Genomic DNA, 112,744 nt, shown 5'->3' with positions numbered 1-112,744 from the left:
GTCCAACCGGGGCCATCGTGCCGTATCCAACGGTCGAGATCGTCTGGACACTGAAGAACACGTCATCAAGAAAATCCCCGTGCGGGACGCCGCTGACGCTGCCGGGGATCATGTAGTAAAGGCAGGCAAAGCCGATATTGATGCCCAGATACAGAGCGAGGGACGCCCAGAAGAACGCCCCCCATGTCATGGTCATCAGATGGTGATAGAGGTCCCCCAGAGAACCGTCTTTCAGACCGGTACGGATAATGTCGCCCCGGCCATTTTCTTCCAGAACATGGGCCCGGATGCGGTTGGCCGTTTCGACCACCAGCGCCTCAGGCCGTGGATGCATCCGGTGCCTGTGTCGCCAGTGGATCATGGTCTTACCGTCTTGCCTTTCTGGCGCTGACCAGTTCGCTGACCACGCCATGGAGCGTGCGAAGTTCCTGTTCGGTGACTTCGCCTCGTGTGAAGAAATGCCGCAGATTGCGGATCATGCCCGGTTTCTTCTGCTCGTTCCGCAGGAAACCACAGTCATCAAGTTCCCGCAGCAGATGGGACATGAAGTTTTCCAGCTCGCCCTTGGTAGCCACATGCGTCTCATTGGTCATGAGCTCGCGCGGGGGCGTCATGTCTTCGGTCAGATACCACTCATAGGCCATGACGAGCACGGCCTGCGCGAGGTTGAGAGACATGAACTTCGGATTGAGCGGGTAACGCACCAGCGTATCGGCGCGGGCCATGTCTTCGACGTCGAGGCCCGCCCGTTCTGGCCCGAACAGGATGCCGGTACGCAGACCGCGCGTAGAAGCGACCCGGAGTTCCGCCGCTGCCCCACGAGCCGTCATGACAGGCTTCACGACATGGCGGGGGCGGGGGCAGGTGGCGAAAACGCGGTGCAGGTCAGCCACGGCCTCATCGACCGTTTCGAAAACCTGTGCGTTGTCGAGGATACGATGGGCGCCGGAAGACGCAGGCCAGGCGCGTTCCTGCGGCCAGCCATCCCGTGGGGCGACGAGGCGCAGGTGAAACAGGCCGCCATTCGCCATGGCGCGCGCAGTCGTACCGACGTTTTCGGCTAACTGCGGGCGCACGAGAATAACAACGGGGTCAAATTCGCCGATCGGTTCCAGATCGGCACCACCATCACGTCCGGTCATGAGATTATGCCTTCCGCCATGTTGTGCCGCCGGGGCCGTCTTCCAGCGTGATGCCGTCTGCAGCAAGCTGGTTCCGAATTTCATCCGCGCGGGCGAAGTTGCGGGCTTTGCGGGCTGCCAGACGTTCCTCGATCAGCGCTTCGATGGCGGACGCATCAACGCCTGAGCGGAACCATTCAGCCGGGGAAACCTGAAACAGACCAAGCTGTTTGCCAGCGGCCAGAAGACCGGATGCGGCTTCCTGATCGCCCTGCATGGCAGCGTCTGCCAGTGGGTGCAGGGCAGCGATGGCGAGGGGCGTGTTCAGATCATCACACAGGGCATCCAGCACGCTGGCCGGAACGTTTGCACCTTGCTGCGCGTCACCACGCTCAAGGGCGCGGTAGAGGCGATCCAGAATACGGCGGGCTTCTTCCAGCTTGTCCCACGTGAAATCCAGCGTCGACCGGTAATGCGCGCCCAGATACAGGAGGCGCAGCGGTTCCGCCGGAGACTTCTCCAGGACTTCCCGGATGGTGAAGAAATTGCCCAGAGACTTGGACATTTTCTCCCCGTTGGAGAGCAGCATACCGTTATGGAGCCAGTGCGTGGCGAACTTGCTGCCCGGATAGCAGCACAGAGACTGTGCACGCTCGTTTTCATGATGCGGGAAGAGCAGGTCGTCGCCACCCCCATGAATATCGAAGCTCTCGCCCAGATACCGGTGTGACATGGCCGAGCATTCGATATGCCAGCCGGGGCGACCACGACCATAAGGGCTGTCCCAACCGGGCTGATCTGGTGTGGAGGGCTTCCAGAGCACGAAATCGCCGGGGTCACGTTTATAAGGAGCCACTTCGACGCGGGCGCCCGCGATCATGTCATCCAGCGAGCGGCCGGAGAGTTCGCCATAAGAGGAAAAGTTCCGGACCGCGAACAGGACGTGCCCTTCGGCTTCATACGCATGCCCGTTTTCGATCAGGCGGCCGATCATGTCCAGCATCTCACCAATGTGGTGTGTTGCGCGGGGCTCGATATCCGGTGGCAGAATCCCGAGTGACGCCAAATCTTCATGAAAGGCTTCAGTCGTACGGGCGGTGAGGGCGGAGATGTCCTCACCGTTTTCTTTCGCTCGGGCTGTGATCTTGTCGTCCACGTCTGTGACGTTGCGGACATAGGTGACACGTGGATACAGCACGCGGAGCAGTCGAATCAGGATATCCGCGCCCATCATGGCGCGCAGATTGCCCAGGTGCGCACGGTCATAGACTGTGGGTCCACAGAAATAGACCCGCACATTCTGCGGATCGAGTGGTGTGAACAGTCGCTTTTCGCGCGCGTGGGTGTCGTGCAGACGGAGCACGTGAGGAACGGGATCGGCCATAGATGGGATCAATGCGCCAGCCACCGTTTTGGTGCAACAGGCTTTGTTACTCTTGTCTGTATGATCTGCACTGCGATAGTGAGGCTTATGTGTAGAACCTTCAAAGATCCGACCTCTTCACGCGGGCATGCTCTTGCCCTGCTCCGCGTGGCTCTTCCGCTTGCACTTTCCCAGCTTTCCGAAATGTCGATGGGCGTTACGGACACCATCCTTCTGGGCGGTCTGGGGGTAGCTGAAGTGGCGGTCGGCGGTCTGGCCAATACTTTTTTCTTTACCACCATGGTGACCTGCCAGACCATTCTGGGTGGAGCTGGCGTTCTTCTGTCTCATAGTCGTGGGGCGGAAGATCACGGACGGGATTCTCATGACGGTCGCAGTGTCATGAGCGCTGCGTTCGTTCTGGCACTGCTGATCTTTATTCCCTGTGCGTTGCTCTTATGGTTCGTGCAGCCGTTGTTTGCGTGGTTGGCGGAGCCCGGGGACGTGGTGACCCAGGGCAGCCACTTCATTCATATCCTTCTGTTGTCCCTGCTGCCGGATCTGGCCGTGATTGGTGTGCTGCGTGTGGCGCTCCCATCGCTTGGGGCGGAAACGCTTCTGCTGTGGATCATGCCTGCCATGGCGCTCTGCAATGGCATCACCAATGCAGCGCTCATTCATGGATGGTTCGGGCTGCCTGCGATGGGGATGTATGGCTCCGCCACAGCCACAACTCTGACAGGCTGGGCGATCAGTTTTGCGCTGACCGGATTGTGTCTGATGCATCCGCGAGTGCGGGCCGTTATGAAGCCAGCCCCTGTGCGCTGGCCTATCATGAAGGAACTATTGAAGCTCGGTTTGCCCATGATGATGGGAGCTGCTGCTGAAATTCTCATGTTTCAGATCACGAGCCTGCGGGCCGGGCAGCTTGGAACACAAAGCCTGGCAGCCCATCAGGTTGCAGTCAACGTGAGCGCACTGCTGTTCATGGTGTGTCTGGCTATTGGTCAGGCCACCAATGTTCGGGTGGCATACTGGCGGGGTTCAGGGCGAATGGATCAAAGCCGCCGGGCCGCCTGGACCGGTATCTGGGTGGTGCTCATCTGGTCTGTTCTGTCTTCAGCCTTGTTGCTGATCTGGCCAGAAAAAATCGTCAGCCTGTACTTCACGGGGCATGCTCCTGATCCGTCTACGGCTGCATTGGTGATCACGCTTATGAAGATTGCCGGGATCTACCAGATTGTGGACGGACTTCAGGTTGTGTTCAGCGGCGCCCTGCGTGGGTGCGGTGATGCGGTCTGGCCAATGGTGATTGCTGTCACGAATTATGGCCTGATTGGTCTTGTCTTTGGGGGATGGTTGGCCTTCCAGCAGCACTGGGGTGCGGAAGGCCTTTGGATCGGCATGGCGGCAGCGCTCACGGTGAGCTCTGTCGCCTTGGGAGTTCGACTGTTCAGCGTGATGCGGAAAGCCGAGCCTGCGCCATCGTAATCAGATAAGCCACAAACCCACCGGCGGAGAGCAGCGCGGCACCCCACCCGATCGATCCCAAACCATGCCCTGAACTCACCAGATAGGCTCCGAGCCATGTGCCCGCAGCATTGGCAATGTTGAAAGCCGAATTGTTCAGGGATGCGGCAAGGGTTTGGGCATCTCCTGCAACTTCCATCAGATGCGTTTGAATGGCTGGGGAAATGCCGATCAGCGTTGCCGGGATCAGGAACGTGATCAGCAGCATGGCGACAGGGGATGGCAGGAGTAGCCAGAACCCGATCATGAACACGCAACTGGCAGCCAGAGAGAAAAGGATCGTCCGGTTGATATTCCGGTCCGCCATGGCACCGCCAAACGAATTGCCAGCAACCATGCCGAGCCCCCAGACGATCTGATAAAGCGCAACGGCCCAGTCCGGGAGATGCGTTACGTCTGACAGGGCAGTAGTAAGGAACGTGTACACTGCAAAGAGGCCACCAAAGCCAATGGCGCTTGTCAGAAGCGTCAGGAGCACCTGAGGCCGTTTGAAAGCTCCAAGTTCAGCGAGTGCATTTGCGTCTGGATGGGGCTTGTCGCGTGGCGCGAAGTACCAGAGCGCCAGGAAGCAGAGCAGTCCAAGCGCAGAGATTGCACCATAAGCGACGCGCCAGCCCAGATGATTGGCGGCGTAGGTGGACAGGGGCGACCCCACGACCGTGGAGATCATGATGCCCGACAGAACGCGTCCGACTGCGCGGCCACGTCTTGCGCGCTCAACCATGGAGGCGCCAACGAGCGCGGAAACACCGAAAAAGGCGCCGTGAGGGAGCCCGGTGATGAAGCGCATGACTTCAATGTCGAGCAGGTTCGGCATCAGGATTGTACCGATATTCCCCACAAGGAACAGCACAAGCATAGCCAGCAGTAGTGTGCGACGGGGGAGTTTTGCACCAGCAACCGCAATGAGGGGTGCTCCGACCACGACACCCAGCGCATAAGCTGAAATGACGGAACTGGCGCGGGAAATGGAAATACCAAGGGAATGGGAGAATTCGGGCAGAAGGCCCATCATGGCGAATTCGCCAGTCCCAATCGTAAATGTCGCCAGCATGAGAGCAAACATGGCTGGCTCGACACCGTGGGGTGGACGCACCCGCTCGACATCGACTGGTTCGATTAATTCCATATGGAAAAGGTCCGGAATAAGGGGAAAACCCGCCTACCATCCGGACCCTGAAAAGCTACCCGAACACACTCACGTGGAAGTGTCCGGGCAGGTCAGTTCAATTCTCCGTTGGCAGGCGAATTGTCTGACCCGGATAAATGTCATCCTTGCTTGTGACAAGCGGTTGATTTGCATCAAGAAGCTCATCGCCAGAAATATCTTCCGGCAGCTTCTCGGCGACCTCATCAAGGTTATGGCTTGTCTTGATTTCAAGGAACTTCGGATCAGGTGTGCCGGGGGGAACCTGGATTTCCGCTTCCACAGCAGCCACGCCAGCGACGTTACCCGCCGTGAGGATCATCTGGTCACGCGCTTTGGCGGAATCGGCCTTGCCGCGCAGATAGATCGTGCGGTCATCAATCACGAGATGCGACATATGCATCTGCGCGAGACCGAATCTCTTGAAGGCGCGCTTGATGGCGCTCTCGCCTGGCTTGGGCGGGGGCGGTGAATCCAGAGACTGGATCAGCCCTTCGAGGGAACCCTCAGCGATGCGGCCAGCCTTGGGATTGAAGCGATAGATTTTCATGGGCAAACTCAAAAAGACATGGCTCCCGGATTCATGGGGAGTACCAGACCGTTAGCGCAAATCCCCAGGGAAGGGTTGCGCGCTTTATAGGCCTCCGATGTGAGAAAATAACAAGGGTCAGACTCGTCCTTTCATTGACATGACAGAGCGAGACCTGTTAGGCGCGGGTCCACTGCCGGAAACGTGGACGTACCGGCCGGACCAATAAAGCGGGTTTCTGTACCCCGCAGGCTCCGGTTTTTGGGTGCGCGCCCGTCTTTCCCAATTCGGGGAGAGGCCTACCGGTGCAACAAAACGGCTCGCCATGCAGCATGGGGCGGGCCTGATGTATGAACAGGGGTTAACCCATGTCAAAGCGTCTTGAGAGCAAGTACAAGATCAATCGCCGTCTCGGCGTAAACCTTTGGGGCCGTGCAAAGTCCCCTGTGAACCGTCGTGAATACGGTCCGGGTCAGCATGGTCAGCGTCGTAAGCAGAAGCCTTCTGACTTCTCCATCCAGCTGATGGCCAAGCAGAAGCTCAAGGGCTACTACGGCAACATCAGCGAGAAGCAGTTCCGCAAGTACTACGACGAAGCCGTCCGTCGTAAGGGTGATACCTCCGAGAACCTGATCGGTCTGCTGGAGCGTCGTCTGGACGCCGTTGTGTACCGTCTGAAGTTCGCGATCACGCCGTTCGCAGCACGTCAGTTCATCAGCCATGGCCACGTTACGGTCAACGGCAAGAAGGTGAACATTCCGTCCTACCTCGTGAAGGAAGGCGACGTCATCGAAGTGCGCGAGAAGTCCAAGCACCTCGCCATCGTTCTTGACTCCGTGCAGACGGGCGAGCGCGACACGCCGGAATACGTTGAAGTCGATCATCGCCAGATGAAGGGTACGTTCCTGCGTACGCCGGTTCTCTCTGACGTGCCGTATCCGGTGCAGATGGAACCGAACCTGGTCGTCGAGTTCTACTCCCGCTAATTCCGATCCCGGGTCTTCGGACCTGGATCAGCAAGCGACCGGAAAACGCCGGGCGGGTCATCCCGTCCGGCGTTTCTCATTTTAAAGCCCCCGGCTTCCAGTCTCTCCCGGAGTCTCCATGTCCGAAGCTCTCAGCGCCGAAATCAACCGCGAGATCGCCCGTCGGCGGACTTTCGCCATCATCTCCCATCCGGATGCCGGTAAGACGACCCTGACCGAGCGTATTCTTCGGGCTGGTGGTGCCATTCAGCTTGCCGGAAACGTGCGTGCCAAAGGTGAGCGCCGCCGTACCAAGTCTGACTGGATGGGTATTGAGCGCGATCGTGGCATTTCGGTTGTGACGTCCGTCATGACGTTTGAATACGGTGGATGTGTTTTCAACCTGCTTGATACACCGGGCCATGAAGACTTCTCCGAAGACACCTATCGTACCCTGACGGCTGTGGACTGTGCGGTCATGGTGATCGACGCAGCGAAGGGTATCGAAGACCGGACGCGCAAGCTCTTCGAAATCTGCCGCTTACGCGACATTCCGATCATCACGTTCATCAACAAGATGGATCGTGAAGCACAGGATTGCTTTGCGCTGCTGGACGAAATTTCCAACTCTCTTGCTTTGGACGTCTCGCCTGCTACGTGGCCGATCGGCCGCGCCGCGACGTTTATCGGCACGTTTGATATCCGCACGCGTGAAGTTCACACCAAGGATGCGGTTGATGAGACTGATCCGCGGATGGTGCAGCTCCGGGAAGATCTGGAACTGGTAGAAGCCGCTCTACCTGAATTCGACCGTGAGTCCTTTGATGCCGGGCATTTGTCTCCGGTGTTCTTTGGTTCGGCCATGAAAGAAATCGGTGTGACCGATCTTCTGGATGCCCTTGTCGCTTACGGCCCGGCTCCGCGTGCCCAACCGACGGAAACCCGTGAAGTTCAGGCCAGCGAACAACAGGTAACGGCGCTGATTTTCAAAATTCAGGCCAACATGGACCCGAACCACCGTGACCGCATGGCTTTTGCCCGTGTGTGTTCGGGGCGTTTGACGCGCGGTATGCGCCTGAAGCATGTGCGGACTGGCAAGCAGTTTGCCCTTCATACGCCGCAGTTCTTCTTCGCGCGTGATCGTCAGTTGGCTGAGGAAGCTTTTGGTGGGGACGTGGTTGGCATTCCCAATCACGGGACGCTCCGTATTGGCGATACACTGAGTGAAAGTGAAGAACTTCGTTTCACAGGTGTGCCACACTTCGCGCCTGAAATTCTGCGTCGTGTTCGTCTCGATGATGCCATGAAAGCCAAGAAGCTGCGTCAGGCTCTGGTAGAGTTGGCCGAGGAGGGCGTTGTGCAGCTTTTCCGTCCGCAGGATGGCTTGCCGCCGATTGTTGGCGTGGTGGGAACGCTCCAGTTGGACGTGCTTCAGTCTCGCCTGAAAGGTGAATACAGCGTGTCTATCGGGTTCGAAAACACACCCTTCACGTTGGCACGCTGGATTACGGGAAGTCGCGAGAAGATCGAGGCGTTCATGATGGTGAACCGCTCATCTATGGCCGATGATCTGGATGGAGATCCGGTTTTCCTTGCCAGTTCGTCCTTCATGATGCGCCGGACTATCGAAATGAACCCTGACCTGGCGTTCCACGATATCAAGCAGATCGGTCTGGCTTCGGTCTGATTTTTAAACCTCGCTCACTATCTCAGTGAGCGAGGTTTTTAATTTTCAGAATGGATTCCAGAAATAAAAAAATCATCTTTGAGTAAATTAGATATAAGTAGAGTATGATTTCGTGGAATATAATAAATATTCTCAATATCACGAAATATTGTATTAATTTATTAAAGTGGAGGCAGTGATAGACATGAAAATTTCAGAGTGGATGGTAAATTCCGGTGTTGAATTCGGAACCAGCGGGGCCCGTGGTCTCGTTTCCGCTATGACGGATGCTGTGTGTTTCGCGTATACTGTCGGGTATCTAAAGCACTTGGAAGCGTTGGGTGAATTCTCCCCTAAGGCATCTGTTGCTATTGCGGGAGATCTTCGTCCCAGCACGCCACGTATTCTGCGTGCTTGTGCTGCGGCCATTACATGGATGAAGGGGCAGCCAGTATTTTGTGGTTTCGTACCAACACCTGCTCTGAGTTTTTATGCATTTTCCCGCGGTATTCCCTCGCTTATGGTCACTGGAAGTCACATTCCTGATAATCGTAATGGGATCAAATTCAATCGTATTTCTGGCGAGTTTTTGAAGAGCGACGAAGCTATCATGCGGGCGCAGGATGTTGTCCTGCCAGAGGGATGGTTTGATGCTCAAGGTGCGCTTAAAATAGATGTTGCATTGCCTGCCGTCACAGACGTTGTAACGGACTACATAGAGCGATATCGCCACTTTTTTGGTGCTGACTCGCTGAATGGCTTAACATTGGGAATTTACCAACATTCCGCTGTAGGTCGCGACGTTCTTGTAAGTGTTGTTGAAGCTTTGGGCGGAAAAGCGGTGCCTTTGGCACGTTCTGATGTCTTCGTGTCGGTGGATACGGAGGCCGTGCGGCCAGAAGACGTCAATCTGGCACGTGGTTGGGGTCAAGAAGGCCTATACGATGCCATCCTTACCACAGATGGCGACTCTGATCGCCCTCTTCTGGCCGATCAGAGGGGGCGCTGGATCCGTGGCGACGTCTTGGGCATCTTGGCCGCACAGAAGTTAGGAGCTGCTGCAGTCTCGACACCAGTTAGTAGCAATACGGCGCTTGAAGCGTCAGGATTTGTACCCTCTGTTCGAAGGACGCGTATTGGTTCGCCATTTGTTGTCTCAGCTATGATGGATGCTGTGGCAGAAGGCGTTATTCCGTCCATGGGGTATGAGGCTAATGGTGGTTTCCTGTTAGTCAGCGATATTATGCGAGATGGGAAAATACTTCGGTCACTTCCAACGCGGGATGCTGTTCTTCCGATGATTTGTGCGTTGATTATGGCGCAGAAATATCGGGGAGGGCTTGAAGAACTTCTCCTTATTCTTCCGTCTCGCTTTACTGTCAGTGACCGTTTGAAAGAGATATCTACGGAACGCAGTAAAGCACAGCTTCAGATACTTCGTGACGATGTTCCCGGTGTAGCCGAAGCGCTGGGGTTTGTAGCTGCCTGCGGTCCTGTAGCACATGTAAATGAAACGGATGGCATACGTATGATCTTCAAGCATGGTGACATCATCCACCTACGTCCGTCGGGCAATGCCCCGGAGTTGCGCATGTATGTGGAGGCAGATACTCAGGAGCGAGCCGAAAAGCTGCTGACTCAAGGCTTGGATAGTGTCGCCAAGTGGCTAGCTTGAAATCGGTGGTAATAGTAGGTGCAGCAGCGATTTTGACGGGTGTTTCCTGAAAAATTGTATGAACGGTTTTGTCCTCAGGCTGTTGCGTTGATTTCGTTTGATAAATAGCAATCGCTACGAGTTTTATGTGGATGATATAACCAGTTCAGTTGTCATCTTTGACCTATGATAGGCAAAGAAACGCTACGCGTCCCAAGGTAATAGACTTTTTTGTATTGAAAATCTGGATATTTTTGGCTGCTAGTAAGAGGTGATTTGTCTGAATTCTTAGATTCTACAATTCTGTACTTGGATGTATTTAGTCTGATCATCTTTAATTTTCCACGGTCAATATTTCTTCTGCTTGGAGGCAGCCTGAGTAAAATCCCATATTCTGGCCTGCCATCTTAAGTAAGGCTGCATTTCTTAAAGTTCATCAAAGCAATTTGAAAAGACCTTGAGTACGGGCGCCTCTGGTGGGAGTTTGCGAAACAGATAGATCGGCTTGGCATCGGTTCTTTCACTCTGTCCCGTAATTTAAGCATCAGAAATGGATGCGAACAGACTCCGAGGCAGAGACAAAAAAATCGGACTATCTAGATCGACTGTTAGTCATGATCTCAAACGAGTGGCAGTAAGGCGAGAACGTCGCTCAGGTTCTGGACGGTGGACGCGTCAAGGATGAGATGCTGGCCTGTCTGGAGAGCTTTGCGGCGTGCCTGCGTGCGATTTTCTGGGGTTGGGCAGAGTGTATAATCTGCAACCTGGGCAAAACCGATAGTTCGACGGATCATTTCAAGACCACAGAAACCTGCCGTGTCCTGAAGGATGCTCGTCAAGAAATTTTCGAGCAGTTCTTCGCGCTGCGTTTCGTCTGATAGCGCCCACACGTCTCCTCCGTCCGTTTTCAGCAGGGCGCGGAGTTCGTTTGTAAAGCTGCTCCAGAAGGCAATGATCTCGGTTCTAATGAAATCCTGCTTGTGGGGCGCTGCGCAGGCGTGAAGGGCCAGATTGCCCAAATAAAGTCCACAGTCGAAGCCGATTGGCCCCATTGTGGCAAACTCGCCGTCAATTACACGAACATCATTGCGATGCAGCATGATGGAGCCTGTGTGAAGGTCTCCATGTAGAAGGGCCTGTCGTGCCGTCAGGAAACGATCCTGAAGCACCCCGACTGCGCGGTGAAGAGGCTTATTTCCTTGCAGGGCTGTCACATCCGGCAGAAGAGCCGCCTCCGGTTCCGGGTTGCGGGAGCAGGGACGAAACGGATCGGTGAGTATCAGGTCGACGGTAATACGGGTGAGTGCCGTGTTGCCCGAGAACTCCTCAAGAAGTTTCGAGCCGACTTCAAAGGGGCGGCTGATCCAGCTCGTCGCGTGTACGCTACGAGCGACATACTGGCCGATACTGGTCGAAAAGCCCGGCTGTGCATCATCGTGGATCAGTGCAGAGCGCAGGACCTCATGTGGCGTCAGGCACTCCATGACGAGCAGGAACATCTCATCATCATAGAAATACAGCTCTGGCGCGGCTGGGCGAACAGCGTCTGCCGTTGCGCGCATATAACGGGCTTCATACAGCGCACGTTGCAGAGGCATGGGCCATTCTGGTGCCACGCGAACATGAGGCAGAGCCTGCTTGCAGCAAAGCTGCCCATCCGGACCGGCCACAATAAAAACCGTGTTCAGATTACCGTCGCTGACCTCGCGGATCGTCCAGTCTGCCGGGTTTCCACCAAGGCGGGATGCAAGATCGGCATGCTCTGTCAGCCAGTGTCGAAGGCTGGAAGTATCGAGAGTGAAATACGGCATCAGGACAGTTCCAGCAGAGCGGCCAGGGTCGGGACCATTGGGCCTTCAGGTGTGTGATCTGGGCGGATCAGGTGCAGTGCGCCATATTCGGCGTTGCCCTGCTCGCGGCATCGCGTCTGAAGGTCCTCAAAAGTCAGGGAGACGTCAATGCGCATCCCGATATCCACGATATGGGATGAGGGATGCTCGCAGGCCAAAAGGGACGGTCCAACCCTGCATTCCGCTGTGACGAGTCCAAGTTCTTCTTCACATTCCGCCAGAAGCTGCGCGGCGAGATCTATGGTGCTTTCCTGTGCGCGGCTTTCAACATTTCCTGCTGGAGCGCCCTGCCAATATCCAGGAAGATAGATCGAAGTCTCTGCGCGTCTGCCAATGACAATGCCGTCTTGCGTAAACATCAACCCCACAACGGCCAGTGGGCGCAGGATGTGCGCTCCATAAACGTCTGGTTCTTTCATCTGTGCAAGAACGCGACGGTATTCGGACCAGTGGCCGTGAATGCGGGCTGGAGTGATTTCATCGGCACAGAAGACGCGGCCATTGTAGAGGTTGGGATAAGTCGAAAGTGCCTTGGCCCAGACGCGCGAGACAGCCTCTTCCTGCTCAGTCGTCAGGGGAGGGAGAGGGCGGTCAGCCGACACCTGAACATCTGGCTGAAGTGGCGTGATGGGCCAGGATAGAGACTGCGACATGTTGGAACCTTGAACCAGAAGCGGGAAGCACATGCCTTCATGAGGCATAATTCCGTTCTGGAAAACACTTTCCCCGATGCTGCTTCGGTCAAGGTAGGTGCAGGCGCACCGAAACGGGGCAGTGGTCAGACAATCCTTCCGGCGCACTATCGTTTTGATAGGTCATAACCCGCAGACTCTCTGGGACGAGCCAACTGCGGGCTTCGTTACCAAGGAGGATGTGGTCGATGAAGTATTCTCCATTCCAGCAGGGGCTGGCTTTGCCTGCTGTGGTGAGAAGAACGGGCGCATCATGCTCAATCTGCTGCATGAGCGGGTCATGCATGGTCAGGCGGCGGTTGAAGTCACCGAGAACCGCATAGGACTCTCCTTCGTCCTGACGCTCTGCAATCCAGTCTTCCAGGATCTGGAACTGTTGATACAGGGTCGGGCAGGAATGTTTGCGTTGAGTGAGAGGCTGATCCCAGCAGCCGGTTTTCAGATGCACAACTAGAATACGGAGATGGCTTTTTCCGTCTGACACCGTGACATCAAGGCCGGTTCTCAGGTGATGGGGCGCATCGGGAGCGGTAACATCCAAGGCTGAGAGTTCTTCATTCACCGTTACGCTCAGCGGGCGTCTGACAGCTAGGCCGACACGCTGGATAACGGGCGCGTTGGACAGAATGATCTTGTAGGTTTGGGGATCGAAGACCTGCGCTGCAGGTTCGGGGCCATCCACTTCCTGAAAGGCAATGAGATCTGCGTTCAGGTGGGTCGCGTATTGATGCAGCCGAATGAAGTCTCGGGGTTTACGACCATGAACATCGTCGGGGAGTGCTGGCTCTCCCGTCTGGCGAAGGGAGAGCCAGTCCAGATTCCAGGTTGAGAGCTTGATGTCTCTGGCTTGGGCTGGAAAAGCCTCGCCGCATAGAAAACATGCGGCGAGGGTTAGTGTGGCAAGAAACCTCAGACGGCTTCTTTCTGTGTTGCGCCCATTTCCGAAAGAACGCTTTCGATGGAGCGGGTCGTGCGGGTTTTTTCATCCAGAATGAGAATTTCACCCTTCGGAATGTCGTAGAACCAGCCCTGCAGGGTCAGTGTGCCCTGAGAGAGGGCGCGAACGACCGCGGGATGGGTTCTCAGGTGAGCAAGCTGAAGCAGGACGTTGTATTCTGCCAGCTGGCGGATGTCTGCCGGGCCGGCATCGTCTGCCTTCAGATCACCCATAGCTGCACGTGCTGCTTCTGCGTTGCGCAGCCAGCTGCGAACAGTCGGAAGAGCGTCCAGCTTCGGTGCGTTCAGGTCCAGCAGGGCGTTCATGGCGCCACAGTTGGAATGGCCGCAGATGACGACATTCTTTACCTTGAGTGCCGCAACGGCGTACTCGATGGCAGAAGAAACGCCACCCAGCATCTCACCGTAAGCCGGCACGATGTTGCCAACATTCCGGACAATGAACAGCTCACCCGGTTCAGTCTGGGTGATGAGGCTCGGGCTGATCCGACTGTCGGCGCAGGTGATGAACAGCGTGGAAGGAGACTGGCTGGACGCCAGGCTCTCAAAAAGCTCCGCACTGTCAGGATAGACGTCCGTCTCGAATGTACGGACACCGCTCAGCAGTTTTGCCAGAGTATCACGACCACAGGCCATGGTGTTCTCCTTTTTATAAACTAGTGAGCAGTTAGGAGGCTTTGTCAGGGCAGGTAAAGCAGTAAAACGGTAGTCTCATGATTTGTTACTGCCCTGACATCTGTTGTCGTTACGGTTTATGACGCAGCAAGGTGCTCGCGCAGCTTTGCAAAGACTTCATCTGCATTTGCATTGGGGCCACCGGCCTGCGCCATATCTGGCCGTCCGCCGCCACCTTTTCCTCCCATGACTTCAGATGCTGCACGGACAAGCGTGACAGCATTCAGTCGGTCTTTGAGATCTGGTGTGACGGAAATCACGATGCTGCCCCGGCCATCGGCTTCTGAAATAAGAGCAACAACGCCAGATTCGATCTGCTTGGAGATGCTGTCCGCCAGGCTTTTGAGTTCCTTGGGGCTGACGTCTCCCAGATTGCGGGCTGAAAGTGTGATGCCGTTGATGGTTTCGGTTGCAGCCGTACCTTCGCCTGTGGCCAGTTTCCGCTGCAATTCTGAAATCTGGCTGTTGAGCGATTTACGCTCTTCCAGCAGAGCCGAGACCCGCGTGACGGCATCAGAAACCGGAACCTTCAGAAGATCGGCGATCTGTTTCAGGCGGCTTTCAGTTTCAAGTGCCAGATTTTCTGCGGCAATTCCGCAGACAGCTTCAATGCGCCGAACGCCCGCAGACACACCGCTTTCTGACACGATCCGGAACGGGCCGATTTCTCCCACGCGACCAACATGCGTGCCACCACAAAGTTCGATGGAGTAGGCGGGACGGCCTTCCTCTCCGACGCCCATGGAAACAACGCGGACTTCGTCGCCGTATTTTTCACCGAAGAGCGCCATTGCACCCTCGGCAACAGCCTGCTCCTGCGTCATGAGGCGCGTTTCGACAGGCGCATTTTCACGGATACGGGCGTTGACTTCGGCTTCAACAGCCTGAAGTTCTGCGTCCGTCAGTGGGCGAGGCTGGCTGATGTCGAAGCGTAGGCGTTCAGGGGCGTTCAGGCTGCCCTTTTGAGTAACGTGCGTGCCGATCTGGCGACGCAGAGCCTCATGCAGAAGATGCGTTGCTGAGTGATGGCCACGGACGGCTGTACGGCGACCATGGTCGATCTCTGCATGAACGGCCATGCCAGGCTTCAGTGTGCCTTCGACAACCTTGCCGTAGTGGACGATCAGATCGCCGTTGCGCTTCTGGGTGTCTGTGATTTGCACCCGCAGACCGTTGGCCGTGAGTGTGCCGTGATCACCAACCTGACCGCCGCTTTCGCCATAGAACGGTGTCTGGTTCAGCAGGATGGCAATAATGTCATCGCCAGCCGGGGCTTCGGCCAGTTCGTCGTTTCCACGGAAAATGCCCTGCACTTCAGCATCGGCTTTTTCTGACACATAGCCCAGGAATTCGCTGGGACCATGCTTGTCACGTGCGTCGAACCAGACGGTCTCGGCTGCCGTATCGCCAGAACCGACCCACGCAGCGCGAGCACGCTTGCGCTGTTCAGCCATGGCTGTTTCGAAGCCGGATTCATCGACAGTGCGGCCCTGCTCGCGAAGGGCGTCCTGCGTCAGATCGAGCGGGAAGCCAAAAGTGTCATACAGCTTGAAGGCAACATCGCCCGGAAGGGCCTGCTTGTCTCCAAGGTTGCTGACTTCGTCGGACAGAAGGGTCAGGCCGCGTTCCAGAAGGGCTGTGAAGCGCTCTTCTTCACCCTTCATCGTTTCAGTGATGAGAGCTTGGTGTTGCACGAGTTCCGGATAGGCCGCGCCCATTTGCTGGATCAGGGCCGGGAGCAGGCGATAGAAAACTGGTTCCTTGGCGCCCATGATGTGCAGATGGCGCATGGCACGACGCATGATGCGACGCAGCACATAGCCTCGGCCTTCCTTGGATGGAAGAACGCCGTCCGCGATCAAGAAAGCCGTAGAGCGGAGATGATCCGCCACCACACGATGGCTGGACTTGAACTGTCCGTCTGCATCCTGATGCATGACGTCAGCAGAAGACTCAATCAGCGCGCGCATCGTGTCTGTGTCGTAGTTGTCGCGCTTGCCTTGCATGATTGCAGCGAAACGCTCCAGGCCCATCCCGGTATCAATCGAAGGACGCGGCAGATTGTCGCGGGAACCATCGGCCTGATCCAGGAACTGCATGAACACGAGGTTCCAGATCTCGACGAAACGGTCACCGTCTTCATCCGGGCTGCCCGGTGGGCCACCAAAGACGCTGTCGCCGTGATCGTAGAAGATTTCGGAGCAGGGACCGCACGGGCCGGTGTCGCCCATTCGCCAGAAGTTGTCGGACGTACCAATCCGGATGATGCGATCATCACTCAGGCCAGCGACTTTTTTCCAGAGATCTGCTGCTTCTTCATCTTCAGCGTAAACCGTGGCGAGAAGCTTTTCCTTGGGAAGGCCAAAGTCTCTCGTGAGCAGGTTCCAGGCGAACTCGATGGCTTCGGCCTTGAAATAGTCACCGAAGCTGAAGTTGCCCATCATCTCGAAGAATGTGTGATGGCGCGCGGTATAACCGACGTTGTCGAGATCGTTATGCTTGCCGCCTGCGCGGACAACCTTCTGAGCGGTTGTGGCGCGGGAGTAAGGGCGCGTTTCCTGGCCGGTAAAAACGTTCTTGAAGGGAACCATGCCAGCGTTCGTAAACAGCAGGGTAGGGTCGTTCTGCGGTACGAGGGGCGCTGAAGGAACAATGCGATGGCCGTTCGACCCGAAATATTCGAGGAAGGCTGAGCGGATGTCGTTTGTGCTGGTCATGGGATGAAGCGTCAGATTCCGGAGAAAACGGGAAAAACCAGCGTTACTCCTAGACCATTGTGAGCAGCTTGGAAATGTGCGCCTCAGGGGGCCTTGTGCTCAAAGGGTTCCATGGTTGGTTGTGGAATAGGCATTTGAGGTTCCGGGTCAGGAGAGGTCAGGCCTGCTGCCGGGATCTCCACAGCCATCTGCATAAGTTCCATTGGAGTTTCGGGAATTTTGGCTCTGAAAACCAGGCGCCTGGACAGGTTGAAATTGGCCATCATCCCGCAACCCGCACCAATCGCGAGTGCCGTAACAGGGTGGTGCACTGTGAAGGGCACGAAGGCGTAGAGCAGGAAGACTGCTCCGCGGTTCAGAAGGAACCCGAAGGAATTTGCGATCAGGAACCGGAGCCACTGAAGGATCAGATGCTGGTTATCGGCCGCCGAGGTTCGAAACGTCCAGGCGCGGTTCAGAATCCAGTTGACGGTGGCGGCAACAAAATAGGCTGCAATGGTTGCAGCGATCAGGCCAATTTCTGGCCGCAAAGCCTCTACGCTTCCCCAGTCTACGAAGAAGCCGAATGCCCCAACGACGCCAAATCGAAGGAACTGATCAATCACCTGCGGGCGTGAACGTGGATAGAAAATTCGGGTGCGTCGCAAGTGGACATCTCCGGAGGGGCTGTGGGTATTGCTCTAGCGTGTGCAGATTGAGGCTGCAAAGGCTCTGAAACAGAAAAAGGCGCCCCGAAGGACGCCTTTTCCAGAAACCCGGAGCCCGAGGGCTCCGACGTCTTTTCAAACTGAATTACTTCAGGATGATTTCGACGCGACGGTTCTGCGGCTCGCGGGTGTTCGGGCCGGTCGGAACCAGTGGCTTCTGCTCACCGTAACCATGGATGTCCACAGCAGCTGCTGGAACGCCATCACGGATCAGCTCAGCCTTAACGCTCTGTGCGCGGCGGAGGGACAGACCCATGTTGTACTTCTCACCGCGCGGGCCCGGGTGGGCTGCGGAGTTATCGGTGTAGCCGTTAACTTCGATGCGCGTTGTCTGGACGTGCGTGGAAGCCTGAGCTGCCTGAGCAACGATCTCACGAGCGCGGCCCGTCAGGTCAGACTTGTCCCAGTCGAAGAACACGAGGTACGTACGAGCTGGCGTCGGAGCCGGCGGAACGATGACCGGAGCCGGCGGCGGCGGCGGCGGAGCCGTGTCGAACGCATAACGCAGACCCAGAATGAACTGGTGCGAGAAGCGTGGGTCGAAGTTCACGTTGCCCTTGTGAACGCCAGAGCCGTTGTAGGCCGTGGAGCGGTACGGGCCGTCAGCAAACTGCTGACCGATGAAGCGGTATTCGGTCGTGACAGCAAGACCCGGAACGCCCGGAATGTCGTAAGCTGCACCGACGATACCCTGGTACGCGAAGCTGCCCTGCGTGCCACCGATACGGTTGACGGAACCATTGGCATAGTTCGTCGTGATCGGGTTGTAGTGCTGCCACAGGTAGCCAGCGCCAACACCAACGAACGGCGTGACAGGAACGTTCAGGCCGAAGTGGGCCAGATCGATGTCATACAGGACGTTGACGAAACCGCCATAAGCCTGGTCAGAACCGTTCGTGGAGCCACGAACTGCCGTCGGCGTGCGGTGGTTGATCTGGGAGTAGTTGTACACACCCTCCACTTCAACGCGCAGACCGTTGCCGAAGCCCCAGCCGAACGAACCGAAGCCCGTGAAGCCGTCCTTGTGGCGGAGGCGTGAGCTGCTAGCGTTGTTGCTAGACGTGCCGTCAGCCTGTGTGGTTGGTGAGAAGCGGCCGTGCTGCTGCTGAACCAGGTTGTAACCACCGCCGATGTTGACGTACGGGCCGGTGATCGTGCTGGCCATGGCGAGCGACGGTGCGGCGACCATCGACGTCATGGCAAGGAGTGCCGTGCGGAGACGCATGTTTTCGTCCTCTTAGTGACTAACGTTTCGAGCCGTTGGAAAAACTGCTTCAACCAACGGACCCAGCGCGATGCATAAGCGCATATAGATCGGGGAGTTCCCTCGGACAAAGCCAGACAGAGCCTTCCAGACCTACTCGGGTGGAAGGAGTGACAAAAAAGTCACATTTCATTCCGCCCGCTTCACGATCTACGCCTCGCGTCCCTGCTGCCATAGCTGAACACTTGCAGGGACGCCAGACTCTTCCGGGAATTTCTGCTGCTCAAATGCAGTTAAAAAACAAAAAGTTAGGCCGAACCATAAAGGACTGTAACGGTCCTTATGGTTTGCAGCCTTCATTTATCAGCAAGTTACGGACCGTATCCATGGGAACGTCACGACTTGTGAATGCTTTGCCAATACCGTGCAGGAGGACAAAGGAAATTTTCCCGTCTTGCATTTTCTTGTCCCGAGTCATGTGATCGAGAAGTATCTGCGCTGAGAAGGGAATATCGAACCAGTCAAAGCTGACCGGCATCCCGAGGCTGCGTAGATGGGCGTCCAGACGGGAAAGGTCTTCAGCGGGCGCATATCCGAGCTGAACAGACAGTGCCATCGCGAGATGCAACCCTATGGAAACGCCTTCGCCATGCAGGAGACGTCCATCATAGCCAAGCTCTGCCTCAAGGGCGTGACCAAAGGTATGACCGAGGTTTAGCAAGGCGCGACCATTCAGCTTTGCCTGTTCGCGCTCATCTGCTGCGACGACTGCAGCCTTGAAAGTACAGGCACGTCGAACGGCTTCTGCGAGAGCCGCCGGATCCCCATCAAGAACGGATCGCCCGTTGGTTTCGCACCATGCAAACAGGTCAGGATCTGCGATCAGGCCTGACTTCACAATTTCGGCATAACCCGCAATCCGCTGCCTGCGCGGTAGAGTCGCGAGTGCGGAGTTGTCTGCGAGAACGATGATGGGCTGATGGAATGCGCCAATCAGATTCTTGCCGGACGGGGAATTGATGCCGGTTTTTCCACCGACGGAACTATCCACCTGTGCGAGCAGAGTCGTGGGAATCTGGATGAACGGGATTCCGCGCAAGGCTGTTGCGGCTACGAAACCGGCCAGATCGCCAACAACACCACCACCCAGAGCGACAATTGTCGTGCCACGCTCGATTCCCAGTGACAGGAGACGCGTCATTACGTCGCTATAGCAGTGAAGGGATTTGCTCTCTTCGCCACCAGCTACAGAGATGACGTCTGCCTGAATGCCTGTTTCTTGGAAGGAAAGAAGCAGACGGGGCAGGTGGAGGGCTGCCACGGTGTCATCCGTGATCACCACGACTCTCTTCTGGCGCAGATATGGAGCAACCCACGCCCCCGCACGAGAGATCAGATCCGGCCCGACCAGAACATCGTAGCTGTGCTGTGTCAGAGCGACAGGAACTTTCTGTGGATGTTGATATTCTGCGAGGGTTTCACGGACGCGCTGCACGCCTTGCTCCACGGTTTCGTCTCCGCAATCAATAATGATGTCTGCTTCCGCATAGACAGGGTAACGAACGCCCACCAGCCGGGTCATGACTTCTTCCGGGCTACCTTGAGCAAGCAGAGGCCTGCCGCCGCGGCCCTGAACGCGTCTAAGCAGAACGTGCACAGGCGCGCGAAGCCAGATCGAGACGGCATGTTTGCGAACAAGGCGGCGTGTCTGGGCGTCCATCCATGCTCCGCCACCCGTGGCGAGAATGCAGGGAGGGCCTTTGATCAGGCGCTCGATGACCCGGCGTTCGCCCGCACGGAAATAGGCTTCTCCGTGACGGGAAAAGATTTCCGGAATCGTGCAGCCTGCGGCGCGTTCGATTTCTGCATCCGCATCCACGAAGGGCAGGCGGCAGACCTGCGCCAGACGGCGGCCTACGGTGGTTTTTCCAGCTCCCATCATGCCAACCAGAACAACAGTGCAGGTCGGGACGGGAAGAGATACCGCCGGATCGGCGGAAAGTGAGGGTGGCAGAGGTGACATGCTCTGCTACCTATCATAGGAGAGGGCATCACGTCCTGCCCGCACTTTGAGACCTGAACATAATGGCACAATCTGATCGTTCCTCTTCCCGTTTGCCCATGATTGCTGGAGCTGGTGCTCTGGTTCTGGTGGTGGTGCTGGGAGGGCTTTTCCTGCGTCTGGGGATGGGGGTTGTCCCGCCTGAGCAGACACAGGTTCACAAAGAGCTGCCAGCGGCGATGTTCGCTACATCCGGTTCTGCTGCTGCGGCTCTTCCGGCGATGCCGCCGGTTCCGACTGCTCCGGCCGCAGGATCTGCTCAGCCTGCGCCTGTCTCGGCTCCGGTTGCTGTGGCACCCGTGGCTCCAGCCGTTCCCGCTCTGACGCCCTCCACGCCGCTGCCCACAATGCCTGCACCCAAGCCTGCTCCTCTGCAGGGAGCTGCTGTTCCGGCGCCTGCTGGCGTTCCCGCGCACTGATCAGGCAGGCCTGACGAATGTCAGAGGTGGTTGATCGGCATGTCGAGGCATTTCTTGAAATGCTTGCGGCAGAGCGGGGCGCAGCTCTGAAAACGCGTCAGGCCTATGCCTCTGACCTCGCGGATTTTTCCCGTCATTGTGCTCCAACGTCTTTGGCGCAGGCGACGGGAGAGCAGGTCAGGAGTTACCTGACATCACTGTCACAGGCTGGGATGGCTGCCCGTACGGCAGCGCGTAGACTGTCCTGTCTCAAGCAATTCTATCGATTCCTGATGTTGGAATCGATTCGGTCCGATGATCCGACGGATCGCCAGCAGGCTCCGAAAGTCAGTTCCTCGCTTCCTCGTCCTCTGGATGAGAAAGAAATTCGACTGCTTCTGGAAGAAGGCACCAGAAGGCACGACAGTGAACGGCGTGATCTGCTGTCCCGTGCGGCTCTGGAACTTCTTTACACAACAGGCCTTCGAATTTCAGAACTCCTGTCTTTGCCCGCGACATGTGTGAAGGTGAAGGGGGCGATGCTTCTCGTGAGAGGTAAAGGCGGCCGTGAGCGGTTGGTTCCTCTGTCTCGAAGTGCGCGGGAGGCTGCTGAAGTTCTGGTTCACTATGACCGGGATTTGGGAAGCCCGTATCTTTTCCCAGGCAGAAATCCTGACAAGCCATTGACTCGGCAGGGGTTCGACAAAATTCTGCTGGCCTGCGCACTAAAGGCGGGAATTGACCCTGAACGTGTGAGCCCTCATGTGCTCAGACATTCTTTTGCCAGCCACCTTCTGGCCCATGGCGCGGATCTGAGGGCGCTTCAGATGCTGCTGGGGCATGCGGATATCGCGACGACCCAGATTTACACACAGGTCATGGCGGAACGTCTGAGGCAACTCGTGACGGCGCATCACCCGCTGGCGAAAATCCAGTCTGGGGACTGATCTGCCCCGTAAAAAACCGGGGGGCTGTTTCCGGATGCGTTGCCGTGCTATCCGGCAGCCATGCGCCAATTCCTAGATTTCGAGAAGTCGGTCGCCGAACTCGAGACCAAAATCGACGAACTCCGCCAGATGGGCAGCCAGGAGAAGGACTCCGGCACCAGCGGCATCAACATCGATGACGAGGTTGCCCGTCTTTCTGACAAGGCGGACAAACAGCTTCGTGCAACCTATGCAAAGCTTACGCCGCTGCAGAAGGTGCAGGTTGCCCGTCACGCCCAGCGCCCCAAGGCTCTGGACTATGTTCGTCTTCTGACAACAGATTTTACGCCGCTGGCCGGAGATCGTGCTTTCGGAGACGACAAGGCCATGATTGGTGGTCTTGCCCGATTCCGTGGTGAGCCGGTTGTCGTGGTTGGGACGGAGCGTGGTCACGACACGGAAACGCGTCTGCTTCATAATTTTGGCATGGCCCGCCCGGAAGGTTACCGGAAGGCACAGCGCCTTGTGGAAATGGCCGGCCGTTTCGGGCTGCCGATTCTGAGCTTCATCGATACGGCTGGAGCATGGCCGGGTATCGATGCCGAAGCACGCGGCCAGGCCGAGGCCATCGCGCGCTCAATCGATATTTGCCTCAAGGCTCCTGTCCCCCTGATCGCAACCGTGATTGGTGAGGGTGGTTCCGGTGGTGCGATTGCTATCGGCGCGGGCGATCGTGTTCTAATGCTTGAGAACTCGATCTACTCCGTTATTTCCCCTGAGGCCGCAGCATCCATTCTCTGGCGTGATCCGAAGCTGGCTCCGGCCGCTGCTGAAGCTCTGAAGCTGACAGCTCAGGATCTGCTGGGGCTTGGTCTGATCGACCGTATCATTCCTGAGCCCGTCGGTGGGGCGCAGCGTCTTCCGGACGATGCCGTGCACGCGGTAGGCAATGTCATTGCTGAAGAACTTCTGGAACTCCAGAAGCTGACAGGCCCGGCTCTCGTTCAGAAACGCAGAGAAAAGTTCCTGGCCATGACCCGTGGTCCTCTGAACTAGTCTGAAAAAACCGCTGCCCTCCGGAGCAGCGGTTTTTTTTGTTTTTACGCTTTGTGCGGCGGGTCACCGCTGATTGGATCGCGTCCATGCGCCATGATCAGATCATGCAGGAGAGAGCCTGCACTCTTAACTGCTGACGCATCGTATCCTTTGGCGACCAGAGCTGTCCCCGTCGTGCCATTCGTCAGGCCGTATGGATAGGATCCCAGATCAATTCCCGGGAACTGTTCTTGCAAACGGCGCAGATCATCCGCGAAGTCACCTTCTTTCAGCCCTGCGGCATGCCAGCTGACGGACGTCAGGGGCGGTCCTTTCTCCATCTGGGGCACCAGCGAGTCCACCATAGCTGCGAAAATGGACGGGACCCCTGCCATGACGTGCACATTCCCGATGCTGAAGCCGGGAGCCGCCGAAATGGCGTTTTCGATGGGGGTCGCGCCTTCCGGGAGCATGGCCATGCGCTGACGGGCAGCGTTGAACTTTTCTTTTCCCATGATGGCTTCAAGCTTCTGGAATGTCGGCTCGTGACGTAGCAGCGGAACGCCCATGGCTTTGGCGATACATTCAGCCGTGATGTCGTCATGGGTAGGGCCAATGCCGCCGCATGTGAAAATTACATCGAATCGCTCCCGACATTCTGTGACGGTTCGAATGATGTGGTCTTCGATGTCCGGAATGACACGGACTTCGAGAAGCCGGATACCCTGGGCATTCAGCGCACGCGCCAGAACCTGTGTGTTGGCGTCCTGAGTGCGACCGGAAAGAATTTCGTTGCCTATGACGAGCAGGCAGGCGTTTTTTTGAAGCATGAGTCTCGTCCTGATAGTCTGTGGACCAAACGTAGCGCGTTGTGCCGCGTTGTCGAGCAGGGTCGGACGTCTGGCCATGCCCATTTCAAACAGGACACTCATGAGCACTCTGAAGCACCATCTCCCTGAATGTATTCTCGATCTGCGTGCAACGCTGGGTGAGGGACCCGTCTGGAGTGAGGCTGAAAAGTCGCTTTATTTCGTCGATATCATTGCCGCCAAAGTTCATCGCTTTACGCCGGAAACAGGCGATCACAAGACATGGGATGCTCCGGACCGTCTGGGTTTCCTGCTTCCTGTTGCCAACGGCACTTTTCTTGCAGGCCTTCGCGATGGCCTGCATGGTTTTGATCCAGAAAGCGGTGACTTTGAAGCAGGTCCGGAAATTGAGCCCGAGCGCCCGGACAATCGTCTGAATGACGGTTGTGTGGATCCGTTAGGCCGTGTGTGGTTTGGCACGATGGATGATGGGGAAGAGGAACCGACTGGTTCCATCTATCGTGTGGTTCATACGGAAGACGGTCTTGAAATCACGCACCATAACGAGGGGTATATTGTCTCGAATGGTCCGGCTGTCTCGCCATGTGGGCGTGTCCTGTATGTTTGCCATAGCCCGAAACAGACGATCTATGCCTTCGATGTTGATGAAAACGGAGATCTCTCGAACGAGCGCGTTTTTGCCGCGCTGACGAAGGGCTATCCGGATGGAATTGTCACGGATAGCGAAGGCAATCTGTGGTGTGGGACCTGGGGAGGCGGCCGCGTCGCGCGCTTCCGTCCCGACGGCACAGAACTCCCGTCCATTGATATGCCCGTGACGAACGTGACGAAGGTTGCGTTTGGCGGGGATGATCTCAAGACGGTCTTTGTGACAACGGCGCGCAAAGGTCTGGATGACGATGTTCTTGCCAAGGAGCCTCAGGCCGGATCGCTGTTTGCGTTTCGTACCGATATTGCCGGTGTGCCGCAGAATCAGTTCCAGCTGAACGATTGATCACCAACGGGCAGCCGGAATGATTAAAGCGGTTCCGGCTGTTTATCCCAGAAGCTCCTGAAGGAGTGGGATGAGTGGTAGATCCGGATCTGGCATTGGATATTTTGCCAGATCGGCTGCCTCCACCCACGCCAGCGCCTGCCCTTCCCGTGGGGCAGGAACGCCGCGCCACCGCCGCACAACATACAGTGGCATCAGAAGATGAAACGGGCCTGCATTTTCACTGACGAAGGTGAAAGGGGCGAGGCAGGCTCCTGTCAGATCGACATCCAGCTCCTCTTTCATTTCCCGGATGAGGGCCTGTTCCGGTGTTTCGTCCCGTTCGACCTTTCCGCCTGGAAACTCCCAAAGCCCAGCCAGACGTTTTCCTTCAGGGCGGCGTGCGAGAAGAATACGTCCCTGCGCATCCAGCAGAGCTGCTGCGACGACCAGAAGAGTCCGTGGTTTGCGTATCGGTGCGGGAGCGGACGGTTGATCTTCCAGTGCAGCCGGAGAAGCCGTTTCAACGGGGGTCGGTATGTCGAGTTGAAGGAAGGTCGACCGCGCCAATTCGTGCACAATGATGGGACACTCGGTCCCACGTGAGACAAAGCGACGGCTTGAACGGCCAGTTTCCCGAAAGCCAAGTTTGCGGAGGACGGCGGAAGACGCGGGGTTATCAACCGCGACATCTGCCGTGAGCTTCTCAAGCTTAAGCACCTGAATGGCCCATTCTGTGACGCGTCGGGCCGCAGATGTTGTCATGCCCTGTCCCCATGTTGCGGGCGACGCCCAGTAACCTAGAGAAGCAGAACGCTTGTCGTCCGACAGGACCAGCCCGACAGCTCCCAGAAGAACGCCGTCGCGCGTGATAGCAAAGTGGTGAGCGCTTCCCCGGGAACTGTCCTCCAGCGTGGAGGAAATCCATTTTTCAGCAAGGTCACGCGGGTAAGGGAAGGGAAGACGACTGAGCATGCGGACCACGCTCCAGTCGTTCACGAGGCGATGGACGGCTGGCGCGTCTTCCGGGCGAAGGGGACGTAAAAGAAAATCCCCCGCTTTCAGTTCAGGTGTCATGTCGGCCTTGTTGTATCCTGCTCCTCAGGAACACCGCAACGTGCCAACAGTCGGCGCAGCGTATTGATGACAGGGAAAACTTCCTGATTGTGGTCTCCGCCCAGTTCGTTCCAGGCAGCCTGTTCGAGTTCAACGATATCACGGTCTTCCTTAAAGATCCGTTCCGTGAAGGCGACAAGGAAAGGCCATGCCATATCCAGCACAACGCCGACTTTCGGCTTGCGCACCGAGAGGAGGCCGAAAACGCGACAGGTTTTCTCTTCTGCATCCTGCGGCACATAGACGATCCACAGATCCATGACGGGCGGTTCGTCACCCGTAGCGATCCTCAGGGTCTGATAAGGATACTCTGTTCGGATCGTCATGACGTCGCGGTGAGCGTAGCGCTCGCTGGCGTCCCGACGTTCACCGAAGATCAGCGCCTCACCCCAGGGTTGCTTGCCGCTTGTCCGTGCGAAGCTGTAGCGGGCCTCTACGAGGGTGGGCTCATCCTTGCCACCAAGGAAGCGGGGCTTCATCTGGCCCATCTGCTTCATGTGCATGAACTGATGGTTCATATCCATCAGGTTCTCATGCATGAAACTGTAATGGCAGGCGACTTTTTTGCCGAAACGGCGCGTCTTGTAGGCCGGATCACGAACTGAGCCGAGCGCGGGGAAGGGTGTAGTTTCTGCTTTTGCCGGATCGCCCGGGAAAATGAAGATCAGGCCGCCTTCTTCCCGACAGGGATAGGTTCGCACACCGTTTGGAAGCTTGTTCTTGCCCAGATACGGGACATCGATGCACCGACCTGAGCGCCCGTAGGCCCAGCCATGATAGCAGCACTGTACCGCTTCACCACTGACACGGCCGAGGCTGAGCGGGACCTGCCGGTGGGCGCAGCGATCTTCCAGAGCGAATACACTGCCATCCAGAGGGCGAACAAGCGCAATGGGCTGCCCGGCGTAACGTGTGCCTATGGTTTTTCCGCTTTTGAGCTCGTGAGACCACGCGACAGGGTACCAGTAGTCCGGGTTGGAACGGATACGCCGTAGGTCCGCATTGTGTCCTTGGGGCTCTGGAGAGACGCTGCTGACAATATCAGCTTCTTCTAAGGTACTCTGCGACATGGATATCCCGATCCTGAGTAAAGACGGGCCTTCAAAAGGCATGTTTTCTAAACGAGCCTAACAGGCAAAGGGTTCTCGCAGGAAGAGGGCAGGATGTATCAAGGCAAGTCGCGTCATTTGCGCAACATGAGGCAGGAAAAGCACAGGCTAGATGTCATGGAAACATCATCCTGAGCCTCAGAGGCTTTGCCTATGAGTATTGCTTGGCTAGGACACCGCTTCCTTTCTTCTTGCCCTTATGTTCCCGGAGTATTGGCCTCAGTGCGCACGAAACCCCTGCTTCTGTCTTCCATTGCACTGTTGGCTATTCAATCGCAGGCACACGCTGCTGAGACGACAAAACAGGTCGCTCCAGGGCATCGGCATGCGCCATCGCGGCATGGCGTGGCATCACCGGCAGTAAGCTCGACGGTGCCTGCCCAGAAAACAGCTGTTCCAGCGAAGCATTCACAGCGGACGAATCTGGAATCCCGTTCGACAGAAAGCGTTTCGGTCACGGCGCGCCAGTTGACGGGTCGAGATGCGGAGCAGGCTGTTTCAAAAGCCGTCATGCGGCAGTTTGTGCCGGGAACCAGCCCTTACCGCATGCTGGACCGGATGCCGGGGGTCAGCTTCCCATCCACGGATCCATTCGGAATCGACAGCTTTGGCGCCAATCTTTACGTCCGCGGGTTCTTCATGAACCAGATGGGTGTGACGGTTGATGGCGTGCCCCTGAATGATCAGACCTATCAGTCTGTGAGTGGTATGAGCCTCGCCTCCGCGATCATTCCAGACGACATTCAGTCCATGCGGATGTCTCAGGGGGCTGGGTCCGTCGAGCTACCATCCACAAACACGCTAGGTGGAACAATCCAGATTGGCTCGTCTGATCCGAACGACAAGCGTGGCGGCAAGATCAGCCAGTCTTTTGGCAGCTATAATTCTTATCGCACCTATGTTCGGCTGGATTCCGGCAAGCTGAACAGCTCTGGCACGAAGTTCTACACATCTTATGCCCGTACCGACGAGGGCATGTGGATGGGCAGTGGCGACCAGTTCATGCAGCAGGTTGATGCCAAGCTCGTGCAGCCCATCGGGCAGCGCAGCCGCATGTCTGCCTTCTTTAATTGGTCCAGCCTTGCTCAGTGGAACTACCCGGATACGTCCGTCGGAATTTTGAAGAATCTTGGGTGGCGGACGCCGCATCTCTATCCGAATTATGGTCTGGCCTACGGCATTGCAAAGGGTACGGCAGCGCTTCCGGCTGGGTATGGTGGCGTGCCGGGTATCGATGGCTCCGAAATCGCGATGTACGATGGCGGTCAGGCTGAAACCAACTACATGGGTGGCCTGCACTTCGATCTGGCTCTCACGGATAACCTGACCTGGAATACAACGGTCTACGGTCACAGCCAGACCGGCTATTACAGCTACACGGACTCTGAAGACCCATCCCCGAACGGGGCGCCATTCTCAGAAGAAGTCTGGCAGAACCGTCAGGAGCGCTACGGTCTTGATACGAGCCTTCGCTACAAGTGGGGACGCCACACGATCGAGGGCGGTGTCTGGTATGAAAACAACAACCAGCAGGCTGGCCTGTTCAATTACCAGCAGCCGGTGCTAGGCGAGGGCGCTCCGCTCAAGGCCGTCGGGCCTTATGACGTTTATGGAAAGGCTTTTCTGGAAGGGTACAACTTCCAGTGGACGACCAACGTCATGCAGTTTCACCTTCAGGACAGCATCCGCCTGACGGAAGGTCTGACGCTGCATGCCGGGTTCAAGTCCATGGTTGCGACGACCTCAGGCGGTGCGAACTACAATAACGCGGATTGGACCGGCTCTGACGAACTGCCGAATGGCTCGCTAACGGCGTCTCAGGCCTTCCTGCCGCATCTTAATCTGGACTGGCACATCAACAACCACCATGAGCTGTATGTGGATGTGGCCGAGAATATGCGTGCCTACGAAGTCTCGGCCTATGGCGTGGCGAACTCGGTTTATTCGGTTGAAGATCAGGCGACCTTTCAGGCGCAAAAGAAGTCTCTCGAGCCGTCCAAGGCCTGGGTCTATCTGGGTGGATACCGCTACACGTCCAAGTATCTTCAGGCGAATGCGACCGTCTATCACGCTAGTCTGATCCATCCGATCCTGGCGGCGGCTGTTGGCTCTCTGACCAATCCGGTGTCTCAGGTGATCGACTTCGGTCATATCTCCATGACGGGCGCCAATGGCGACATTACTCTGACGCCGATCGAAGGTCTGAGCATCAGCAATAACCTGAGCTACAACAAGGGGACCTACGACCGGGACGTCGATACGGCGGGTGGTTTCTACGCGCTGGCGGGCAAGAATATCGTCAATTACCCGGCGTGGATGTACAAAACGTCCGTGTCTTACACTTGGAAGGGTGCGACGGCGCACTTCGATGCCAACTACTATAGCCGTCGCTACTACAGCTTCATGAATGATACGTCCGTTGGTGGATACTGGCTGGCGAATGCCGGGATGCAGTACCGCTTCGGCAAGCTGAGTGTGCTGAAAGACGTCACGGCGAGCTTCAACGTCTATAATCTGTTCAACACGAAATACATCGCCATGATGGGCCAGAACGACAATCCTGCGACGGGCGATTATCAGTCCATGGAACGCGGAGCCGTTCGTGAGTTCTTTGGAACGGTCAGCGCATCGTTCTAAGTACGTTCAGAGGCTGGGAGACACAGGTCTCCCAGCTTTTTTAATGCCGCTGTAGCCAGTTGGGGTCTGTTGCACGATGAGCGATATCGGCAAACCAGCCTTCTTTCTCTGATTGAGGAATGGAATATCCTGCTGCATAGGCGGCTACGAGAACGGGCTTGCCCGTAGGGGGAAGCAGGATCGCCACATCGCCGGACGCGGCCCGTTCCACGGCTGGATTGTAGCCGGGCTTAACCGTCCAGGTTCCGGTCTTGTGACCGATGCGCCATCCTTCTCTCAATCCGGCAGGCATACGTTTTGGACCGGTTGTGGTGTCCAGGAGCCATTTGAGAAGCTGGGCCTGGGAAGCCGAACTCAGATTGTTGCCATAGAGCGTGTTCTGAAGGTTCGAGACCATGGCGCGTGGCGTGGTGGTGTCTCGCAGATCCCCCATTGGAACGCGGTTCAGCGCCGTCTCGTAACGATCCACTCTTGTCACTGGGTCATGATGATCGCGCAGCCAGTGAGTGAGGGCCGCCGGGCCGCCAAGCCTCTTGAGAAGGAGGTTTGCGGCGGTGCTGTCGCTTAGTGAAACTGTTGCAGCGCAAAGTTCGCCAACAGACAGACTGGCGTGCGCTGTTTTTGAAGCCGCGAGAGCGTTTTTGACTGCCGGGGACGCGGAAATGAGATCCTTGCGGCTGAAGGCGATCTCTCGACCCAGGTGTTCACGCCCATAGTCAGTCCGTGACAATGTAGCGGCAGCCAGCAGCCATTTGAATGTCGAGCACATGGGCAGGTGCGTGTCCGGGTTTTCACCGAGTGTCCGGTTCGTTTCCAGATCCAGTGCCCACCATCCGGATTGCTCCTGCTCGCGGGGTTCTGCTGACGCAATGTGTGAGAGCGTAGTCAAGGCGCAGGTGGCCCCTGCGAAAAAAGAACGGCGTTTCATGAGTTTGGAATACCGAGGTCTGCGCTCAGGTCATCAATGAACTGCGCCGCGACACGTCCAGAACGACTGCCACGCGTGAGAGACCACTGAAGCGCTTTGCGGCGAAGATCTTCTGGCGAAACAGGAAGCTTGCGGGCTGCGGCATAAGTCTGGACGATATCCAGATATTCGTCCTGGCTGGCGCCATAGAGGCCGATCCAGAGGCCAAAACGGTCTGATAGGGAGACTTTCTCCTCAATGGCTTCAGACGGATTAATGGCACTTCCGGTTTCGTTCTCGATCATGTCACGCGGCATGAGATGGCGGCGGTTTGAGGTTGCATAGACCAGAACATTGTCCGGACGTCCGCCGATACCACCATCCAGAACGGATTTGAGGGATTTGTAATCAGCATCCTGGCTTTCGAACGACAGATCATCGCAGAACAGGATGCATCGGCGATCGGTTGTGCGCAGAACGGCCAGAAGTTTCGGCAGGGTGGAAAGCTCGTCACGTTGGATTTCGATGAGCGCGAGCGTCGGCTGTCCCTTGGCGCGCTGCTCGGCGTTCACTGTGGCAATCGAAGCCTTCACCAGCGAGGATTTGCCCATGCCGCGAGCGCCCCAAAGCATCACGTTGTTGGCCGTGAAGCCTTCTGCGAAATGACGTGTATTCGTCATGACCTGCGAAATCTGCCGCTCAATCCCCCGAAGCATTGAAAGGGTAACGCCGGAAACCTTCTCAACTGGAGCAAGCGTTCCCATCGCAGCCTGCCAGATAAAGGCATCATGGTGCTTCAAAATATCAGCACTTGGCGGTTTGGGGCTCATGCGTTCGAGGCTGTCTGCAATACGTTCAAGGACGTTGAGCAGGGCGTGATCGGTCATGGAATTCGCTTTGTGCCAGTGATGAAGGAAGCGCCCGTCCTTGACGGGGAAACTCCGGACGATATGGTCCCCGCACGTTTCACTCAAGACTGGACCAATATTCCATGAGCAGTCTGTTCATTTCTTCCGCACAGGCCGCCGATGGCGGCGGGCTCCTCGCGAACCCGACGGTGCTTCAGTTCGCCCCGATGATTTTCATCTTCGTGGTTTTCTACTTCCTGTTGATCCGTCCGCAGCAGCAGCGTCAGCGCAAGCTCCGTGAAGAGCAGGGCGGTCTGCGTCGTGGTGACAAGGTTGTGACGGCCGGCGGTATCGTTGGCATCGTGCAGGCAACCCGTGACGGCAGCGACGAAGTTGATGTCGAAATCGCTCAGGGTGTCCGTGTGAAGATCGTTCGCACCACGATTACGAACATCGTGTCTCGCGACAAGGCTGCAAACGACTCCTGACCGGGTCGTAGCGCGCCAAGAAAAACGCCCCGCCGGGAGACCGGTCGGGGCGTTTTCCGTTTTCAGGCTGCTGAAAAACTCAGGCAGACTTCAGTTCGGCTTCCGCGAACTCATAGTTCGCCAGCTTGTCCAGATAGTTCGTGATGTAATCCGGACGGCGGTTGCGGAAGTCGAGGTAGTAGGCGTGCTCCCAGACGTCGAGGCCGAGAAGAGCCTTGCCCTGACCTTCGGCGAGCGGGTTGGAGCCGTTGGCCGTCTTCGTCACGGCAAGCTTGCCGGACTTGTCGAGAACGAGCCAGGCCCAGCCAGAACCGAACTGCGTCGTGGCAGCCTGCTTGAATGCGGTCTTGAAAGCATCCACGGAGCCAAAGTCTTCCGTGATTTTCTTTTCAAGCGATGTCGGCAGCTTGCCACCCGTCGGGGACAGGTTCTTCCAGAACAGGATATGGTTCCAGTGCTGGCCGGCATTGTTGAAAACCGGGGCAATGTCAGACTTGCCATGAGAGAATGCGATGATCTCTTCAAGGGACTTGCCAGCCAGTTCCGGCTTGCTTTCGACGAAGCCGTTCAGCGCCGTGACATAGGCCTGATGATGCTTGCCGTGGTGAAGTTCCAGGGTCTCCTGGCACATTCCAGCGCCTGCGAGCGCGTTGGCGGCGTAGGGCAGTGAGGGCAGTTCGAAGGCCATGATGTTACTCCTTGGCAAAATGAAGAAGTCACTCCCTCAGGGATGAGGGGTGACCACTGTCATAATCGATCTCATTTATGAGGCGTGTTGGCAACGCTGTGTTCCATCGCGCCGATGAGAGCTGAGTAGTCCTCGTCAGCATGCTGGCGGTTGGAAAGGCCCAGAGCCTGATCGGCTATGGCCATGGCAGGCATGAAGGCACCCACTTTACGTCCCGCATCAATCAGAAGGCCCATGTCCTTGGACATCAGACGCGTCGGGAACTGGGATGGGAAGGACTTGTCCTGACCCATTTTCAGTTTGCGCTTGTGATGGGGGCTGACAACAGCGACCTGCTGGAGTGTATCGAACAGGACATCGCGATCGATACCCGCTTTCAGGCCGTAGCTCACACCTTCGGCAATGACATTGAGCGTGGCACCCATGACGCCATTCACGACGAGTTTAAGCCGAGCGGCAGAGCCGGCAGGCCCGGCGTGGATTGTCAGCTTGCCAACGACATCCAGAATCGGCTTGGCGCGTTCGACAGTCTCGGCATCTCCACCAACCAGCATGACCAGGTCGCCGGTTTCGGCTTCTGGTGTACTGCCGGACATCGGGGCGTCCAGAACGACAAATCCGTTTTCTGCGGCGATCTTGGCAAGAGCCAGTGCTTGCTCCGGAGACACTGTTGACGTGTCGAGCACCAGCTTCCCTGCTGAAATGCCCGCAAGCATTCCATTTTCCCCCTGAAGGGACTGATTTTCAGCCGCATCGTTGGGAACGCAAAGGATGATCACGTCGGCAGCCTCTGCAATGGCGCGCGGGGAGGGGAGCATCTCCGTTTCGTCTTTGCCACCGGAGGGCGCAAAGGCCACGACGGAATATCCGGCACGGCGGAGATTGGCGCCCATCCGCTGGGCCATGGCGCCGTAGCCGATAAAACCGATTTTCATATCGGGCATGCAAACAGGCTCCTTACGATGCGTTGCTTCAGTTCACGCACTATGGCTGCCAGAGTTTCATTCAGATCGGAAATTGATCATGGCGATTTTTCGCTATCCACGTCCTGCACCATCGGAGATCACCCCAAAAGAGGTCTATCTTTCTCGTCGGGGAATGCTGGGAGGGAGTGCCATGAGTCTCATGGCTGCTCTTGCCGGGACGGCTGAAGCGGACGCTCTAAAAGCACATCCTGGCCCTTATTCGGGAGGGCTAACGCCCACACCGGAAGAATTCGTAACCGGATACAATAATTTTTACGAATTCGGGATGGAGAAGGATGATCCTGTTTCTCATGCAGGTGATTTCCACCCATTGCCATGGACACTCGAAATCTCAGGGATGGTGAAAAAGCCTCAACACATTGATGTTGGAGCACTGTTGAAATCCTCCGACATTGAAGAGCGTATTTACCGCATGCGCTGTGTCGAAGCGTGGTCCATGGTTATCCCGTGGGATGGCATTCCGCTGGCGAAGCTTCTGGCATTGGCCGAGCCTGACAGCAATGCTCGCTATGTTGCTTTTGAAAGTGTTGTCAGGCCCTCCGAAATGCCGGGGCAGAGCAGTGCATTTTCAGGAATTTCGTGGCCCTATGTTGAGGGTTTGAGGCTGGATGAGGCCATGAACCCGCTCACATTGCTCGCTGTCGGTATTTATGGCGAAAGCCTGCCCAACCAGAATGGTGCTCCCATCCGGCTTGTTGTGCCGTGGAAATATGGTTTCAAGGGAATTAAATCCATCCAGCGTATCCGTCTGCTGGATCGGCAGCCCCCGACGACATGGAACCGATTGGCGCCAGACGAATATGGATTTTACGCCAACGTCAATCCGCAGGTTGACCATCCGCGATGGAGCCAGGCGAGTGAACGTGTCATTGGCTCCAAGACTCTCTTTGGCACGAAACGTCAGCCAACACTGATGTTCAACGGTTATGCCGAGCAGGTCGCCAGTCTCTATAAAGGCATGAACCTGCATGAAAGCTTCTAGAGTATCAGGGAAAAGCACTGCTTTTCTGCGGAGATACTGGCACGTCGTGCTTTATCCCCTTGGCTTTATTCCAGCTGCCTGGCTGGTCTGGCAGGGACAAAGCGGAGAGCTTGGTGCTGATCCAGTCAATGTCTTTGAGCGCAGCTTAGGTCTTTGGGCTTTCCGGTTCCTGCTGATCTGCCTTGCGCTTGCTCCGATGCAAAAAATTATCGGCATCAATCTGCTAAGGTTCAGGCGGTTGACCGGATTGCTAGCGTTTTTCTACGCTGTAATGCATCTGGCCTCTTATCTCGCGCTGGATCTCCAGTTTGATATTTCAATTTTCTGGCGAGATGTAACGCGGCGCCCATTCATCATTTTGGGAATGGTATCGCTGGTGTTGCTGTTTCCACTCGCCGTGACATCAAACCGCATCTCAATGCGAGGGCTCAAGCGAAACTGGAAGCGGTTGCATCGACTGGTCTATGTCGCTGCCGTTCTGGCAGGCATACATTTCTTTCTCTCGTTCAAAACGCTGAACAGTACGACTGCCTTTTATCTGACGGTAATGGGGCTAGTGCTGCTGACAAGAGTGCCAGCGCTTGTGAGCGCTGGCAGGCGCATGTTTATGCACTCGGGCGCAAGGCGCTCCTGATCTGCGGAATAAGCTTTATCAAAGCATTTTTGCGCTGAGTCAGCAGATCGGGGTCGGCCTCGTCAGAGAGGGGGTGACATGCATCGGCAAGCAGGAGCCCGTCTGGCAGACGTGTAATTTCGCCGGGCCGGAAATCGAGCCGTGTCAGGGGAATACCGCACGCACCAAGAACAGCGATGTGAGCGCTTATGCCCAGAACCAGGACAAGGCGCAGTCGCCCCATGTCCTGTAATTCGTCGCAGAGCGCGGCACTACAGGATTCCATATCGGTCGGAAGAGATACCTGCTCCGGAGGCAGGTGTCGGGTGACAGACGTGATACGCGCCTGAATGAGAAGCGGATCACGTCTGTCTTCAGCAAAACAAATTCCCTGTGCTTCAAGAAATGGCACAAGGGTCTTGGTGGCTTTTTCCGGATCAAGGCAGACAACCAGCAACTCAGCGGACAGGGACCCAAGGCCGTCCTTTAAAGACAAGGATGGCTGGACGTCTGAACAAACAGGTGAGTGACCGTCTGATGGTGTTGAACCGGAAGAAGCCTGGGGCGTCATGTATCGCTGCTCTCGTCACTGTTGATGTCTGCTGGATGACGAACCGGCGGAGCCTGACGCGGCCTCGTTTCTGACTGGCGCCGTGTGAAGGACGGAGCAATGTCAGCCAACTCCACGAAGCGGTCAGCCTGTCTGCGCAGGTCATCGCCGATCATGGGCGGGGTCGAGCGCATAGAAGAAATGACAGTCACGCGCACGCCACGGCTTTGTGCGGCCTCAACAGCACGACGCAGATCCGAGTCGCCGCTGATGATGACGGCGTGATCCAGTCTGGAGGACTGCTCAAGCAGATCTACGGTGAGTTCGACATCCATATTTCCCTTGATACGGCGTCTTCCTGAATGATCCGTAAACTCGCGAGCATTTTTCAGCACAAGGTGGTAGCCGTTGTAGGCCAGCCAGTCTGTCAGGGGACGAAGTGGAGAATAGTCGTCCGTCTCAGGCATGGCGGCGTAGTAGAAGGCGCGCTGGAATTGGCTCTGGCTTTCAAACAGACTGCGAAGGCTACGAAAATCTACTTCAAATCCAAGGTTACGTGCGGCGTGATGAAGGCTCGCGCCATCGATGAAGAGAGCGGTGCGTTCGTTTTGACGCAAAATCATATGATATTCCTGGTTGTAAAATGTGTTGTCTCGCCTGACAGAGACAGGCCCCAACGATAGAACATGAAACGATTCAGCCAGCGATTAAGTTTGGTCAGGATTATGGCAGAAAAGCGGGGCTGCGTTGCATTGGCATGAACAGCATGCTAATGCCAGCCTCTTCTGTATTCATTTTCTATAGTTTTACCCGAAGGGGGCCAGTCGCATGGCGCGTGTAACCGTCGAAGATTGCATCGAGAAGGTTCCAAACCGTTTCGAGCTGGTTCTGCTGGCTGCCCAGCGTGCCCGCGCACTCTCCCGTGGCGAAGAGATGCTGCTCGATCGTGATAACGACAAGAACCCGGTCGTTGCACTTCGTGAGATCGCTGAAGACAAGCTGAACCTTGGTGGCCTGCGTGACGGCATCATCCGCTCGCTCGCCCGCGCTCCCGAGCCGGAGCCTGTGGATGAAGAAGTCATGGACATCATCCCGACGGACCAGAACATTTTTGGTCTGCAGGATGTTTCGGCTGAAGAAGAGCATGCTCACATGGCAGACAACATGTCTGCCGATGAAGCTGCTGCCATTGAGGCAGAGCTGGGTGGCCGGGGCCGCCGCTGATTTTCTCTGCTTTATCCTGACTGAGGGGGGTATGCTTCATGCCTGACGCATCTCCTCCTGTTGAGCGCACCGCTGTCGCGACGGGAGACTTCAAACCTTCCATCAGCGGGCTGCTCCGTCGGATCGAGAGTTACGATCCGACTGCTGATCTATCCCGCGTCGAGGCTGCCTATGATCTGGCAGCCGATGCTCATAACGAGCAGCGGCGGGATAACGGCGACGCTTACATCACTCACCCGATTGCTGTTGCCAACATTCTGGCAGGTTTCAGGATGGACACGACGTCCATCATCGTGGGGCTACTGCATGATACGGTTGAGGATACGGGTGTCTCCTGTGCATCTCTGAAAAACCGATTTGGCGAAGACGTTGCATCCCTCGTCGATGGTGTGACGAAGCTGACGCGGCTTGAGTTGCAATCTGACCGAACGAAGCAGGCGGAAAACTTCCGTAAGCTTGTGCTGGCCATGTCGCGGGATATCCGCGTCCTGATCGTCAAGCTCGCCGATCGTCTGCACAACATGCGGACGCTGCATTATGTGCAGCGCCTAGACCGGCGGCAGCGTATTGCCCGTGAGACCATGGATATCTACGCGCCGCTTGCCGAGCGCATTGGTATGGACCGGGTCAAAACGGAGCTTCAAAATCTTTCCTTTGCCCAGCTTGAGCCGGAAGCAGACGCCACGATCCGTGCCCGTCTGAACTTCCTGCGTGGGCAGGGCGCAGACATTATTGAACACATTCGCAAGGAGCTGATTGCTCTTTGTGCGGAAGCGGGTCTCGACAAGGTCGAAGTGACCGGGCGCGAAAAATCTCCCTTTTCAATCTGGGAGAAGATGCAGCGACGGAATGTAGCGTTCGAACAGCTTTCAGACATCATGGCGTTCCGTCTGCTCGTTCCAACTCGAGATGCCTGTTACATGGCTTTGGGCGCCATTCATGGCGCTTATCCGATGATTGCGGGGCGGTTCAAAGATTATATTTCCACCCCAAAGGCCAACGGCTACCAGAGCCTGCATACGGGGGTGACACTCCGTCACCCGCGTAATCAGAAGATTGAAGTGCAGATCCGTACGGCGGAAATGCACGATCTCGCTGAAAACGGCGTGGCCTCGCATTGGGCCTATAAAGAAGATGCGACGCCAAGCGAGCGGGAAGCCGCAGCGCTATCTTCGGCTTTTGGCGCCGGTAGCCGGAAGCTGCGTTGGGTGCAGGATCTTCTGGATATTCTGGAAGACAGTCAGGCCCCGGATGAGTTCCTGGAAAATACCAAGCTTGAACTCTATCAGGACCAGGTTTTCTGCTTTACGCCCAAAGGGCAGCTGATCTCGCTTCCCCGGGGTGCAACACCTGTCGACTTTGCCTATGCCGTGCATAGTCAGGTGGGCGATACCTGCGTCGGAGCCAAGGTAAACGGGCGCCTTCTGCCGTTGCGTCATGAGCTCCAGAACGGTGATCAGGTCGAGATCATGACGGCTCGTGGCGGTACACCGTCGCCGTCATGGGAGCGGTTTGTTGTTACGGGTAAAGCTCGTGCGCGCGTGCGCCGGTTTGTGGCCGCACAGCAGCGTCAGGTGCATCTGGACAATGGGCGTGCAGCCATTGCCAAGGCCTTCCGTCAGGAAGGTGTCGATGGCTCCGAAAAGGTTCTTGACGGAATCCTCAAGGAGCTTCGGCAGAGTTCCATCGAAGATCTCTATGTGGCTGTCGGGAACGGACAGTTGGGTCCGAAGGATGTGGTCAATACCGCATATCCGGATCTGCGCCAGAATGGTCGGGCGCCTCGGATGGTGCCGGGTCTGTCACCGCGCTTTGGTCAGTCGCTTCTTTTGGGGGCGGGAAGTGGACCGGCACGTCAGTCGCCTGTTGTTCAGTCTACGAATATTCTCAAGGGTATCGGCACAGGGATTGCGACGAGTTTTGCCGGATGCTGCCGCCCGCTGCCGGGCGACCCGATTGTCGGCATCATAGCGCAAAGTAAGGGCGTGACGATCCATCGACGTGGGTGCCAGAACCTGTCGAGTTTTGCAGATACGCCAGAGCGCTTCATTGAGGTGGACTGGGACTATGAGGCGCTCGGAAGACGTAAGGATGCGGTTCCTTACACGGCGCGCCTGTCGGTTATTGCGGCAAATGAGCCCGAAGTTCTGGCGACCCTGACCAATACCGCAGCCAAATATAATGGCAGCGTCATCAACCTCAAGATTGTGAACCGTCAGCTCGATTTCATGGAGATCTTGGTTGATCTTGAAGTTCGCGACCTAAGGCATCTCTCGTCACTTATTGCCGCGTTCCGGACTGCCGTGGGTGTGATGCAGGTGGAGCGCGCGAAGGGATGACGGCGTGATTCTAGGCATGGGAACAGACCTGTGCATGATTTCCCGCATCGAACGCAGCATTGAACGGTTTGGAGATCGCTTTCTTGACCGGGTATTCACCGAAGCCGAGCGTAGTCATGCCGAGCGTCTGTCCGGTCAGGCGCGGACGGGAAGTTATGCCAAGCGTTGGGCAGCCAAAGAAGCGTGCGTCAAAGCTTTGGGGACAGGGGTTGCTGATGGTGTGCAACTTCAGGACATTGGGGTTCTGAACGATAAAAAGGGTGCTCCAAGGCTCGTTCTATCCGGCGGAGCTCAGCTTGCTCTGGAGCGTCTGACGCCATCAGGATGTCGGGCAGACGTTCTTGTGAGCCTGACGGATGACCCTCCCTTTGCATTGGCGCAGGTCATCATTCAGTCTGTTAGGGTTTGAAGCGCTCGCCATTGCGGGCAAGCTGCGTTAAGAGCGTCCCATGACTCAGGAGAAAAGCCCCGTGAAGGGTTCAGAGAAGGCTGGTGCAAAGCCGGCGGCCCGTGAAGAATCTCTGGGAGAGAGCGTGCGCTGGCTTGCCCTTATGGTGCTGGCTGTCGTCGCCGTGCGTTCTCTGGTGTTTGAGCCGTTCAATATCCCCTCAGGCTCGATGATCCCGACCTTGCAGATCGGTGATTTCGTTCTGGTATCGAAATCCAGCTACGGCTATTCACGGTTTTCGTTCCCGTTTTCGCCCAATCTCTTTAATGGACGGATCATGGGCTCTGAGCCGCATCGTGGCGATGTGGCTGTTTTCCGGTTCACCCAGAACACTTCCGTTGATTACATCAAGCGGATTGTCGGACTGCCAGGTGACCACATCCAGATGACGGGCGGAAAGCTCTTCCTTAACGGAATTGAGGTGCCGCGGACGTCCCTTGGGCATTACGAAGTTGTCGACGAAAATAACCGTCTGCTGAGCGGTGACCGATATCGGGAAGCGCTGCCTGGGAGTGCCGGGCGCCCACCTGTCGAGCATGATATTCTCAAGCTGACGGACGAAGGCTTTGCCAACGACACGCCAGAATATGTCGTGCCGCAGGGTTATTTCTTCGCGATGGGTGACGACCGGGACGATAGCGCTGACAGTCGTTTTCAGGGTGATGGCCCGGATGATCTCGGCTACGTCCCGATGCAGAACCTTGTAGGGCGTGCGCCGCTTGTTCTGTTCTCCATGGATTTGCGGCATCCGGCATGGCAGTTCTGGTACTGGCCGGTCGAAATTCGCTGGAACCGTTTTCTGCATCCTGTCACATGAAACTTTCACAGGAAGAGGCCATGGAGGCCATGGAGCAGGCGCTCGGTCATCGCTTTGCGAACCGGGATCTGCTCGTGGAAGCTCTGACGCATCGTTCTGCGGTCAGTGGGCGTGATCCTCGTCGTGGCAAACGTACGCAGGGCCCTAAGGGAACCGGTTCGAATGAGCGACTGGAATTCATTGGAGACCGGGTGCTGGGCCTTCTGATGGCAGAGTGGCTGTTCGAACACTATCCGCTGGAGCAGGAAGGCGCGCTGGGTCCGAGGCATGCCCATCTTGTTTCCCGACCGGTTCTCGCTGAAATCGCGGATAACATCCACTTGTCCTCGGCTCTGACGATTTCACCGCATGAAGAGGCCGCCGGTATTCGGCGCCTGTCCAGCATCCGGGCAGATGCCATGGAAGCTCTGTTAGGTGCTCTTTATCTGGATGCCGGGCTGGAGCCTGCGCGGCGTGTTGTCCGTCAACAGTGGGAAGGGCGGATCGACAGTCATGCCCGGCCTCACAAGGAGCCCAAGACCCTTTTGCAGGAATATCTCCTGTCCAAAGGGCTCCCGCTCCCGAAATATGAACTCCTCGCCGCAGAGGGGCCGTCTCATGCGCCCGTGTTTCGTGTCGCCGTTCAGGCATTTGGCCTGACGGGACATGGAGAAGCAGGCAGTAAGAGAGTGGCCGAGAGTGCGGCGGCAATAGATCTTCTGAAACGTCTTGGTCAGAACGTAGCGTCGTGAGGCGCATGTGGAAAAGGATTGGTACATGACCACACGCTGCGGTTTCGTGGCCCTTGTCGGGTCCCCGAATGCTGGAAAATCAACCCTTCTGAACCGGATTGCCGGTGCTAAACTGTCGATTGTGAGCCCCAAAGCTCAGACGACACGCTTTCGCACGCTGGGAATTGTGGTTCGCAACAATGCCCAGATCATCCTTGTGGATCTGCCTGGTATTTTCAAGCCGCGCCGTCGGCTTGACCGGGCCATGGTCAACGCGGCTTGGACGGGATCTCAGGATGCCGATCTGACGCTTCTGCTGATCGACGCCAAGGCTGGTTTGAGGGATGATGTCCGTGAGATCATTGGCAAGCTTGCGGGAAGCGGCAAGAGAGTCTGGCTTGTTCTGAACAAGACGGATCTTGTTGGTGCTGAAGAATTGCTGCCGCTGACAAAGGATGTCAGCAGCCTGATCAGCGTTGAATATGTGTTCATGCTGAGCGCCCGTTCCGGAGACGGCGTTGATGACCTGATGGATCATCTGGCACGTGAACTGCCGGAAGGCCCGTATCTCTACCCTGAAGACGATCTGACGGATCTTCCGGATCGTCTTCTTGCGGCTGAGCTGGTGCGCGAACAGATCTTCATGCAGACGCATGAAGAGATCCCATATCAGGCGACAGTCGAGACCGAGAGCTTCAAGGAGCGTCCGGATGGATCAGTGCGCGTGGAAGTCACAATCTACGTGTCACGCCCTGGTCATAAGGCGATCCTGATTGGCGAAGGCGGCCATAAAATCAAATCCATTGGTGCACGAGCACGATTGGAGCTTCAGGGCCTACTTGAGCGAACCTGCCATCTTTTCCTGAACGTCAAGGAGCGGGCAGGCTGGGATGAAGAGAAGGCACGCCTGAGGGCGATTGGCCTCGAAGAGTAACAGGGTGGAAACGCTGTCAACGGGGCTTTTCATAAGAAGCCTCGTGTCTGACATCGCTTGTTCCAAGCCCTCTGCGTCTGTATGACAGGCGCAAAGTCACCACAAATCCAGCAAGAGACGGGCACGATGACCGAACAACGAGACAAAAGCCCCTCCTACAAACGTGTTCTGCTCAAGGTGTCAGGTGAAGCCCTGATGGGTAAGGGCTCGGGTGGAGTGGACCCGGAAATGGTGGACATGGTCGCCGCCGATATCGCCGCAGTTGTGGCGTCTGGTGTGCAGGTCTGCCTCGTTGTCGGTGGTGGCAACATTTTCCGTGGCCTGTCCGCGGCGGCACGTGGCATGGATCGTGCGCAGGGTGACTATGCCGGTATGCTGGCAACGGTCATCAACGCACTGATGCTCCAGAACGGCCTTGAACGTCAGGGGCTTGAAACGCGCGTCATGACGGCCATTCAGATGGCCGCGATTGCTGAGCCCTACATCCGTCGTCGGGCAGTCCGTCATATGGAGAAGGGACGCGTTGTTATCTTCGCTGCCGGAACGGGCAACCCGTACTTCACAACGGATACAGCTGCCGCCCTGCGTGCCAATGAAATGGAATGCGACGTCGTGTTCAAGGGAACGCAGGTTGATGGCATCTATTCCGATGATCCGCGTCGTAATCCTGATGCCGTGCGTTATGATCAGTTGACGTACATGGATGTTCTGGCTCGTCAGTTGAATGTCATGGATGCCGCAGCGATCAGTCTTGCCCGTGAAAATAAATTGCCCATCGTGGTCTTCAACATGCATGCTCCGGGCGCGTTTGCAGCCGTTGTGCGTGGTGAAGGTCGCTTTACACGGGTTATCGAAGCAGGCTGATCGCCTCAATTTTAACGAACCTTTCAGGATATTCTCCTGAACTTACGTTGATTCAGAAAGGAACAGCTTAATGTCTGCTGACCTGAAAGACCTGATGGCTGACCTCACGCGCCGTATGGATGGTGCGATTGAGAGTCTGCGTCGTGACCTCTCTGGGCTGCGGTCTGGTCGTGCCAGCCCGAACCTGCTGGAGCCGATCCGGGTTGAAGCCTATGGCTCCGAAGTGCCGCTTTCTCAGGTGGGATCTATCGCTGTACCGGAAGCCCGGATGCTAACGGTTTCCGTCTGGGATCGTACGCTGGTTGGTGCAGTGGAACGTGCCATCCGTGACGGTGGCCTGGGTCTTAACCCTGCTGCTGACGGTCAGACGATCCGCGTTCCCATTCCGGTGCTGACGGAAGAGCGTCGTAACGAACTGGCGCGTGCAGCCAATCGTTATGCCGAAAACGGTAAGATCGCTGTACGTGGTGTTCGTCGTGACGGCATGGAACAGACGAAGTCGCTCGAAAAGAAGGGTGACATCAGCCAGGACGACATGAAGTCTTGGACGGATTCCGTGCAGAAGCTGACAGACCAGTACGTCAAGAAAGTTGACGATATTCTCGCGGAGAAAGAACGCGAGATCAAACAGGTCTGATACCTTCGTTGACAATGGGATCTCTTCCTCAGACCAGCACGCCTTCTCTTTCATCAAGAGAGGGGGAAGGTGCCGCTGTTCCCGTCCATGTCGCCATGATCATGGACGGGAATGGGCGTTGGGCGCGCTCGCGCAATCTGCCAGTTGCAGCCGGGCATCGGAAAGGTGCCGAGGCTGTGCAGGATTGCGTTCGTTCGGCCATTCGCCAGGGCGTGCGCTATCTGACGCTTTACGCTTTTTCTTCGGAAAACTGGCGGCGGTCTGCTGAGGAAGTCGGTGACCTGACATCGCTCCTGCGTTTCTATCTGCGCCACAAGCTCAATGAATTGCATGAGCAAGGGGTGCGTTTGCGCGTTATCGGAGAGCCTGAGCGGTTTGAAGGAGCGTTGCGCGAGGAATTGCGCCGTGCGGAAGCAAAGACTGCTTCCAACACGACCCTGACTCTGACGCTCGCCCTGTCCTATGGCGGACGAGCAGATATCGTTCAGGCGGCACGACGTCTTGCGGATCAGGTTGCCAATGGAACATTGGCATCGTCAGATATTACTGAGGAGCGTCTGGATCAGGCGCTTCAGACGTCCGATATGCCAGATCCGGATCTCGTTATTCGGACAAGTGGAGAATGTCGTCTCTCCAACTTTCTGCTTTGGCAGAGTGCTTACGCGGAACTGGTGTTCATGGACGTCCTGTGGCCGGATTTCGGGGAAGCTGAGTTCGTTCAGGCGCTCTCGCATTTTGCCGGGCGTCAGCGCCGTTTTGGCGGTCGGCCAGCATGAGCGGATCTTCCCGGTGGTCTGATCTGAAGCTGCGTCTGACGTCAGCTGTCATTCTCGTTGTCGTTGCCGGGGGATGCCTCTGGCAAGGCGGCATGATCTATAACGCTCTTATCCTGCTGGCCATGTTCGGGCTGGTTTGGGAAGGGCTTACCCTCATCAAGCAGCCATTACACACCTGGCGCGGCATCCTCCTTCTTCTCTGGCCGATGGTGTCAGGGGTTGCGGCCCTTCGCGGTGAATGGAGCGGCGCATTCTGGATGGTTTGGCCAAGCCTCATTTTTGGTATTCCAGCCTGTATTCCTGTTGTCGTCTCCATTCTGGGCGGTCTCTCGCTCCTCTGGCTTCGGCATTTGCCCTATGGTTTGGAGAGCGTTCTGTTCGTGCTGTGCGTTGTGATCGCCAGCGACAGTTTTGCTTATCTGACAGGCCGCATCTTTGGTGGCCCTAAACTGGCCCCTTCAATCTCTCCCGGAAAAACCCGCTCGGGCGCAATTGGCGGCCTGATCGGTGCGTCTTTTGCCGGGGGAATGGTGGCCTGGCTTTCTGGAGCGGGCTTTGTGGGTGGTGGTCTCCTGTGGGGGGCGGTTCTGGGTGTTTTCTCCCAGAGTGGTGATCTGCTTGAAAGTGCGGCCAAGCGTAGACTGAACGTCAAGGATTCCGGCCGTCTGATTCCAGGCCATGGCGGCCTGCTGGATCGTTTTGATGGCCTACTGGCTGCGGCACCGCTTGCCGCGCTTTTGTCACTGGCAGTTACGGGGCAGGTGTTCTGGTCTGCCACTCCTGCGGATCTGATAGGCGGGTCTGCGCATCGTATCATTCCTCAGGGGGAATCTTCTCATGATTGACGGTTCTGTGGCCAAGCCTCGGCGGATCAGCGTTCTAGGCAGTACAGGTAGCATCGGTACTTCGACGGTCGATCTACTCAAGCAGATGGGCGGCGATATTGAAGTGCGGGCGCTGGTCGGGGGGCGGAATGTTGCGCTTCTTGCGGAGCAGGCTCGTGAACTTCGCGCTGAAATTGCTGTCATTCACGATGAGAGCCTGCATGATGATCTGAAAGCACGGTTGGCAGGGAGCGGTATCCGCACCGCAGCCGGGCGTCAGGCCGTTATTGAGGCCGGTGCGATGGAAGCGGACTGGACCATGGCTGCCATCACAGGCGCAGCGGGTTTGGAGCCGACACTTGCTGCCGCACGCAATGGTCATGCAATCGCGCTCGCCAACAAGGAAGCTCTCGTCTGCGCGGGCGATGTAATGCTCCGGGCTGTTGGCGAAGCTGGTGCGACGCTTCTTCCTGTCGATTCAGAGCATAATGCGATCGCCCAGGCCTTGGGTGGTTGTGACATGAGCACGGTCGAAAAGATCGTGCTGACAGCTTCAGGCGGCCCCTTCCGTCAGTCCACTCTGGAAGAGATGCGTGAGGCGACGCTTGAAAAGGCGTTGAAGCATCCTACCTGGACGATGGGTGCGAAAATCACGATTGATTCGGCTTCCATGGCCAATAAGGGCCTGGAGGTTATTGAGGCCGCACGTCTGTTTGGTCTGACAGAAGACCGCATTGATGTTCTGGTACACCCTCAGTCTGTGGTGCATGGGCTTGTTCAGTTCCGCGATGGCAGTCTGGTCGCGCAGATGGGGTCAGCAGACATGCGTATCCCCATTGCTCACACTCTTGCTTGGCCTGACCGCATGGAAACACCATGCCAGCGCCTGGATCTGACAGCTTTCGGGCGCCTCGATTTCGAGGCCCCAGATGAGACGCGTTTTATTCCCCTACGACTTGCCCGTCAGGTTCTCAGGGCAGGAGGGGCTGCTCCCGCAGTTTTCTCAGCAGCCAATGAAGTTGCCGTGGACGCTTTTCTGAACCGTCGGATAGGATTCCTTGGTATTGGTGAAACCATCGATAGCGCTCTTCAGGCCATGACGGAAAATCCTGAACTGACGACGCTGGATGAAGTCCTGGAATGGGATGCGCGCGGTCGGGCATTGGCAGAAGAGCATATTCTTCGCGAAAGCGGCCGACTGCGGAACACAGTAAGCGAGACTGCCCTGCATGCATGATTTTCTGCGTACCATTCTTGCCTATGTTCTGATTCTTGGTGTTCTCGTGTTTATCCACGAGTTGGGCCATTACCTTGCTGCCCGGTGGCGCGGGGTAAAGGTTGAGACATTCTCCATCGGTTTTGGGCCTGCTCTTCGCCGGTGGCACGACAAATCCGGCACTGAATGGCGCCTGAGCGCGATTCCGCTCGGTGGGTATGTCAAACCGCACGGGTTTGAAGGCCCTGACGATGCCACGGATGAGCAGAAAGCGGCTTGGATTCCCGGGCGCACCTTTCATGACAAGCCTGTCGGTTCCCGCGCGCTGGTGATCGTGATGGGGCCTGTTTTCAATTTTCTGTTTGCGATTGTGGCGTTTACCCTGCTGTTCGCAACGGTGGGCAAGCCGCAGCTTCGCGGGGATATTTCCCAGGTTGTGGCAGGCAGTGCCGCAGAGAAGGCGGGTGTAAAAACGGGTGATGTCATTACCCGGATTGGCTCGCTGTCCATTTCCGGTCCTGAAGATGTCATGGGGACGGTAGCGGCACGACCAGGCGCTGAGACCACACTTGAAGTGCGCCGGAACGGCCAGGATCTGACGTTGCCCGTGACAATTGGCAGCGTAAAGGCTGGCTCCCATCCGACTGGTGTTCTGGGCGTTGGTTTTGCGGCTTCTCCGGGGAAACCGGTTTCGCCGATCAAGGCGGCGGTCATGGGTGTTCAGGAAACCTGGACCATGTCAGTGCGGACGTTGCAGGGGGTCTGGCAGATCATTTCCGGGCAGCGCAGTGCACGGGAGCTGGGTGGAACAATCCGAATCGCGCAGATCTCCGGACAGGTCGCCAGCTATGGCATGGCCAGTATTGTGTCGTTCATGGCGCTTCTTTCCATCAATCTTGGACTGATTAATCTGTTTCCGATCCCGGTTCTCGATGGTGGACGACTGATCTTTTATGCTGTCGAAGCCATTAAGGGACGCCCGGTTTCACGCCGTGTTCAGGAAGTCAGTATGCAGGTCGGAATGGCGCTTATCGGCGCGCTTTTCCTCTTTTCAACAGTGAATGATCTCACGAATTTGGGTCTGTTTCACTGGATGTTTCACGCCGGAAGCTAATGTGAGATACGCCCGGTAACTCTTCGTGAGTGAAGGGAGATCTTGCATGGTGGGGGGATTTTCGGATACCTCCGCCAATGGCGTAGCGTGTCAGGCGCCTGCGAAAAATCTGTTACAAGGAAAACCGGTTTGTCAGGATCACGGTCAAGAGGTTCCCGGTCCCCGAACATGCGTTTGATGCTGCTGGCATCCGCATGTCTTCTCCCGACCGCTCTCGGTGTGGCGGAGGCCCGCTCTGCTCGTCAGCACCAGACATCAGGTGCAACCTCAGGCAACAACGTGATCCAGGCCATTTCGGTCACTGGTAACACGCGTATCGAGACCAGTACGGTTCTGTCGTACATGGTTGCTCAGCCGGGTGACTCTTTCAATCAGGACGATCTGGATCGATCCCTGAAGACGCTCTATGCAACGGGCCTTTTCAAGGACGTCACCCTTCACCGCGATGGTAATACGCTGCTGGTGAATCTGGTTGAAAATCCGATCGTCAATCGTATTGTCTTTGAAGGCAATCATGCCCTGAAGGATGAGGATCTCCGTAAGGAAATCAGTCTTCGTCCCCGTGCGGTATTTTCGTCTCAGACCACGGCTGCCGACCGTCAGAAGATTTTGAATCAGTATGCAGGCAAGGCGCGTTTCGGCGCGACGGTCACGCCGCAGATCATCAAGCTCTCTCACAACCGTGTCGATGTTGTTTTCAAAATCAACGAGGCTCAGCAGACGCTGATCCACAAGATCGTTTTTGTTGGCAACCACGCTTTCAGTGAAGCACGTCTGGCACAGGTGATCTCGTCCAAGGAGAATACCTGGTATCGCTTCTTCTCATCCTCGGATGAGTATAATCCTGAGCGTATCAAGTACGATGCGGAGCTTCTGCGACGCTTCTACCTTCACAACGGATTTGTCGATTTCCACATGATCGACGCGACGGGCGAGCTTTCTCCCGATCATAAGTCTTTCTACGTGACGTTCACCATTCATGAAGGTGAGCAGTATCGCATTGGCAAGATGGACGTTCGTTCCACGGTGCGTCGTGTGACGCCGGAAATGATGCGCAAGCACATCGAGCTGTTCAAGCATCAGATCTATGACGGCACTGCCATCCAGCATAACACGACAAACATGCAGGAGTGGTTGCAGGCTCAGGGGCATCCGTTTGCGATGGTGCGCTCTGAAATCGCCCGTAATCCGGAAAAGCGGATTGTTGACCTTCTGTTTGATGTGACTGAAGGGCCGCATGTGTATGTCGAGCGTATTGACATCAACGGCAACACCATCACCCGGGATAACGTGATCCGACGCAACCTGCCCATGGCAGAGGGCGACCCGTACACCCCGTTTGACAAGAAATATTCCAAGTTGGCCCTTCAGGACCTCGGATATTTCAGCACGGTATCTGTTGATCAGACGCAGGGCTCCGCTCCTGATCGTGTGAACGTGTCTGCCAACGTGGTTGAGAAGCCGACAGGTGAGTTCTCACTGGGTGGTGGTTACTCCACAGACGTTGGTGTGTTGGGTAATGCGTCCATCAAGCAGCACAACATGCTTGGCACGGGTATTGACGCCGGTATCTCGGGTACGGTTGCGTACTATGAGAAGCAGGCTGACATCTCCATTACGGATCCGTACTTCCTGAACCGTAACCTGGTGGCTGGCGCTGATTTCTACTTCATCCAGAACAACTACCAGACGTATCAGAGCTACAAAGAATCCCAGTACGGCATGAGCCTGCGTCTCGGGTATGCGTATAACCGCTATCTGTCGCAGTCCTTCAGCTACACGCTGGTCGATCGTCAGGTTGGCAACTTCTATGATGCCGCAACGGTTGCAGCTGACCCGTCCTATATCGAATGGGTGCCGTCTGTTTACGTTCAGCAGTCTGCAGGTTGGTCGCTCCTGTCGCAGCTGAGCACCTCCCTGACCTATGACCGTCGTGACCGTCGTATGAATCCTCATGACGGTTACATGATGAAGCTGGGCGGTGATTTCGCGGGTGTTGGCGGAAACGCCAAGTATTTCCGTGTGAAGGCTGATGGCGCGTACTACCTGCCGCTGGACAGCATTACTGGCAGCCATGACTGGACCATGCAGTTCAAGGGCGGCGTGGGCTACATGGGCGACTGGGATTCCAACAGCAAGCGCAACATCATTGATAACTTCTATCTTGGTGGTGAAAACCTGCGAGGCTTCCTGCAGGGTGGTGTAGGCCCGCGTTCTGGCCATATCTGTACGGGCGCATATGTCAGCGGGTCCTGCCCGACGCTTGATTATCTTCCGCGTCAGGGCCAGGAAGATCTGCTGGGTGGCCGTTTCATGTACACGGCTTCCGCGCAGCTGAACTTCCCGATGCCGATGGGCGACGATCTTGGTATTTCCGGTCGTTACTTTGTCGATGCTGGTAGCCTGTCGAGCGTGCGTGTGCAGAAGAAGTACACAGACTATTCTCGCCGCTTCGAGGCCGGGTATCCTTATACCCCGATCAATGGTGACACCATGATCCCGCGTGTTTCCACCGGTCTTGGTATTTCCTGGAAGAGCCCGTTCGGCCTTGTGAATATTGATGGTGCCATTCCGCTGCGTAAGGAAAAGGGCGATCGTCTTTACCCGCTGCGCTTTGGCTTCGGACAGCAGTTCTAAGAACTGCGTGTCTGATTTCGAGCTCCAAGCAATTCCATCCCCTTTCCCAGAGGTGGTTATGACCTTTATTTCCCTGATGCGCCCGGCTTCGGTCGGTGCGCTTCTGGCTGCGACGGTTCTTGCTGTTGCACCCGCTGCTCACGCCCAAGCCGCCAACAACGGTGGATGGTTTGTTCCCAAGGCCGCACATCCGGATGCACCGGCTGCTGCACGTCCGGCACCTCGCCGTAGTGTGCCTATGGCTGAGGCGCCTGTTGAAGACGAGCAGGCTGCTCCGAATGCGCAGCAGGCTCCACCGGTTCTGCCGTTGCCGCCGATCCCTAATCCGCCAACTGTTGCGAAGGGCGCTGCGCCGCCAGCAGCAGTTATCGGTGTGATCAATGTCCAGGCTGTCATGCAGATGTCGTCTGCTGCGCAGGAGATCCAGCAGGTTCTTGGCGCACGTCGTGACAAGCTGGCACAGGCTGTGCAGCGTGAAGAGGGTGCATGGCGTGGTGAGCAGCAGAAGCTGCAATCCGAAGCCCGCAGTCTTACAGCCGACCAAATCCAGCTTCGTGAGCGCCATCTTCAGGAGCGTCGCGCCAAGGATCAGCGCGATTTTGGCAATCAGGCTCGCATTGTTCAGGAAGCCGCGCAGGTCGCCTTCCATCAGATCGAGCGTGAGCTTGAGCAGGGCAACGGCATCATTGCCGCCGTTGCTGGTGCGCATAACATGAACCTGGTTCTGCATGCCGAGCAGGTTGTGCTGCATGTGGGCGAGCAGGACATCACGGAAGAAGTGGCAAACCAGCTAAACAAGACGCTGCCACACGTGTTTATTCCTGACGAAGGCGTTGATCCTGAGCAACTTGCCAAATCTGGCAAGATGCCAACGACGGCAGACGAACAGCGTGCGCCGCAGGGTCCTGAACAGGCAGCGCCGGCTTCGGCTCCAGCGCAGCCTGAGTCCGTTCTCCGGCAGCGTCACTGAGGCCTGATCCCGTGGCTGATAAGGTACTCACCGAAAACCGACCTGGTGATGAGCGCTTCTTCCTGAGAGCTGGACCTTTTGGTCTGGCTCATCTTGCGGAAGTATCGGGAAGCGAGGTTCGTTCCGCTGCTGAAGGGCAGGAGGATCAAGTCAGTTTCCGCGGGGTTGCCCCATTGCACGTTGCGGGACCGGAAGACGTGAGTTTTCTGGATAATCGCCGCTACCTGCCTCTTCTGGAAAAAACGCGTGCAGGAGTGGTGATTCTTGCGCCGGCTTTTGCCGACAAGCTGCCAGCACATACGGCGGGTCTTGTCTGCAAAACGCCCTACCTTGCATGGGCACGCATTGCAGCGCTCTTTCATCCCGCACCGTCATCGACGGGTGTTCGCCATCCTTCGGCTTATGTCAGTGAGACGGCTGAGATCGGTGAGAATGTCGAGATTGGGGCTTTCGCTGTTGTCGAAGACGGCGCGAAAATTGGCCCGGGCACGCTGATTGGTGCGCATGCCGTGATTGGCCAGAGTGTCGAGATTGGTGAGCGTTGCCGCATTGGCAGCCATGTTAGTCTGACGCACGCCCGTGTCGGGAACAGGGTAACACTGTATCCAGGCGCCCGCATTGGTCAGGACGGATTTGGTTTTGCTGTCGGCCCTGCTGGTTTCGAGACCGTGCCGCAGCTTGGTCTGGTTGTCATTGAGGACGACGTTGAGATCGGTGCTAACTCAACGATTGATCGTGGCTCCATGCGCGATACGATCATTGGGGCAGGTACGAGGATCGATAATCTGGTTCAGATCGGACACAATGCTCAGCTCGGAAAATGCTGCATTGTTGTTTCGCAGGCTGGTATTTCCGGTTCGACCGAACTGGGCGACTTCGTCACAATCGCTGCTCAGGCCGGCCTGATCGGTCACATCAAGATTGGTGACAAGGCCCGTGTTGGGGCTCAGTGCGGTGTCATGTCTGACGTGGATGCGGGAGCGGATGTTATCGGCAGTCCCGCCATGCCCTTCCGGGAATTCTTCCGGAACGTAGCCACTTTGCGGAAGCTCTCCCGCAAAAGCGGCGACTGACCTTTCCGGTGACGGATGGTATCCCGTAGCCAGTTTTGCTAAGGGAGGCCATCCGCACTGCTCGGAGAGCAGAAAACTGACAAAATTTTCCCTTAGAAGGGCATGGTGAACAAAATGGATCGAGTGGACGCTCCGGCTGAAAAGACGACCCCGGCAGAAGGGGCTTCGGGAACGCACAAGGTTCCTGAGAGCATCGACATTCTGCAGATCATGCAGGCGATCCCTCACCGCTATCCGTTCCTGCTGATCGACAAGATGCAGGAAATCAAGGCTGGTGAGTCCGCTGTTGGCATCAAGAATGTCACGGTGAACGAGCCCTTCTTTCAGGGACACTTTCCTTCCCATCCGGTGATGCCAGGTGTTCTGATCATCGAAGCCATGGCTCAGACAGCGGCAACGCTCGTTGTCCTGACGCTTGGCAAGGCCTTCGAAGGAAAGCTGGTGTATTTCATGACCATTGAAGGCGCCAAGTTCCGCCGTCCGGTTGGGCCAGGTGATCAGCTTCGTATTGAGGTGGTCAAGGAAAGGTCCCGGGCGAACGTCTGGAAATTCAAAGGTACTGCACGTGTTGACGGCGTTGCTGTTGCAGAGGCAACCTTCAGTGCCATGATCATGGGCTGAACTGATGCAGATTGCAGGAAAACGATCCGATAGCGCTGAGATTCACGCGACTGCTCTTGTCGATGAACGTGCCCGAATTGGGGAAAATGTTCGCATTGGCCCCTGGTGCATCGTCGGGCCTCATGTGACACTTGGCGACGGTGTGCACCTGCATGCTTCGGTGATTGTCGACGGGCACACGACCCTGCGTGAGGAAGTGGAAGTCTATCCGTTCGTCACGATCGGGATGGCACCGCAGGACCTCAAATATGCTGGCGAGCCGACACTTTGTGAGATCGGCGCGAAAACCATCATCCGTGAAAACGTCACCATTCATCGTGGAACGGCGCAGGGACATGCTCTGACGAAAATCGGTGCGTCCTGTTTGATCATGGCGAATGCTCATGTGGCGCATGACTGTGTTCTCGGTGATCGTGTGATTATCGTGAACAATGTTGTCATGGGTGGTCATGTCGAGATTGCTGATGATGCGAAGGTCATGGGATCAGCAGCGCTCCATCAGTTCGTGCGCATTGGGCGCGGCGCTGTTGTTGGTGGCGTTTGTGGTGTCGAGATGGATGTCATCCCCTACGGAAGTGTTCTCGGGAACCGCGCCCGTTTGGTCGGTCTGAATTGGATCGGATTGAAGCGGTCTGGTGTGGGCCCGGAAGAAATGCAGGCCATGCGTCGTGCGTTCCGGACGCTTTATCCGCGTCATGGCAGTACGGATGTGGTGCTTGAAGCCCGACTTGCGGACGTGCGCCGTGAATATGGGCATTTGCAGCGCATTGCTGAAATGCTGGACTTTATGGAAGCGCCAAGCCGCCGCGGGCTGACACGTGTGGCCCGTAATGAGGGGCTTTCCGAAACCGAAGGGGCCTGAGCGTGATGGGGGCAGGTTGCGTCGGTATTCTGGCCGGGGCGGGCCCCTTGCCTGCAAAGGTCGCTGCGGCTGCCCTGGAAAAGGGGAAGTCGGTTTTTGTGGTCGGCTTTCGTGATTTCGCGGACATGGCCCGTCTGGCACCTTATCCACATGAAATCATCCGCCTTGCTGCTGTAGGAGAAATCCTGACAGCCCTTAAAAAGCATGGATGCAGGGAACTGGTTCTGATCGGGCCGGTTCGGCGCCCTGCATGGCGTGACCTTCGCCCTGATGCGGAAGGGGCGCGTGTTCTTGCACGTCTGGGACGCGCAATTTTCCTTGGCGACGACGGGCTTCTCGGAGCAGTTGTACGCGTGCTCGGGGAAGAAGGGTTCATTGTTCGTGGCGCCCATGAATTCCTTGATCATGCTACCGGTAAGAGCGGGACGCTTGGTCGCGTTGTGCCAGACGAACAGGCGCGTCAGGACATAGCGCGTGGTGTTCAGGTGCTGCGGGCCATGGCTGCGCTGGATATCGGGCAGGGGTGTGTCGTTCAGAGCGGTCTGGTTCTGGCTGTCGAAGCTCTTGAAGGCACGGATGCCATGCTGGGACGCTGCGGCAAACTGATGCAGGCTGGCAGTGGCGGCGTTCTTATCAAAATGCCCAAGAGCGGACAGGACCTGAGGGCAGATATGCCGACAATAGGTCCTGAGACGCTGGAAAATGCGGCCCGGAACGGATTGCGGGGCGTTGCGTTTCAGCCTGGTGTCACGTTGTTGACAGACCCTGACCGCTGCGTCGCCTTGGCTGACCGATACGGACTATTCCTTTACGGGCTGACAAGCGAAGATCTGAAAGAAGAAAAATGAGCACATTTCTGCACACGATGGTTCGTATTCGAGACATTGATCGCAGTCTGGCGTTCTACAGCCTTCTTGGCATGAAAGAACTGCGCCGCAAGGAAGTTCGTGAAGGCCGTTACACACTCGTTTTCATTGGATTCGCTGATAATGAGAACGGACAGGCGGAAATTGAGCTGACCTATAACTGGGATCAGGAAACGGATTACGACGTTGGCACTGGATTCGGCCATTTTGCGATTGGCGTGCCGGATGTGGCTGCGCTTGTAGAGGCTGTTCGGATCGGCGGCGGCAAAGTGACCCGTGAAGCCGGGCCACTGAAGTTCGGCACGATCATCATTGCTTTCGTGGAAGATCCAGACGGCTACAAGATCGAGCTTATTGAGAAGAAGTAGGTTTCTTTAGGAGGCGCAGTGCTTTTTCCAGCGCCTCGACAATTGTTCCTGCATGTTTTCTGACGGATTCGTCTGAATGGGATGTCAGGATGTCCGCACACAGCATTGCCGGGGACAGGGCATTTCGCAGATCATGTCGAAATGCTTTGGAGTCGTCAGTTGATGACGGTGGTAGAGCGGGATTCTGGCTCATATCCTTAAGTTCCTGAGGGTGTAGCATTGACAGGGGAGGGTCGGGTGAGTACAAGCCCGGGTCTCATTCACCGGGCGTTTCGTGCGCCCGATCGACGCGGATGTCCAGAGAGGCGTCTGCATGGTTTTAAAGGATCGATGTCATGAAGCGCACGTATCAACCCTCCAAGCTGGTTCGTAAGCGTCGTCACGGTTTCCGTGCACGTAGTGCTACAGTCGGTGGCCGCCGCGTGCTGGCAAACCGTCGCACCAAGGGCCGCTCGAAGCTCTCCGCCTGAGCCGGAACCACACAGCTGGCCGCCTGAAAAAGCGGCCGCAGTTTCTGCGTGTTGCCGGGAAGGGGCGTAAAGTCGCTACCCCGGGAATGGTTGTGCAGATGCTGCAGGATGATAGCCAGCCTGATAGCCGTGTCGGCTTTACCGTCACGAAAAAGGTTGGAAACTCTGTCATTCGTAACCGCACAAAACGCCGCCTCCGTGAGGCGCTGCGTCTTGTAGCGCGTGAGGACGGTCTTCCTTTGGGAGACTTTGTCCTGATCGGCCGCGACGGTACGCGCCGACGAGAATTTCCCCTTCTTCAGGATGATCTTCGTAAAGCGCTCTGCAAGGGCCTGGAAAAATGACACGCCTTTTCAATAAGGCTGTCACTGTCTTTCTGCTTGCGTTGATTGACGCTTACAAGCTCTTCATCAGTCCGTATCTGGGCCGAAACTGTCGTTTTGAACCTGGGTGCAGCACCTATGCCATCATGGCGATCAAGGGGCATGGGCCTGTTCGGGGCGGCTGGCTGGCATTGAAGAGAATCCTCCGCTGTCACCCCTGGTCAAAAGGGGGATGTGACCTCCCGCCCGAGGCTCATCGGCATTAAAAACGCGTGCGCCTATTGTTTTGGTAACGGTTTTCGGCCACTTGAGGCTCAGCATTCCTCCGTTAGAGACGAAAGACCGGCATCAGCCCGATGGAAATCAAGCGCATCATTGCGGCCATTATCCTCTCGGCCCTCATCCTGATCGGTTTCGACTATTTCATGCCGAAACCCCGTCCGGACAGTCATCCGGCTGTGACGCAAACCACTGCGACACAGTCTCCGTCCACTCCGGCTGTTGCTGGTCCGGCTCAGGCCTCGCCTGAACCGGAAGTGGTCGCTCGTCGCATTGCGATTACCAGCGACGACGTGCAGGGCTCCCTGAACCTCAAGGGTGCGCTTCTGGATGATGCGGTGCTGACGAAGTACCGTGCCACTCTTGCAAAGGACAGTCCGCTTGTCCGTCTGCTGGACAAGCCCGGCAGCGAGCATCCGAACTTCTTCGTAATTGGCTGGAGCAACGCTCCGGGGTCCAATGCGAAGGTTCCGGATCTTAACACGGTCTGGACCAGTGCGGACGAGGCACTCTCTCCTGGCCACCCTGTCACACTGACATGGGATAACGGCGAAGGTCTGATCTTCTCGATCCACCTTTCAGTTGACGAGCATTATATGTTCTCGGCTGTGCAGGCGGTGGAGAATCATTCCTCCCAGCCTGTTGCGCTGCTTCCGTTCCAGCGTGTGCAGCGTGACTATCAGGCTCCGGAAGGTTTCTGGACGGCACATGAAGGCCCTATTGCCGTCATGGACGGTCGCCTGAACGACGAGACCTACAAAAACGTTCGCAAGGGCGCTGAGCATCCTGACCACACGTTCTGGGCCAAGGGCGGCACAGGTGGCTGGGGCGGTATCAGCGACAAGTACTGGCTGACGGCGGTCGCACCTGACTCCACGTCTTCTGTGACGGCAAGCTTTGCTTACGTTCCGGAAAATGCAGGGTCCTATCGTATCGGCTTCGTGTCTCAGGCTCCGCAGCAGATCATGCCGAATGGCACTGTTACGCAGACGAGCCATCTTTTTGCTGGTGCAAAGGTACCAAGCCTTCTGCAGGCTTACAGCAGCAACCTGCACATTACGGATCTCGACAAAGCCATCGACTTTGGGTGGTTCAGCTTTCTGACGCGTCCGATCCTGTATCTGCTGCACTGGCTGTATCTGCATCTGGGCAATTTCGGTCTGGCGCTGATGGCGCTGACGCTGATCGTCAAGATTGTGCTCTTCCCGCTGGCATCCAAGGCGGCGGGATCTTCAGCGCGCATGCGTCTGCTGGCCCCGAAGATCAAGGAGATCCGCGAGAAGAACAAGGACGACCCGATGGTGATGAACCAGAAGGTCATGGCGCTCTACCGCGAAGAGGGTGTTAGCCCTGCCAGTGGGTGCCTTCCTGTTCTGATCCAGGCCCCGATCTTCTTCTGCCTCTACAAGATGCTGAACATCAGCATCGACGAGCGCCATGCCCCGTTCTTCGGCTGGATTCACGATCTGTCCGTCCCGGATCCGACGAACATCTTTAACCTGTTTGGTCTGATCCCCTTCGACCCGACTGTATATTTCTCCTTCCTGCACGTCAGCATCTGGGGAGCTGCACTGGGCGTGACTTTCTGGCTGCTCCAGCGCCAGACAATGGTCAGCATGGACCCGGCTCAGGCCCGCATCATGCAGTTCATGCCGCTGGTCTATGTGTTCGTGATGTCCAACTTCCCGGCCAGCCTTCTGGTTTACTATACGTGGAACAACCTGCTGACATTCGCCCAGCAGTCCTTCATTCAGAGCCGTGCCAAGCTGCCGGTTCCTGTTACTAAAAGTGGACGCTGAGACACCATGAAAGAAGCCGCTGGCCCTCCTACCCCTGAACAGATCGAAGACGGTCGCCTGCTCTTCGCAGGGGAGTGCGAGTTCTTTTTTGGTTCACAGAAGATCGACCAGCTTCCGCCGGTCGGTCGGCCGGAAGTTGCTTTTGCCGGGCGTTCTAATGTTGGCAAGTCCAGCATCATCAACGCCCTGACCGGGCGTCGTGCGCTGGCGAGAGCATCTTCGGAGCCGGGGCGCACCAAGCAACTCAACTTCTTCAATCTCGCGGACCGCATTTCTCTTGTGGATATGCCCGGTTACGGTTTCGCGAAGGCTGCGAAATCCGTCAAGGAAGACTGGCAGAACATGATGTTCGCCTATCTTCGTGGACGGACCACGCTGGCCCGCGTCATTCTGCTTCTGGATGCGCGAATTGAGATCAAGCAGTCCGACAGGGACGTCATGGATCTGCTGGGGCGTGCGGCTGTGGTATTCCAGATTGTGCTCACCAAGTGCGATCAGGTTCGGCCGACTGCACTGAAAGCCAAGATTGCAGAAGTTGAAGCGATCGCTCTTAAGCAGGCTGCGGCCTACCCAAGGATCGTCTGCACCAGCAGCCAGACCGGGGAAGGGATTGAAGATCTCCGCGCGGAGATTGCCCGTTTCGCAGATCCTGTTCAGACGTCAGGGGAAGGAGATGTCCGGCCATGAGTAAAAAGACCCACAGTGAAAAGCTACCGGAGATTCCCCCGGCGGTGAATATGGATGATGCCCAGCAGCAGGCTGCTATTCTTGCAAGCGCGCTGCCGTACCTGCGTCGTTATGCCGGTGACACGATCGTCGTAAAGTATGGCGGTCATGCAATGGGTGAGGGCAAACTCGCCAGTGCTTTCGGGTATGACATTGCCCTGCTGAAACTGGTCGGAATCAATCCGATCGTTGTGCATGGTGGCGGTCCCCAGATCAGTTCCATGCTGGATCGTCTCAATATACGTTCAGAGTTTGTGGATGGTCTGCGCGTTACCGATAGTGCCATGGTCGATGTGATCGAGATGGTTCTGGCCGGGAGTGTGAACAAGCAGGTTGCCCAGCTTATAAACCGTGCTGGCGCCATGGCTGTTGGAATTTCGGGCAAGGATGGAAGTCTGATCCAGGCCCGTAAGGTCACCCGCACACGCCGCGATCCGGACAGCCAGATCGAGAGCGTCATTGACCTCGGTTTCGTAGGGCAGCCTGAGAAGATTGATCCGCGCGTTCTTTATGCTCTGCTTGGCTCAGGTTTGATCCCCGTGATTGCGCCTGTTGGCGCTGGCGAGAATGGTGAGACCTACAATATCAATGCCGACACGGCAGCAGGCGCGATTGCCGGTGCAGTTCATGCATCACGACTGCTGATGCTGACGGACGTTCCGGGCGTGCTGGACCGTGAGGGTAAGCTGATTGAAGAGCTGAGCGCAGAAGAAGCGCGCAATCTCATCAAGGATGGCACGATTTCCGGCGGCATGATCCCGAAAGTTGAGACCTGTCTGGACGCTGTTCAGAGCGGTGCCAAAGCTGCGGTTATTCTCGACGGTCGCGTGCCCCACACCTGCCTTCTGGAACTCTTTACCCGAGCAGGTCCAGGAACTCTTATTAAAGCCTGATTTGGCTTATGGCGCTTCGTGTGAGAAGCGCCATTTTTTTTGCTCTTCTTCTCCGGTCTGGAGAGCCTGACTGGCTCTTTCCAGAAGATTATCTGCCGTGTTTTCCGGATCATTCGCTTCGCGGCACATCAGTCCGATGTGTAACGGGAGATGCACTGGTGGATTAATTAGGATCGGGATGCCATGCGCCGTCATCCGTTCGGCACGCTCAGCCATAGCGAAGCGATCCCCTCCGTCCAGCCACAGCGCAAACATGTTGCCACTAAGCCGGGCAATAGCATCGGTTGGGCGTACGGCTTTGCGGAGTAAGGCAACGCATTGCGTGAGCGCTTCTTCTCCTGCCTGAAATCCATGTGTTTGGGTTATTTCGCTCAGGCCGGGAACATGCGCGATCATGAGGGTCGCCGCGAGGCAATCACGATCCAGACGCGGAATGCGTCGCTCCATTTCCTGCTTCAGACCTTCCCAGTTCAAAAGGTTGGACGAGAGGTCATAGTGAGCGCCCTTCAGGACGTTCCTGTGCAACCCTTCCAAATCTTGCAACGTCGCAATGAAGGCCAGAAGAGTACGGATAAATTCGATCTCTTCCGCTGACCACGGTGTTTCTTTCCAGCACAGAAGGCCGAGAGGTGCCTGGCTTCTGATGGCCTCGCACACCAACAGCGCGTGACGGGCCGCTGAGAAGAACTGAATGACGTCGTGATTGAGCAAAAAATCATACTGTTGCAGTTCACCCTGAAACTCGTCGGGAATTGGGGCGGATTGATGCAACATCAGACTATGATCCGAGGCTGTGAATGAGCTGAAGAGCAAGCACTCAGCCCCAAGTGCTTCCTGTACTTTGGAGAGAGCCGCTGCGATGCCTAGTCGCGGCAGAATGGCGCTGCGCATACAGGCCACGCTCTCTCGCAAGAGCTGAAAGCTTTGCGGGAAGGTCAGCTCGGTCACCGGAAGGGGCGGGCTTTTCAGGCCAATGTCATGCATTGCCGCAAAGGATCCATGATTTTGCGGCTGAACGTGCCGCATCGTTGAAGCGAGAGATATGCTGCGTCGTGAATCGATGTGAGAACACCGTCTGGCGTCTTGGGCATTCCGGGTTTTTCCAGAAGCGAAAGCGCTTGGATTTTTCATAGGATCAAAAGGTAAACAAAGCCTTAACGTTGGTCTGGATGTTGCTCACAGGGAAAGAGCCGTTGACAGCCGGGATCGGGGACCGCATGGTCCGGCGGTTTTCTGCTCCTTTTCCGGATTGGTCCTGATGCCTCACGATACGCTCCGCACCGCTATTGACGCTCTTTGGGAGCGTCGCGCTACTCTGAACGCCCAGACTGAGGGAGAGGACCGTGAGGTCGTCGAAACCGCTCTCAAAGGGCTGGACGCTGGTACGCTGCGTGTTGCCGAGCCGAGCGAAGATGGCTGGGTTGTCCATGAATGGCTGAAGAAGGCTGTTCTGCTCTCATTCCGCCTGTACGACAGCCGCGTGATGGTGGGTGGATGTGGCGGTCAGCCTGCTTTCGATAAGGTTCCGCTGAAGTTTGAAGGCTGGGATCAGTTCCGGTTTGCTGAAGCCGGTTTCCGTGCCGTTCCAGGTGCCATTGTTCGTCGCTCCGCGTTCATTGCGCCGAATGTTGTGCTGATGCCGAGCTTCGTGAACGTGGGTGCCCGGGTAGATAGCGGCACGATGGTCGACACCTGGGCGACGGTTGGTTCCTGCGCCCAGATTGGCAAGAGCTGCCATATCAGCGGCGGTGCAGGCATCGGTGGCGTTCTTGAACCGCTTCAGGCTGCTCCAGTCATCATTGAAGATGACTGCTTCATCGGTGCCCGTTCGGAAGTTGCTGAAGGTGTGATCGTGGAGAAGGGCTCCGTCCTGTCCATGGGCGTGTTTATCGGCGCCTCTACGAAGATTGTGGATCGTGCGACGGGTGAAATCTTCATGGGGCGTGTGCCGGCCTATTCCGTGGTTATTCCAGGTACGCTACCGCCGAAGGAGCCAGGTCAGCCGTCCCTCGCATGCGCTGTGATCGTCAAGCGCGTTGACGAGCGCACCCGCTCCAAGACGTCCATCAACGAACTGCTGCGCGACTAAAGTCATGCCGTCCCCCTCTTTTCCGACTGATCCTGTTGCTCTCGCGCAGGATCTGATCCGCTGTCAGTCCGTCACACCCGCCGATGACGGGGCACAGGCTCTTCTGGCGTCTGTGCTGGAAGGGATGGGGTTTGAAGTGGTCCATTTGCCGTTCGGGCCAGCGGACGCTCCGACGCCGAATTTTTACGCTAAAATTGGTACTGGGCGTCCGTCTCTCTGCTTTGCGGGCCATACGGATGTTGTTCCCCCCGGTGAAGGGTGGGCACACGATCCTTTTGCAGCGCAAATTCAGGATGGGCGACTGTATGGCCGCGGGATCGCGGACATGAAAGGCGGCGTCGCCTGTTCCGTGGCAGCCATCGCTCGTTTTCTTCAGAACAATACCCTCAAGGGGGCAATCTCCCTGCTCATTACAGGTGATGAAGAAGGCCCGGCTCATTTCGGTACGAAGCCTGTCATTGAATGGCTGGCGGCTCGAAACGATGTGCCTGATTTCTGCCTGCTCGGAGAACCCACAAATCCTTCGGCTCTGGGGGATACCATCAAGATTGGTCGCCGGGGCAGCATGAACGCGGACATTGTGGTTCGGGGCGTTCAGGGACACGTTGCCTATCCGCATCTGGCCGATAACCCCATCCATCGCCTCCTTCCGGCGCTCAGTGAACTGACTGGACGCTGCCTTGATGAGGGGACGAAGTGGTTCTCCCCGTCGTCATTGCAGGTTACGAGCGTTGACGTCGGCAACCCTGCGACGAACGTCATTCCCGCTGAGGCCAAGGCCCGCTTGAACATCCGGTTCAATGACTGTCACACCGGTGCTGCTCTGGCTGAGTGGATCCGTGATGTTGTGGCCCGGCATGCACCTGACAGTGACGTGACGGTTTCCATCAGCGGGGAGGCGTTTCTGACGCAGCCGGGCCCAGCAGTTCAATGTCTTGAGCGGGCTGTTCAGGATGTGACAGGGCGGCAGCCGAAACTCGATACGGGCGGAGGAACGTCTGATGCGCGCTTCATTTCGCAACACTGTGCCGTAGCGGAGTTTGGTCTGGTTGGGGCGACAATGCATAAGCGGGACGAGCATGTTGACGTCTCGACCCTTGAAGATCTGACGCAGATCTATCTGACGTTCATGGAAAGATTTGGCCTGTGACCCCAGACCGTCCAACCGGTATTCCCCCGCTTGGAGGAATGAGTATTCCACTGGGCGTCTGGCTGCTGGGGCGCGGACGTGCGGTGGGGATCAACTGTTTCTCCCCCGGGGTTCAGCCGCTGATGGCGGCTCTGGCACCCACCATTGCCATAACCCTGATCGAACTGGTGAGTGTCTTCCTGTTGCCAGCGGATCAGCGGGAATTGCAGGCCATACGCGCATTGGTTCAGCTGGTTTGCCCGTTGCTTCAGCTCATCGTCTCGGAACGTTATGCCGTGTTCGTGGGCCGGAAAGGCTTGTGGACCCGGTATGCGACGGCCTCGCTCTGGTGCGCGTGGCTACCGGTTATCATGATGATCATGGCCGAAGGCATCATGAGGATCATCCTGCCCGCTGCTGCCTCGTCTTCTGCTGCGCTGGCCGGTGTTGCGGTGGGTGTATGGCTCTATAGCCTGTGGCTAACCTGGTATGTCACACGGGTTGGACTTGTGATGACGGCATGGCAGGCCGCCATTATGACCGTATTGCAGACGGTGAGTGTGTTTGTCCTGATCGGCCTGCTCTTGCTGGTCCCACCGCATTACAATGCGATAGCCGATCTGTTCGGAGCTTAGGCGAACGGATCTTCCGGATAGCCGACGCCTGTGAGGCAGAGGCCATCCGGTGGAGAAGTCGGTCCCGCAGCGCAGCGGTTCCGGGCTTCCAACACTTCGCGCATCTTTTCCGGTGGCCACTGGCGAGAGCCCACCATGACCAGAGAGCCAACCATATTCCGGACCTGATGGTGCAGGAACGAGCGTGCCTTCGTATTCACGATGACCAGTTCGCCTTCCCGGTGAATGGTCAGAACATCAAGGGTGCGTACGGCACTACGTGCCTGACAGGCGATCGCCCGGAATGACGTGAAGTCGTGCGAGCCCAGAAGGTAGTTCGCGCCTTCCTGCATCAGGTCTACATCCAGAACGCGCTTGACGTGCCAGACGTGTGTTTCCTGCAAGGCGGGGCGCGCCTGGCGGTTCAGGATCTTGAACTGGTAGCTGCGCCAGATGGCGGAGAAACGTGCGCTCCAGTCCAGGCTGACCTGTGCGGCCTCCAGAACTACAACCCTGTGAGGCTTGAGGTAATAACCCATGCCATCGCGGATCTGGCGCCCGTTGATCTTGGCGTCGCCCGGGAAATCGATGTGAATGACCATTCCGGAGGCATGGACACCGGCATCGGTACGGCCTGCGGTGATGCTGGAGACCGGACGATTTCCAACAAGCCGAGACGCTGCCGCCTCAATGAGGCTCTGGATGGAGACGCCGTCTTGCTGTTTCTGCCACCCCACAAAGCCCGTCCCGTCATATTCGAGACGTAACGCCCAGCGGGAGATATCCATTTCAGTCAAAGCGTGTGCCTGCCGGAATTGCTTGTCCGCGTACGAAATCTGCAGCGTCCATCATGCTGCGTCCGGGTTTCTGGATACGGTCAATGCGCAGTGCGCCGGTGCCGCAGGCAATGGTCAGAGCATCGTCCAGTGCGCTACCGGCAACAGGTCCTGCAATTTCGGGGCGTGGGGTAGCTGCGCCGATTTTGAGGACGACACCGTTTAGCATCGTGAATGCGCCGGGCCATGGCGTCAGCCCCCGAATTTGGCGGTCAATGTCCTCGCAGGGACGTGACCAGTCGATACGTCCGTCTTCGCGCTTCAACATATGCGCGTATGTCACGCCGTCTTCAGACTGCGGCACAGGCTGAGGCTGCTCACTCAGTGCTCGAACAATCAGCCTGCCGCCAATTTCCGCCAGACGATCGTGGAGCGTGCTGGCGGTGTCTGACAGGCTGATTGGCGTGGCTTCCTCCAGCAGGACCGCGCCCGTATCGAGACCCTCGTCCATCTGCATGATGGAAACGCCGCTTTTGGTATCTCCGGCCACGATGGAGGACTGGATAGGCGAAGCTCCGCGCCAGCGGGGAAGCAGGCTTGCGTGAATATTCAGGCATCCCAGACGGGGGGCATCCAGCATGGCTTTCGGCAGGATCAACCCGTAAGCGGCGACTACTGCGGCGTCTGCATTAAGCGCGGCAAAGGCTTCATGCTCTGCTGCGTCCCGGCGAACGCGGGCAGGGGTACGCACTTCAATGCCTGCCGCTTCGGCGGCTTCATGGACAGGGGAGCGCCGTACGGCCTTGCCACGTCCTGCCGGACGAGGGGGCTGCGTATAAACGGCAACGATTTCGTGTCCTGCGGCCATGAGGGCATGCAGGGCCGGAACCGCGAAATCCGGCGTACCCATGAAGATCAGACGCATCAGAGATTAACGCCTTCTCAGCTTCTGCTCTTTGGCCAGGCGGCGCATGATCATGTTGCGCTTGAGTGTGGAGAGGTGATCCACGAACAGAATACCCTCCAGATGATCCATTTCATGCTGGATGCATGTGGCCAGCAGGCCATCAGCATCACGCTCGATGATCTCACCCGCGAGGTCGCGGTAACGCACGCGAATCGATTCGGGACGGATGACTTCCGCATACTGGTTCGGCAGCGAGAGGCAGCCTTCTTCCCGTACGGCCATCTGTTCGGAATCCGTGACGATCTCCGGATTGATGAGAACCATGGGTTCGCGGGGGGCATCTTCTTCAGCGACGTCCACAAGGGCAAAGCGCATATCAAGCCCAACCTGCGGGGCCGCGAGGCCAATGCCGGGAGCCTTGTACATGGCGGAAAACATACCTGGAAGCTGCTCACGCAGGAACGCCATGTCCTCTGCGCGGACGTCACGGGTGACCTGACGCAGCACGGGCGCAGGGGCAATCAGGATCGGGGTCGGCGGCACCGCGTCGATGCCGGACAGGAAATCGAATTCGCTCATGCCTTGCGATGTAGCGAGCGACGGCTGTTTATGCCAGTCCCGAGCAAGCATTTCCCGAGGCAGAACTTGCATAGAAAGCCTGCTCCACCATATCCTAGGGTCACGTCAGATGCCTCATGGAGGGTCTGGTTCCCGCTGTCTCGCTCATGGAGGAGGCTCTAGCCCTATGTCCGGTCGCTTGTTTACATCCCCGATGTTCCTTGGTTTTGATCATCTTGAGCAGATGCTCGAGCGTGCCTCCAAGTCTACGTCAGACGGTTACCCGCCCTACAACATCGAACAGCTGAGTCAGACGGCGCTCCGGATTACCCTGGCTGTAGCCGGGTTCGTGATGGATGACCTGCAGATCACGCAGGAAGACAACCAACTGGTGATCCGTGGACGTCAGACCGATGACAGCCAGGGACGGATCTTCCTGCATCGTGGTATTGCTGCACGGCAGTTCCATAAGGCGTTTGTTCTGGCTGAGGGCATAGAGATTGGCGGAGCATGGCTTGATAATGGCCTGCTTCATATCGATCTTCTTCGTCCGGAGCCTGAAGTCCGTGTCAAACGGATTGCTATCACGCAGGGACGGCGCACTGGCGGGAGCCCGCAGACGGTTCAGCACGAAGTTGTCCCGCCTGTGGTCAAGACGGCCCGGCGGACCCGGCCGGTGCGGGAACTCGACGACGAGTAAGTTACGTATCGACAGTATGAATGTCTCAACCTGACTGCGGCTGAAAAGGGCCCTCAGGTGTCAGTAAGGATTATGAATTGAACAACCCGTTCGAAAACAGTGATGGGCAGGAAGATGTGCTCCCCGCAGATCTGAGGCGGATCACGGGGCCGCAACTCCGGACGCTGGGCATGTCCCAGCTGGCCTATGTCAAATCAGTGCTGCATGACGGCGAGCTGATGGTGGCGATTCACGCTGCTGACGGCACACCGATGGCAGTCGCTGAGGATGAGGAAAGCGCTATGGACGCGATCCTCGAACATGAATTGATTCCTACTCTTCTTCAGTGAAGGTTCCGGCGTGAGCACTAATCCCGACATTACCCGCCATCTTGAAGAAAATCGTCTTGCTGGCGTCGTGACCCATAATGGCTTGGCTTATCTCGCCGGTCAGGTCGCGGATGATGCCACGCTGGATACTGAAGGCCAGACGGCTGATATCCTGCACCAGATTGACGTGCTTCTGGCGGATCTGGGTACCGACAAGACGCGTATCCTGTCTGTTCAGATCTTCCTGACCGACATCAACGAGATCGGGAACATGAACAAGGCCTGGGATGTATGGCTGGATACGGGCCATAAGCCCGCTCGTGCCACGGTTGAGGCCAAGTTGGCCGATCCGGACTGGCGGGTGGAAATTACGGCGATTGCTGCCCTGCGCTGAGCAGAAGCAGCTCCCAATAAAAAAGCGGTACGGCCAAAGAGGCCGTACCGCTTTTTTTGTTTGTCCGGGACCGTTCAGATCCCGGTATGGGTTTTATTCAAACGTGCCAGAAACGGAAACAACGGCAGCGAAGCCTGTGCCGACGCTGTAGGTCGGCTGGGATGCAGAGAGTGTCTTTCCATAGACACCGCGTGTTGTCGTGGCGTTGCCGGAGAAACCGTTAACCTGTGCCAGATAGTGATTGTCCCCGACATTCATGAGGCTCAGCATGGCCTTCGGGCGAACCCGACCGATTTTCGGAAGGTAGCGACCCAGCGAAATATCGGACGTGATGTAGGACGGAATGGACTGGTCATTCATCAGCGTTGCGTACTGTGAGTCTGTGTAGCGCAGGTTGAAGTTCGCAAAGTTGGTGCCGTCGTCATAGGTCAGGCCCAGAGCGCCGGTGAATTTCGGGGACGCGACTTCCTGCTTGCCCTTCGTGCGCAGATAGTCACCCTGATAGGCAATGTTGTTGCCAACACGCGTATGCATGAACTGGCCGGACGCATAGACGCTGATATGGTGCCAAGGGCGCGTTGAAATTTCAGCCTGTACGCCCTGTGCGCTTTCGCCACCCGCATCGATCGGCTGGCTGATCATGATGGTGGAGTTGGGAAGATACGAGACGCTGGTGATCTGGTGATGCGTCAGGTTGTAATTGAACAGCGCCACGTTGAACATGATATCGCCCGAATGGCGGTATCCGATTTCTTCGCCGATCATGTATTCCGGCTGAAAATTTGTCAGCGGAAGTGAGGCTTTGTTTGCGCTTGTGAAGCTGTAAACTGGCACCTGCGCCTGGAAGGAAGACGGTGCGCGATAGCCGGTCGTGCCGTTCACGTAGATCTGGTTTTTCTGATCAAACTGGTAGCTGATCAGGACCTGCGGGATGGGAACAAACATGTTCTCCACGGATTTGAAATTGGCTCCTGGCAGATCCTGACTGAAGCTGCGGGAGATCATGTTGGCGCGCAGGCCCGCGTCGATGGTCAGGCGGTCATGGAAGAGCTTGACCTGATCTTCCAGACCGATGGCGTTCAGCTGCTGAAAGCCATTGATGTTGTACTGGCTTACGGACACGTTGTTGAAGGCCGTCAGGTAGCCGTTATTCTCAGTGTACTGGCCGGATGCGTTGACTGGGTAATGGTTCTGGTACTCGGTATGGACCGCATAAGAGTACCAGTAGGAGAGTTTCAGCGTATTGAAGCCACGATGCCAGGCACCAACAAGGTTGATGCCGCTGGATGTCTGGACCCATGGGTGAATACTGATGGCCGTGACATTTCCGGTCTGGTCTTCATATCCGTTCAGGGATGAATATTGCTGGGTGCCGACATAGCCGTTGGATGCTGGAATATTGACGCCGTAGTTGTTGGGGCCGAACGTCTCGATGGCATAGGGTTCAGCATCAAGCGTCAGGCCATGTCCGAAGTCGAAATGGTTTTTAAGCGCACCGACTACGGCATTCGTCGCCTTGGTGTTGAGCTTGTAATAGAGGGTGTCGCCCTTGGTGTAGGTCCCGTGCGTGTTGTAGCCGGTGCCGTAGGTGTTCCACTGTGCCAGCGTCGGGTAGAGCCATTCCGTCTGGTTGGCTTTGTTGTATCCGAAAATCAGCTCGGAGCTGCTTTTGGGCGCCCAGCGCTTTTCGATGGCGGCATCCACATGCCAGCGATCCATCTGTCCCGGGCCGCGCCAGAGATTGGCGCTGGAATAAGAGCCGGATGCAAAAGCCCGGACGCCACTATGCCCGATTTCACCCGTATCGAAGCGAACGAATTCCTTATTCGTGCTATGCGTGCCGCCGGAGGCTTCCGCATAGGCTGTCATCTTGTCTGCTGGGTGCCGCAGGGACAGTGTCATCTGTGCGCCGTCAGCGTTGTAAACGGGTGCCGTGAGGTCTGACGAGCCCTGACTGACGGAGACGGACCCCAGGTTCTCGTTATCGACCATAGCGGACGTATAGGCGCCGTAAGTGAACGGGTCGGCGAGGGGAATGCCTTCATACACCATGCCGATCTGGGTCTGATCCAGGCCACGGATATGGATGGTTTCTGCGGTCGTGCTGAGCGGCCCCTCATTGGTGGCCTGCACGCCCGGAAGGCTGGAGACCAGAACGCCGGGCGTAACGGTCGGGGCCTGTTTGGAAATATAGTCCTGCGTGACGGTGCTGATGGTTTTGGCTTCCGTATGATGCACCATCATGCCGCCGCCCTGTGCCCGGCGACTGGCGCGAATGCTCATGCTCTCGGCTGAGTGGCCTTCCAGATCGTGTGGAACTTTTGGTGCGGATTTTGGAGCCGGAGCGACAGGCGTCTGTTTTGTCTGGGTTTTTCCGGTGTGATGGACGCGGGCATGTGCCGGACCGGTGCTGCAGATCAATGCTGGAACGAGTGCGGAGGCGCAGAGCAGATAAAAAGAACGTCTCTTGTAGGAAGGCATTGTTATTCCATCACACGGCACGTTTGGCCTGAGGCCACCTCCCGGAAGGAGGCATGGGTGGAACTACGGGCGCTTCCAGATCATTTCAAAGGATGTTTTTATGAACATGAAATGAAATAAATAAGTCATCATCATAAAACGTTCAAAACATTACGGTTGTCATATGTCTTGTATTGATCTGTCATCCCGTCGCTTCTGAGAAATGGATGACATCACATGAACCGCTTCACGTATGGACTGGTCTTTTCTTTCTTTGGTCTTTCATCATCGGCCTTGGCGCAGGAAATTCCCAAGGATTTACATCTGAATCAGGTTCAGATCATTGGAACCCATAATAGTTACAGAACAGATCTTTCCCCGGCGACGCTGAAATGGCTTCAGGCCGTTTCCCCCAAAGCCGCAGAAGCGTTGGATTACAAGCACACGACACTGGACCGGCAACTTGATGGTGGCGTTCGCCAGCTCGAAATTGATATTTATGCCGATACGCAGGGCGGCCAATACAGCCATCCAAAGGGGCCGGAGTGGGAGCGTAAAAGCGGGATTACCCCCGATGCTGATCCGGCATCTGCTGCAGCCATGCAGGGTACCGATTTCAAGGTCATGCATATTGTGGACATTGACCAGCACTCGAACTGCGAACCTTTCAGCAAATGCCTTCAGATCATCCGGACGTGGTCAGATGAGCATCCGGGGCATTTCCCGGTGTTCATTGATGTCGAAACGAAGCAGGACATTCCATTCAAAAGCGACAAGATGACATTCACGGTTCCCGAGACATTTACGCCTGTAACCTATGATCGTCTGGACAAGGAAATCACGGATATTATTGGCCGTGATCATCTTCTGATTCCTGACGATGTGCGGGGGACGGCATCCTCGGTCAATGAAGCGATCCGTACGAAAGGCTGGCCGACACTGGCGTCTGCGCGTGGCAAGATCATCTTCGTGCTGGATCGCCCTCAGGATACCGCCCGTTATGTGCTGAATCATCCGGGTCTGAAAGGGCGCGTTCTGTTCACCAATGGCCGACCGGGTGATCCGGATGCGGCTTATACGGAGGTCAATGAAGGTTTCGCCGGTCAGAAGGGCGCCTCTTTTGATAACGCTGAAGCCGCCCGGAAAATCCCGGAGCTGGTTCGGCAGGGTTATCTCGTGCGGACGCGGGCGGATGCCAACACGATTGAGGCGCGACAGAATGACCTGAGCCGCCGAGACGTATCTTTTAAGAGTGGCGCGCAGATTATCAGCACTGATTATCCGGCCATCGAGCCTGCGCCCTGGCATGACTACAAGGTTCAGTTTGCCAATCAGGCGGTGGCGCGGTGCAACCCGGTTTATGCGCCCAAGGACTGCCGGAATGGCGCTTTGATCAAGGACTGAGAATTTCAGACTGTTGGGTCATGAAGGGCGAGCAAGTGCTCGCCCTTTTTTGTGGATCAGAGCGTAGCGTCGAAAGCGACGTGTTCCGCCGTTTCGTCGCCGCTTCTCATGCAGTATGCCGCAAACATCGCAATCACGACGAAGCATCCCATCGGCACAATGTAGGCAAGCTGCATGTTTCCGCCGGTAGCGTCCGAGATGTAGCCCTGTAGAAGCGGAAGAATGCCGCCGCCACTGATGCTCATCACCAGAATGGACCCGCCATATGCGCGGTCATGGCCAAGTTCATCGACGGTCAGGCCATAGATGGTTGGCCAGCAAGGGCCGAGAAGTCCACTGACGAGGATGGCCGCGTACACAGCCGTGAAGTCATGCACCATCACCGCATAACCCAGCGCCACGATGCAGAGCAGACTGTAAACAAACAGAACACGCGCCGGGCGGGCGTGCCGCATGAAGAAGTTGGCTACCAGCTTGCCGACAAAGAACGCACAGAATGAGGCGATCAGGTACACGGAGGCCTGCCGCTCGTTGATGTGCCCCAGTCGCATAGAAAGCCGGATGATGAAGCTCCAGACGCCAACCTGTGCGCCGACATACAGAAACTGTGTCAGGATACCGAGGACAAAGCGCTTGTTGGCGAACAGCCGTTTGAGGGCGCCGGCCGTATCCAGTTCGTGGCTACGCTGCTGATCACGTCCTTTGCAGGCAGGATAACGCGTGACGCCAATCGCGATCATGACGACCAGCAGAACCCCGAGGATATAGACATAGGGCTGAAGGGTGGCGTGGATCATGCCGAGCTGATGCTGCCAGGCCTGAGCGGCGGGCATGGCGGAAAGCTGTTCGCGGGAAAGATCGCCATCCTTGAAAATCAGGTAGGCCCCCATGCTGGACCCCAGAATGGCTCCAATCGGCTGAAAGGCACTGGCAAAGTTCAGGCGATGCGTTCCGCGTCCCGGAGGGCCGAGCAGGGTGCAATAGGTATCGGCGGCAGTTTCGATGAAGACCAATCCTGCCGCGACGACAAAGAGTGCGACGAAAAAGATCTGGTATGTCGCGAAATGGGCAGCAGGGAAGAATAGGCAGCAGCCGATCAGATACAGGAGCAGCCCGAGTTGGATCGACCATTTGTAGCTGAAGCGCTTGATGATCATGCCCGCAGGAATGCCCAGCACGAAATAGCTGATGTAGAATGAGAACTGCACGAGCGCGGACTGAAAATCCGACAGCATGAAGGCTTTGCGGAACTGCCCGATCAGCACGTCATTGAGGCTCATTGCACAGCCCCAGAGGGAGAACAGGCAACACAGGAGGCCAAAAGCCAGAAGGGGTGTGCGGTTCAGATAAAAGCCGTCCAAGAGTTGGACGACAGGATCGGACTTGGCCACGGATTGCCTCACAGAAGTTTATTGAGCGCTAAAGTTTGGGATTGAGGATGTATCTGCGTGAGAGACGCATATGATTGGTTTGTTGTTATATTAAGCGGATATATCACACATAAAATGTTTTAAAAGCGATAATGCTCATTCGCTTTGCTATGCCGTCTCGAACATGGATCACATTCGATGGAGGTCAGTTGGGATTGGGGGAACGGTAAAGCGCTATAAGCCCAGTCAAAGATCATTTTGCCCTTATTTTAATTTGAGAGGCTTGTCCTTGCGTGATGCGTGAATTTCATGCGGTGACAGGGTTAGCTCTCCTCAACCATTTGCAATGACCAGTCTTTTAAGCATTGTTCGGGGTAGGTGCGGCGTGAAGAAGATCTCGTCTGTCGCATGAATAAAGCGGGTTCCGGCATAGACTTTGGCTTTCAGGGGTTCCGCCCGTGTTGGGATAACGGTAAGTCCCGACAGCCCTTTGTTTCCCGCTTTTCAGTTCCTCCGAGGACCCATGATTCGTCTCGATAACATCAGCAAGCATAACGGCCAGCGCGTCATTTTTATTGAGGCCTCGGCCGCTCTTCTGAAGGGCGAGAAGGTGGGTCTTGTCGGTCCCAACGGTGCGGGAAAATCCACGTTGTTCCGCATGATCACAAAGCAGGAAGAGCCGGATGAAGGGAACGTTCTGACGGATCGTGGCGTCACCATCGGCTTCTTCAGCCAGGATGTTGGTGAAATGTCCGGCCATAGTGCTGTGGCAGAAGTCATGAACGGGGCAGGTGCCGTTTCGGAAGTGGCTGCCGAACTGGCCGAGCTGGAAGCCGCCATGGCGGACCCAGAGCGGATGGACGAACTGGACAGCATCATCGAGCGCTTTGGTGAAGTGCAGAGCCGCTTTGAGGATCTCGGTGGCTATGCGCTGGATGGCAAGGCGCGTGAGGTTTTACACGGTCTCGGGTTCAGCCAGGAAATGATGGACGGAGACGTCAGTCTTCTGTCTGGCGGTTGGAAGATGCGCGTGGCGCTGGGTCGCATTCTTCTGATGAAACCTGATGTCATGCTGCTTGATGAGCCGAGCAACCATCTTGATCTGGAAAGTCTGATCTGGCTTGAGCAGTTTCTTGCTGGTTACGATGGCGCATTGCTCATGACGTCTCATGATCGTGCTTTCATGAACCGTATCATCAATAAAGTGATTGAAATTGATGGCGGTAACCTGACGACGTTCTCTGGAAACTACGAATTCTATGAAGAACAACGGGCCCTGAACGAGAAGCACCAGCAGGCACAGTTTGAGCGCCAGCAGGCTATGCTGGCCAAGGAAATCAACTTCATCGAGCGCTTCAAGGCCCGTGCGTCTCATGCCGCGCAGGTTCAGAGCCGTGTGAAGAAGCTGGACAAGATCGACCGTGTGGAGCCGCCGAAGCGTCGTCAGGCCATGAGCTTCGAATTCGCACCGGCTCCGCGTTCGGGCGATGTGGTCGTGAATATTCAGGGCGTGGACAAGCGGTATGGCAGCCGCACAATTTATGATGGACTGGATTTGATGATCCGTCGGCGTGAGCGTTGCTGCATCATGGGTGTGAACGGTGCCGGCAAGTCCACATTGCTAAAACTTGTGACCGGTACGACAGAGCCGGATTCCGGAACGGTGACCGTCGGCAGTAATGTAAAGATCGGATATTTTGCCCAGCACGCCATGGACCTTCTTGATGGCGACCGAACAGTCTTTGAAATGCTGGAATATACGTTCCCCCAGGCCAACCAGGGCGCTCTACGCTCGCTCGCTGGTGGTTTCGGATTTTCGGGTGACGAAGTGGAAAAGAGCTGCCGGGTTCTGTCTGGTGGTGAAAAGGCCCGCCTTGTCATGGCTCTGATGCTCTTTGATCCACCGAACTTCCTCGTACTCGATGAGCCAACCAACCATCTGGACATGGCTACGAAGGAAATGCTGATCACAGCCCTTGCAGACTATGACGGAACCATGCTGTTCGTTTCCCATGATCGTCACTTCCTGGCAGCCCTGTCTAATCGCGTTCTGGAAGTCACGCCGGAAGGTGTGCACCAGTATGCTGGCGGATATACGGAATATGTGGCGCGTACGGGGCAAGAAGCTCCGGGTCTGCATTGATGATTGTTTGATTGATGACGTCAAGAATAACTATATTATGACTAAAATTAATTATTCCCCTCTTGATAGATTCATTAATGGGGTGATAAAAATAGATAATTTATTAGAGATGGGTATTTTTTAACTATATACATGATCACAATGTGAATAGTTAATTAACTATTGAAATAAAGGAATATAAATAATTATGAGTATTTCAGATATTGAATGTGAGGGAATTGAAAATTCTGTATTCCCCGGGGAGCCGGAAGTATTTTTGCGTCGGAATATCTTGTATGTCCCTAATTTTGGAGGGGGAGGCGATAATTCTTTCGGTTTATACGATGAAACCGGGCGTCAGCTCTTAAGTAATGCTCACTTTCATGGAATACCATCAATTCTGAAAACTCAGCCTCTTTTAACGAATTTAATGGCATCAAAGTCGCGACCTCGTATAGGGCACGCAATTTACGGCGGAGCTATTGGAAATCACTACGGACATTTTATAACAGAGTGCTTTAATATTTTGTGGTATTATATACTTTATGGAAAGAAAAACGATAAAATATTATTTCACAGTAATCTTAGTGTAGAAGAAATATATGAAAAAACTTGGATGCGTGATTTTTTAAATTACGCGGGAGTCGAAAAAGAGCAAATTATTATTTCGAAATACCCTGTAGTGGTAGAAAATCTAGTCGTTCCTGGTCAAGCATTTAGTGAGGATGGTTTCGTATATAAAGTTTACGCTTTAGCTTGTCAGAAAGTAGGTGCTACCGCAATACGACACGCATCTCCTCTTCCAGATGGGGCGGTTTATTTTTCTAGAAACAATATAGAATATGGAACCCTAAAGGTTATTAACGAATATTCTTTGATGGATGCTCTTTCTAAATTTGGAGTTAATATAATTTATCCCGAAGAATGTTCTGTTGCTACGCAAATCGCAGCTTTGCATCGACCATCACTGGGCTTGATCGGATCGGCTTTTCATGCCTCTATTTTTGTGGATAAGCCGCATGCAGTGATATTGTGTCCAACAAAATCTCCTCGGCGTTCCTATCATTTGATGGATGCCGTTCATGGCGCCTCTATAAAATATGTAAAAGAAAGTCAGATCATCCGTTGCGAAAGTCCTCCAAATTTTCGGATAACATTTAGCCTGTCTGATCCTTCTGCTGTAGCTGATGAATTGCTCTCGCGGTTATCTAGTATAAGTTGTAATCAATTAAATGATAAAAACTTTCTTCCAAAAAACGAAATTTTAAAAATAAATAATATTTATGCAGAAAATGGTGATCCGATTGTTCTGCATTGTCCTAGTGAGCTAATGTACTCAAGAAGTCCATTAAAAAACGATGTTAATGTTCTGGCTATTACATTGGGTAAATATATTTTTTTGGTAGCACAAGATGACGATGCACCTATGCTGATGGTTGTTAAAGAAAATAAAGCTGCTCCAGTTCTGGTTTATAAGGGAGATAGTTTTAACGGTGGGCTTGCATTACAGGACTTGCGTACAAAAACATGGCTGAAAGCACCTCCCTCTCAAGTGGGGTTATGTCTGCATGGCGATGCTCAAGAAGTAAAAAAATGGGAGAGTTTTTTTCTAAAGCCAAATGATTTCTTGGAATATTCTGGTCGATTAGCAGAAATTATAAATGGTCTTCAAGATTTAGCCGAAAGCGGAGATATATACGATGTATCTCTCCGGTATCCAATACTTAGAGATGCTATTAAAGATTTGGATTTCAGCTTAAGGAATTAAAATTAATGATCTTTCCTCAGGCGTCGCCTCCGGCTGGATTTTGCGATCCCCATGCCTTCCCGATATTTTGCCACTGTCCGGCGCTGGATGGCGAACCTTTCTTTTTGAAGTTGGGTCGTCAGGGCATCATCTGACAGGATGTCATCGCCTTCTGAAGCGATCAGCGTTTTGATACGGTGCTGAATGGCGCTGGCACTCTGTGTGGAGCCATCGCTGGCCTGAAGAGCCGTAGAGAAAAACATACGAAGCGGAAGAATGCCGCGGGGTGTATCTATGTACTTCCCGTTCACAACCCGGCTGACCGTGCTTTCATGGACATCTGCGCCGGTGGCGAGGTCGCGCATGGTGAGCGGGCGGAGAGCAGCGAGGCCCTCTTCAAAGAACGCCGCCTGCTGACGGACGATCTCGGCTCCAATCTTCAGAATAGTCTGGCGACGCATTTCCAGCGCGCGGATGACAGCATTGGCCTCGTTTGCATAAGCAAGAAGCTGTCGCCCGGCGTCTGTTGAACTGTCGAGCGCGCTTTGTATCTCCAGATCCACGTGACAGTGGGGCAGCAGACGATGATTAAATGTCAGGCGGAACCCTTGGCCATTTTTGCGGAGGATCAGGTCTGGCTGAATGGGGGAGACTGGCTGGCGCGGATCAAAGCCCGGTCTGGGATTAAGAGCCTGAATTTCTGTCAGCATATCGAGCAGGTCGTCCTGTTCGAGCTGACACTTCTGACGGAGCAGCCGCCAGTCCCTTCGGGCTAAAAGATCGAGATTAGCCAGAAGAATTTTCATGGCAGGATCTAGCCGATTTTTCTGTTCCAGCTGGACCGCCAGGCACTCTTCCAAGGAGCGTGTAAAAAGACCAGCAGGCTCCAGTCGCATCAGAACTTGGCGGATAGTCTCAAGAGCAGTGGGCTCGACCCCAAGTTCGACCGCAAGGCCTGAAATTGCTTCCGGCAATCGTCCGGCCTCATCGAGGCAAGCCAGAAGATAAAGCGCGGCGGCACAGTCCTGCTGGACGGGAAACCGGAGATGGATCTGGGCAATCAGGTCATCATGAAGTGTGGGGCCGGGGGCCGCAGTCTCCGGTCGTTCCGAACCCGACGTAAATCGTTCAGGGTCATCGTCGTGCAATTCAGATGCAGGATCTGCGGGCTCTGTGTTGGGAGCAGGGTCCGTGGAGTCCAGAACGAGAAGAGGGTTCAGTTCCGCAATCTGCTGAAGTGATTGCGTCAGTTCCTGATGGCCCAGTTGCAGCATCGCAATCGCCTGACGCAACTGTGGCGTCATGACGAGCGACTGCGACTGGCGCTGTATCAGACCGGGACTGAGCATCCCGTCAGATTAGAGCGAGAAGTTCTCTCCAAGATAGACCCGGCGCACATCTTCGTTGGCGACGATGGCCTCCGGGGTACCTTCCATCAGAACCTGACCGCCATGCATGATGTAGGCGCGGTCAATGACTTCGAGCGTTTCGCGGACGTTATGGTCCGTAATCAGCACGCCGATGCCACGATCCTTGAGGTGAGACACAAGATCGCGAATTTCGCCCACGGCAATTGGATCAATACCGGCTAGAGGCTCATCCAGCAGGATATAGTTCGGCTGGCTTGCCAGGGCGCGGGCAATTTCCAGACGACGGCGTTCACCGCCGGACAAGGCCAGGGACGGCGAGTGACGCAGATGCGTGATGCCGAACTCGGCGAGAAGGCCGTTCAGCATCGTTTCGCGCTTTTCCGGATCGGATTCGATCACTTCCAGCGCAGCCATGATGTTCTGTTCGACATTCAGTCCGCGGAAAATGCTGGCTTCCTGTGGCAGATAACCAACGCCCAGACGCGCCCGTCGATACATCGGCAACTGGGTGATGTCTGCGCCATCCAGCGTAATGGTGCCCGTGTCTGGCTGGACCAGTCCTACGATCATGTAGAAGCTTGTCGTCTTGCCTGCGCCGTTCGGTCCGAGGAGGCCAACAGCCTCACCGCGTTGAACCTGAATGGACACGTTTTTGACGACAGCCCGCTTTTTGTAGGTCTTGCCGATCCCGCTGGCGACCAGACCGGTCTGGAGCACGGGAAATGAGGGGGATGTGTCTGTCACTTTGGTGCCTGGCTGCTGTTGGCTTCGTTTGGAACGACTAGTCCCTGAATAGGAGAGTCAGATCCTGGCAGCATCGTGGCAATGCCGGTCTTCATGTTGACGATAGCCTGAGACCCGTTGTTCTGGTTCTGACCCTGTGTCACATGCACGTGGCCGATCAGGCGTGCGATCTGGCTGGCAAAGACATAAACGCCTCTGTCCCCGGTTGCTGTCTGGGTCGGGGTGCGCAGCACGACATGGCCCCAGCCATAGGCACGATCCAGTTTGGAAGAACCGCCACCGAGAGGGCTGCCGTCGCTTTTCGCAGCCTGGGCCTGTCCTGCTGGTGCAGGGGAGTCCGGTGCACTGAAAGAGACCAGCACGTCAGCCTTGATCTGGCGCCCGTCATTGGTGGTGACAGTTGCGTTTCCACGCCCGACCGACATGCGGGTCTTGGAATGATATTCCATGACGTCACGTGCAGTGAGCACATCCTGCGGCGTCGTAAGCTTCAGGTTCTTACCGGTCATGACCATGACGGCCTGATCCATGTCGTAGAGGGCACGGTCGCCCCAGCCCTGGTCCGTCTGGTTATAGATATGGACGTGACCGCGGGCTTCGATGCGGTACAGCTCAAGGGAGCCACCCATCGGGTCGGCTTCACCCGTCTGCCCATTTGCGGCCGGCGGCGGGGTGGCTGGTTGTCCCTGTGGAGCCGCTTTCTTGCGCAGATAGCCAATCAGCGTATCGGCATCGACCGTTACATCCCCTCGTACGGCGCGGGCACCGCCGGTCAAGGTAACTGTCTGGGCGTTCCGGTCGTAAATTTCCTCGCTTTTCCAGAACAGCTTAACGGCCTCGCCGTGAGACATATCCAGCCCATCCGCATAAGCGGCAGGTGTGGCGGTAGTGGCGAGGAGAAGTCCTGCAACGGGAAGCAGTCTGGCGATGCGGCTCATCATTTCTCTGTCTTGGCTCCTTCCTGGCGGAGGCGGGCCGCCATGGAAGGGGGGCCGTTATCGTCGTTGCGGACCGTCAGACCCGGCCCTGTAAACTGCATGATACCTGCATGCTGGTCCAGGAAATAGCCCTGCGCGTCCTGCTTGCCAAATGGGCCCTCGGCATGGACCCAGTCGCGGGATGCAATAACGTCCTGCTTCAGGTCCATATCGGCGGAAGGGCCGTTCATGAGCGTCCCGTCATCGCGGTAAAGCACCACGTTGTCGTCCAGATTCAAGGTCTGCTCGTGCTGCATGTAGACGCCACGGTCCGCCTTGATATGCGCCCAGGAATTACCTGCCAGCTCGATATCCGCCACCGGATCAACCAGATCTACACGGTCCGGGCCTTCCTGATGCGTAACGCGTGCCGTGATCATGTACAGGTGATTATGGGCGTCCAGGCCGCGATAGACAGCATTTTCCATATTGCCGCTCTCAACGCGCAGACGGGCCATTTCCTTCAGAGCAGCACGGTTCTGATTGACGAGATGAGAGATCTCGGGCCACGCCGCAATTGAACTCAGCAGAACAAGTGCAAGCCCCGGGAGTGCCCATTTGGCGAACCCCAGAAGAGAGCGGCGGCGGGCTAGCTCTTCCGGATTTGGGGCGGTTCGTACTTTCTGGAATGCTGCACGGCGCAGGGCATCAAGCTTGGCGAGGCTTTCGCTCCGGTTTCCTGAAAAGTCGTCCCGTTTGGGGCGTTTGTCATCCTTGGACGAGTCGGTCATGCCAGGCCCGCCCTCAGAAGATCGTGCAGGTGAATGATGCCCTGTGGGCGTCCGTCCTCGCCAACGACGAAAAGACTCGTGATCGGTTTGGAGCGTGCATTCATAAGGAGAAGGACGTCCTGTGCCAGGGTCGAGGGGGCTGTCGTGGTTGGAGAGAGATTCATGACCTCTTCCGCCGTGGTCGTGTCAAGATCGCTGTGGAGGGCCCGTCGGAGATCCGCATCCGTGATGAGACCGCACAGCGCGCCATTCTCGTCCGTCACGCCCATGCAGCCAAAGGCTTTGTGAGTCATTTCCAGAATGACCGAACGAAGCGAGAGAGATTTTTCCCCAAGTGGAAGGGCCTCTCCGGTGTGCATAAGTTCCCGCACCGGGCGCAAACGCGCGCCCAGACGTCCGCCTGGGTGAAACACGCTGAAATCGTTGGCTGTGAAGCCGCGTTTTTCCAGAAGGGCGATGGCCAGCGCATCTCCAAGGGCAAGCTGAAGAAGCGTGCTCGTGGTTGGTGCCAGCCCCATGGGGCAGGCTTCTCTGGCGGGAGGGAGAACCAGAGCAATCTTGGCGGCGCGGGCCAGAGCCGAGGTTTCGACGGATGTTATGGCAATCACATCCAGCTGTCTGTGCGACGCATACGACAGAATTGCGGCAAGTTCTGTGGTTTCGCCGGAATTCGAGAGAGCAAGGATGACATCACCTGCCGCCACCATGCCCAGATCACCATGCGCGGCTTCTGCGGGGTGCACGAAAAGAGAGGGAGTTCCGGTAGAGGCAAGGGTGGCTTGGATCTTGCGACCAATATGACCCGACTTCCCGATCCCTGTGACAATCAGCCGGCCAGAACAGAGAAGGATTCGCTCAATGGCGTGGCTAAAAGCTTGCCCTAGAGAGCCGCCGAGGGCGCTTTCGAGCGCTTCAAGCCCCTGTCGCTCGACAGCAAGAGTGTGCAGGGCCGAGGGAAGGGGCGAGGTAGCCGGGTTTATCATGTCGGGGCGCAGTGTAGGCGATTACGCGCGGTGTGCGAAGATGTCGGGCTCGTCGTAGCCCAGAAGATCCAGACGGGTGCGCGCTGAAAGGAAGTCAAAGCAGGCCTGAGCCAGCTCCCGCCGCTCTTCCCGGATCAGCATGGCTTCAAGCTTGTCCCACAGGGCATGGAGATAAAGCACGTCAGATGCAGCATAGCGCTTCTGATCGTCCGTCAGGGTTTCAGCGCCCCAGTCCGAGCTCTGCTGGTGCTTGCTGATCTCGACGCCAAGCAGGTCGCGGCATAGATAGGCCAGTCCATGACGGTCCGTGAACGTGTAGACGAGGCGGGCAGCGATCTTGGTGCAGATGACAGAAGAAATCGTGATGTCGAAGGCTTTCTGGAGCACGGCCACGTCAAAGCGGGCGAAGTGCATCAGCTTGGTAATCGAGTCATCCGAAAGGAAGGCTTTGAGATTAGGGCAATCGTAGCCACGGCCGCCCATGGAGACAGGCTTGATCTGCACGAGATGTGCTTCACCGTCACCGGCGGAAAGCTGCACAAGGCAGAGGCGATCTCTGTAGGGATTGAGACCCATGGTCTCGGTATCTATGGCGACAACAGGGCCAATATCAAAATCTTCCGGCAGGTCGCCGTCATGAAGATGGATGGCGTTCTGCTGGCTCATTTTGTTGTCACCGAATTTTTAAGAACTCAGAGGGGAAGGTTCTTATGAACCTGACCGTCTGTGGTGCCCAGAAGAAGACTCGAACTTCCACGTCCTTTCGGACACAGGTACCTGAAACCTGCGCGTCTACCAATTCCGCCATCTGGGCTCAGAAAGCACCGGGTTTTTTCAGTTTCCTGAGGCATCCCGGATTGGTGAAGAGGCGTTTACATTGACTGAATGAGAGCGTCAACAGTTGGAATGAAAGAAAACAGGGAAATGGAAAAACTTTTTTCGGGTACGGGGCAGCAGAAGGTCGCTGTCATTGGTGGTGGTGGTTTTATCGGGCGCAGCCTGGTGAGAAAACTGGTTGCCACCGGGCATGTCGTTCGTGTGGGAAGTCAGAATCCCGAAAAAATTCAGGGGCTTGGAAAGGCGCGTGGAACAGGGCGCGTCGAGTTCCTGAAAACGTCGGTCAATGATGCAGCGCAGCTTGATCGTCTGTTTGATGGTGTGGATGCTGTCGTCAATCTTGTCTCTGTCATGACGCCAGATGTGCAGACTCTGCATCGCATTAATGTTGAGGGCGCTCGGCTCGCAGCGGTGCGGGCTCATCTGGCGGGTGTGAAGCATTACGTTCATATGTCCGCCATTGGTGCTTCTCTGACGTCTCCAGGGGCATATGGCCGGAGTAAAGCGGCTGCAGAAGGTGTCGTACGGGACGTTTTTCCTGATGCGCGTCTGCTTCGCCCGTCTGTGGTGTTCGGGACGGACGACAGTTTCTTTAATCTGTTTGCCTTGATCGCAGCGCTATCGCCTGTTTTGCCGGTTTTTGCCGGTCGCACATATTATCAGCCGGTATTTGTGGAAGATGTTGCAGAAGCAGCGCTACGACTTCTGCAGCCGGAGAATGCAGGCCTAACCGTTGAGGCCGGTGGTCCCGATATCCTGAGTATGCGTGAGCTTATGGCGTTCGTACTCGAAGCGTCGGGTCGTAAAAGAATTCTGCTCCCGATCCCGCAAGTGGTAGCCCGCCTTGAAGCGACTGTTCTGGAGAAGTTGCCCGGCCATCTGCTGACGCGAGACCAGGTGGCCATGATGTCTGTCGATAATGTCGTGCAGCCGGGAGCTGAGACCTTGCAGGCACTCGGAATCCATCCTGCATCACTGGGAATGGTGGCTCCGGGGTATCTGAATGGAAGCATCTGTAAGCTCTATCGCCAGCTAAAAGCCTGATTGGTCCGTATCGGACCTATAAAATGTGACACTGACGCAAGAAAAGTGACGTTATGAGGTCGGTTTTTTTATATTGGTAAGCATTACTGACTATTATCGCGCAAACTCACGGAATAGCTGGTATTCCACAAATTTCGTACGCTTGGCGTGCGTTCTGTTTTTAGGAGACACGGCGCATGGCCGAACGGATGTTGCAGTTCGTCAATCACCCACAGATCCTTCCGGAGAAGCGTGACGCTGCTGAGCGTCGTGCAGACTTTGGAGAGATTTACCGTGGGTTTGCGATGAGCCGCGCTGAAGAGCAGGCCTCTCGCTGCTCTCAGTGTGGAATTCCGTTCTGCTCCGTGCATTGCCCTCTTGGTAACAACATTCCGGACTGGCTGAAGCTGACGGCAGAAGACCGTTTGCAGGAAGCCTACGAGATGTCTTCGGCTACCAATACCTTCCCGGAGATCTGCGGTCGCATCTGCCCGCAGGATCGCCTGTGTGAAGGCAACTGCGTGATCCAGAAGGGGTTCGAGAGCGTCACGATCGGTGCTGTCGAACGCTTTATTACGGAAAATGCTTTTGAGCAGGGCTGGGTGCAGCCGCGTCTGCCGGATCGTGAACTCAAAGTCAGTGTTGGCGTCGTGGGTTCCGGGCCTGCCGGTCTGGCCTGTGCGGAGCGTCTGCGGGCACGTGGGTATGAGGTTCATGTCTATGAACGTCAGGACCGTGTGGGCGGCTTGCTGACGTACGGTATTCCGAGCTTCAAGCTGGAAAAGCATGTCGTGGCCCGTCGTCACAAGCTGCTGGAAGAGCAGGGCATCATCTTCCACCTTTCCACCCCAATCGGTGCGGGTGAGGGGGAGACGTCACTGGATGATCTGCGGACGCGTCATAACGCGGTGTTCCTTGGAACGGGCGTGTATCGTTCGCGCTCCGTGGATGTGCCGGGTGCTGACCTGAACGGCGTTGTGGATGCAATTGACTTCCTGACGGCCTCGAACCGTCGTGGATATGACGAAGACCCCGGTGAAGATGCAGCACTTCATGCCAAGGGCCGTCGTGTTGTTGTCATCGGTGGTGGCGATACGGCCATGGACTGCGTTCGGACGTCTATCCGTCAGGGCGCCGAGAAGGTTACCTGCGTTTATCGCCGTGACCGTGCGAACATGCCGGGCTCCCGTCAGGAAGTTTACAACGCCGAGGAAGAAGGCGCGAACTTCGAGTGGCTGGCTGCGCCGGAAGAGTTTCTAGGCGAAGGCACGGTTGAAGGTGTGAAGGTGCTGAAAATGCGTCTTGGTGCACCGGATGCCACGGGCCGCCGCTCCATCGAAGGCACGGGCCAGCATTCCATTATTGAAGGCGACATCGTGATCCGCGCGCTGGGCTTCGACCCGGAAGATCTGCCGGGTCAGTGGCAGCAGCCGGAGCTCGCCGTGACGCGCTGGGGCACGCTGACGGTTCCGCCGGGCGGCTTCCAGACGAGCCTGCCAGGCGTGTTCGCTGGTGGCGACATTGTCCGTGGTGCGAGCCTCGTTGTCTGGGCCATCAAGGACGGCCGTGATGCGGCTGATGCAATTCATCTTTCTCTGACCGAGACCCTGGCGCTGGAGGCCGCGGAATGACACAGAACACTGATTTCATCCGCGAATACACTGAGAACGTCGAGCGCCTGAAAGGTCTGTATGACCCGACGCAGGAGCGCGATTCCTGTGGTGTGGGCCTTGTGGCTGCTCTGGATGGCAAGCCGTCCCGCGCTGTTGTGAAAGCTGGCATCGAAGCTCTGGGCAACATCTGGCATCGTGGTGCTGTCGATGCAGATGGCAAGACGGGCGATGGTGCGGGCATTCATGTTGAAATCCCGCAGGATTTCTTTGCCGAAGCCATTCATAACAGTTCCAGCGATGACACGATCGACGGCCGCATTGCCGTTGGCATGGTATTCCTGCCGAAGACGGATCTGGCGTCGCAGGAAGCTGGCCGTCAGATCATCGAAACCGAGGTTCTGAACTTCGGCTACGGAATCTATGGCTGGCGCCAGGTGCCGATCGACACGGCCTGCATTGGCGAGAAAGCCAACCAGACGCGCCCCGAAATCGAACAGATCATGATCCGCAATACGCTGGCTCGCTCGGAAGACGAGTTCGAGCGTGATCTGTATGTGCTGCGTCGTCGCATCGAGAAGCAGGCGACCCGTCAGCAGGTGGATTTGTATATCTGTTCGCTGTCCTGTCGTTCGGTCATCTACAAGGGCATGTTCCTGGCCGAGAACCTGACGGACTTCTATCCGGATCTTCTGGACGAGCGCTTCGTCTCGCGGTTCGCGATCTACCATCAGCGTTACTCGACCAACACGTTCCCGACCTGGAAGCTGGCCCAGCCGTTCCGCAAGGTGGCGCATAACGGTGAGATCAACACGATCTCCGGCAACACCAATTGGATGCGGTCGCACGAAACGCGCCTGTCACATGCGGCGCTCGACCCTTACATGGATGATCTGAAACCGGTCGTGCAGGCTGCGGGTTCGGATACGGCGGCGCTGGATAACGTCTTCGAGCTCATGACCTTCGGTGGCCGCAGCGCGCCGATGGCCAAGATGATGCTCATTCCGGCCTCCAGCGGTGCGAACTCCGCGATTTCTCCGGCCGCGCGCGCCATGTTCCGCTACTGCAACGCGGTCATCGAGCCGTGGGATGGCCCGGCTGCGGTCTGTGCAACGGATGGCCGCTGGGTCATTGCAGGGCTGGATCGTGCGGGTCTGCGTCCGCTGCGGTATTCCATCACGAATGACAACCTGCTGATCGTGGGTTCGGAAGCGGGTATGGTCCGCGTGCCGGAAGCGCGCATTCAGCGTCGCGGGCGGCTTGGTCCGGGGCAGACACTGGCGCTCGACCTCAAGGAAGGTCGCCTCTACCAGCCGGATGAACTGCTTGAAATGCTGGCCTCCCGTCAGGATTTCCAGTCCTGGGTCAAGCGCATCCGCAATATCGAGCCGATCGTGCGGGATGTGGTCGAGCCGGAAGGTATGGCCGCAGACGTGCTGCGTCGCCAGCAGATGGCCGTCAGCCTGACGCATGAAGAGCTGGAAACCATCCTTCACCCGATGGTCGAGACGGCTGCCGAAGCCCTGGGCTCCATGGGTGACGACACGCCGCTTCAGGTTCTGTCCAAGATCTACCGTGGTCTGTCGCATTATTTCCGTCAGGGCTTCAGTCAGGTTACGAACCCGCCGATTGATTCCCTGCGTGAAACACGGGTGATGAGCCTGATTACGCGTCTGGGTAATCTGGGGAACATTCTCGACGAGCGCCCGGAACAGTGCGATCTGCTTCAGCTTCCCAGCCCGGTTCTGACGGTTGGTGAGTTTGATGAACTGCGGAAAGTCTGCGGTGAGAACGCTGCCCTGATCGACTGTACTTTCCCGGTTGAGGACGGCGAAGAAGGGCTGCGTGCGGCGATCGCGTCCATCCGGGTTCAGGCGGAAGATCATGTCCGTGGCGGTTGCACCCATCTGTTCCTGACGGATGAGAACACAGGGCCGGATCGTGTGGCCGTGCCGATGATCCTTGCGACGGCTGCCGTGCATGTTCACCTTGTGCGTCATTCCCTACGGACGTTCACGTCCCTGAACGTGCGGACGTCCAGTGCTATCGACGTTCACGCTATTGCCGTGACGATCGGTGTTGGTGCGACGACGGTGAACCCGGCTCTGGCCCAACACAGCATCGCAGACCGTTTGCGTCGTGGCCTGTTTGGCCAGATGACGATGCGTGAGGCGATGGAACGTTACCGCAAGGCGGTGGACAAGGGTCTGCTCAAGATCATGTCCAAGTTCGGGATTTCCATCATCTCGGCTTACCGCGGCGGTTACAACTTCGAAGCCATTGGTCTGTCCCGTGCGCTGGTGGCCGAGTTCTTCCCAGGCATGCCGTCGCGTATTTCCGGCATTGGTCTGCCGGGGATCGCCCGCAACATCCTGAAGGCTCATGCGGCTGCGTGGGATCAGAAGGTTGAAGCGCTTCCGGTCGGTGGTCGCTACAAGCTGCGTCGTCAGGGAGAGACGCATGCGTTCTCCGGCCAGCTTGTGCACATGCTGCAAAGTGCGGTTTCGGCCAACAGCTACACGCTGTATCGCCGTTACGCGGATGCCGTGCGTCAGATGCCGCCGGTTGCGCTGCGTGACCTGCTGGATTTCAAGGCCCCTCATGCACCGATCCCGGTGGACGAGGTTGAAAGCATCACGCAGATCCGTCGTCGTCTTGTCGCGCCGGGCATTTCGCTGGGTGCCCTGAGCCCGGAAGCGCATGAGACGCTGGCGATTGCCATGAATCGGATTGGCGCGAAGTCTGATTCCGGTGAGGGTGGCGAAGACGCTGAGCGTTCCAAGCCGCGCCCGAACGGGGACAATGCGTCTTCCGCGATCAAGCAGGTGGCGTCAGGCCGGTTCGGTGTCACCGCGCAGTATTTGAATGACTGCCGCGAGATCGAAATCAAGATGGCCCAGGGCGCGAAGCCAGGCGAGGGTGGACAGCTTCCGGGCTTCAAGGTCACGGAGCTGATTGGCCGCCTGCGTCATGCGACGCCGGGTGTGACACTGATCTCTCCGCCACCGCATCACGACATCTATTCGATCGAGGATCTGGCCCAGCTCATTTATGATCTGAAGCAGGTCAATCCGACGGCAACCGTTACCGTGAAGCTGGTTGCCCGGACGGGTATCGGCACGATTGCGGCGGGTGTGGCGAAGGCGAAGGCCGATGCCATCCTGATCTCCGGTCATTCCGGTGGTACGGGTGCCAGCCCGCAGTCTTCGATCCATTACGCGGGTCTGCCGTGGGAAATGGGCCTGTCCGAAGCGCATCAGGTTCTGATGCTCAACCGTCTGCGCCATCGTCTGGTGCTGCGGACGGATGGCGGCATCAAGACGGGCCGTGACGTGGTCATGGCGGCGATGCTGGGTGCGGAAGAGTTCGGTATTGGTACGGCCGCGCTGGTGGCCATGGGCTGCATCATGGTGCGTCAGTGCCATTCCAATACCTGCCCTGTCGGCGTCTGCGTTCAGGACGAAAAGCTGCGTGCGAAGTTCGAGGGCTCACCGGAGAAGGTCATCAACCTTTTCACGCTGATTGCTGAAGACATTCGCCATATCCTTGCCGATCTGGGTGTTCGCTCCCTGAAGGACGTCATTGGCCGCACGGACATGCTGCGTCAGGTCTCCCGCGGTGCGGATTATCTGGACGATCTGGATCTGAACTCCCTGCTGGTGCAGGCCGATCCGGGTGAACATGCGCGTTACTGCACCCGTGAGGGCCGTAACGAGGTTCCGGAAACGCTGGATGCACAGATCGTGGCCGATGCGATCCCGCTGTTCGAGCGTCGTGAGAAGCTGCATCTGCACTACAACGTGCAGAACACGCATCGTGCGATCGGGACGCGTATTTCCGGCATGATCACCCGTCAGTTCGGGATGCACGAACTGCCGGAAGGCCAGCTTACGCTGTCGCTTCGTGGGTCGGCTGGTCAGTCCCTTGGTGCGTTCGCGGTGCAGGGGCTGAAGATGATCGTGGAAGGGGATTCCAACGATTACGTCGGTAAGGGGCTTTCGGGTGCGACAATCGTTGTGCGTCAGTCTCCGGCGTCTCAGTGGCGTTCGGAAGAGAATGCGATCATTGGCAACACGGTCCTGTACGGTGCAACGAGTGGCAAGCTCTTTGCGGCGGGTCAGGCTGGTGAGCGTTTCGCGGTTCGTAACTCCGGTGCGACGGCTGTTGTTGAAGGCTGTGGCTCGAACGGTTGCGAGTACATGACCGGTGGCAAGGTCGTGATCCTCGGTGAAACGGGCGATAACTTCGGTGCCGGCTTCACGGGCGGCATGGCCTATGTGCTTGATCCGAAGAACCGTTTTGAATCCCGCATCAATCCGGACACGGTGATGTGGAACCGCGTGCAGCCGGGTAGCCGCTGGGATGTGGAACTGCGCACGCTGGTCGAGCAGCATGTGGAAGAAACGGACAGCACTTACGCCGCGGACCTGCTGCATTGCTGGGAGCATACGCTGGAGCAGTTCTGGCACATCGTTCCCCGCGAATATGCCAAGGTCATTGGCTATGTGCAGGAAGATCTGTCCAAGCTTTCAGCCTGATTGCTTCGATTGATTAAAGTCTGAAAGCCCCGCATCAGGTTTCTGGTGCGGGGCTTTCTTTTACCTTCTGTGGGGTCAGTTCCGAAGCTTTCGAGCTAATGCAGCAAGGGCAACGATCTGGCCGGCAATGAACTTGCAGGTAGGTTCGTCAGTCAGTTTCAGCGTTTCCGGATCTACTTTCCCTGCGACCATGCCAATCATGACCTCTGGGCGGTTAAGAACAAAGGCGTCCAGAAACACCATATTCTGTCGGAGGTTGTATTGCGCTCTGGCCCCTCCGATCATCCCGGGGGACGCCGTCTGGATGGCGACGGGTTTTCCACTAAAAGGTTGAGGCGTTACGCGGGAGAGCCAGTCGATGGCGTTCTTCAATACGCCGGGAATGGAATAATTATATTCAGGCGTCACGATAATGACGCCGTCTGCAGCCCGGATCTGTTCCGCCATGGCCAGAACGGGGGCTGGAAAACCTGCGTCCTGAACATCTGCGTTGTAATGCGGAAAATCCCCGATTGATCCGAGCGCAGTAATGGAAACCCCTTCCGGCGCAAGTTCGGGCAAGGCGCGCGCAACCGACGCGTTAAAGGAGGCTTTGCGGAGGCTTCCGAGCAGGGTGACGAAATGCAGAGGCGTGTCGTTGGGCATGGACTGGTCTCCGTCAAAGAGTCGGGTTTTTGTTGTCATGACCCGAAGGAGAACAGATCATGACACAAAGCAGGAGTCAGGCTGCGTTTTTCAGCATCCCGTGAGGATCTAGAACGAATTTGCGAGGCGCGCCGTTGTCGAAGTCATGATAGCCGCGTGGCGCGTCTTCCAGTGAAATCACGGTGGCGTTGACGATATCTGCGATGGGCAGGCGTCCATGCAAAATGGCCTGCATCAGTTGTCGGTTATATCTCAGAACGGGTGTTTGCCCGGTGTGGAACGACTGGCTTTTGGCCCAGCCCTGACCCAGCCGGAGTGTCAGGTTGCCTTTCTGCGCCGCAGCTTCATGGGCGCCCGGATCTTCCGTTACGTACAGGCCCGGAATACCGATGGCACCGGCTGGACGGGTGACTTCCATGGCCTGATTGAGGATGACGGCTGGTTGTTCCTTTCCGTCATATCCTTTGGCTTCAAAACCGACGGCATCGATGAAGCTGTCGACTTCCGGTGTCCCGATGACCTGTTCGATAAGGTCTCCGAGCCGGTTATGGTTCTGGAGGTTGATAGGTTCAAACCCGACCGCCTTTGCGTGGGCGAGGCGCTCAGGATTGAAATCGCCGATCATGACAACAGCAGCCCCAAGAATGCGTGCCGATGCTGCTGCGGCCATACCGACTGGCCCGGCGCCTGCGATATAGACCGTTGATCCCACACCCACCTTGGCATTGATGGCGCCATGAAAGCCAGTGGGGAGAATATCGGTCAGCATTGTGAGGTCTCTGATGCGCTCAAGTGCCTGGGCCTTGTCAGGGAAGCGCAGCAGATTGAAATCGGCATAAGGGACCATGACGTAGCGGGCCTGTCCGCCGATCCATCCGCCCATATCCACATAGCCATAGGCGCCACCCGCGCGGCTCGCATTGACCGTCAGGCACACGCCTGTGTGCTGTTCCCGGCAGCATCGGCATCGCCCACAGGCGACGTTGAAGGGAACGGAGACTAGGTCGCCCTTGCGGACCATCTCGACATCCGATCCGGTTTCGATGACTTCGCCGGTGATTTCGTGGCCGAGGACCAGTCCGGACGGTGCTGTTGTACGGCCTCGGACCATATGCTGGTCGGAGCCGCATATATTGGTGGAGACGACCTTGAGAATGACGCCGTGGTCAATCTTCCGGCCATCGGGTGTTTCCATTCTGGGGTCGTCGATCCGCTGGACTTCAACATGATTGGGGCCGAGATAAATGACCCCTCTGTTTTCGTCAGACATGGCTTCTCTCCAGGTTCGGGCAGCGGCCATCCCTTGCGGCCGGGGTCGCCCGGCACGACGAAATGTTGTCGTACAAGGGCCTCAACGTTCGCCGCGTGCTCTGGAACCGTGACATAGGGCTACAGACGCGCCTCTCGCTCGAACGTGATGGGAATTTCCTGTCCTTCGTCTGCGGCCACCTTCTGAGCCGGATGATTTGTGAATTAAGAGGTGACCAACTTTTCAAGCCAGACTTGAAGCCGCCCATAGAAGCCCACTACCCTGTGAGCCATCTGTAGGCACGGCTGTGCCAACTGAACGAGCGACAGAGGGGTTCATGGAAAATCACGTCAATACATTGTGGGGACAGTTTTATGGCTGGCTTCCCACTCTTCTGAGTTACGTCGGGCAGCTTGTTCTGGCGATTATCGTGCTGTTGGTGGGTTGGTCCATCATCAACATGGTCACGCGCGGGATGGGCCGCATGATGGCTGCCAGCAACATTGAGCCGACCCTCCGGGGCTTTCTGCTCAGTGTCGTCGGGCTGCTGCTGAAGGCGCTTCTGCTGATCAGCGTTGCTTCGATGGTTGGCATTGCAACGACGTCCTTCGTCGCAGTTCTGGGCGCGGCTGGCCTGGCTGTTGGCATGGCGCTTCAGGGCAGTCTTGCCAACTTTGCGGGTGGCGTGCTGATCCTGCTGTTCCGTCCGTTCAAGGTCGGTGATTCCATTACCGCAGCGGGTAATACCGGAACGGTTGTTTCGATCGAGATGTTCCGCACCGTGCTGCAGGATGCCAGCAATGACATCGTCTATGTGCCGAACGGGACGCTCTCGAACAATGTTGTCATCAACAGCTCGCAGTCAGAGCGACTTCTGGCGTCGGTCAGTCTGCTGATTGATTACAACGACGATATCGACAAGGCTCGTGCACTGCTTCTGGGGCTGTTTGAAAATGACGCTCTGGTTCTCAAAACGCCCGCGCCATCCGTTTCGTTTCTGCCTCGTCCGGCCAATGTCGCCGTGACGCTGGGCTTCTGGTGCGCACCGGGTAACGTAACGCCGCTGGTTGCCAAGTACTCTGAGGCATCCATTCAGGCGCTGAAGAAAGAAGGCTTCCGTCTGGGTGTTACGGCCCGCACTGCTGCTTGAACCTTTTCGAGGCCTGTTCAGGATTATGCTGGGCAGGCCGCGTTATGGTCTTTGGAGCGTGTTCCATTAAGAACGCAGCGCCGTTGTTCTGCTCAGGAAAACTCACACGGTTTAAGACGGCGATTTCTGAAATTGGTGTGTGGATCCGACGTACTAGATAAAGTCTTTAAAAACAGTTTCTTATCGGGTCAAACCATCAAATTTCTATCACGGAGAAGCAACGCGTAAAACGTCGGGTGTCAAACCTAAATCTTGATCTTGAGTGTTCATTCCCGGACTTCAGGATGCCAATTTATTTTTCCAGCTATCTCTTAGAAAAATAAGAGTTGAATTGGCAGCACGCTCCCATTGATACCGAACTGACGATCCGATGACCTGTGGTCTGATAACGGGAGGTTGACCGAAGCTGGCAAGCATTTTTGCAGCACGAACAGATGCAAAACTATCAAAATCAAAAGTCAGGTTTTTGGACGCTGAGAGTTTCAGGGCTTCCCAGATCAGGAGCATGTTCGCGCCCGGCGTGGAAAAGGAACGGTCGCGCGCGGATTGCCAGAAATAGAGATTTTTATCGTCCCAGATCAGAACACACGAAGACACCCTCTGATTTTTCTCACCATACGCACTTAAGACGCATGTTTGATTACGTAATAAGCAAGCCTCAAAAATCTTAGTCATTCTTGGAAAATCATGACTGTTTTTCGAGTGTGGCTGGTCAATCAAAGACATCTGGATGAAGTCTTCAATATCTGTACTCTGAACAACATCTAGTTTTTGTGCTGCTGAACGAATGAGATTTCTCGTTTTCTGATCGCATTGTTCGAGAACGACACAAGGAGAGGTATTTTTGTCGACCCGGAATGTAAAAGCATTTCTGATTTGTAGCCCCGAGATGGAAAATGCGAAGGCAGCCTCGTCTGACGGGTCCAGACTGATTTTCAGATGATCGTATTTTGGCAGGGCTTCTATGAGCTCAGAAACGATGTTTCTTATTTTTTGAGATCGACGAAACGCTTTTGAGGCAGGAAGAAAAAACCGAGGCCCTAAAGTACGCGTGTAGGGCGGTGGGATGATATACTTCATTCCGAAATGCGTTTTTTTGTAAAAACTGAAATCAGAAACAATTGCGCCGTTGTTTTTAATTTCAATTCTGTCGCATTGGTCATCAGTGGCCGCCGAAAGCCACCAGTTTTCATGAAAAATCGAATGCTCTGAGGGGAGAGACGACGGAGTAAACTGAAGGGGAGATGTAAGCATCTTCATACTGTGACTCGAGCTGTAGGCTCGGTACTTATTTCTCAACCCGACAAAAATTAACAGACAGTTTCATATAAAAAATAATTATGCCAAATTCACTTGGTGGAAGAGTAATTCGTGCCAATCAGGATGGTCAAAAAAGGTGAAGCGCTGACAGCTGGACCGAAAGTCTCATCGACGGTTTTGGACGTGATCCATGCGCGATTTGTTGCAGGCGTTATGGGCCCATTTTCTACAGGGCCGAATTGGACCTGGTGTCTCATGGGTTTCGCCCCTTTTTTACGCTTGTTTTCTCCTATCCTTCAGATGCGATACGTCTGCGTAGGGTGCCGGCGATAATTTCGAATTGCTCGGTGATCTGGAGTTCAGGACCGACCGTGATGGTGCCAGCGATGGCGATGGTCACGCGCTCGCAGCCGTCATAGGTCGACAGCGTCAGATTTCCCTTCGCACCGCCTTTCTTGGCTCCATACTGTTCAGCCAGAAGGTCCAGAAAACCCCGGATATCGCTGTCCGCATCCTCACGAAACTGGCGCATCAGCTCACGAATGGCACGGGCACGCTCGAAGAGCTTCTTGACCAGTTCGTCCTGGAGAAGGTCTTCCGGCTTCACGTTCGCACGCGGGACAAGGCGTCCAGCGGAATCCTTCATGTAATCGTCGGGATTGTGGCGCATGCCTGTTCTCGCTTGCGCTTGGCCTCAGATGCTCGGGCGCTGCGTGCCCCGGCAGCGGCCCAGATCTTCATTCCTGGCATCCGGACATGGTGCGCCGTGCGTTCGTAGCGCTCGGCTGCGCGGGTCCAGAAGTCCACATGCTCGGCCCGGATCTCGGCTGGTGTTTCAGGGCGTCGTCGGTATCGGGTGCTCATAGCGCTCTCCAATAATGGCCGACGCCGCCGCTTCGTGAGGCGTCAGTCTTTCAGGTAATTGCCGCCGCCATCGCCCTCTCGGACGTGGGCGTATCGTGTGGTGGTCTTCAGGTCGGAATGTCCCAAAGTCTGCTGGACAACATGGGCGGGTGCGCCGTTGTCCAATGCGTGTGAGGCATGGGCGTGCCGGAACCAGTGCGCAGAGGCATCAGGCAATCCGGCACGCTTCGCCGCCCGCTTCACGAGGCGATGTGCCGCTCTCAAGTGAAGCGGGCTCCCATCGTGACCGGGGACGACAGGCGTATCGGGACGCCAGTTGTCTGCTCTCACAGCCACGATCTCTTTCCACAGCTTTGCAGGGACAAGCACATGCCGTGTCTTGTTTCCCTTGCCGAACACGGAGGCCACGCCTCCCTGTTGACGCCGTGTCATGTCTCGCCATTTGAGGGCGCACATCTCTGAGATGCGCAGCCCCATGAAATACAGAACGCGGAGCGCGACCCGCTTTCGCGGGCAGGGCTCCTGCTCGATGATGCGCTTTACATCCTCTTCTGTGAGGATCCGCTCACTGAGACAATCGCGTCCACGCTCCAGGCGAAGCGCTGCGCCAACGTCCACATCCAGAAAACCAACGCGGACCCCGAAGGCCAGAGCTGATTTGACGGATGCCAGCTTTCGCCGGCGCTTGGCGTCTGATCCTGTGAGGCTGTCAAACCAGCCTTGCAGGTCATCCAGGACAACATCCGCAAGCGGCTTGCCTGTCCACTGGCGGAACGCGTCCACATCCGCACGATAGGCGCGGGACGTGTTCGCAGACCGGTTGTGGAGCCACATATTCACGAGGCGATCGTCATCAGAGATACGGGGCCTTTTCGCGTCCGTCGCTGGCGCCATTGGCCCAACTCTCCGACAAGTAATTGAATTATAAAGGTTTCCGATCCTGCGGAGACCCTGAAAAACCGTCAGATAACAGGTATTATCTGACGGGTTATGAACCCATCCAGAGGGTTATCCGACACTCTGTCCTGATAGGCTTGTCAGATAACTCCGGGTTATTGTGTCGGCTTTTTCCTTGATCAATCAGAAGGCGATCCGCCTTTCTTTCGATTGCGATCATCTGGTTTAGGACTCAGGGTCGGGCAGCATTAGTGCTATGCGTAACGACAGCACACAAATAACCTATGCCCGAAAGTCCGAGTATCTGCATTGCTCACTCATCTTTTGGGAAGGTACAACGTCTGTACGAAAAGCTATTGACCCTAGGTCAGTCGTAAATATCAGCAGATTTTACATATTTAATGTATGTTCCTGTTTCAGGTCAACAGAATTGTCTAAATTTATCACCAGATAACGCATCTATGATATAAAAATTCAAACGTTTCATTAAAATTCTCAATAGACATCCAAGATATATTCATAGTGTAATTTGCCAAAAATTTATGTTGCAATAAAAAAAATAATTGGTAATTTTTTACAAATCTTCATAAGGATTTTACTAAATGATTCAACTTTTTAACTCTAGTCGTGATGAAGTAATTAAAAGTTCAGTCTCTCAGGGGGCTACTGAATATAGATATGCACTTAAAAACCTATTACCATTATTAGATAAGTTTAGTGAACAAAGAAAGGTTCAGCGCAGGAAATTTTATGAGCGTTTGCAGAAAGATATTCTTAAAGGATGTCTAATGCCGCCAATAACTCTTGCTTTTGTTGATAAGCGTTATGCAAGCATAACGGATCAAATTCAAATACAAGAATTTGTCTCGAGAAATATATCCGAAGGATATGTTTTGGATGGTATGCAAAGGTTAACTACATTAAAAGAAGCTGAAAGTGATGAGAAGTTCAACCCAGAGCGTCCATTATATTTAAATGTTATAATCGCTGAGCGATATGATCTGCTTCTCTACCGAATGATTACACTTAATAATGGTCAAAAACCTATGACGGCAAGGCATCAAATTGAGATGCTAACTAAAGGGTTAATAGATACTGGAAACTTAAGTATAGAAATTGTTTCTGAAAAAGAGACCGAAGCAGCTAAATTTCCAGGATCATTCAAGCGTGCCGATATAGCTGCTGCATACACAGCCTTTTTGACAAACAGTGTTAATAATGAAAACTCAAGAATTATTGAGTCTAAACTTGATGAAATTCTAGTCGGTAAAGTGATGGAGGCTAATCTAGAAGACTCTGATGTAAATTTCGATCAAATTTTGAGTTTGATTGATAAATTTTCATCGAATGAGAAATCAAAAAACTGGCTACGTCTTGCAAATAATCTAATAGGATTTTCGGTAGGTGTAAAAAAAGGATTCTCTTACATAGATAAAATGTCGGCAGAAGATTTCGAGAGGGCATCTTCTTTGTTTGATGATGCTTTTAGCGCCATGAATTCCTCTAAAATCAATGTTGGAAAATTCCGTAGAGAATTATCAAAATTATTTTTTGAGAAGATAGAGCAATACTATGATTTGGATGTTGAAGATCTGCAGAATGTTTTCCTCGAAGCAACCTTGGTAGACTAAAATGTCTGTTAAACTTCAATTGATTGAGCCAAATGTTGGATTGTATTGTCCAGAAATTCCATTTGTATTTAATCAGAATGGTTGCTGTGTTCATGAAATATTTAGAATTCTTACAGGTAGTGCAAATGTTAGATTTCCTAATTCTGAAAAAATTATCAATTTAAGTGAAAATCAATTTATCGGAAAATCGTGGAGAAGTTCAAATCCTAAAAATATATTCAATTTATTATTTTCAGATTCTATTAGTATTGATGATTATAAAGATCTTGTGGTAAATCTATCCAGATCTGAAAGTGATTTTTTTTGCAAACTCAGAGATGAGTTGTTGTTATGTTTGGTGAATAAAAAAAATAAAAGATATACAGAAAGTTTTCTATATTTATACAGAATTCTCGAACTCATGTCTGTGGCATTTCCTATGATTTATGCCAGTACTCAACGAGGATTTCAGACGAGCCATGATTTTTTACGTGCGCTCATAACGAATGAAAAAGACGGAGAATTGGCGGTTCTTCAGAAAGCTATTCCAGAATTATCCAAAGGTAGCATTTTAGAGGATCTGACTTTCGATTTTGATATATCTGGAAACGAATTAGAATTCATAAGGGAAATAAAAAATCAAATAAATATATGTATAAAACCTCATATTAGGAGTTTAGTATTTGAAGAAGATGGGGATATACTTTTTCATGTTCATTTTAATGACATGGCAAAGTTCATTGTAACCTGCAGGAATAGAATTTTTCATTATAGAATTAAAGAAAAAAATGTTAACTTGGGAGCGATCGGGGGGGCAGATAGATTTTTTCATATAATAATAGATCAATCTATTAAATGGTTCTCTCTTGTTTTGTCAGAGGTAATTAGGGCTCTTTCAAGGAAGTATATATAATATTTAATTTTTCGTTCATAATAGATTTATATGAGAGGCACATGGTAAATCATTAAGTTTATAGTTGGAGTATGGCGCAATTTCTTAGTTTGGTAAAATTGGTGCGATTTAGTCTATAATCTGTGATGATAAGTGAATGTGCTAAAGCAGCCAGGCTTCTTTGATGTTCAAGATCGCCTGGCACGTTTGAGTGGGCTAAATATCTTGTTCAAGGCATCTTAACAGATTGTGGATTTGTAAGTGCTCTTTCCTGCTCATATGGTACGACAAGACACTCCCAGGACAGGATCAACGATCACCGTTTCCTGCGTCTGAAATCACGCAATCAAGGCGCCAATCAATGGCTCTTAGATCTCTTCGCAGCCGGATAACTCTTTAATGCACTAAATTGCTCTCATAATAGTCCGCCACTTGCTCCAATAGCAGTTCAACTGCGCCAGTCATTCCCTGACGGTTCTTTGCATAATGCTCGGCGATCTTCCCAATTGATAGACCGTCTAGCACCAACAAGGTGAGCAGATCCGACGCATAGCGCCCTAGGGTGCGTCGAACGCTCTCACACCGAGCCTCAGCGGCAGAACGGGCGATAAGCATGTCGTGAATGTCTCCGCCACCAGATCCACGGCGTTCGGGGTCTTCGGCGCCCATGATGCCGGTTTCGAAGTCACGGGCCCATCTTTGGGCGGCATCGACGTGGCGCTGTGTGATGGTGCCGGAGCGCAGCAAGCCGTAGAGGCCAGCTCCACGGCGCAGGACGTTTGTCGGTGGTCTGTCTTTTCCTTGCTCTAGTTCAGCCAGAGCGATGCGGTTTTTCCAGGCCCCCTGCATGGGGACGGCGTCTTCAATTGGTCGAGTTGCCTCAGCGGCAGTAGTCATTTGCATTCCACGTTCATGTGGGGTTGCGCTTCATAAATCGGCCGTCGGCATCCCGGTTCGAAGTGAGCCGAGCCAGACGGGCCTGGAGTGTGACAATCTCCAGGGCTTGATCCGCCACTGTCCGCTCCAGTGCCAGGGCAGCACGCTGCGCCTGGTCACGTTCAGAGCTGACCATGAGGAATTCAGAATGGGTGAAAGAGGCGAGGGCACGCCGGAGTGCTTTCATGCGGCCTGAGCCTGCGGGCGGTACCAGTCCAAATACGCGGCACGTTCAACAGGGCAGGCGGGAAGGTCATGCTTCTTGGCCAATTCCGGCCATTCGCGCTTCACGGCAGAGTAGTCCCGCTGGAGGTGGAATGCTTCACTCCAGATCTTCTGCGCCTTGGCATAAGCCTCCAGCGCACGGTCTTCCCAGTCTTCACGAGGGGTAGACTCTGGCACTGGGGCAGTCGAAACACCTGCCTGATGATCCGCCCAGAACCGTTCGATAGGCTTGCGAAATGCACCCATTTTGTAGGCTGTGTCGCCGTTCAGAGCCATTTTTTCGGTGTGCTGCTTTACAGCCTCGACCAGAACATCAGCCGGGATACCGTCCCGCAGGAAGCGACCGCAAATGCTCTTGGCAAAGCCGGCCTGACCGTCAGGGAGGCGTCCAATCTTGAGAACGCGAGCGACGGTCTTGGAGATCAGGGCCTCTGAAATCTCAAGAGCCCGTTTCTCGTTTTCAGTTTCGGAAACTGCCCCGCCGCTGATTGACGACAGCAGCCGCATTTCACGCTGCTCGACCGCTTCGCGCTCACGGCGTTCCCGTGCCTGCTCGGAGGTCTCGCCTTTGCGTGGGCGTCCACCTCTGGCGGCATTGGCACGAGAGGACATAACTTTCACCGAGGCTTCCGGTGCGAACTCTCCGGCGTCCTGACGCTCCTGAAACTCTTCCAGGCGGCGTTGCTTTTCAGCGCGGGCCGCTGCGCGTTCTTCGCGCCGGATATGACGTTCCACGAGGTGAGGGCTGTAGATCGCCCCGTCCTCATCCCGTAGGATAAAGCGGGTGAACTCGAGTTCTGGCAAAACGCGCTGCAGGACATCGACATGCTCGCACGCCATCTGCGCCACCTGAGCGTCATCCAGTCGGCGGCCACCAACGCGGAACACCACGGCACGAGCGGCTTTCAGTGCGTCCATCAAAGAATGAAACACGCCGCGCTGTTCTGCAGGGAGTACCTTGAGGAACGCCATGGCCGGGATGTTGTCCCGATCAAACGTGGCAGGGATCTGGAGCGTCATTTGGAAGCTCCTGCCTTTTCCAATCCGCGAACGATCTTCATAGCGTGGTCCACGACGCGGCGGAGCTTGGTCAGTTCGTGGCCCAGTTTGTGGGCTTCTTCGACCGTGACAATGCCGTCTGCCAAAACGCGGATCGTCATCTTCATGGTGTCGTTAGCCTTGTCGGCGACGTCTTCCATGATTTCGGCCACGTCGCCGTGGCCAAGCTGAACCGGTGTCAGATGATAGCCCAACTCATGCGCCATTGCTTGCAGGATGAATGGCTCCTGGGCGAACTCATCCAGCACAATCGCCACGTCTACCGGGGCTGTCGTTGCTGAATTGCGGTTCTGATATTCCGAGATCCGTGCACGGCCAACGCGTGTGACTGCTGCTGCGGCATCAATGCCGCCAATCGCACGGACGGCCAGTTGCGTGGCTGTCTTGAGCGCAGGGGCATGATTCATGGCTTCACCCTCGCACTGCGATCGGCCATCTTGCGCGCCTCACTATAAAATGGAGCGACGACACATGGCTGACGAATGGAAACTGAAGGAAGACGGAAACCTCGATATTTCGAGCGTAACGGGCTTCCGTGCGGTCGTAATTCAGGACGGTGCCGTGGTGCTTCAGGTAAAAGCTGCCACATCTCCTGACCACTATCCCGCTGGTGATAAGCTTGAGCAGTTCTCGCTTTCGCCGCAGACGGCGGCTGAACTAGGACGCGATCTGCTCGACGCCGCGCAGGTTCTTCTCCAGAAGCCTGAAGGCGAGATGCACTAAGGATCACAAGCAAGACTGCATCTTGCTGACGGTGGCATGAGCGGAGCTTACCCTTGAGGGTATGAAGAATGCTCATGCTGCGGCCGTTCCAAAGTTATGATTTGGTTGCGGGAATATGTCTGGACGGATCACATGTGGATCGAGATTGGCGAGCTGCGCGACTGCAATAACGTGGATTGGGGGGACCTGCTTCCACCTACAGACAGCAGAGTGGGAGCGCTTAATGGCCTCACCTACCTTCTTAGGGCCGCCTGCTGCCCGTATTACTTCGCCAATATCCATATGGCAATGTGAGCATGTCCCACATATTTCTGTCAAGTTTGTGCGTGAGCAAGGCGCACACATTGTCTCGTCGAGACGTGCACAATTTTCACATGGAAAACACGTCCAGAATCAGTGACAGAATCAAAAGTCTTCGCAAAAGACTGAATATGAAGCAGGCGGATTTTGTCGCCGGCCTCAATATTTCAAGATCATATTTATCAAAACTTGAGACAGGAGAGGAGCAACCAGGAAGGGATTTGCTCATCAGAATGTCACATGAATTCAACGTTTCGCTCGATTGGCTTACATCCGGATCAGGAGATGCCGTTCCTGCTAGAGCCATAAACGAGCAAGAAGCGCTTCTGTTAATGGCCTTTCGTTCCTTGCCCCCGGACGAGGCTGAAACCCATCTAAAACTCATGCTTCAGCGCTCAAACAAAGATAGGATAGATCAGTAAGAAATTATTTCATGTGAGCAAATCACACTTTTCTGTTGACTGATATGTTCGCATAACTCACATTTCCTCCATCGCACCGATGCGATGGAGATCGATATGTCATTGCCCGCAGGTGAGGCGCGCCAGTCTCACATCATTCTACAAGTCCGGACCATCAACGGGTCCGATTTTGAACTTACTGTCTTTCCAAGCAGCACAGCCACCTATCGGCGGAGCTTTCCGTATCCGGCGAGGGTAGAAGGTAGCGCGCGAATTTTCGCGGCGTCTGTTGAAGGCGGGATACCGCGGCCCGTAGGCGTGAAAGGCGCGTTACTGGCTCTCATGAATAAGTGTCAGGAGGCACTTGCAGAGCCTGTATCTGAAAAGACTGTCGTTGATTATCTGGTCAGCTTGCAATCGTCGTATGAAACTGTCCAAGCCTGCCTGATAGGCTCCATGCCCGACCAGCAGGAAGGGTAACGGGCATGTCAGAGTTTCAGATCGGGAGATTATTTGTTGTAGAGCGTCTGCAAAGTGTACGCCTTACGCAGATTTTCAAGTTCGCTGATAACATCCTGGGCTATATCATCTCTGCTACGGTCTCCTCGAACGGCAGTAGCGGATACGATATTGGAGGCAGCGATGATAAGGGCTGCTTCAATTTCATTGTCAGGATGTGGTTTCCTGAAGTTCAGGTGATCTGTCATAAGTATTCCTTTCTCGGTCCTGTTGGTGCAGCGAGAATGGAAGGTGTGGGAGAACGTATCAAGCGATTCTCCCACACTGCCGATCTGCCCCTCGAAATGGGGGCAGTATTATGAATACTAATACTCTCATCAGTTTCGACGTTGCGAGAGCGCTCATCATCCTGCGCCGCAACATGCCGGACAGCTTTCATGACCTTTCAGGTTTAAAGCTCGTTGCATCCCGCGCTTATGTCCCAGTTTTCGTCATGCTTGGTGAAGCCGACCACTGGGACATGATTGCGAACTACGCCACCCAACATCATGACCCGATGATACCGAACGGGATCCGGTGGGCGTTCGTGACGGTTTTCCGTGACATCGCAAATACATGGCGCTGCCGTGCGCCTTCGCGCCAGCTGACCCATGACCTGGGAGCCGCAGCGTGATGCGGCCGCTTCATCCTCTCCTGCGTGGTCATACCGATCAGACGTTCGCAGAATATCTGTCTGACCGCCCGCTGGCAGTTCAACAGAAAGCACGGGAGCGGCGTGTGTGCCTGGTGCACGCACGCGCAAGAGCTGCTGATGCGTCTATTCCAGGCATTGCCAAGGCGTATGCCGCAACGGCTGAAGCTGTTGAGGCGGAACTGGTCGCTCTGCTGCATGCCACGAAGCCGGCAGAGTCCATCCCGTTTCCGGAGCCGCCGATGCGTGGTCCTCAGACCATTCAGGATCTTCTGATGCGTACCGAGGCCGCAAAGGCGTCCGGTCGCCTTGCTGGCTTCCTGCGCTTTTGCACCGATCTTCTGCCAGGAGGGCGCGATGTCCACTGAATGGATGGATCTGCTTCTGCCGTGTGGACTGGTGGCTTTCGTGTACGGGGCAGGGATCGTCACCGGGATGGTGATCAAATCTGCTGATAACTGGGCACAGTCTTTCGATGGGAGGACTGCGCCATGAAAGGAGAGGCAAGGACTCCGGACATGTTCACGGTCTGCATGCTTGGCGTTCGCCCTCGGCCATATGCTGGCCAGCGTTATGCAGAATACCGAGATGCTGAACGTCAGGCCAAGGAAGACGTCCGAGAGATGCTATGTGACCACGATATTTATTTGGGCAAGCGCCTGGTCGCCACCGTCTGCTCGCCGTCCTTTGCAGGGAAAATCAAGGTCGATCTTACTGAACTGGGGAGCCGCTTCGCATGAACGGCCGTATCGTCCAAATGGCCCCCAAGGTGCTGGATATTGGGGATGCTGCGTCCTATCTGGCCATGTCGGTTGGGACGTTCAGGGCGCATGTGCTTCCGCATGTCCGGCAGATAAACCTTTCAGCGCGACGTCGAGGCTATTTGGTGTCTGATCTGGATCGCTGGATGGATCGGCAGGTTGGTGGGCAAGGGGGCTCCGTCTCTGTTTCCGCCAATCCTTGGGACGCGATGAGTTGACCACGCTGCGGCTGCCTTACATTCAGCGTTTTAAAGATCGGCATGGAAAGGTTCGGTATTACTTTCGCAAGAAGGGGCAGAAGAGCATTCCGTTGCCAGATCTGCGCGATCCGGCTTTCATTGCTGCGTATCAGGCTGCGGCCTCCGGTGCGGAACCACGAGGGTTAGACGCTGCAAAGGTTACGCGGACAGGAAGTCTGAGGGATGTGATCGAGTCCTGGTATGTCACGGCGCACTTCAAGACGCTGGAAGAGAGTACCAAAGCTGTGTACCGGCGCTTGCTGGAGCGGATGCGCGGCGCGGATTATGCGGCGAACCCGGTTTTACTGATGGAAAGCCGGCATGTCCGGATGATCATGGCTCGGCATAATGACTCGCCCACGACGGCCAATCGAATGTTGCGACTGCTCTCGATGTTAATGGAGCACGCCATTCATATGGGATGGGCGGAGAATAACCCGACGGCGGGCGTACCGCGGATGAAGATCAAGAGCGATGGTATCCATTCCTGGACGGATGATGAGATTGCTCGATATGAAGCGCGCTGGCCAAGTGGCACGAGAGAGCGTCGGGCATTGGCTCTTCTACTCTACACGGGGCAGCGGCGAAGTGATGTTGTGAAGATGGGGCCGCGCTCACTGACGGGTCATGGCATTCATGTCCGGCAGCAGAAGACAGGCACTGAGTTGGTCATTCCCATTCATGAGCAGTTACGGGTCGAACTGAACCAGTGGCAGCCGAGTGGGGCAGGGACGTTTCTGGCGACTGAGAAGGGTCGCCCGATGTCCGTGAACAACTTCTACAATCAGTTTATCGACTGGTGCCGTGAGGCAGGGCTGCCGGCTGGATGCAGTCCGCACGGTTTGCGCAAGGCCGCCGCTCGGAGGCTGGCAGAAGCTGGCTGCACAACGCACCAGATCGCCGCCATCACAGGGCATCGGAGTTTGGCTGAAGTGGCGCGCTATACGCGGGCCGCTGAGCAGGTGGAGTTGGCACGTTCGGCGATGTCAAGACTGAGGCCGAATGTCAAACCTGTCTTGGAAGGTGTCAAACCTGGCCAAAAACTGGCGGAAGATAGCGATTTTTGAGATTGGTGGTGGACCCGACGCGATTCGAACGCGTGACCTTTGCCTTCGGAGGGCAACGCTCTATCCAGCTGAGCTACGGGTCCGTCGGGTCTCCAATAGACGGTTCAGGATAGGCTTGCCAAGCCCTTAGTAGAATTTTGTTTGTTCAAGGTTGTGCGGTGGCTTTCCAGAGAGCTGCCGCCACGTCTCCGCCAGATGGGAGGGCGCTTTCAGGCGTCAAAATCCATGAGGTGACGTCCTGTGCTGTCATCCGTTTATCCCGGCTCATCAGGTGATGGGCCGTCGGAAATTCGTCCAGTCGTACTGAATTGGGAAGGCGTTTCAACAGACTTGCTGTGTAAGGCGGAAGAACAAACTGGTCTCGACCACCGAAAATCATAAGCGTGGGTGTTCTGACGCGTGGTGCGGCGTCGAAGGCGGCGGTCATGAGGTGGGTCAGGCCAAAAAGCGGATGAATAGTCGAACTATGCTGGGTCAGTGGGTCAAAATACATGCGTCGCAGAGCATGGATATTATCGCTTGCAACGCGCTCTCCGGGGACGGCTGATCCATCCAGTTTCCAGCGAGGCGCGACTGTATCGAGGCCATCCAGAACGGTCTGCCAGGGCTCACCGAGTTTCATGATGGCTGGTGCGAGAAGAATGGTTCCGGACAGTTCTGGTGGCGGCTCGGTCGCAAGGAGCAGGGCGATGGCTCCGCCCATGCTCTCGCCCATGACATAGAGATGCACGCCGGGATAACGGCTGCGGAGCCACGTAAGCTCTTCCCGCGTGTCCTGAATCATGCGCGCCGTGCTGCTCCAGCCACCTGCGTCCTGTGTGGCACCAAACCCGCGCTGGTCTGGGGAGACGATTTCGATACCGGCAGCGCTCAGGGGCGGCGCAAAGAATTCCCACGCATCCCGGCTGTCTCCGAAGCCATGAAGCGCCAGAACAACGGCCTTCAATGGGTGTATTGCGGGATAAATTCTTAAAGGAATGCGAGCGCCATCGGACATGCTGAGCGTCACATCCGGGGGGATGAGGGCTGTTTCTTTCGCTGTCGGATGCAGGTCGGGCATTGGCCGGTGCGTGCAGGCACCAAGAAGCAGCGTGCAGGCCGTAAAGCAGGCCACGGTGCAGGAAAGACGCCAGAGGCGGTTTGAAACGGATGGGAATGAGCCTATCATCGCGAAGATTTTAGAACGTCCGGCCCTTCCGGGCGAGAAGGGAGATATTCGTGCCGTCTGAAACGCCTCATCTGGTTCTGGTTGACGGGTCTGGGTTCATTTTCCGTGCTTTCCATGCCCTCCCGCCTATGAGCAGTCCGGATGGTGTGCCGGTCAATGCGGTTTATGGCTTCACGAATATGCTGACGCGCCTGCTGCGCGATCATGTTGGCACGCATCTGGCCGTCATTTTCGATGCTGGTCGTCAGACGTTCCGCAACGAGATTTATCCTCAATACAAGGCGCATCGCCCTGAACCGCCAGAAGACCTGCGCCCGCAGTTTGGTCTGATCCGGGATGCAACAGCGGCGTTCAATGTGCCGTCGATTGAACTGGCTGGCTGGGAAGCAGACGATCTGATCGCGAGTTATGCCAAGGCTGTTGTGGCGCAGGGTGGACGCTGCACGATCATCTCATCGGACAAGGATCTGATGCAGTTGATCTGTCCTGGCGTCGAACTGATGGACCCGATGAAGCAGAAGCCGATTCGGGAAGCGGAAGTTGAGGCCAAGTTCGGTGTGCGGCCAGATCAGGTTGTCGATGTTCAGGCCCTGATGGGGGACTCTACTGATAACGTGCCGGGTGTGCCGGGCATCGGTGCGAAGGGCGCGGCCCAGCTCATTAATGAATATGGCACGCTGGAGAAGGTTCTGGATGCTGCGGAGGGCATGAAGGCCTCCAAGCGCCGCCAGAACCTGATTGAATTTGCGGATGCCGCCCGGATGTCTCGCAAGCTGGTTCTGCTGGCCGACGATGTGCCGTTGCCTCAGCCGATTGAGGAACTGGGGTGCCGCGAGCCGGTTCAGGAAACGCTCCGGGACTGGCTCGACACGATGGGCTTCCATTCCACGATCCAGCGTATGGGTTTGGGGTTGGCGGCAAAGCCAAGGCCCACGCCTCGTCCTAAGGCAGCGCCAGCGGAGGGGGAGGCGCCGACCGTCACGCTCTCTGAAGCATCTTATGGACCGTACGAGACAGTTACGGATTTCGAGGCACTGGATCGGTGGATTGCCGACGCACGAGCAGCCGGATTTGTGGCTGTGGATACGGAGACGGACAGTCTCAATGCCCGTCAGGCCAATATGGTCGGGTTGTCGCTCTCTGTCGCGCCGGGCAAGGCCTGCTACGTGCCGTTCCTGCATGAGGGCAAGCGGGACCTGTTGCAGGATGGGCCGGACGATCAGCCGATCGATCAGCAGCTTGATCGTGCTGCAACGCTGGAGCGTCTTGCCCCGCTGATGCGGGATGCGTCTGTTCTGAAAATCTTCCAGAACGCCAAATATGATCTGACGGTGTTCCGCAAGGCTGGACTGCCTGAAATAACGCCGATCGACGATACGATGCTCATTTCCTACGCGCAGTCTGCGGGTGAGCACGGGCAGGGTATGGATGAGCTCTCCCAGCTTCATCTGGGGCATACGCCGATCACTTATGATTCCGTAACGGGAACGGGGCGTAAGCGCATTCCGTTCGCTGAAGTGCCGCTGGATCAGGCGACGGCTTATGCAGCGGAAGATGCCGATGTCACGCTGCGGTTGTGGCAGGTTCTGCGTCCTCAGTTACGTCTTCGTCAGTCACTGGCCCTCTATGAAGAAATCGAGCGGCCTCTGATCGAAGTCCTGACGGATATGGAAGACGTCGGGATCAAGGTGGATGCCGTTGAACTGCGGCGTATGTCGGCCGATTTTGAAACGCGTATGGCGGTGATCGAGAAGGATATTCACGAACAGGTTGGGCGCAGTTTTAATGTTGGGTCGCCCAAGCAGCTTGGTGAGATCCTGTTCGACGAAATGGAGCTTCCTGGCGGGAAACGCACCAAGAGCGGCTCTTGGGGTACGGACTCTTCTGTCCTTGAGGGACTGGCGGAGCAGGGGCATGATCTGCCGCAGAAAATCCTGTCCTGGCGTCAGTTAGCCAAGCTGAAATCCACTTATGCCGATGCGCTGGTTGAGCAGATGGATCAGGGAACGCAGCGCGTTCACACGTCCTTCCAGATGGCTATTACGACCACCGGGCGTCTGTCTTCCAATGAGCCTAACCTTCAGAACATTCCGATCCGTACGGAAGAAGGCGCGCTGATCCGTAAGGCTTTCGTGGCAGCTCCGGGGCATGTTCTCGTGTCTGCGGATTACAGCCAGATCGAACTGCGACTTCTGGCTCATGTGGCGAAGATCGAGCCTTTGCTGGAGGCGTTCCATCTGGGGCAGGACATTCATGCCCGCACGGCCTCCGAAGTGTTTGGTATTCCCATCGAAGGCATGGACCCTTTGACCCGTCGCCGGGCCAAGGCCATCAACTTCGGCATTATTTACGGGATTTCAGCGTTCGGTCTGGGGCGTCAACTTCAGATTTCGCCGGGTGAAGCACGCTCTTATATTGATGCGTATTTTGCCCGTTATCCCGGTATCCGCGCCTACATGGAGCGCACCAAGGAAGAGGCGAAGGAACACGGTTATGTTCTGACGCCGTTTGGTCGTCGCTGTTATGTGCCGGGCATCAAGGACAAGAACGGTGCTCGCCGGTCTTATGCTGAGCGTCAGGCGATCAATGCGCCGCTTCAGGGCGGTGCCGCTGACATTATCAAGCGGGCTATGGTGAGGCTGGCGAGAAAGCTGCCTGAGACGGGCCTGAAAGCGCAGATGCTGCTTCAGGTGCATGATGAACTGCTCTTCGAAGTTCAGGAGCAGGATGCGCAGGCATTGGCGGATTTCGTCCGTCAGGAAATGGGAAGTGCTGCCAAGCTGGATGTGGCACTTGAGGTTGAAACCGGTATTGGCCCGAGCTGGGCTGACGCACACTGAGAGACTGAACGACCATGGAAACCCAACACGAACGCCGCAAGCGGATCAGCAATCGCATCATCTGGGGGGTGCTGGCAGTTGCGGCAGTTCTGGCCGGGGTCGGCTTCCAGTTGGCCTCTCATGGTGGACCGGGGCTGCTGGTACAGTCCAACGGAAATGAAGTTGGCGGCAGCTTCCGTCTTGATTCCCTTGGGGAAAGCACGGTTACGGAAGGAGACTTCCACGGGACCTGGGTTCTAGTGTGGTTCTTTGACACCAACTGCCCTGAAGATCGCTGCCAGCCAGTGCTGAAAAGCATGGAGCAGGCGTATCAGGCCCTTCACGCACAAGGCGTCCGTGTCTCTCCGCTTGCGGTGTCTCTGGACCCGTTTGATGAAAACGAAGCCCTCAGAAACTATGTCATTCCGGTTGCTCCCCATGTGATGCCGTTCACAGGTACGCCGAACATGATCAAGGCCATGACGGCTGAGTATCATGCCCCGGATCAGAAAGAGGGTGACCATTACGTTCCGGCCCCGCGGATCGTTATCATGGATCCAAGTGCCCGTTATGCTGGGACGATTGATGCGACTGGCGATGCAGATGCGTTGATTGCCCGCCTTCGTCAGCTGTCAAAGCGCTAAATGGCAATGCGTGTCCCGGCCTTTCTCCTCGCTCTTTCACTTGGCGTGGCCGGGACGGCGTTTGCTCAGGAGCAAACACCTCCTGACTGGGACGGTCAGACGCTGGGCAGCCCGCACCGGGGTGGAACGCTTCGGCTCACTGCTGATGGTCCCGGCGGGACGTTGGACCCGCAGGTTAATTACGGCACGCAGTACATGCAGGTGTTCGTCAATATGTACGATCCCCTGCTGACGTTTAGAGAGGCGCGTGGCCCCACCGGGCTGGAGGTCGTTCCCGATCTTGCGGACGCCATGCCGACTATCAGCCCTGATGGGCTGACATGGACACTCCATTTACGGTCCGGTCTAAAGTTTTCGGACGGATCGCCGGTTCGTGTTGAGGACGTCGTGGCGTCTTTTCGTCGGATCTATCGGGTCGGCAGCCCGACGGCCGCGTCATTCTACGGTGGGATTGTCGGTGCGAAAGAGTGCCTCGATGCGCCGGACCACTGCACGTTGCCGGGTGTGGAAGGGCATTTAGACGGAACAATCGTATTCCATCTGGCTCATCCGGATGGAGAGTTTCTCTACAAGCTTGCGTTCCCTCACGCAGTTATTCTGCCTGCGTCAGTGTCTGTGCACGATGTGGGGAATGAGACCGTGCCGGGCACAGGGCCTTATCGGATCACGCATTACGATCCCGAGCATGGCATTGTGCTGGAGCGAAACTCTTACTTTCATGTCTGGAACCCGCAGGCCCAGACAGACGGGTTTGCTGACCGGATCGAGTATAATTTCGGCCTCTCTGACGAGGCGCAGATTACTGCGGTCGAGCAGGGTCAATATGACTGGATGCTCGATGCCAAGCCCTCTGACCGATTGGGTGAGCTCGGCGCGAAATACACCTCGCAGGTTCATATCGAGCCGCTGCTGGGGCTGTATTATCTGGCCATGAATGTGCATGAAAAGCCGTTCACAGATCAGCGGGTGCGTCAGGCTGTCAGTATGGCTGTGAACCGACATGCCATGACCATTTTGTTCGGTGGTGGCGCGATTTCCGAACCTCTCTGTCAGATGGTTCCACATGGCATACCAGGCGCTGATCTTGGTCTTTCATGCCCACAGGACCTGGAGAGAGCCAGAAAGCTTGTGCGTGAGGCCGGTGAAGAGGGGGCGACCGTAACGCTGGTGGTTCCCAACCGGGCCGTTGAGCTTGGAATGGGAACATATCTGCGGAATGTACTTCAGCAGATCGGTTTCAAGGCACAGCTCCGTCCCATAACAGCTGGACTGGCAGAGTCCTACGAACAGAATACAGCCAACCATGTGCAGATTAGTCTGTCTTACTGGTTTGCAGATTATCCCTCAGCATCGACGTTTCTCGATGATCTGTTTGGATGCGATAATTACCATCCGAATTCAGCTATTTCTCCGAACTTTACCGGCTTTTGTGACAAGCATGTGCAGTCTCTTTTCGAACGTGCCAAAACCCAGACAGATCCAGCTTTAGCGGCACCGATCTGGCAGGATGCTGGTCATGAGATCATGAGGCAAATGCCCGGTGCCCCCATGATCCAGATGAAGACAATCGACTTTGTGTCAAAGAGGCTTGGGAATTACTACTCGACGCTTCTCAGCCACATGCTGTTCTCTCACGTCTGGGTAAAATAAGACCGCGTGTCGGATTAAGTCTGCTGATATTGCAGGACGCAGAATTTTTCCCAGTCCATGACATGAGAGACGGGCGCAACTGTTCCGTCCGGACGCGCAGAGAGATGCCCGTTTTCGGTATGGATCGAGAAGCAGAAACCATCCTGCTGGGTCTGGCAGGCTAATGGGATAAGGCCTGCGGGTGTAAAGGCGTAAAGATCATCGTCATTCAGGATGACTGGTGCGCCACGCTCGGGAATATGATGCTTGGTTTGCAGGAAAGATTTTTCGGCAATGTCGTAACACAGCAACTCACCGGTCCAGGCCAGGACATAGGAAGGTGTGTAAACCTGACGGTAATTTCCTCCGAGTTGACGAAATAGCTGTGTCGCCTCCGTAGAATGACCAGCACGGGCAAGGTCAGCGGCCAAAGTACGCATGTCAGCGTCATGATGGCGCATGAAGTGATCGAGGATCTCCCGATTGGCGGGGTGGTCAGAGGTTAGTAAGCGAAAAACCCAGAGTGGACTTTTTCTCTGAGCATATCGAAGAATTTTGAAAATATTTTCAGGGGTATTTCTGCGAGTGCGCGCCGCAATACGGCGGATAGCGGCGGGATTGTCTAGGTTGCTCACGAGTTTTTGGAAAATCTTCGTGCCCTTGAGACGTGCCGTCACCATATGCCCTGCGTGACAGACGGGAACAGAAAACGCAGGGGTCTTCTGTTGTATAAGTTTTACTTCTTCGGCGTCGGGTTTTTCATACGGGTCAAAGAAAACATAAATTTTTCCATGAGTGTCTTCGGGCTGAATGCCCATGGATTTGAGTATTGGTTGAAAAAAATTCTGGAAGTGGGAGTGGTGACTGACTTCGCTTTTATCAATGCTCCATTGCGGGGCCATGGAAATGACATAGTCAAAATTAAATATTCTGGAATATTTAATAACAGCATAGGCTCCCATGGATACGCCGTATCCCAGGAGAGAAATATCCTGTGTGTGCAAAGTTTGCTTTCTGGTCTGGATCCAGTGAAGAGCTGCGCTGAACGCTTGCAGATAATCTCCGTCCCTGTACCAGCAGTCATGCTTGGCAATAATTCCTACCCAAGGAAGATCGAGTTTTTTTGCAAGTGAATATCCAAAGAATGTACCGTCGTATCTTTCAGGAGCGCCTCCGCCGGTAAAGCTAATAACAATAATATTTTTTTCGTCAGTACCTTCCAATGCACGAACAATGTAATGATTGTCATCATATATTGTGCTTATAAAAATTCTGCTTCGCAGGTGGGGGGAAAGGCTTGAAAATTAAATCCAAACCATGGTTCGTGACCGATTAAATTGAATCCGGATTATGTATTTTGAAATTTTAAGCTATGTTAAAAACGGCAGTTGAGATGCTCGTCTGAGGGAAAGAATGAACTTATGAAAAAAAAGACCGCTGTTCTCTTCAAGTGTCATAACTGGGATTCGGTTATTCAGCGGTCTTATGAGCGCTGCAAAAGACATTCTAATAAATCAGATTTTTATATAGTTTATGATAGCACAAAGGGAGTAGTAGAAATTCCCGAGCATATACAAAAAACGGAAAATATATTCCTTGCGCCTTACTCAGCAGTGGAGAATCTTGGTCTTGCTTGGGGGACTGAGGTAGGAAATTATGGTGGTTACTGGTATAATGGAGATTATCACCAAAATTTGTTTATTATAAATAACCCTGATTACGATTATATTTGTTCAGTTGAGAATGACGTTGTAGTATTAAATGATTTTGACCATATCTTTGAGGATATGGATTCCAGAAATATTGATGCTGTTTATAAGCATGTGGAGGGATCGAAGAACCCTTGATTGATACGCTTGGCTGGTGATTTCAGGTTTTTGGCGATTTGATTGACTACTTTTGGGTTCGTTTTCGATCTGCGTTTTGAGCAGATTGAGTGCTGCCCCCCGC

General features: G+C 55.7%; 112 protein-coding genes and 2 tRNA genes (1 of these 114 cut by a window edge). 66 read left to right on the top strand and 48 right to left on the bottom strand.

Translation table 11 applies throughout. The annotated features are described in order from the left end of the window. The 3 genes in view from ABDK75_RS10940 to cysS are tightly spaced (at most 4 nt apart) and all read right to left on the bottom strand, a layout consistent with a single transcriptional unit that may run on beyond the window. A protein-coding gene (locus tag ABDK75_RS10940; protein WP_346005907.1) for an ion channel crosses the window boundary here: on the bottom strand, positions 1-361 show its 5' end (the start). Its footprint begins 626 nt before the window's first position; 361 of the gene's 987 nt are visible here — the first part of the coding sequence; the start codon lies at positions 359-361; its stop codon lies beyond the left edge, outside the window. A gap of 4 nt (positions 362-365) precedes the next feature. Next, complete coding sequence (locus tag ABDK75_RS10935) at positions 366-1,142, bottom strand: RNA methyltransferase (protein WP_099210616.1); 777 nt, start codon at positions 1,140-1,142, stop codon at positions 366-368. Between the two features lie 4 nt (positions 1,143-1,146). Beyond that, positions 1,147-2,505, bottom strand: a complete 1,359-nt coding sequence (gene cysS / locus ABDK75_RS10930) for a cysteine--tRNA ligase (protein ID WP_346005906.1) — start codon at positions 2,503-2,505, stop codon at positions 1,147-1,149. Between the two features lie 87 nt (positions 2,506-2,592). Here cysS and ABDK75_RS10925 point away from each other — a divergent pair, with 87 nt between their 5' ends. After that, positions 2,593-3,975 (top strand): MATE family efflux transporter, encoded by a 1,383-nt coding sequence (locus ABDK75_RS10925; RefSeq protein WP_346005905.1) that lies wholly within the window; start codon positions 2,593-2,595, stop codon positions 3,973-3,975. Here the strand turns inward: ABDK75_RS10925 and ABDK75_RS10920 are convergent. Together ABDK75_RS10920 and ABDK75_RS10915 are read right to left on the bottom strand one after the other, a co-directional pair. Next, on the bottom strand, positions 3,938-5,143 hold the full coding sequence (locus ABDK75_RS10920) for an MFS transporter (protein ID WP_211496010.1): 1,206 nt from the start codon (positions 5,141-5,143) through the stop codon (positions 3,938-3,940). The genes ABDK75_RS10925 and ABDK75_RS10920 overlap by 38 nt on opposite strands. A 97-nt stretch (positions 5,144-5,240) precedes the next feature. Beyond that, positions 5,241-5,711: a BON domain-containing protein gene (locus tag ABDK75_RS10915; protein WP_046899893.1), complete on the bottom strand. Its 471-nt coding sequence runs from the start codon at positions 5,709-5,711 to the stop codon at positions 5,241-5,243. Positions 5,712-6,058: 347 nt separating this feature from the next. On the opposite strand from ABDK75_RS10915, the gene rpsD reads away from it, so the two are divergent. The 3 genes from rpsD (at position 6,059) to ABDK75_RS10900 (ending at position 9,996) form a co-directional block, all read left to right on the top strand. Beyond that, positions 6,059-6,676, top strand: coding sequence for a 30S ribosomal protein S4 (rpsD, locus tag ABDK75_RS10910; protein ID WP_007282513.1), 618 nt, complete (start codon positions 6,059-6,061; stop codon positions 6,674-6,676). Positions 6,677-6,794: 118 nt separating this feature from the next. Beyond that, on the top strand, positions 6,795-8,342 hold the full coding sequence (locus tag ABDK75_RS10905) for a peptide chain release factor 3 (RefSeq protein ID WP_099210608.1): 1,548 nt from the start codon (positions 6,795-6,797) through the stop codon (positions 8,340-8,342). Between the two features lie 202 nt (positions 8,343-8,544). After that, positions 8,545-9,996: a phosphomannomutase gene (locus ABDK75_RS10900; protein WP_174694781.1), complete on the top strand. Its 1,452-nt coding sequence runs from the start codon at positions 8,545-8,547 to the stop codon at positions 9,994-9,996. A gap of 599 nt (positions 9,997-10,595) precedes the next feature. Here ABDK75_RS10900 and mtnK read toward each other — a convergent pair. From mtnK to aroB, 8 genes are all read right to left on the bottom strand, one after another. Then, positions 10,596-11,786 (bottom strand): S-methyl-5-thioribose kinase, encoded by a 1,191-nt coding sequence (gene mtnK / locus ABDK75_RS10895; protein ID WP_339405619.1) that lies wholly within the window; start codon positions 11,784-11,786, stop codon positions 10,596-10,598. Continuing rightward, positions 11,786-12,526 (bottom strand): hypothetical protein, encoded by a 741-nt coding sequence (locus ABDK75_RS10890; RefSeq protein WP_346005904.1) that lies wholly within the window; start codon positions 12,524-12,526, stop codon positions 11,786-11,788. The genes mtnK and ABDK75_RS10890 overlap by 1 nt, the downstream gene beginning before the upstream one ends. A 40-nt stretch (positions 12,527-12,566) precedes the next feature. After that, positions 12,567-13,430 (bottom strand): endonuclease/exonuclease/phosphatase family protein, encoded by an 864-nt coding sequence (locus tag ABDK75_RS10885; RefSeq protein WP_408874438.1) that lies wholly within the window; start codon positions 13,428-13,430, stop codon positions 12,567-12,569. Next, positions 13,427-14,110, bottom strand: a complete 684-nt coding sequence (locus ABDK75_RS10880; protein WP_086634437.1) for a carbonic anhydrase — start codon at positions 14,108-14,110, stop codon at positions 13,427-13,429. Before ABDK75_RS10880 ends, ABDK75_RS10885 begins: the two co-directional genes overlap by 4 nt. A gap of 116 nt (positions 14,111-14,226) precedes the next feature. Continuing rightward, positions 14,227-16,866 (bottom strand): alanine--tRNA ligase, encoded by a 2,640-nt coding sequence (alaS, locus tag ABDK75_RS10875; protein ID WP_317214818.1) that lies wholly within the window; start codon positions 16,864-16,866, stop codon positions 14,227-14,229. A gap of 83 nt (positions 16,867-16,949) precedes the next feature. Further along, positions 16,950-17,513 (bottom strand): GtrA family protein, encoded by a 564-nt coding sequence (locus ABDK75_RS10870; RefSeq protein ID WP_046899808.1) that lies wholly within the window; start codon positions 17,511-17,513, stop codon positions 16,950-16,952. A 145-nt stretch (positions 17,514-17,658) separates the two neighbouring features. Next, positions 17,659-18,798 carry an OmpA family protein gene (locus ABDK75_RS10865; RefSeq protein WP_086634439.1) on the bottom strand — a complete coding sequence of 380 codons (1,140 nt, stop codon included), beginning with the start codon at positions 18,796-18,798 and terminating at the stop codon, positions 17,659-17,661. A 319-nt stretch (positions 18,799-19,117) separates the two neighbouring features. Next, complete coding sequence (gene aroB / locus ABDK75_RS10860) at positions 19,118-20,800, bottom strand: 3-dehydroquinate synthase (protein ID WP_346005903.1); 1,683 nt, start codon at positions 20,798-20,800, stop codon at positions 19,118-19,120. Positions 20,801-20,862: 62 nt separating this feature from the next. Between aroB and ABDK75_RS10855 the strand changes: the two genes are divergently transcribed. Genes ABDK75_RS10855 through ABDK75_RS10845 form a run of 3 tightly spaced genes read left to right on the top strand, consistent with a single transcriptional unit; the run spans position 20,863 to position 23,219 of the window. Then, entirely contained in the window at positions 20,863-21,258 is a 396-nt protein-coding gene (locus ABDK75_RS10855; protein ID WP_211511623.1) for a hypothetical protein, read from the top strand. Positions 21,259-21,275: 17 nt separating this feature from the next. After that, positions 21,276-22,184 (top strand): tyrosine recombinase, encoded by a 909-nt coding sequence (locus ABDK75_RS10850; RefSeq protein WP_346005902.1) that lies wholly within the window; start codon positions 21,276-21,278, stop codon positions 22,182-22,184. 60 nt (positions 22,185-22,244) lie between these two features. Continuing rightward, positions 22,245-23,219 (top strand): acetyl-CoA carboxylase carboxyltransferase subunit alpha, encoded by a 975-nt coding sequence (locus tag ABDK75_RS10845; RefSeq protein WP_086634443.1) that lies wholly within the window; start codon positions 22,245-22,247, stop codon positions 23,217-23,219. A 44-nt stretch (positions 23,220-23,263) separates the two neighbouring features. Here the strand turns inward: ABDK75_RS10845 and ABDK75_RS10840 are convergent, their stop codons facing one another. Continuing rightward, positions 23,264-24,028, bottom strand: coding sequence for a molybdopterin-binding protein (locus tag ABDK75_RS10840; protein WP_086634495.1), 765 nt, complete (start codon positions 24,026-24,028; stop codon positions 23,264-23,266). Between the two features lie 100 nt (positions 24,029-24,128). On the opposite strand from ABDK75_RS10840, the gene ABDK75_RS10835 reads away from it, so the two are divergent. Continuing rightward, entirely contained in the window at positions 24,129-25,022 is an 894-nt protein-coding gene (locus tag ABDK75_RS10835) for an SMP-30/gluconolactonase/LRE family protein (protein ID WP_346005901.1), read from the top strand. Between the two features lie 42 nt (positions 25,023-25,064). On the opposite strand, the gene ABDK75_RS10830 is transcribed toward ABDK75_RS10835, so the two are convergent. Together ABDK75_RS10830 and ABDK75_RS10825 are read right to left on the bottom strand one after the other, a co-directional pair. Continuing rightward, entirely contained in the window at positions 25,065-26,078 is a 1,014-nt protein-coding gene (locus ABDK75_RS10830; RefSeq protein ID WP_346005900.1) for a bifunctional GNAT family N-acetyltransferase/(deoxy)nucleoside triphosphate pyrophosphohydrolase, read from the bottom strand. Further along, positions 26,075-27,187, bottom strand: coding sequence for a Rieske 2Fe-2S domain-containing protein (locus ABDK75_RS10825; RefSeq protein ID WP_064273898.1), 1,113 nt, complete (start codon positions 27,185-27,187; stop codon positions 26,075-26,077). Before ABDK75_RS10825 ends, ABDK75_RS10830 begins: the two co-directional genes overlap by 4 nt. 261 nt (positions 27,188-27,448) lie before the next feature. Here ABDK75_RS10825 and ABDK75_RS10820 point away from each other — a divergent pair, with 261 nt between their 5' ends. Then, complete coding sequence (locus ABDK75_RS10820; RefSeq protein WP_346005899.1) at positions 27,449-29,863, top strand: TonB-dependent receptor domain-containing protein; 2,415 nt, start codon at positions 27,449-27,451, stop codon at positions 29,861-29,863. A 40-nt stretch (positions 29,864-29,903) separates the two neighbouring features. Here ABDK75_RS10820 and bla read toward each other — a convergent pair whose 3' ends face one another. Beyond that, on the bottom strand, positions 29,904-30,791 hold the full coding sequence (bla, locus tag ABDK75_RS10815) for a class A beta-lactamase (RefSeq protein WP_346005898.1): 888 nt from the start codon (positions 30,789-30,791) through the stop codon (positions 29,904-29,906). Then, positions 30,788-31,657: an ATP-binding protein gene (locus ABDK75_RS10810; protein ID WP_346005897.1), complete on the bottom strand. Its 870-nt coding sequence runs from the start codon at positions 31,655-31,657 to the stop codon at positions 30,788-30,790. Before ABDK75_RS10810 ends, bla begins: the two co-directional genes overlap by 4 nt. A 104-nt stretch (positions 31,658-31,761) precedes the next feature. On the opposite strand from ABDK75_RS10810, the gene yajC reads away from it, so the two are divergent. Next, positions 31,762-32,106 (top strand): preprotein translocase subunit YajC, encoded by a 345-nt coding sequence (gene yajC / locus ABDK75_RS10805; protein WP_086634449.1) that lies wholly within the window; start codon positions 31,762-31,764, stop codon positions 32,104-32,106. 79 nt (positions 32,107-32,185) lie between these two features. Here the strand turns inward: yajC and ABDK75_RS10800 are convergent, their stop codons facing one another. After that, the gene (locus ABDK75_RS10800; RefSeq protein ID WP_046899798.1) at positions 32,186-32,794 is read right to left on the bottom strand and encodes a superoxide dismutase; all 609 of its coding nucleotides are present in this window, start codon (positions 32,792-32,794) and stop codon (positions 32,186-32,188) included. A 71-nt stretch (positions 32,795-32,865) separates the two neighbouring features. Then, positions 32,866-33,738, bottom strand: coding sequence for an NAD(P)-dependent oxidoreductase (locus ABDK75_RS10795; protein WP_211497791.1), 873 nt, complete (start codon positions 33,736-33,738; stop codon positions 32,866-32,868). Between the two features lie 79 nt (positions 33,739-33,817). Here ABDK75_RS10795 and msrP point away from each other — a divergent pair, with 79 nt between their 5' ends. Further along, entirely contained in the window at positions 33,818-34,762 is a 945-nt protein-coding gene (msrP, locus tag ABDK75_RS10790; RefSeq protein WP_346005896.1) for a protein-methionine-sulfoxide reductase catalytic subunit MsrP, read from the top strand. Then, on the top strand, positions 34,749-35,396 hold the full coding sequence (gene msrQ, locus ABDK75_RS10785) for a protein-methionine-sulfoxide reductase heme-binding subunit MsrQ (protein WP_346005895.1): 648 nt from the start codon (positions 34,749-34,751) through the stop codon (positions 35,394-35,396). Before msrP ends, msrQ begins: the two co-directional genes overlap by 14 nt. On the opposite strand, the gene ABDK75_RS10780 is transcribed toward msrQ, so the two are convergent. Together ABDK75_RS10780 and ABDK75_RS10775 are read right to left on the bottom strand one after the other, a co-directional pair. Further along, positions 35,368-35,946, bottom strand: a complete 579-nt coding sequence (locus ABDK75_RS10780; protein ID WP_346005894.1) for a hypothetical protein — start codon at positions 35,944-35,946, stop codon at positions 35,368-35,370. The genes msrQ and ABDK75_RS10780 overlap by 29 nt on opposite strands. After that, positions 35,943-36,548: an NYN domain-containing protein gene (locus ABDK75_RS10775; RefSeq protein WP_046899794.1), complete on the bottom strand. Its 606-nt coding sequence runs from the start codon at positions 36,546-36,548 to the stop codon at positions 35,943-35,945. The genes ABDK75_RS10780 and ABDK75_RS10775 overlap by 4 nt, the downstream gene beginning before the upstream one ends. A 205-nt stretch (positions 36,549-36,753) precedes the next feature. On the opposite strand from ABDK75_RS10775, the gene rpoZ reads away from it, so the two are divergent. The 25 genes from rpoZ (at position 36,754) to argB (ending at position 59,715) form a co-directional block, all read left to right on the top strand. Further along, positions 36,754-37,149 carry a DNA-directed RNA polymerase subunit omega gene (gene rpoZ / locus ABDK75_RS10770; RefSeq protein ID WP_046899793.1) on the top strand — a complete coding sequence of 132 codons (396 nt, stop codon included), beginning with the start codon at positions 36,754-36,756 and terminating at the stop codon, positions 37,147-37,149. A 38-nt stretch (positions 37,150-37,187) separates the two neighbouring features. Then, positions 37,188-39,488, top strand: a complete 2,301-nt coding sequence (locus tag ABDK75_RS10765) for a bifunctional (p)ppGpp synthetase/guanosine-3',5'-bis(diphosphate) 3'-pyrophosphohydrolase (RefSeq protein WP_064273905.1) — start codon at positions 37,188-37,190, stop codon at positions 39,486-39,488. A gap of 4 nt (positions 39,489-39,492) precedes the next feature. After that, positions 39,493-39,897, top strand: coding sequence for a holo-ACP synthase (acpS, locus tag ABDK75_RS10760; protein ID WP_346005893.1), 405 nt, complete (start codon positions 39,493-39,495; stop codon positions 39,895-39,897). A gap of 61 nt (positions 39,898-39,958) precedes the next feature. After that, positions 39,959-40,753: a signal peptidase I gene (gene lepB / locus ABDK75_RS10755; protein WP_083956265.1), complete on the top strand. Its 795-nt coding sequence runs from the start codon at positions 39,959-39,961 to the stop codon at positions 40,751-40,753. Next, entirely contained in the window at positions 40,750-41,484 is a 735-nt protein-coding gene (rnc, locus tag ABDK75_RS10750; RefSeq protein WP_046899789.1) for a ribonuclease III, read from the top strand. The genes lepB and rnc overlap by 4 nt, the downstream gene beginning before the upstream one ends. A 25-nt stretch (positions 41,485-41,509) precedes the next feature. After that, positions 41,510-42,397 (top strand): GTPase Era, encoded by an 888-nt coding sequence (gene era / locus ABDK75_RS10745; RefSeq protein WP_211496029.1) that lies wholly within the window; start codon positions 41,510-41,512, stop codon positions 42,395-42,397. A gap of 126 nt (positions 42,398-42,523) precedes the next feature. Then, positions 42,524-43,261, top strand: a complete 738-nt coding sequence (pyrH, locus tag ABDK75_RS10740) for a UMP kinase (protein WP_086634455.1) — start codon at positions 42,524-42,526, stop codon at positions 43,259-43,261. 70 nt (positions 43,262-43,331) lie between these two features. Then, positions 43,332-43,898 carry a ribosome recycling factor gene (gene frr, locus ABDK75_RS10735; RefSeq protein ID WP_046899786.1) on the top strand — a complete coding sequence of 189 codons (567 nt, stop codon included), beginning with the start codon at positions 43,332-43,334 and terminating at the stop codon, positions 43,896-43,898. 14 nt (positions 43,899-43,912) lie between these two features. Next, complete coding sequence (uppS, locus tag ABDK75_RS10730) at positions 43,913-44,674, top strand: polyprenyl diphosphate synthase (protein ID WP_086634456.1); 762 nt, start codon at positions 43,913-43,915, stop codon at positions 44,672-44,674. Continuing rightward, positions 44,671-45,519: a phosphatidate cytidylyltransferase gene (locus ABDK75_RS10725; RefSeq protein WP_346005892.1), complete on the top strand. Its 849-nt coding sequence runs from the start codon at positions 44,671-44,673 to the stop codon at positions 45,517-45,519. The genes uppS and ABDK75_RS10725 overlap by 4 nt, the downstream gene beginning before the upstream one ends. Further along, positions 45,512-46,735, top strand: coding sequence for a 1-deoxy-D-xylulose-5-phosphate reductoisomerase (dxr, locus tag ABDK75_RS10720; protein ID WP_346005891.1), 1,224 nt, complete (start codon positions 45,512-45,514; stop codon positions 46,733-46,735). Before ABDK75_RS10725 ends, dxr begins: the two co-directional genes overlap by 8 nt. Next, positions 46,728-47,828 (top strand): RIP metalloprotease RseP, encoded by a 1,101-nt coding sequence (gene rseP / locus ABDK75_RS10715; RefSeq protein WP_099210562.1) that lies wholly within the window; start codon positions 46,728-46,730, stop codon positions 47,826-47,828. Before dxr ends, rseP begins: the two co-directional genes overlap by 8 nt. A gap of 168 nt (positions 47,829-47,996) precedes the next feature. Beyond that, a complete protein-coding gene (bamA, locus tag ABDK75_RS10710; protein ID WP_086634460.1) occupies positions 47,997-50,465 on the top strand; it encodes an outer membrane protein assembly factor BamA in 2,469 nt (822 codons plus the stop codon). A gap of 58 nt (positions 50,466-50,523) precedes the next feature. Beyond that, complete coding sequence (locus ABDK75_RS10705) at positions 50,524-51,435, top strand: OmpH family outer membrane protein (protein ID WP_339405574.1); 912 nt, start codon at positions 50,524-50,526, stop codon at positions 51,433-51,435. 11 nt (positions 51,436-51,446) lie between these two features. Further along, positions 51,447-52,508, top strand: a complete 1,062-nt coding sequence (gene lpxD, locus ABDK75_RS10700) for a UDP-3-O-(3-hydroxymyristoyl)glucosamine N-acyltransferase (protein WP_099210560.1) — start codon at positions 51,447-51,449, stop codon at positions 52,506-52,508. Positions 52,509-52,610: 102 nt separating this feature from the next. Continuing rightward, positions 52,611-53,129, top strand: a complete 519-nt coding sequence (fabZ, locus tag ABDK75_RS10695; protein WP_339405571.1) for a 3-hydroxyacyl-ACP dehydratase FabZ — start codon at positions 52,611-52,613, stop codon at positions 53,127-53,129. Between the two features lie 4 nt (positions 53,130-53,133). Next, on the top strand, positions 53,134-53,991 hold the full coding sequence (gene lpxA, locus ABDK75_RS10690; protein WP_046899779.1) for an acyl-ACP--UDP-N-acetylglucosamine O-acyltransferase: 858 nt from the start codon (positions 53,134-53,136) through the stop codon (positions 53,989-53,991). 2 nt (positions 53,992-53,993) lie between these two features. Beyond that, positions 53,994-54,839 (top strand): LpxI family protein, encoded by an 846-nt coding sequence (locus ABDK75_RS10685; RefSeq protein WP_083956267.1) that lies wholly within the window; start codon positions 53,994-53,996, stop codon positions 54,837-54,839. Next, a complete protein-coding gene (gene gloA, locus ABDK75_RS10680) occupies positions 54,836-55,225 on the top strand; it encodes a lactoylglutathione lyase (protein WP_046899777.1) in 390 nt (129 codons plus the stop codon). The genes ABDK75_RS10685 and gloA overlap by 4 nt, the downstream gene beginning before the upstream one ends. A gap of 335 nt (positions 55,226-55,560) precedes the next feature. Continuing rightward, the gene (gene rpmH, locus ABDK75_RS10675; RefSeq protein ID WP_010501271.1) at positions 55,561-55,695 is read left to right on the top strand and encodes a 50S ribosomal protein L34; all 135 of its coding nucleotides are present in this window, start codon (positions 55,561-55,563) and stop codon (positions 55,693-55,695) included. Then, complete coding sequence (rnpA, locus tag ABDK75_RS10670; protein WP_346006176.1) at positions 55,692-56,039, top strand: ribonuclease P protein component; 348 nt, start codon at positions 55,692-55,694, stop codon at positions 56,037-56,039. The genes rpmH and rnpA overlap by 4 nt, the downstream gene beginning before the upstream one ends. Continuing rightward, positions 56,036-56,284: a membrane protein insertion efficiency factor YidD gene (gene yidD / locus ABDK75_RS10665; RefSeq protein ID WP_086634463.1), complete on the top strand. Its 249-nt coding sequence runs from the start codon at positions 56,036-56,038 to the stop codon at positions 56,282-56,284. Before rnpA ends, yidD begins: the two co-directional genes overlap by 4 nt. Positions 56,285-56,374: 90 nt before the next feature. Next, positions 56,375-58,096 (top strand): membrane protein insertase YidC, encoded by a 1,722-nt coding sequence (gene yidC, locus ABDK75_RS10660; protein WP_339405569.1) that lies wholly within the window; start codon positions 56,375-56,377, stop codon positions 58,094-58,096. Positions 58,097-58,102: 6 nt separating this feature from the next. Continuing rightward, complete coding sequence (gene yihA, locus ABDK75_RS10655; RefSeq protein ID WP_086634465.1) at positions 58,103-58,783, top strand: ribosome biogenesis GTP-binding protein YihA/YsxC; 681 nt, start codon at positions 58,103-58,105, stop codon at positions 58,781-58,783. Next, positions 58,780-59,715, top strand: a complete 936-nt coding sequence (gene argB, locus ABDK75_RS10650; protein ID WP_086634466.1) for an acetylglutamate kinase — start codon at positions 58,780-58,782, stop codon at positions 59,713-59,715. Before yihA ends, argB begins: the two co-directional genes overlap by 4 nt. Positions 59,716-59,721: 6 nt before the next feature. On the opposite strand, the gene ABDK75_RS10645 is transcribed toward argB, so the two are convergent. Then, the gene (locus ABDK75_RS10645) at positions 59,722-60,699 is read right to left on the bottom strand and encodes a diguanylate cyclase domain-containing protein (RefSeq protein ID WP_346005890.1); all 978 of its coding nucleotides are present in this window, start codon (positions 60,697-60,699) and stop codon (positions 59,722-59,724) included. Between the two features lie 274 nt (positions 60,700-60,973). Between ABDK75_RS10645 and dapD the strand changes: the two genes are divergently transcribed. The 3 genes from dapD to ABDK75_RS10630 are packed head-to-tail and all read left to right on the top strand — an operon-like array spanning position 60,974 to position 63,568. Then, a complete protein-coding gene (gene dapD / locus ABDK75_RS10640) occupies positions 60,974-61,804 on the top strand; it encodes a 2,3,4,5-tetrahydropyridine-2,6-dicarboxylate N-succinyltransferase (protein ID WP_346005889.1) in 831 nt (276 codons plus the stop codon). Between the two features lie 4 nt (positions 61,805-61,808). Continuing rightward, complete coding sequence (dapE, locus tag ABDK75_RS10635) at positions 61,809-62,954, top strand: succinyl-diaminopimelate desuccinylase (protein WP_346005888.1); 1,146 nt, start codon at positions 61,809-61,811, stop codon at positions 62,952-62,954. 38 nt (positions 62,955-62,992) lie between these two features. After that, positions 62,993-63,568 (top strand): hypothetical protein, encoded by a 576-nt coding sequence (locus ABDK75_RS10630; protein WP_174694767.1) that lies wholly within the window; start codon positions 62,993-62,995, stop codon positions 63,566-63,568. Here ABDK75_RS10630 and truA read toward each other — a convergent pair. Genes truA through def form a run of 3 tightly spaced genes read right to left on the bottom strand, consistent with a single transcriptional unit; the run spans position 63,565 to position 65,809 of the window. Beyond that, positions 63,565-64,335 (bottom strand): tRNA pseudouridine(38-40) synthase TruA, encoded by a 771-nt coding sequence (gene truA, locus ABDK75_RS10625; RefSeq protein WP_046899768.1) that lies wholly within the window; start codon positions 64,333-64,335, stop codon positions 63,565-63,567. The two genes, ABDK75_RS10630 and truA, sit on opposite strands and share 4 nt — an antisense overlap. A gap of 1 nt (position 64,336) precedes the next feature. Next, positions 64,337-65,248 carry a methionyl-tRNA formyltransferase gene (fmt, locus tag ABDK75_RS10620; RefSeq protein WP_346005887.1) on the bottom strand — a complete coding sequence of 304 codons (912 nt, stop codon included), beginning with the start codon at positions 65,246-65,248 and terminating at the stop codon, positions 64,337-64,339. 6 nt (positions 65,249-65,254) lie between these two features. Continuing rightward, complete coding sequence (def, locus tag ABDK75_RS10615) at positions 65,255-65,809, bottom strand: peptide deformylase (RefSeq protein ID WP_046899880.1); 555 nt, start codon at positions 65,807-65,809, stop codon at positions 65,255-65,257. Positions 65,810-65,975: 166 nt separating this feature from the next. Between def and ABDK75_RS10610 the strand changes: the two genes are divergently transcribed. From ABDK75_RS10610 to ABDK75_RS10600, 3 genes are all read left to right on the top strand, one after another. Beyond that, positions 65,976-66,488: an Hsp20 family protein gene (locus tag ABDK75_RS10610; RefSeq protein ID WP_046899766.1), complete on the top strand. Its 513-nt coding sequence runs from the start codon at positions 65,976-65,978 to the stop codon at positions 66,486-66,488. 77 nt (positions 66,489-66,565) lie between these two features. Next, the gene (locus ABDK75_RS10605; RefSeq protein WP_046899765.1) at positions 66,566-66,817 is read left to right on the top strand and encodes a DUF1150 family protein; all 252 of its coding nucleotides are present in this window, start codon (positions 66,566-66,568) and stop codon (positions 66,815-66,817) included. Between the two features lie 10 nt (positions 66,818-66,827). Then, positions 66,828-67,190: a RidA family protein gene (locus ABDK75_RS10600; RefSeq protein ID WP_086634472.1), complete on the top strand. Its 363-nt coding sequence runs from the start codon at positions 66,828-66,830 to the stop codon at positions 67,188-67,190. A gap of 93 nt (positions 67,191-67,283) precedes the next feature. On the opposite strand, the gene ABDK75_RS10595 is transcribed toward ABDK75_RS10600, so the two are convergent. Beyond that, on the bottom strand, positions 67,284-69,671 hold the full coding sequence (locus ABDK75_RS10595) for a TonB-dependent receptor (protein ID WP_346005886.1): 2,388 nt from the start codon (positions 69,669-69,671) through the stop codon (positions 67,284-67,286). 216 nt (positions 69,672-69,887) lie between these two features. Here ABDK75_RS10595 and ABDK75_RS10590 point away from each other — a divergent pair, with 216 nt between their 5' ends. Continuing rightward, positions 69,888-71,054 carry a phosphatidylinositol-specific phospholipase C1-like protein gene (locus ABDK75_RS10590; RefSeq protein WP_346005885.1) on the top strand — a complete coding sequence of 389 codons (1,167 nt, stop codon included), beginning with the start codon at positions 69,888-69,890 and terminating at the stop codon, positions 71,052-71,054. Positions 71,055-71,110: 56 nt separating this feature from the next. Here ABDK75_RS10590 and fucP read toward each other — a convergent pair whose 3' ends face one another. Further along, positions 71,111-72,445 (bottom strand): L-fucose:H+ symporter permease, encoded by a 1,335-nt coding sequence (fucP, locus tag ABDK75_RS10585; RefSeq protein WP_346005884.1) that lies wholly within the window; start codon positions 72,443-72,445, stop codon positions 71,111-71,113. A gap of 502 nt (positions 72,446-72,947) precedes the next feature. Here fucP and ABDK75_RS10580 point away from each other — a divergent pair. Together ABDK75_RS10580 and ABDK75_RS10575 are read left to right on the top strand one after the other, a co-directional pair. After that, positions 72,948-74,567 carry an ABC-F family ATP-binding cassette domain-containing protein gene (locus tag ABDK75_RS10580; protein ID WP_346005883.1) on the top strand — a complete coding sequence of 540 codons (1,620 nt, stop codon included), beginning with the start codon at positions 72,948-72,950 and terminating at the stop codon, positions 74,565-74,567. Positions 74,568-74,754: 187 nt separating this feature from the next. After that, a complete protein-coding gene (locus ABDK75_RS10575) occupies positions 74,755-76,314 on the top strand; it encodes a glycosyltransferase 61 family protein (protein ID WP_346005882.1) in 1,560 nt (519 codons plus the stop codon). 2 nt (positions 76,315-76,316) lie between these two features. On the opposite strand, the gene rpoN is transcribed toward ABDK75_RS10575, so the two are convergent. The 7 genes from rpoN to ABDK75_RS10540 all read right to left on the bottom strand — a co-directional run bounded on the left by rpoN (position 76,317) and on the right by ABDK75_RS10540 (position 81,912). Beyond that, on the bottom strand, positions 76,317-77,642 hold the full coding sequence (gene rpoN, locus ABDK75_RS10570) for an RNA polymerase factor sigma-54 (RefSeq protein ID WP_339405551.1): 1,326 nt from the start codon (positions 77,640-77,642) through the stop codon (positions 76,317-76,319). A 9-nt stretch (positions 77,643-77,651) separates the two neighbouring features. Then, positions 77,652-78,407, bottom strand: coding sequence for an LPS export ABC transporter ATP-binding protein (gene lptB, locus ABDK75_RS10565; protein ID WP_046899759.1), 756 nt, complete (start codon positions 78,405-78,407; stop codon positions 77,652-77,654). Beyond that, positions 78,404-79,348 (bottom strand): LptA/OstA family protein, encoded by a 945-nt coding sequence (locus ABDK75_RS10560; protein WP_211497812.1) that lies wholly within the window; start codon positions 79,346-79,348, stop codon positions 78,404-78,406. The genes lptB and ABDK75_RS10560 overlap by 4 nt, the downstream gene beginning before the upstream one ends. Beyond that, a complete protein-coding gene (gene lptC, locus ABDK75_RS10555) occupies positions 79,345-80,115 on the bottom strand; it encodes an LPS export ABC transporter periplasmic protein LptC (protein WP_202206494.1) in 771 nt (256 codons plus the stop codon). Before lptC ends, ABDK75_RS10560 begins: the two co-directional genes overlap by 4 nt. Next, positions 80,112-81,098, bottom strand: a complete 987-nt coding sequence (locus tag ABDK75_RS10550) for an SIS domain-containing protein (RefSeq protein ID WP_086634479.1) — start codon at positions 81,096-81,098, stop codon at positions 80,112-80,114. The genes lptC and ABDK75_RS10550 overlap by 4 nt, the downstream gene beginning before the upstream one ends. A gap of 21 nt (positions 81,099-81,119) precedes the next feature. Further along, positions 81,120-81,764: a ribonuclease D gene (locus ABDK75_RS10545; RefSeq protein ID WP_099210532.1), complete on the bottom strand. Its 645-nt coding sequence runs from the start codon at positions 81,762-81,764 to the stop codon at positions 81,120-81,122. Positions 81,765-81,825: 61 nt separating this feature from the next. Beyond that, positions 81,826-81,912, bottom strand: a tRNA-Leu gene (locus tag ABDK75_RS10540). 110 nt (positions 81,913-82,022) lie between these two features. Between ABDK75_RS10540 and ABDK75_RS10535 the strand changes: the two genes are divergently transcribed. From ABDK75_RS10535 to gltB, 3 genes are all read left to right on the top strand, one after another. Then, a complete protein-coding gene (locus tag ABDK75_RS10535) occupies positions 82,023-82,979 on the top strand; it encodes a complex I NDUFA9 subunit family protein (protein ID WP_346005881.1) in 957 nt (318 codons plus the stop codon). Between the two features lie 176 nt (positions 82,980-83,155). Continuing rightward, positions 83,156-84,589 (top strand): NAD(P)-dependent oxidoreductase, encoded by a 1,434-nt coding sequence (locus ABDK75_RS10530; RefSeq protein WP_046899753.1) that lies wholly within the window; start codon positions 83,156-83,158, stop codon positions 84,587-84,589. Continuing rightward, a complete protein-coding gene (gltB, locus tag ABDK75_RS10525; protein WP_346005880.1) occupies positions 84,586-89,106 on the top strand; it encodes a glutamate synthase large subunit in 4,521 nt (1,506 codons plus the stop codon). The genes ABDK75_RS10530 and gltB overlap by 4 nt, the downstream gene beginning before the upstream one ends. Positions 89,107-89,181: 75 nt before the next feature. On the opposite strand, the gene ABDK75_RS10520 is transcribed toward gltB, so the two are convergent. Together ABDK75_RS10520 and fdhA are read right to left on the bottom strand one after the other, a co-directional pair. Then, positions 89,182-89,751, bottom strand: a complete 570-nt coding sequence (locus tag ABDK75_RS10520; RefSeq protein ID WP_346005879.1) for an NADPH-dependent FMN reductase — start codon at positions 89,749-89,751, stop codon at positions 89,182-89,184. Positions 89,752-89,827: 76 nt separating this feature from the next. Next, a complete protein-coding gene (fdhA, locus tag ABDK75_RS10515; RefSeq protein ID WP_346005878.1) occupies positions 89,828-91,021 on the bottom strand; it encodes a formaldehyde dehydrogenase, glutathione-independent in 1,194 nt (397 codons plus the stop codon). Between the two features lie 316 nt (positions 91,022-91,337). On the opposite strand from fdhA, the gene ABDK75_RS10510 reads away from it, so the two are divergent. Continuing rightward, positions 91,338-92,150, top strand: coding sequence for a mechanosensitive ion channel family protein (locus ABDK75_RS10510; RefSeq protein WP_211496574.1), 813 nt, complete (start codon positions 91,338-91,340; stop codon positions 92,148-92,150). A gap of 279 nt (positions 92,151-92,429) precedes the next feature. Here ABDK75_RS10510 and ABDK75_RS10505 read toward each other — a convergent pair whose 3' ends face one another. From ABDK75_RS10505 to ABDK75_RS10490, 4 genes are all read right to left on the bottom strand, one after another. Beyond that, positions 92,430-93,410, bottom strand: a complete 981-nt coding sequence (locus ABDK75_RS10505) for a GNAT family N-acetyltransferase (protein ID WP_211496573.1) — start codon at positions 93,408-93,410, stop codon at positions 92,430-92,432. Between the two features lie 289 nt (positions 93,411-93,699). Further along, a complete protein-coding gene (locus ABDK75_RS10500) occupies positions 93,700-94,080 on the bottom strand; it encodes a DUF3164 family protein (RefSeq protein ID WP_346005877.1) in 381 nt (126 codons plus the stop codon). Continuing rightward, a complete protein-coding gene (locus ABDK75_RS10495; protein WP_346005876.1) occupies positions 94,053-94,274 on the bottom strand; it encodes a hypothetical protein in 222 nt (73 codons plus the stop codon). The genes ABDK75_RS10500 and ABDK75_RS10495 overlap by 28 nt, the downstream gene beginning before the upstream one ends. A gap of 42 nt (positions 94,275-94,316) precedes the next feature. Continuing rightward, complete coding sequence (locus ABDK75_RS10490; protein ID WP_346005875.1) at positions 94,317-95,168, bottom strand: tyrosine-type recombinase/integrase; 852 nt, start codon at positions 95,166-95,168, stop codon at positions 94,317-94,319. 605 nt (positions 95,169-95,773) lie between these two features. On the opposite strand from ABDK75_RS10490, the gene ABDK75_RS10485 reads away from it, so the two are divergent. Together ABDK75_RS10485 and ABDK75_RS10480 are read left to right on the top strand one after the other, a co-directional pair. After that, positions 95,774-96,802 (top strand): hypothetical protein, encoded by a 1,029-nt coding sequence (locus ABDK75_RS10485; protein WP_346005874.1) that lies wholly within the window; start codon positions 95,774-95,776, stop codon positions 96,800-96,802. Position 96,803: 1 nt separating this feature from the next. Next, complete coding sequence (locus ABDK75_RS10480; RefSeq protein WP_346005873.1) at positions 96,804-97,694, top strand: hypothetical protein; 891 nt, start codon at positions 96,804-96,806, stop codon at positions 97,692-97,694. 375 nt (positions 97,695-98,069) lie between these two features. Here ABDK75_RS10480 and ABDK75_RS10475 read toward each other — a convergent pair whose 3' ends face one another. Genes ABDK75_RS10475 through ABDK75_RS10460 form a run of 4 tightly spaced genes read right to left on the bottom strand, consistent with a single transcriptional unit; the run spans position 98,070 to position 100,300 of the window. Beyond that, the gene (locus ABDK75_RS10475) at positions 98,070-98,570 is read right to left on the bottom strand and encodes a hypothetical protein (RefSeq protein WP_346005872.1); all 501 of its coding nucleotides are present in this window, start codon (positions 98,568-98,570) and stop codon (positions 98,070-98,072) included. A gap of 13 nt (positions 98,571-98,583) precedes the next feature. Beyond that, positions 98,584-98,796 carry a hypothetical protein gene (locus ABDK75_RS10470; RefSeq protein WP_346005871.1) on the bottom strand — a complete coding sequence of 71 codons (213 nt, stop codon included), beginning with the start codon at positions 98,794-98,796 and terminating at the stop codon, positions 98,584-98,586. Continuing rightward, entirely contained in the window at positions 98,793-99,854 is a 1,062-nt protein-coding gene (locus tag ABDK75_RS10465; protein ID WP_346005870.1) for a hypothetical protein, read from the bottom strand. Before ABDK75_RS10465 ends, ABDK75_RS10470 begins: the two co-directional genes overlap by 4 nt. Beyond that, positions 99,851-100,300, bottom strand: coding sequence for a hypothetical protein (locus tag ABDK75_RS10460; RefSeq protein WP_346005869.1), 450 nt, complete (start codon positions 100,298-100,300; stop codon positions 99,851-99,853). The genes ABDK75_RS10465 and ABDK75_RS10460 overlap by 4 nt, the downstream gene beginning before the upstream one ends. 64 nt (positions 100,301-100,364) lie before the next feature. Here ABDK75_RS10460 and ABDK75_RS10455 point away from each other — a divergent pair, with 64 nt between their 5' ends. The 10 genes from ABDK75_RS10455 (at position 100,365) to xerC (ending at position 104,534) form a co-directional block, all read left to right on the top strand. Beyond that, positions 100,365-100,616: a hypothetical protein gene (locus ABDK75_RS10455; RefSeq protein ID WP_346005868.1), complete on the top strand. Its 252-nt coding sequence runs from the start codon at positions 100,365-100,367 to the stop codon at positions 100,614-100,616. 374 nt (positions 100,617-100,990) lie between these two features. Next, positions 100,991-101,338 carry a helix-turn-helix transcriptional regulator gene (locus ABDK75_RS10450; protein ID WP_346005867.1) on the top strand — a complete coding sequence of 116 codons (348 nt, stop codon included), beginning with the start codon at positions 100,991-100,993 and terminating at the stop codon, positions 101,336-101,338. Positions 101,339-101,434: 96 nt separating this feature from the next. Further along, positions 101,435-101,797 carry a hypothetical protein gene (locus ABDK75_RS10445; protein ID WP_346005866.1) on the top strand — a complete coding sequence of 121 codons (363 nt, stop codon included), beginning with the start codon at positions 101,435-101,437 and terminating at the stop codon, positions 101,795-101,797. A gap of 5 nt (positions 101,798-101,802) precedes the next feature. Then, a complete protein-coding gene (locus ABDK75_RS10440) occupies positions 101,803-102,138 on the top strand; it encodes a hypothetical protein (protein WP_346005865.1) in 336 nt (111 codons plus the stop codon). Continuing rightward, positions 102,135-102,449: a hypothetical protein gene (locus ABDK75_RS10435; RefSeq protein ID WP_346005864.1), complete on the top strand. Its 315-nt coding sequence runs from the start codon at positions 102,135-102,137 to the stop codon at positions 102,447-102,449. Before ABDK75_RS10440 ends, ABDK75_RS10435 begins: the two co-directional genes overlap by 4 nt. After that, positions 102,449-102,835: a hypothetical protein gene (locus tag ABDK75_RS10430; RefSeq protein WP_346006175.1), complete on the top strand. Its 387-nt coding sequence runs from the start codon at positions 102,449-102,451 to the stop codon at positions 102,833-102,835. The genes ABDK75_RS10435 and ABDK75_RS10430 overlap by 1 nt, the downstream gene beginning before the upstream one ends. After that, positions 102,825-102,962, top strand: coding sequence for a hypothetical protein (locus ABDK75_RS10425; RefSeq protein ID WP_346005863.1), 138 nt, complete (start codon positions 102,825-102,827; stop codon positions 102,960-102,962). Before ABDK75_RS10430 ends, ABDK75_RS10425 begins: the two co-directional genes overlap by 11 nt. Positions 102,963-102,985: 23 nt before the next feature. Further along, complete coding sequence (locus ABDK75_RS10420; RefSeq protein WP_346005862.1) at positions 102,986-103,207, top strand: hypothetical protein; 222 nt, start codon at positions 102,986-102,988, stop codon at positions 103,205-103,207. Then, on the top strand, positions 103,204-103,446 hold the full coding sequence (locus ABDK75_RS10415; protein WP_346005861.1) for a transcriptional regulator: 243 nt from the start codon (positions 103,204-103,206) through the stop codon (positions 103,444-103,446). The genes ABDK75_RS10420 and ABDK75_RS10415 overlap by 4 nt, the downstream gene beginning before the upstream one ends. After that, a complete protein-coding gene (xerC, locus tag ABDK75_RS10410; protein WP_346005860.1) occupies positions 103,443-104,534 on the top strand; it encodes a tyrosine-type recombinase/integrase in 1,092 nt (363 codons plus the stop codon). Before ABDK75_RS10415 ends, xerC begins: the two co-directional genes overlap by 4 nt. 6 nt (positions 104,535-104,540) lie before the next feature. Here xerC and ABDK75_RS10405 read toward each other — a convergent pair. Then, positions 104,541-104,617, bottom strand: a tRNA-Arg gene (locus ABDK75_RS10405). Between the two features lie 62 nt (positions 104,618-104,679). Next, entirely contained in the window at positions 104,680-105,702 is a 1,023-nt protein-coding gene (locus tag ABDK75_RS10400) for an alpha/beta fold hydrolase (protein ID WP_339405537.1), read from the bottom strand. Between the two features lie 50 nt (positions 105,703-105,752). Between ABDK75_RS10400 and polA the strand changes: the two genes are divergently transcribed. Genes polA through ABDK75_RS10385 form a run of 3 tightly spaced genes read left to right on the top strand, consistent with a single transcriptional unit; the run spans position 105,753 to position 110,815 of the window. Then, positions 105,753-108,542 carry a DNA polymerase I gene (gene polA / locus ABDK75_RS10395; RefSeq protein WP_346005859.1) on the top strand — a complete coding sequence of 930 codons (2,790 nt, stop codon included), beginning with the start codon at positions 105,753-105,755 and terminating at the stop codon, positions 108,540-108,542. 14 nt (positions 108,543-108,556) lie between these two features. Then, a complete protein-coding gene (locus tag ABDK75_RS10390) occupies positions 108,557-109,165 on the top strand; it encodes an SCO family protein (protein WP_064273936.1) in 609 nt (202 codons plus the stop codon). Next, entirely contained in the window at positions 109,166-110,815 is a 1,650-nt protein-coding gene (locus ABDK75_RS10385) for an ABC transporter substrate-binding protein (RefSeq protein ID WP_408874434.1), read from the top strand. It abuts the gene before it with no gap. Between the two features lie 14 nt (positions 110,816-110,829). Here ABDK75_RS10385 and ABDK75_RS10380 read toward each other — a convergent pair whose 3' ends face one another. Then, positions 110,830-112,017 carry a hypothetical protein gene (locus ABDK75_RS10380; protein WP_346005858.1) on the bottom strand — a complete coding sequence of 396 codons (1,188 nt, stop codon included), beginning with the start codon at positions 112,015-112,017 and terminating at the stop codon, positions 110,830-110,832. A gap of 198 nt (positions 112,018-112,215) precedes the next feature. Between ABDK75_RS10380 and ABDK75_RS10375 the strand changes: the two genes are divergently transcribed. Further along, positions 112,216-112,641 carry a hypothetical protein gene (locus tag ABDK75_RS10375; RefSeq protein WP_346005857.1) on the top strand — a complete coding sequence of 142 codons (426 nt, stop codon included), beginning with the start codon at positions 112,216-112,218 and terminating at the stop codon, positions 112,639-112,641. Positions 112,642-112,744: the final 103 nt, after the last annotated feature.

Source organism: Gluconobacter sp. OJA (genome assembly GCF_039638325.1).
GTDB lineage: Bacteria > Pseudomonadota > Alphaproteobacteria > Acetobacterales > Acetobacteraceae > Gluconobacter > Gluconobacter cerinus.
Note: the sequence above shows the minus strand (reverse complement) of the source record. Positions and strands in the feature narration are given on the sequence as shown.

Excerpts from the sequence above, each read along its gene's own strand:
- ABDK75_RS10855 (WP_211511623.1), top strand. The coding sequence starts at position 20,863 with ATGGCACAATCTGATCGTTCCTCTTCCCGTTTGCCCATGATTGCTGGA.
- ABDK75_RS10880 (WP_086634437.1), bottom strand. The coding sequence starts at position 14,110 with ATGGCCTGTGGTCGTGATACTCTGGCAAAACTGCTGAGCGGTGTCCGT.
- ABDK75_RS10485 (WP_346005874.1), top strand. The coding sequence starts at position 95,774 with ATGATTCAACTTTTTAACTCTAGTCGTGATGAAGTAATTAAAAGTTCA.
- ABDK75_RS10400 (WP_339405537.1), bottom strand. The coding sequence starts at position 105,702 with ATGATAGGCTCATTCCCATCCGTTTCAAACCGCCTCTGGCGTCTTTCC.
- dxr (WP_346005891.1), top strand. The coding sequence starts at position 45,512 with ATGATTGACGGTTCTGTGGCCAAGCCTCGGCGGATCAGCGTTCTAGGC.
- ABDK75_RS10385 (WP_408874434.1), top strand. The coding sequence starts at position 109,166 with ATGGCAATGCGTGTCCCGGCCTTTCTCCTCGCTCTTTCACTTGGCGTG.
- ABDK75_RS10810 (WP_346005897.1), bottom strand. The coding sequence starts at position 31,657 with ATGACCGATCACGCCCTGCTCAACGTCCTTGAACGTATTGCAGACAGC.
- ABDK75_RS10580 (WP_346005883.1), top strand. The coding sequence starts at position 72,948 with ATGATTCGTCTCGATAACATCAGCAAGCATAACGGCCAGCGCGTCATT.
- rpoN (WP_339405551.1), bottom strand. The coding sequence starts at position 77,642 with ATGCTCAGTCCCGGTCTGATACAGCGCCAGTCGCAGTCGCTCGTCATG.
- rpmH (WP_010501271.1), top strand. The coding sequence starts at position 55,561 with ATGAAGCGCACGTATCAACCCTCCAAGCTGGTTCGTAAGCGTCGTCAC.
- dapE (WP_346005888.1), top strand. The coding sequence starts at position 61,809 with ATGCCGTCCCCCTCTTTTCCGACTGATCCTGTTGCTCTCGCGCAGGAT.
- bla (WP_346005898.1), bottom strand. The coding sequence starts at position 30,791 with ATGAAACGCCGTTCTTTTTTCGCAGGGGCCACCTGCGCCTTGACTACG.
- yajC (WP_086634449.1), top strand. The coding sequence starts at position 31,762 with ATGAGCAGTCTGTTCATTTCTTCCGCACAGGCCGCCGATGGCGGCGGG.
- ABDK75_RS10590 (WP_346005885.1), top strand. The coding sequence starts at position 69,888 with ATGAACCGCTTCACGTATGGACTGGTCTTTTCTTTCTTTGGTCTTTCA.
- ABDK75_RS10705 (WP_339405574.1), top strand. The coding sequence starts at position 50,524 with ATGACCTTTATTTCCCTGATGCGCCCGGCTTCGGTCGGTGCGCTTCTG.
- ABDK75_RS10475 (WP_346005872.1), bottom strand. The coding sequence starts at position 98,570 with ATGACTACTGCCGCTGAGGCAACTCGACCAATTGAAGACGCCGTCCCC.
- ABDK75_RS10830 (WP_346005900.1), bottom strand. The coding sequence starts at position 26,078 with ATGACACCTGAACTGAAAGCGGGGGATTTTCTTTTACGTCCCCTTCGC.
- ABDK75_RS10500 (WP_346005877.1), bottom strand. The coding sequence starts at position 94,080 with ATGCGCCACAATCCCGACGATTACATGAAGGATTCCGCTGGACGCCTT.
- ABDK75_RS10905 (WP_099210608.1), top strand. The coding sequence starts at position 6,795 with ATGTCCGAAGCTCTCAGCGCCGAAATCAACCGCGAGATCGCCCGTCGG.
- ABDK75_RS10595 (WP_346005886.1), bottom strand. The coding sequence starts at position 69,671 with ATGCCTTCCTACAAGAGACGTTCTTTTTATCTGCTCTGCGCCTCCGCA.
- ABDK75_RS10415 (WP_346005861.1), top strand. The coding sequence starts at position 103,204 with ATGAACGGCCGTATCGTCCAAATGGCCCCCAAGGTGCTGGATATTGGG.
- fmt (WP_346005887.1), bottom strand. The coding sequence starts at position 65,248 with ATGCGTCTGATCTTCATGGGTACGCCGGATTTCGCGGTTCCGGCCCTG.
- ABDK75_RS10780 (WP_346005894.1), bottom strand. The coding sequence starts at position 35,946 with ATGACGCCCCAGGCTTCTTCCGGTTCAACACCATCAGACGGTCACTCA.
- rpoZ (WP_046899793.1), top strand. The coding sequence starts at position 36,754 with ATGGCGCGTGTAACCGTCGAAGATTGCATCGAGAAGGTTCCAAACCGT.
- ABDK75_RS10495 (WP_346005876.1), bottom strand. The coding sequence starts at position 94,274 with ATGAGCACCCGATACCGACGACGCCCTGAAACACCAGCCGAGATCCGG.
- ABDK75_RS10560 (WP_211497812.1), bottom strand. The coding sequence starts at position 79,348 with ATGATGAGCCGCATCGCCAGACTGCTTCCCGTTGCAGGACTTCTCCTC.
- mtnK (WP_339405619.1), bottom strand. The coding sequence starts at position 11,786 with ATGCCGTATTTCACTCTCGATACTTCCAGCCTTCGACACTGGCTGACA.
- dapD (WP_346005889.1), top strand. The coding sequence starts at position 60,974 with ATGCCTCACGATACGCTCCGCACCGCTATTGACGCTCTTTGGGAGCGT.
- ABDK75_RS10850 (WP_346005902.1), top strand. The coding sequence starts at position 21,276 with ATGTCAGAGGTGGTTGATCGGCATGTCGAGGCATTTCTTGAAATGCTT.
- yihA (WP_086634465.1), top strand. The coding sequence starts at position 58,103 with ATGAAAGAAGCCGCTGGCCCTCCTACCCCTGAACAGATCGAAGACGGT.
- era (WP_211496029.1), top strand. The coding sequence starts at position 41,510 with ATGACCACACGCTGCGGTTTCGTGGCCCTTGTCGGGTCCCCGAATGCT.
- ABDK75_RS10460 (WP_346005869.1), bottom strand. The coding sequence starts at position 100,300 with ATGAATCATGCCCCTGCGCTCAAGACAGCCACGCAACTGGCCGTCCGT.
- ABDK75_RS10440 (WP_346005865.1), top strand. The coding sequence starts at position 101,803 with ATGTCAGAGTTTCAGATCGGGAGATTATTTGTTGTAGAGCGTCTGCAA.
- ABDK75_RS10920 (WP_211496010.1), bottom strand. The coding sequence starts at position 5,143 with ATGGAATTAATCGAACCAGTCGATGTCGAGCGGGTGCGTCCACCCCAC.
- ABDK75_RS10490 (WP_346005875.1), bottom strand. The coding sequence starts at position 95,168 with ATGGCGCCAGCGACGGACGCGAAAAGGCCCCGTATCTCTGATGACGAT.
- truA (WP_046899768.1), bottom strand. The coding sequence starts at position 64,335 with ATGGATATCTCCCGCTGGGCGTTACGTCTCGAATATGACGGGACGGGC.
- gloA (WP_046899777.1), top strand. The coding sequence starts at position 54,836 with ATGAGCACATTTCTGCACACGATGGTTCGTATTCGAGACATTGATCGC.
- ABDK75_RS10470 (WP_346005871.1), bottom strand. The coding sequence starts at position 98,796 with ATGAAAGCACTCCGGCGTGCCCTCGCCTCTTTCACCCATTCTGAATTC.
- msrQ (WP_346005895.1), top strand. The coding sequence starts at position 34,749 with ATGAAAGCTTCTAGAGTATCAGGGAAAAGCACTGCTTTTCTGCGGAGA.
- ABDK75_RS10935 (WP_099210616.1), bottom strand. The coding sequence starts at position 1,142 with ATGACCGGACGTGATGGTGGTGCCGATCTGGAACCGATCGGCGAATTT.
- rseP (WP_099210562.1), top strand. The coding sequence starts at position 46,728 with ATGCATGATTTTCTGCGTACCATTCTTGCCTATGTTCTGATTCTTGGT.
- lptC (WP_202206494.1), bottom strand. The coding sequence starts at position 80,115 with ATGACCGACTCGTCCAAGGATGACAAACGCCCCAAACGGGACGACTTT.
- ABDK75_RS10390 (WP_064273936.1), top strand. The coding sequence starts at position 108,557 with ATGGAAACCCAACACGAACGCCGCAAGCGGATCAGCAATCGCATCATC.
- ABDK75_RS10845 (WP_086634443.1), top strand. The coding sequence starts at position 22,245 with ATGCGCCAATTCCTAGATTTCGAGAAGTCGGTCGCCGAACTCGAGACC.
- ABDK75_RS10890 (WP_346005904.1), bottom strand. The coding sequence starts at position 12,526 with ATGCCTCATGAAGGCATGTGCTTCCCGCTTCTGGTTCAAGGTTCCAAC.
- ABDK75_RS10465 (WP_346005870.1), bottom strand. The coding sequence starts at position 99,854 with ATGACGCTCCAGATCCCTGCCACGTTTGATCGGGACAACATCCCGGCC.
- ABDK75_RS10425 (WP_346005863.1), top strand. The coding sequence starts at position 102,825 with ATGTCCACTGAATGGATGGATCTGCTTCTGCCGTGTGGACTGGTGGCT.
- ABDK75_RS10915 (WP_046899893.1), bottom strand. The coding sequence starts at position 5,711 with ATGAAAATCTATCGCTTCAATCCCAAGGCTGGCCGCATCGCTGAGGGT.
- bamA (WP_086634460.1), top strand. The coding sequence starts at position 47,997 with ATGCGTTTGATGCTGCTGGCATCCGCATGTCTTCTCCCGACCGCTCTC.
- ABDK75_RS10545 (WP_099210532.1), bottom strand. The coding sequence starts at position 81,764 with ATGAGCCAGCAGAACGCCATCCATCTTCATGACGGCGACCTGCCGGAA.
- uppS (WP_086634456.1), top strand. The coding sequence starts at position 43,913 with ATGGGATCTCTTCCTCAGACCAGCACGCCTTCTCTTTCATCAAGAGAG.
- ABDK75_RS10430 (WP_346006175.1), top strand. The coding sequence starts at position 102,449 with ATGCGGCCGCTTCATCCTCTCCTGCGTGGTCATACCGATCAGACGTTC.
- ABDK75_RS10575 (WP_346005882.1), top strand. The coding sequence starts at position 74,755 with ATGAGTATTTCAGATATTGAATGTGAGGGAATTGAAAATTCTGTATTC.
- ABDK75_RS10505 (WP_211496573.1), bottom strand. The coding sequence starts at position 93,410 with ATGAAGATGCTTACATCTCCCCTTCAGTTTACTCCGTCGTCTCTCCCC.
- rpsD (WP_007282513.1), top strand. The coding sequence starts at position 6,059 with ATGTCAAAGCGTCTTGAGAGCAAGTACAAGATCAATCGCCGTCTCGGC.
- ABDK75_RS10510 (WP_211496574.1), top strand. The coding sequence starts at position 91,338 with ATGGAAAATCACGTCAATACATTGTGGGGACAGTTTTATGGCTGGCTT.
- aroB (WP_346005903.1), bottom strand. The coding sequence starts at position 20,800 with ATGTCACCTCTGCCACCCTCACTTTCCGCCGATCCGGCGGTATCTCTT.
- ABDK75_RS10535 (WP_346005881.1), top strand. The coding sequence starts at position 82,023 with ATGGAAAAACTTTTTTCGGGTACGGGGCAGCAGAAGGTCGCTGTCATT.
- ABDK75_RS10520 (WP_346005879.1), bottom strand. The coding sequence starts at position 89,751 with ATGCCCAACGACACGCCTCTGCATTTCGTCACCCTGCTCGGAAGCCTC.
- ABDK75_RS10455 (WP_346005868.1), top strand. The coding sequence starts at position 100,365 with ATGGCTGACGAATGGAAACTGAAGGAAGACGGAAACCTCGATATTTCG.
- yidC (WP_339405569.1), top strand. The coding sequence starts at position 56,375 with ATGGAAATCAAGCGCATCATTGCGGCCATTATCCTCTCGGCCCTCATC.
- pyrH (WP_086634455.1), top strand. The coding sequence starts at position 42,524 with ATGACCGAACAACGAGACAAAAGCCCCTCCTACAAACGTGTTCTGCTC.
- rnc (WP_046899789.1), top strand. The coding sequence starts at position 40,750 with ATGAAACTTTCACAGGAAGAGGCCATGGAGGCCATGGAGCAGGCGCTC.
- ABDK75_RS10840 (WP_086634495.1), bottom strand. The coding sequence starts at position 24,028 with ATGCTTCAAAAAAACGCCTGCCTGCTCGTCATAGGCAACGAAATTCTT.
- ABDK75_RS10725 (WP_346005892.1), top strand. The coding sequence starts at position 44,671 with ATGAGCGGATCTTCCCGGTGGTCTGATCTGAAGCTGCGTCTGACGTCA.
- ABDK75_RS10795 (WP_211497791.1), bottom strand. The coding sequence starts at position 33,738 with ATGCCCGATATGAAAATCGGTTTTATCGGCTACGGCGCCATGGCCCAG.
- alaS (WP_317214818.1), bottom strand. The coding sequence starts at position 16,866 with ATGACCAGCACAAACGACATCCGCTCAGCCTTCCTCGAATATTTCGGG.
- ABDK75_RS10610 (WP_046899766.1), top strand. The coding sequence starts at position 65,976 with ATGTCCGGTCGCTTGTTTACATCCCCGATGTTCCTTGGTTTTGATCAT.
- fabZ (WP_339405571.1), top strand. The coding sequence starts at position 52,611 with ATGGTGAACAAAATGGATCGAGTGGACGCTCCGGCTGAAAAGACGACC.
- ABDK75_RS10375 (WP_346005857.1), top strand. The coding sequence starts at position 112,216 with ATGAAAAAAAAGACCGCTGTTCTCTTCAAGTGTCATAACTGGGATTCG.
- cysS (WP_346005906.1), bottom strand. The coding sequence starts at position 2,505 with ATGGCCGATCCCGTTCCTCACGTGCTCCGTCTGCACGACACCCACGCG.
- msrP (WP_346005896.1), top strand. The coding sequence starts at position 33,818 with ATGGCGATTTTTCGCTATCCACGTCCTGCACCATCGGAGATCACCCCA.
- ABDK75_RS10765 (WP_064273905.1), top strand. The coding sequence starts at position 37,188 with ATGCCTGACGCATCTCCTCCTGTTGAGCGCACCGCTGTCGCGACGGGA.
- ABDK75_RS10865 (WP_086634439.1), bottom strand. The coding sequence starts at position 18,798 with ATGCGTCTCCGCACGGCACTCCTTGCCATGACGTCGATGGTCGCCGCA.
- yidD (WP_086634463.1), top strand. The coding sequence starts at position 56,036 with ATGACACGCCTTTTCAATAAGGCTGTCACTGTCTTTCTGCTTGCGTTG.
- ABDK75_RS10925 (WP_346005905.1), top strand. The coding sequence starts at position 2,593 with ATGTGTAGAACCTTCAAAGATCCGACCTCTTCACGCGGGCATGCTCTT.
- ABDK75_RS10775 (WP_046899794.1), bottom strand. The coding sequence starts at position 36,548 with ATGATTTTGCGTCAAAACGAACGCACCGCTCTCTTCATCGATGGCGCG.
- ABDK75_RS10450 (WP_346005867.1), top strand. The coding sequence starts at position 100,991 with ATGGAAAACACGTCCAGAATCAGTGACAGAATCAAAAGTCTTCGCAAA.
- ABDK75_RS10530 (WP_046899753.1), top strand. The coding sequence starts at position 83,156 with ATGGCCGAACGGATGTTGCAGTTCGTCAATCACCCACAGATCCTTCCG.
- frr (WP_046899786.1), top strand. The coding sequence starts at position 43,332 with ATGTCTGCTGACCTGAAAGACCTGATGGCTGACCTCACGCGCCGTATG.
- ABDK75_RS10445 (WP_346005866.1), top strand. The coding sequence starts at position 101,435 with ATGTCATTGCCCGCAGGTGAGGCGCGCCAGTCTCACATCATTCTACAA.
- lpxA (WP_046899779.1), top strand. The coding sequence starts at position 53,134 with ATGCAGATTGCAGGAAAACGATCCGATAGCGCTGAGATTCACGCGACT.
- argB (WP_086634466.1), top strand. The coding sequence starts at position 58,780 with ATGAGTAAAAAGACCCACAGTGAAAAGCTACCGGAGATTCCCCCGGCG.
- ABDK75_RS10800 (WP_046899798.1), bottom strand. The coding sequence starts at position 32,794 with ATGGCCTTCGAACTGCCCTCACTGCCCTACGCCGCCAACGCGCTCGCA.
- ABDK75_RS10420 (WP_346005862.1), top strand. The coding sequence starts at position 102,986 with ATGTTCACGGTCTGCATGCTTGGCGTTCGCCCTCGGCCATATGCTGGC.
- ABDK75_RS10435 (WP_346005864.1), top strand. The coding sequence starts at position 102,135 with ATGAATACTAATACTCTCATCAGTTTCGACGTTGCGAGAGCGCTCATC.
- ABDK75_RS10835 (WP_346005901.1), top strand. The coding sequence starts at position 24,129 with ATGAGCACTCTGAAGCACCATCTCCCTGAATGTATTCTCGATCTGCGT.
- ABDK75_RS10480 (WP_346005873.1), top strand. The coding sequence starts at position 96,804 with ATGTCTGTTAAACTTCAATTGATTGAGCCAAATGTTGGATTGTATTGT.
- gltB (WP_346005880.1), top strand. The coding sequence starts at position 84,586 with ATGACACAGAACACTGATTTCATCCGCGAATACACTGAGAACGTCGAG.
- ABDK75_RS10550 (WP_086634479.1), bottom strand. The coding sequence starts at position 81,098 with ATGATAAACCCGGCTACCTCGCCCCTTCCCTCGGCCCTGCACACTCTT.
- fdhA (WP_346005878.1), bottom strand. The coding sequence starts at position 91,021 with ATGTCTGACGAAAACAGAGGGGTCATTTATCTCGGCCCCAATCATGTT.
- ABDK75_RS10900 (WP_174694781.1), top strand. The coding sequence starts at position 8,545 with ATGGTAAATTCCGGTGTTGAATTCGGAACCAGCGGGGCCCGTGGTCTC.
- ABDK75_RS10825 (WP_064273898.1), bottom strand. The coding sequence starts at position 27,187 with ATGTCGCAGAGTACCTTAGAAGAAGCTGATATTGTCAGCAGCGTCTCT.
- ABDK75_RS10645 (WP_346005890.1), bottom strand. The coding sequence starts at position 60,699 with ATGCATGACATTGGCCTGAAAAGCCCGCCCCTTCCGGTGACCGAGCTG.
- def (WP_046899880.1), bottom strand. The coding sequence starts at position 65,809 with ATGAGCGAATTCGATTTCCTGTCCGGCATCGACGCGGTGCCGCCGACC.
- ABDK75_RS10630 (WP_174694767.1), top strand. The coding sequence starts at position 62,993 with ATGAGTATTCCACTGGGCGTCTGGCTGCTGGGGCGCGGACGTGCGGTG.